Source organism: Allotabrizicola aquatica (SeqCode), assembly GCF_965194375.1.
GTDB classification, from domain to species: Bacteria; Pseudomonadota; Alphaproteobacteria; order Rhodobacterales; family Rhodobacteraceae; genus Tabrizicola_A; species Tabrizicola_A aquatica.
The window spans coordinates 224813-338619 of sequence record NZ_CBDAEL010000002.1 but is presented as its reverse complement, the minus strand read 5'-3'; the positions used below and the strand labels follow the sequence as shown (position 1 = coordinate 338619).

The following is a 113807-nucleotide window of genomic DNA, read 5'->3' as shown; positions in this document are numbered from 1 at the left end:
CGGATATGGCCAAGCTGATGACCGACAGCCAAGACTGGTGGCCGGCAGACTGGGGCCATTACGGCGGCCTGATGATCCGCTTGGCTTGGCACTCGGCCGGCACCTACCGCACCGCCGATGGCCGCGGTGGCGCCTCGACCGGCACCCAGCGCTTTGCGCCGCTGAATTCCTGGCCCGACAACGGCAACTTGGATAAGGCCCGTCGCCTCCTGTGGCCGATCAAGCAAAAATACGGCAACGGTATTTCTTGGGCCGACCTCTATATCCTCGCGGGCAACGTCGCCTTGGAAACCATGGGCTTCAAGACCTTTGGCTTCGGCGCAGGCCGCGAAGATCTTTGGGCGCCCGAAGAAGACATCTACTGGGGCTCGGAGGCCGAATGGCTGCAAGTGTCGGGCAAGGAAAACAGCCGCTACAAGGGCGAGCGTGAGCTGGACAACCCGCTTGCCGCTGTGCAGATGGGCCTGATCTATGTGAACCCCGAAGGCCCCGATGGCGTGGCCGATCCGGTCGCCTCGGGCCGCGATGTGCGCGAAACCTTTGGCCGCATGGCGATGAATGACGAAGAAACCGTCGCCCTGATCGCCGGTGGCCACACCTTCGGCAAAGCCCACGGTGCAGGCGATGCCGCCCTCGTCGGCCCCGAGCCGGAAGCCGCACCTTTGGAAGCCATGGGCTTTGGCTGGATCAACAAGTTCGGCACGGGCAAGGGCATCCACACCACCACCTCCGGCATCGAAGGCGCGTGGAAGCCGAACCCGACCACTTGGGACAACGGCTATTTCAACATGCTGTTCAAGTATGAATGGGAACTGACCCACTCCCCCGCCGGCGCGCAAATCTGGCTGGCCAAGGATGTCGAACCGCAAGACATGATCCCCGATGCGCATGATCCCAGCATCAAGCATCGCCCGATGATGACCACGGCCGACCTCTCCCTGCGCTTTGATCCGATCTACGAGAAGATCTCGCGCCGCTTCCACCAAGACCCGGCCGCCTTCGCCGATGCCTTCGCCCGCGCTTGGTTCAAACTGACCCACCGCGATTCCGGCCCGAAGGCGCTCTACCTTGGCCCGGAAGTCCCGGCCGAAGATCTGATCTGGCAAGACCCGGTTCCGGCCTGCGATCACGCGCTGATCGACAGCTCCGACATCGCGGCTCTGAAGGCGCAGATCCTTGGCGCGGGCCTCTCCACGCAGGAATTGGTGCTGGCGGCTTGGGCCTCGGCCTCGACCTATCGCGGCTCGGACAAGCGCGGCGGCTCGAACGGCGCCCGCGTGCGTCTGGCCCCGCAAAAGGATTGGGCGGTCAACGACCCGTCCAGCTTGGCCAAAGTGCTCAAGGCGCTCGAGGCCATTCAGGCGGCCTTCAACGCCAAGGCGTCGGGCGGCAAGAAAGTCTCCTTGGCCGACCTGATCGTTCTGGGCGGTACGGCAGCGGTAGAACAGGCGGCCCATGCCGCAGGTCACCCGGTGGCCGTGCCCTTCACCCCGGGCCGGATGGACGCCAGCGCCGAGCACACCGATGCCGAGAGCTTTGAGCCGATGGAGCCCGTCGCCGACGGCTTCCGCAACTGGCAAAAGCAAAGCTACCGCGTGACGGCCGAGGAAATGCTGGTCGATCGCGCCCAGCTTCTGACGCTGTCGGCCCCGGAAATGACGGTGCTGGTTGGCGGCATGCGCGCCCTTGGCGCCAATGCTGGCGGCGCGAAGCACGGCCTCTTCAGCGCCCGTACTGGTGCGCTGACGACCGACTTCTTCACCGCCATTCTGGACATGGGCACGGCTTGGGCCCCGACCTCCGAGGACGCGCAGTCCTTCGAAGGCCGCGATGCCAAGACGGGTAAGGTGAAGGCCACCGCCAGCCGCGTGGACATGGTGTTCGGCTCCAACTCGCAACTGCGCGCGCTGGCCGAGCTTTATGCCCAAGCTGACAACGCCGGGCGCTTTGTCGCGGATTTCGCCGCCGCATGGGACAAGGTGATGAACCTTGGCCGCACGGATCTCTAACTGACAAAGGGCGCGGGGATCCCCCCGCGCCCTTTTTCTCTGCCGCGTCGAGCACTTTGTGCACCCCTCGGCGACCACCCCACGAGGAGTGCACGAAGTGCTCGACGAGGAGCGCCCTGCCTAGCGCTTCATCTCCACAGCCTCACCCGGCCGCGCCTGAACCCACTCCGACACGACACCATCCGGCCAGATCACCCGCACCTCGGCAGCCCCGGCGGTGCCAATCCCGAAATGCCACGGCGCCAGCACGCCTGACAGATGCCCACCGCCCACGGTCACCTCGCGGCGCTGCAATCCCTGATCGGTCCGCACCTCAATCCACGCCCCCACCGCGTTGCGATTGGCTCCGCTTTGCACCGGGTCGACCGTGATGAACCCGCCCAAACCTTCCGAGACATTGCGCCAAATCTGCGCCGTCTCCCAACGGTTCACGGCCAAGAGATCCAGCATCCCGTCACTGTTGAAATCCGCCACCGCCCCGCCGCGCCCGGTGGCAAAGCTCAAGGCCTGCGCGCCTGCCTCAAGGAAACTGCCATCGGTGCGCTGCAGGAAGAGGTTGTTGGGATCCTTGGCGGCAAAGTCGGGCATGGTCGAAACATTGCCCTTCACCACATAAAGATCTGCCAACGCATCGTTGTTCACATCCTCAAACTGCGCATGCCACGCGGTCGAGGGGCGCGCATCCTCGCCGGTGAACGGCATATGTGCCGTCACCCCGCGCTTGAACGCCTGATCCTTATAGCGCGGCAAGCCGCCCGCCTTGGGGTCAAGCACCTGCAATTTGTTGTCGGCCATCGAGGTGAGGTAATATTCGTTGAACCCGTCAGCATTCAGGTCATGGGCCGCAATGCCCATCCCCCAGATGCGCAACCGCTGCCAACCCTCAGCCTCGGTCCACAAGCGTGGGGTGGCCTCCATATGCCACAGTTGCTCTTGCCCGCCCTTGTAATACTGCCGGTCGTTTGACACCCGCAGATCGCGCACGCCGGTGCCGGACCAATCCGAAAAGAGGATCGACAGTGCGCAATGGCTGGGGGTCAGGGGCAGGGGCGCTGCAAAGCCCGCGCCTTTCGGCTCGCTTGAACTGGGGCGGTGCAGCCAATTGTCAGTGCAAGACCCCCACGGGAAGGCCTCTTCAAAGCGGTCAACATAATTGCCCACAGCAAGCGTCGGCCAATCCTGCCCCGCCTCCCACGTCGCGGCAAAGGCGGTGGACCACGCATCGCCCCCGTCAAAGCCCCAAGTGGCATTGGCATCTTCAAACCGGCAATCGCCAAGCCCGCGCATCAGATGGTTTTCCCCAATCCGCAGCACCGCCAGATCGGTGATCCCGTCGCTGTCGACGTCCAACGGATAGGCCCCCGTCACCGCCGTCAGCCCCAGCCCGTCGACCGGTTCAAAGCGCAAAGCGCCCCCCGGCTCTGACATGTTGCGATACATCCCCGCAGGCCCCTCACCGCCCGCGATGAACACATCCAGCCGCGCATCGCCGTCGCAGTCAAACACCGCCGCGCCGCCGCCGACCATGTATTGCCAGTCGCCGGTATAGGCGGTGGTGATGCCCGATGTCGCGGTCTCCTCGACGTAAGTCGGCAGGGCCGGGTCTTCGGCCAGAGCGGGGCTCGCCAAGAGCGTCAGAAGCACCAACTTACGCACGGGTTTTCAGCCCCAGAATATGCCCTGCCACACAAGCCCCCTGTGCCAGCCCGTTCTCATTGGCCATCGGATAATGGATGCCGCCATAAAGCCGCGACATCGCAGCCTCCTCAGCGGCCTCGCGGAACCCGGCAAAGGACCGCACGCCCAAGCCATCCTCCTCATGCGTGTGGTCGTCAAAGGCAAAGCCCGGCCCGTAAAGCCCCTCCAAGACCCCCGCCGCCGCACCCGATTGGGTGGAATGGCCCGACGGGTATTCTGGAAACGGCGGGGTGATCAGCATCGGCTCCCAATCGGGATCCATCACCCGGCGGATATAGGTGACCGGGCGCAACAGGTCATGCTCATACTTCGACCGCCAGTTCTGAATGAACCCGTCCGAAATCGCCATGCCCAGCAGGGCCAGCACCTCGGCCCGGCGCTCCACCGGGGGGGCGTCGCGGTCGAAAATGTCCAGCATGATCGACACCCAATGCCCCGGCGGGGTGGGCGACATCATCGGATCATCCGACCAGAACCGCGCGATGGCTTTGTGCTCGTCGGTCAGGTTTTTTGACGCCTGATAGGTCGCCATCGCCTGCGCATGGAACTCCGATCCGGGCTCCTCGCTGTAGGGTGGCGGTGGCGGCAGCCCGCAGGCGCCGTCCGTCGGAATGGCAAAGGGTCGGTTCGTGCCCCAATGCGGCAACAAGGGCTTTTGCTGCACCCCGATGGTCGAGGTGGGCCGCCAGCTTTCGGGCTTGTCGCCCAAGGTATACGCCTTGGGAAAGCCCATGTTTTCAATGACCGCGCCGCCATCGCCGGCCGCCCAGTCCAGAATATGCTGCGCCACCGCCGCGCCATGCGTGCGGCTCCGCGCCACGAGATCAGGGCCCAGCCCCGCCTCCAGTGTCGCAGCCATGTCCGTCCGCATCGCCTCCATCGCGCGCAGGCCCATCGGGCCGGTATTGCCGAACAAAACCGCCATCGCCGCCCCAAGGGCGGCATCCAGCACCAGCGCCTCGTCATGCGGGGCGGCCTCGCGGGCGGGCAGGGGGGCAAGCTCTGGCACTTGGCCCGCAAGGCTGCGCAAGCTTGCATTGCCCGTGGCCAAAGCCTCAAAGGCGGTGATGCCCAGATAGGCAAAAGACCGCGCCGCCACCGGGGGCGAATAGGTGGCGGTGTTGCGGATCAACTCGATCAACAGCCGATACCACTGGCCCAAGACCGCCTCCGCCGCCCGGGTCTCGGCCAGGGCAGGCAGCGGCAGCGCGGCCAGACCGCAGGCCGCCGCCCCTTGCAGGAAACGGCGGCGGGACGGGGTCATACGTAACGGTTCCACATGTTTTCCAATCGCTCTTGCCGGCCCGATTTCGGCTCGGGCTCCAGCCCTTCCGCAGCGACACGCGCCGCCGCCGCCTCAAGCCCGCCTGCCAGCATGGCCTTGGCCGCAGGCGTCGTCCAGCCCGCATACCGCGCCTTGCGCGCGGCTTCCAACTCGCCGCTTTCCAACAGCGCCGCCGCCGATTTCAGCGCCCGCGCGCAGGTGTCCATCCCGCCCACATGGGCCAAGACCAGATCTTCGGCATCCAAAGACTGCCGCCGGATCTTGGCGTCAAAATTGGTGCCGCCGGTGGTGTAACCGCCCGCCCGCAGGATCTCATAAAACGCCAGCGCCTTTTCGGCGTGGTTGTTCGGGAACTGGTCGGTGTCCCAGCCCGACTGGTAATCATTGCGGTTCATGTCGATCGACCCGAAAATTCCCAAGGACGCCGCCGTGGCAATCTCATGCTCAAACGAATGGCCCGCCAGAATGGCATGGCCCTGTTCGATGTTCACCTTGACCTCATTCTCCAGACCGAAATCCTTGAGGAACCCGTAAACCGTGGCCACGTCATAATCATACTGATGCTTCGACGGCTCTTGCGGCTTCGGCTCGATCAGGATCGTGCCCTTGAAGCCGATCTTGTGCTTGTACTCGACCACCTGCTGCAAGAACCGCCCCGCGTGCGCCCGCTCGGCGGACAGATCGGTGTTGAGCAGCGTCTCATACCCCTCACGCCCGCCCCACAGCACATAGTTCGCCCCACCCAGTTTGTGCGTGGCGTCCAGATTGGCCTTCACCGTCGCCGCCGCATAGGCATAGACATCCGGATCGGGGTTGGTGGCCGCCCCCGACATCCAGCGCCGATGGCTGAAAAGGTTTGAGGTGCCCCACAACAGCTTGGCCTTATGCTGGCCCTGCTTTTGCGCGAAATAGTCAACGATCTCATCAAGGTTGCGCTTGCTCTCGGCGAATGTCGCGCCTTCGGGGCGCACATCGGCATCGTGGAAGCAGTAAAAGGGCACGCCCAGAATATCGAACAACTCAAACGCCGCATCCGCCTTGGCCTTGGCCGCTGCCATCGTATCGGCAAACCACGGGCGTTGCAGGGTCTGCCCGCCAAACGGATCACCGCCCTGATAGGCAAAAGAGTGCCAATAGGCGACGGCAAAGCGCAGATGCTCCTCCATCCGCTTGCCCATCACCACCTCATCGGGGTTGTAATGGCGGAAGGCAAACTCATTGGTGGAACCGGGGCCTTCGTAACGAATGGCCGGAATGCCGTGGAAATAGCCGGGCATGATATGTCCTTAGATCTGGCAGCCCCGCAGGGCGGTTTGGGCGGCACGGAACCGGGCATGGCCCGCGCCAAAGGCATCAACAAGCGCGCGGTCCGGATCGACCGAGCGCGCAATCTTCGGGCGCGTGGCAATCTCGGCCCCGGCCCCGGTGGCGGCCATCAGGCCCAGCCGCGCCGCGCCAAAGGCACCGCCGAAATCGCCCGCAACGGGCAGATCAACTGGCACCTCCAGCGCCGTGGCAATGGCGCGCAGCCAATAGTCCGACCGCGACCCGCCGCCAACGGCCAGCAACCGCTCAATCTTGGTGCCGGTGGCGGCCAAGGCATCGCGGCAATCGCGCAGGGCAAAGGTCACACCTTCCAGCACCGCACGGGTGCCTGCGGCGGTGTCGGTGGCATGCTCAAGCCCCATGAAAGACCCGCGAATGGCGGCATCGTTCAAAGGCGTCCGCTCCCCACCCAGATAGGGCAGGAACAAAGGCTTGCCCGGCGCCTGCAGCGCGCCAAGCGCACCCGTCAGCGCCGCCGCATCTTGGCCGACAAAGCGGCCATACCAGTTCAAGGCATCGGTCGCGGCCAAGATCACGCCCATCTGGTGCCATGACCCCGGCAACGCATGGCAGAACGTATGCACCGCGGTCGCCGGATCAGGCTGATAACCGTCATTTGCCGCGAAGAGCACACCACTTGTGCCCAAAGACACAAAGGCCTCGCCCGCCCGCACCACGCCAACCCCCACGCCCGAGGCGGCATTGTCGCCACCCCCACCTGCGACCACCACCCGGCCCATGCCCCAGCGTTCCGCCAACGTGTCGCGCAACACCCCCGACACCGCCGAGCCTTCAACCAAACGCGGCATCTGCGCACGCGAAAGCCCGGTCGCGGCCAAAAGATCATCCGACCAATCGCGCGCGCCCGTGTCTAGCCACGAAGTCCCCGCCGCATCCGACATCTCGGCCACATGATCGCCGATCAGCCACAGCCGCAGATAATCCTTCGGCAGTAAAACCTTGGCCACCTTGGCCCAAACGCCCGGCTCATGCGCCCGCACCCAATCCAGCTTTGGCGCGGTAAACCCCGGAAACACGATATTGCCCGACAGCGCCCGAAACCGCGGATCAGCGTCCAGCCGCGCCGCCTCAACATGGGCACGCGTGTCATTCCACAAGATGCAAGGCCGCAGCACATTGTCCGACGCATCCAAGAGCGTCGCGCCATGCATATGGCCCGACAGCCCAATGCCTTGCACCTTGCCCAACCCAAACCCGGCCAGCTTGTCCAGCACAGTCTCCGCCGCCGCAATCCAATGCGATGGCTCTTGCTCTGACCAGCCCTCGGCAGGGCGGCTCACCGTCAGCGGGGCCGATGCCTCGGCCAGCACCTCTTGGCGGTCATTGATGAGAATGCCCTTCAGCCCCGAAGTGCCAAGGTCCAACCCAAGGAACATGTCAGTAGGCCTGCGGTGGCTTTTTGCCCATGATGATCATGCCCAGAATGTCGTCATCGGTGACTTCGTTCACATTCACCGTGCCAACGCGCTGGCCGTTTTTCATCACCACCGCCCGATCACAGAGCTTCATCACGTTGTGAATGTCATGCTCGATCAGGAAAATGCCCAAGCCCTGCGCCTTCAGCTCCTGAATAAGCTCGGCCACCATCTGCGTTTCATGCGGGCCAAGGGCGGCGGTGGGTTCGTCCATGATCAGGATCTTGGCGTTGAAATAGACCGCCCGCGCAATGGCGACCGATTGGCGCTGGCCACCCGACAGCATGTTCACCGGCACGTTGAACTTGCGGAAGTTCGGGTTCAGCCGCCCCATGATCTTGCGGGTTTCGGCCTCCATCGCGGTCTCGTCGACAAAGCCCATCGCGCCGACCAGCTCGCGGCCCAGAAACAGGTTCGACGCCGCATCCAGATTGTCGGCCAAGGCCAGCGTCTGGTAGATCGTCTCGATGTTATAGCCGCGCGCGTCGCGGGGATCGTTGATCTCCACCTCTTCGCCGTTGATCAGGATCTGGCCTGCGTCTTTCTTGTAAGCGCCCGACAGGCACTTGATCAGCGTCGATTTCCCCGCGCCGTTATGGCCCAAAAGGCCCACAACCTCGCCGGGGAACAGGTCCACCGTGACGTGATCCACGGCCTTGATACCGCCAAAAGCAATCGAGATGTCGCGCAGCTCGACAAGCGGGGTTCCGGTTCTGTCTACCATGATCTTGGCCCCTTACTTGATGCGTTTGCGGTAAACGATGTCCAGCCACACGGCCAGAACCAGCGCCACGCCGATCACGATGCGCTGATACGACCCGTCGCCAAAGCCGATCAGCACCATCCCGGTCTGCAAGGAGGTCAGGATCAAGGCGCCGATGATCGCGCCATAGATCGTGCCAACCCCCCCCGCCAGCGAGGTGCCGCCAACCACGGCGGCGGCGATGACGTAAAGCTCGTCCAGATTGCCCATCGCATTGGTGGCGCTGTTCTGGCGTGCCGCCCCGATGACAGCGGCGATGCCCGCAAGGCCGCCCATCAGGGTAAAGATCTTGACCGTCATCATCTGCGTGTTGATGCCCGACAGGGCCGCAGCTTCCGGGTTGCCGCCGATGGCAAAGACATAGCGACCAAAGCGGGTGCGGGTCATCAAGACGGTCATAAAAATGGCCACCACAATCATGATCAGGACCGGATAGGCAAAGCCATGGCCAAAGCTGGCGCAGACATCACTGTAGATGTCGCCGCCCTTTTGGGCGCAGGCCGGAACCTCTGCCCCGATGCTTGCATAGTATTTCTGAATGTTCCCAATCGGCCAGATATAGGCGTTCACCAGCGCGGTCGCCCCAATGATCACGCTGCACACCAGACCAATCACAAAGGTCTCAGCCCAAACTGGACGCAGCGAGAAGCCATGCTTTTGGCGCGACTTGCGGCTGTTGAGAAAGGCCCAGACCACAAAGACGCAGGCGATCACGCCGAAGATCCAGCTGCCCGTGCGCCCCAGCGCCCCGAAAGACCCGCCGCCGATCAGGGAGAAGGTCTCATCCAAGGGCGCAATGGTCTTGCCGCCTGCCACCAAAAAGGCGGCACCGCGCCAGACCAAAAGCCCGCCCAGCGTGACGATGAAGGACGGAATGTTCAAAAACGCGATCAGCACACCTTGAAAGGCCCCGATCAAGGCTCCCATGGCGATGCCAAAGATCACCGTGATGATCCAGATCGTCGGATGGCCCAGCCCCAGCGCGGGTGTCAGCCATTCCACCTGCAACAGACCCATATACATGCCGACCATGCCCATGATCGAGCCGACCGACAGGTCAATGTTGCGCGTGATGATGACCAACACCATGCCCGTGGCCATGATCCCGATATAGGCGGTCTGCACCGAAAGGTTCCACAGGTTGCGCGGCGTCAGAAAGCCGTTCGCATCGGCCTGCGCCGCACCCAACAGCAGCGAGGGACGCCCCAAGACAAAGGTGGAGTAGGCCTCAAAGGCCACCCAGATCAGCAACAAAGCACCCACCATGCCCAACAGGCGAGGGTCAATCTCGGTTGCACGCAGAAAACGGCCAATGGCGCCTTCAGGATTGGTATTTGTTTGGGGGGAATGTGGGGTGTCGCTCATGACCTCGTCCAACCTGTGAGAGGGAGGTTGCCGGGACTGCCCAGCATGCCGCACGGCACGCAAAGGACACGCCACAAGGGGCGCAAGACCACCCGACTTCGAAAAAAACTCCGGCGCCACCGATCAGGTGGCGCCGGATGAGACTTAGATCACTGGCAAGCAGCGACGCCTTCCATGGCGCCCTCGCAAGCGGCTTCCTTGGAGATGTGACCTGCGTCAATCGCCAGATTCAGCGTGTCCTTGGTGATCGGGGTCGGGTTCAGCAGGATCGCGTTCATTTCAACGCCCTTCTCGCCACCCGAGAACTTCGACGCACCCGGGATTGCATCCAGAGCGGTGCCATCGGCCAAGGACGAAGCGATTTCGCCAGCGGCTTTACCCAGATCGCGTGCGTTCTTCCAAACCGAAACGGTCTGGGTGCCACGTGCCACGCGGTTGATCGCAGCCAAGTCGCCGTCCTGGCCACCAAGCGGAACGTTCAGGCCCTGTGCAGCCAAAGCCGCTGCAGCGCCACCGGCCATGCCGTCGTTCTGGCTCAGAACGGCGTCAACAGCGTTGTTGTTGGCGGTCAGGATCTGCTCCATGTTCTTCTGAGCATTCTCCGGCTTCCAGCCGTCCGAGTTGGCTTCGCCGACGATCACGATGTCGCCCGATGCCACAGCGGCGCCGATAACCTCTTCCATGCCCTGACGCAGGAAGCCAACGTTCGGGTCACCGGGGTCGCCCTTGATGATCGCGTAGTTGCCCTTGGGCGCCACAGCGAAGACCGACTCAGCGATGATCCGGCCCACGCCGACGTTGTCGAAGGTCAGATAGAAGGTGCGGTTGTCTTCGATCAGACGGTCATAGCCGACGACCGGAATGCCTTCAGCAGCGGCCTTTTCGATGGCCGGACCGATGGCGTCCTTGTCCCAAGCGTTGATGATCAGCGCGTCCACGCCCTGAGCGATCAGCGCGTCGATGTCCGACAGCTGCTTTTCAGCCGACGACTGAGCGTCTGCCGAGATGTATTCGTTGCCGGCAGCTTCGATCGCAGCCTTCATAGCGGCTTCGTCGATCTTCCAGCGCTCTTCTTGGAATTGCGCCCAGCTCACGCCGATTTTCTTGCCTTCAGCCAGCGCCGCTGACGAAAAGCCAACCGCTGCCATGACTGCAGCGATAAGAACCTTTTGCATGTGTATCCTCCCATGGATGTCGGCCCGCAAAAAGCCGGTCCGGCGGATTCGCCGATACCCACGCAGGCTGCGCTGAATAATTTCAGTTGTCAAAATATATTTGACGGTCCAAGCTGGCCTTGCATCAGAAATGATCCGGTTTCGCCGCAATGCAGCGAGTTTAGGGCGAAAACCGCGTGAGATCGGGTTATTTTAGTTTGGGGGCTGAAGTAATGACGCAAATGGGCGGCAGCGGGGCAGGGGGGGATCGGCCGAAAGGCGTGGGTCCACTGATTCCCCCTCTGACGGAAACCCAGCGCCCTTTGCGCCAGCAAATCTTTGAACGGATCCGCGCCGCAGGCCTCATCCCCCGCGTGACACTGGCGCGCGAGTTGGACGTCTCGCCCGCCTCCGTCACCACAATCTGCGCCGAATTGATCGAGGCTGGCCTGATCGAAGAGGTCGCCGCCCCCCGTGACGTCGAATCTGCCCGTGGTCGGCCCGCCGTGGCCTTGGGCGTGCGCGCCGCCTCGCATCTGGTGGCGGGGATGAAGCTTTCCGACCGCGAACATACCGCCGTGATCGTCGATTTCGCGGGCAATCTGGTGGCGGATGAGGCCGTACCGCGCCAGCCCGGCCCGATGACGCTGGACGAGCTTCTGACCGCCGTCGAAACTCTTCTCGCGCGGGTCTGCACCAAGGCCGGGGTCGCCCCGCAAGCCCTGTCCGCCATCGGCATCGGCGTTCCGGGCTTTGTCGATGTGGCGGCGGGGCTCGTGCATTGGTCCTCGGTCCTGCATGAGCGCAACATCCCACTGGCCGCCGCGGCCACCGCCCGCATTGGGGTGCCTGTCACCATCGACAACGACGCCAACCTCGTGGCCTTGGCCGAACTGTGGTTCGGCGCCGGGCGGGGCCTGTCAGACTTTGCCGTCGTCACCATCGAACACGGCGTCGGCATGGGCTTTGTGATGAACCACCGCATTTTCCGCGGCTCGGGGAGGCTCGGGATGGAGCTCGGCCACACCAAGGTTGAACTTGACGGTGCCTTGTGCCGCTGCGGCCAGCGCGGCTGTCTTGAGGCCTATGTCGCCGACTATGCCCTTGCGCGTGAGGCGACGACGGCGCTGAACCGCCCGGCGACCGACACCCTCTCGATCAACGCGCTGCTGGAAAGCCTCTATGACCACGCCAAGGCGGGCAATGCCACCGCCCGGTCGATCTTCCGCCGCGCGGGGCGCTATCTCGCGGTCGGGCTGTCAAATGTGGTCAACCTCTTTGACCCTGAGCTGATCATCCTCTCGGGTGACCGGATGCGCTATGACTACCTCTACGCCGCCGAAACGCTGGCCGAGATGGACAATCTGGCCATCAACTCCGGCCGCCCCCGCCCCAAGATCGAAATCCACGCTTGGGGAGACCTCCTCTGGGCCCACGGCGCCGCCGCCTTAGCACTTTCGGTGGTCAGCGAGCATCTCCTCGCCACCCAACGCGACCTCGCCGCGCAGTAATCGCGCGCCTCCCTCCCCCCGTGTCGGGGAGGGCTGGGGAGGGGGGCTGCTCAACCGCTGAACAAGAAGTGCAGCACGTCCCCGTCCTTGACCTCATAGGTCTTGCCTTCCACCCGGAACTTGCCAGCTTCCTTGGCCCCCGCCTCACCGTTGCCGGCGATATAGTCGTCATAGCCCACGGTCTCAGCCCGGATGAAGCCCTTTTCGAAATCGCCGTGAATGACCCCCGCCGCCTGCGGTGCCAGCGTGCCCTTGGCAATCGTCCAAGCGCGGGCCTCTTTCGGGCCGACGGTGAAATAGGTCTGCAGGCCCAAAAGCGTATAGCCCGCGCGGATCAGACGGTCCAAGCCCGCCTCGGCCAGCCCCATTTCCTCAAGGAACATCGCGGCCTCATCCTCGGCCAATTGGCTGATCTCTTCCTCGATCCGGGCCGAGATCACCACGCTGGCCGCCCCTTGGGCGCGGGCCATCTCGGCCACGCGGTCAGACTGGCTGTTGCCAGAGGCCGCCTTGGACTCCTCGACGTTGCAGACGTAAAGCACGGGCTTCGCCGTCAACAACTGCAACATGCGCCACTGCTTTTGGTCCTCGGCCGCAACCGCCACCGTGCGGGCAGGCTTGCCCGCGTTCAGCGCAGCCAAAGCGGCGCGCAAAAGCCGGTCTTGGTCGAGCGTATCCTGATCGCCCCCCCGCAGCTTTTTCGACAACGCCGTCAACCGCCGCTCGATGCTTTCCATATCGGCCAGCATAAGCTCGGTCTCAATCGTCTCGGCATCGGCGACCGGATCAATCCTGCCCTCGACATGGGTGATGTCGCCATCTTCAAAACAGCGCAGCACATGGGCAATAGAATCACATTCGCGAATATTGGCCAGAAACTGGTTGCCCAAGCCCTCGCCCTTCGACGCGCCCCGGACCAGCCCCGCAATATCGACAAAGGTCATCCGCGTCGGGATGATCTGCTTGGACCCGGCAATCGCCGCCAGCTTGTCCAGCCGCGCATCCGGCACCGCCACTTCGCCGACGTTCGGCTCAATGGTGCAAAACGGAAAATTCGCCGCCTGCGCCGCCGCCGTGCGGGTCAAGGCGTTGAACAGGGTCGACTTGCCCACATTCGGCAGACCCACGATACCCATCTTGAAACCCATAGTGCGCCCCTCCTGCGATCATGGCCTTGCCATAGCGAAGCCCGACCTGCGCTGCAAGTCAGCGTGGGGACAGGGTGGGCAGGATCAGGGCACTATGCCGGGCGCCCAGACCTTGTTGGCCAGGTCGACATCGGTGGCGATCATGCTGTCGAGCGCATCGATGCCGTTCTGCTCGACGATGGTTGGCGCGCTACCCAAAAGCGACCGCCCCAGTCCCGCCGCAACTGGGTCTTGCGCCCAGCCAAACCAGTCCAGCAGCGTGGGCATCACATCCACCATGCTGCCAGGTTTGGTTACCACCAGCCCCGGCTCGGCCCCCGCGCCAAGCATGATAAGTGTGTTGAACCCGTCATATTCGGGCGCAACGGCTGGGGGGGAAGGATGCATGCTGAGGTGATCTGACATCAGCACGATCGCGAGGGGCCGTTCAGGGCGCAGCCGCGCCTGTTTTGCCCGGGTATGCGTGATAAATGCCACCGTTTCGCCGATGGTACAGCGCAAGACGCGGTTCATATCGCGCGAAAAGGTGGCCTGCCCGTCATCGGTGCAATCCCGCGACAACAACCCGTTGTCTACATGCGGACCGATGGTTTCAACCAACAGCGCATAGGGCTGCGGTTGGCTTTGTAGATAGGCCAGCTTGCGGGTAGCGAAGTCGAACACCATCTGATCATCCTGCACCCAACCGATCAGCGACTGGGCGATTTCTTGGGGCGAATAGACGGCTTGCAGCTCGCGTAGGCCGGTGATGTCGTCAATCAGATGGGTGCGGAAAAAAGTATCAATGCCGCCATAGCCCAGATCACCGCCGACCACAAAGGCAGACCGATAGTTGCGCGCGGCCAGGATATCGCCGAGGCAGGTTATCGCGGGCATGAATTCGTCGATCTCTTCGAAATTGGCGCGGTAAAGCGCACCGCGGGGCACGATCGGCACCGCGCAATTGGTGGCCACAAGGCCCGCAAGACTCCAACTGGTGCCGACTATCTGGCCCACACGAGTGAAATTCATGCCCTCGGCGGCCAGCGCGTTTAGCGGCGCATAAAGATCCCCCCAGACCGCCGGATCGGCAAACTGCCGATCAGTGCTTTCCATGTAGATCATCACGATATCCGGTTGCAGATCGCCCGGCGTCACCGGCACCAGCGATGGTTGTAACAATTGCCGGGCAAGATCTGATGGCACGGTTGCGCGCAGCTGCGACACTGCCAGATATTGGATCACCGGGTTGATCGCCAGAACCGCAAGCGCTGCAAGCGCGAAATGGCGTGCCTGCCACCGGCCGAAACTGCTGAAACCTAGAAAGATCAAGATCAGCCCCACGCCACATAGCACGCCCTGCAGGATCGGTGTTTCCAGACCGGCAAGGGTGGCACCCTGCATGCCAAACTCTTTGTGGAACACGATGGCCAGCATGTCGATGCGCCCGAACGCCCGCGACAAGGCCACGGCGGGCACCAGCAAAACCGCCGCCACCACGATCAGCCAAAAGGCCCGAGGCCGTGGCCGCCACAGGGCGCGCCCGATCAGCAAAAAGCCCGCCATGATGCACAAGAGGAAGGCGATACCGGGCTTGTCCGGTGACAGCCAAGGCACGGCGGCGACCAGCGCTGCCAGCACAAAAGCCACCACCAGCAGGGCGATGGCCAGCATCTTGCGCAAAAGATGAGAGTTCTTTGATTTGGAGTCGTTCATGCTGCTTTGCTCAAAAAATGCGCGAAAGCAGCAATACCGTCTCCTGTGAGCTTGTCAACGAAACCCCTGCCCCGCGCCCCCATTGATTTTCCCGCCCCGGCCTGCGAAACCGCAGGGCAAGGAATCTCAGGGGCCCGCCATGACCAGACTTGACGACACTTTCGCGCGCCTGCGCTCGCAGGGCAAAAAGGCCTTCGTGTCTTATATCATGGCCGGGGATCCCGACATTGCGACCGCGCAGGCGGTGATGAACGGCCTTCCCGCCGCGGGCGTCGATGTCATCGAGCTGGGTCTGCCCTTCACAGACCCGATGGCCGATGGCCCGACCATCCAGCTTGCTGGCCAGCGCGCGCTTGAACACGGCATGACGGTGGATGCGACCTTGCAAATGGTCCGCGATTTCCGCGCCACCGATGCCACCACGCCGATCGTGCTGATGGGCTATTACAACCCGATCTATTCGCGCGGCGTTGATCTCTTCCTCAAGCAGGCCAAAGAGGCCGGGATCGACGGGCTGATCGTCGTCGACCTGCCGCCCGAAGAAGATGACGAGCTCTGCATCCCCGCGCAGGCCGCCGGGCTGAACTTTATCCGTCTGGCCACACCGACAACGGATGCGAAACGCCTGCCCACGGTGCTGCAAAACACCTCGGGCTTTGTCTATTACGTCTCGGTCACCGGCATCACCGGCGCGGCGGCGGCCCAAGCCGCCGATGTCGCCCCGGAAGTGGCGCGGATCAAGCAATCTACCGATCTGCCGGTCATCGTCGGCTTTGGCATCAACACCCCCGAAGCGGCCCGCACCATCGCCTCGGTGGCGGACGGCTGCGTGGTGGGGTCTGCCATCGTCAAGGAAATCGGCGCAGGCAAATCCCCTGCCGAGGTTCTGGCCTTTGTCGCCGCCCTCGCCGCAGGGGCGCATTCGGCCTAAGCGCCATCTCTAAGAACCGCCATCCACGACCTGTCCCATCGCCCGCCCCGCTGCCGCAGGGCGGGCTTGATCCTTTGTGCGTCAAGCGCTTGCGTGAGCCTGTCTGATTGGTAATATCACCTTACCAAATTTGGGGGTTTGCTATGGCTGTCATCACCTGCATCGACGATCTCAAGGCGATCTACGTCAAGAAAACCCCCAAGATGTTCTACGACTATGCGGAATCGGGCAGTTACACCGAGCAGACCTTTCGTGAGAACGTCACCGATTTCGCCAAGATCCGCCTGCGCCAACGCGTGGCGCGTGACCTGACCGGCCGCTCGACCGAAAGCACGATGATCGGCGAGAAAGTGGCCATGCCGGTCGCCCTCTCGCCTATCGGCTCTTGCGGCATGCAATCGCCCGATGGCGAGATCAAGGCCGCCCGCGCCGCCGCCGCCTTTGGTGTGCCCTTTACGCTCTCGACCATGTCGGTCTGTTCCATCGAAGACGTGGCCGAGCACTCTCCCACCCCCTTCTGGGTCCAGCTTTACGTCATGCGCGACGAGGAGTTCGTTGATGGTCTGATTGAACGGGCGCGGGCCGCGAAATGCTCCGCCCTTGTGCTGACGCTGGACCTGCAAATCCTCGGCCAGCGCCACAAAGACCTGAAGAACGGGCTGACGACACCGCCCCGACTGACCCTGCCCAATCTCCTCGACATGATGCTGAAACCGCAGTGGTCCTTGGGTATGCTGGCGACCCCGCGCCGCACCTTCCGCAACATCGTGGGCCATGCCAAAGGCGTGGGTAATCTCGCCTCGCTCACCTCATGGACCAACGAACAGTTTGACCCGCATCTGGATTGGAAAAAGGTGGAACGCATCCGCGACCAATGGGGCGGCAAGCTGATCCTGAAAGGCATCCTCGACGCCGACGACGCCCGCATGGCGGCCGACACCGGGGCCGATGCGATCATCGTGTCGAACCACGGCGGACGGCAATTGGATGGCGCGCTGTCCTCGATCCGCATGCTGCCGCAGATCGTGCGCGCCGTAGGGGATCGGACCGAGGTGCATCTCGACAGCGGCATCCGCTCGGGCCAAGACGTGCTGAAAGCCCTGGCCATGGGGGCCAAAGGCACCTTCATCGGCCGCAGCTATCTTTACGGCCTTGGCGCCATGGGGCAGGCAGGCGTGACCAAAGCGCTCGAGATCATTCATAAGGAACTCGACACCACCATGGCGCTCTGCGGCGTGCAAAAGGCCACGGACCTCTCGCGCGAACACCTCTTGGTGCCCGAAGATTTTGAGGGGCGCTGGGGGTGAGTTGTCACGACAAGAAATGGTGCCAAGAGCAGTAATCGAACCAGCGACACGCGAATTCTCAAGCGCCAGAATGGCCCCCGCGTTGCCAGTCATCTGGCCTGGCGCCTCCCATTCATTGAAGGTCGGCACTGTCAGCGGATCGCCGATTCCATAGGACAGGCCCAGTCCGATCTGCCAACCGCGCACCGTCACTGGCGACTGGTCAATCTGTCCGTTTCTTCGTTGGAACCTAGGGTAATAGCCAGTCGCGCCGTCACTTTGCCGAAACAATGGCGACGACAGCGGGTGACATCAGATATAGGCTGTGTTGATTTTTCGGATCGTGAAACAGGAGGCGCCATGCGGATCGTTGGCGAGGCGGGTCCCGAGGGCTTTGACTACGTGATCGTCGGTGCTGGTTCGGCCGGGTCGGTGATGGCGGCCCGGCTTGGTGAGGACCCGACCGCCCGAATCCTCGTTGTCGAAGCAGGTGGCAGCGACAAGCGGTTGGGGGTGGTGATGCCCGCAGCGATGGGGCTTCCCCTCTTGTCAGATGCTACGAACTGGAAGCTTTTTTCGGAGCAAGAAGACGGGCGCCCGGTCTATTTGCCGCGCGGCAAGCTTCTTGGTGGGTCATCCTCGGTGAACGGGATGAACTGGATGCGAGGCAACCGACAGGACTACGACAGCTGGCAGGATCATGGCGTCGCGGGCTGGTCTTTTGCCGAGGTTCTGCCCTTCTTCAAGAAGGCCGAGGCGTTCGAAGATGGCGGCAGCCAATGGCGGGGGGGCGATGGACCGACCAAGGTGACGCGTGCAGCCTGCGACAATGGGCTGTTCCGCGCTTTCCTCGATGCCGGGATCGAGGCGGGTCATGGCTTCAACGATGACCAAAATGGGGCCAGCCAGACGGGGATGCACCGGCAGCAGCGCAACATCGGGGACGGGCGACGGATGAACACCTCGCAGGTCTATCTGCGCAAGCTGACGGGGCCAAATGTCTCGGTCATTACCGGGGCGCGGGTGGCACGGTTGACGGTCCGGGCCGGGCGGTGCGTTGGCGCGACCCTTCTGGTGAACGGCCGCAAGATTGACGTAACGGCCACGCGCGAGGTCATCCTTTCGGCGGGTGCGATCATGTCGCCGCAGGTCCTGATTCTGTCCGGCATCGGCCCGGCGGACGAGCTGCGCCAGCACGGGATCGAGGTGGTGCTCGACCAGCCCGAGGTGGGGCAAGGCCTGTCGGACCATACCTGTCTGTCACTTTACTGGGCGGCACGGGACGAAGGCATGTCGATGCACCGAGCGCTGTCGCCTGCGGGGCAACTCGCCATTGGGGCAGCCTGGGTTGCCACCCGGCGTGGCCTTGGCGCCAGCAACTGGTTCGAAGCCGGGGCCATGATTTCGACCGACGGGACGGGGCGCGCGGATATCCAGATGGAATGCGTGGCGATGAACCCCTATTTCGGCCACGATGCCATCCGCGTCGGTCCAGGGTTTCATTGCTCGCTTTCCTTGCAGCGACCGACGAGCAAGGGGCGGATCTGGCTGCGGTCGGCCGATCCGTTACAAGTGCCCGGTTTCCGTCTGGGTATTGCCAAGACCGAGTATGACCAGAATCTTGCCGTCACGGCGCTGCGCACGATGCGCGAGTTGATGGCCCAACCCTCGGCCCGGCGGGTGTTCGGTTCCGAGATCGGCGACAGCGCGGATGCTAAGACCGACGCCGAGATCGTCAGCTGGCTGCGCGCCAATGGCGAATCGAACTATCACCCAAGCTGCAGCCTCGCCATGGGCCGGGTCACCGATACCGAGGGGCGGGTCAAAGGCCTTGACGGTCTGCGCGTTGTTGATGCGTCGATTTTCCCGGTCATCCCGTCAGCGAACCTGAACGCGCCCGTCATCATGATGGCCGAAAAGATCGCGGCAGGCATGACGCCCTGTTCTAGCACCCGCGAAAGGACCCCATTTCCTACTCAGTGATCAAACCGCCCGCACGATCCGGGCTTGAAAGCAATTGTTCCGCGCGGATCGCACATCCACAAAGCTGATCTCCTCCCGCGCCAAAAGATCGGCCGCATAGCTGGCAATCTCTGCCTTGGCGACGATCTTGCCCGTCCCATAACGAATCCGCTGATCCGCCGTGTATCCCTTCAAAAGATAATCCGGGCTGTCCAACATCGGCGGCAGACCTTGCCCAGACCAAGCGTTGCAAGCCTCGGCACATAAGAAGATTGGCCCTGTCTCGGCATAGGGTTGCGCCGTGTCGAAGGGGCGATAGGCCAAGATCAGCATCTCTGCACCCTGCGGAATGAAGTCGAGACAATGCCTGCAAGGATTGCCCGCGCCATCCGAGACGCTGCGCTCTGGCAAGCAATCATAGGCATCACGCCCGCCACTTCGCAGGGCGCGCACCCGATCACTCGAAAGCGGAAGAAACTTGATCTGGTCCATGCAAAGCCTCCTGATGTCAGGCGCTTAATGTGCAAGGGGGGCCGTCTGCGGCAACCCGTTTCTTGCGCATTCGAGACCAGAGTGCCGCAAGGCGCGACACCAATCCTTCGGACCCTACCACCTTCGGTCAGGCCACCCCATCACCGCCCCAACAACCCCAGCATCTCCGCCGCGGCCAATTCGGGCGTGGTCTGACCAGCCGCGACCTGCACCCCCAAACGCTCCATGATCCCGCGCGCAGGCTCGCGCAACAGCGCGGCCAAAAGCCCCTGCCGCACCTCTTCTTCAAACCAATGCCGGGCCTGCGCCGCACGGCGACCCTCCCAATGCCCCGCCCCGCGCCGCCACGCGGCCAAAGCTAGCATATCGGCCCAAGCCTCGGCCATGCCGGTTTGCTCGACTGCGGACACCATCATCGCCTTGGGGAACCCCTCAGGGTCCTGCGGGCGGCGGCGCAACAGCCGCAAAGCGCCCGCATAATCCCCGCACGTCCGCGTCGCGGCGGGCTTCAAATCCCCGTCCGCCTTGTTGACCAAGATCAGATCGGCCATCTCCATGATGCCGCGCTTGACCCCCTGCAACTCATCGCCCCCCGCCGGGGCCAACAAAAGCAGGAAGAGATCGCACATCTCCGACACCATGGTCTCTGACTGGCCAACCCCCACGGTCTCAATCAACACCACGTCAAACCCCGCCGCCTCACACAAGGCCACCGCCTCCCGCGTGCGCCGGGCAACGCCGCCCATCTGCGCTTGCGACGGCGAGGGGCGGATAAAGGCCAAAGGATCGCGGCTGAGAAGCTCCATCCGCGTCTTATCGCCCAAGATCGACCCGCCCGAGCGCGCCGAGGACGGGTCCACCGCCAGAACCGCCACCCGCTTGCCCATGCCGGTCAACATCTTGCCAAAGGCCTCGATGAAGGTCGATTTGCCCACCCCCGGCGTGCCCGACAGCCCGATGCGCAAGGCCTGCCGGTCGCGCCCGATGGCGGCCAACAACGCCAGCGCCTCTGCCCGGTGATCCGCCCGCGCGCTTTCGACCAAAGTGATCGCCCGCGCCAAAGCCCGCCTGTCGCCCGCCCGGATGCTTTCCGCCGAAATCATGCCAACCCCTCGCCCTTTGCCCCCTTTTGCCCCAACCCCGCCGGCAGCGCCAGTGGTCCGCCGCGAAGCAGGGGGCTTTGCGCCCCCCGCACCCCCCGCAGAGTATTTCCGCCAAGATGAAATCTGGTCTTTCATCTTGGCCTAAATACTCCCGCCGGAGGCGTCCAACCGGTGACAAGCGCGCGCCAATGGCCGATAAGGCGCGGATGACCCAAACCGCGCCCCCCGACCGGCTGCCCATCGACGACGCGCTGCCCGCCCTGACCGCCGCCATGGCTGCGCGCGGGATGGCGGTGTTGCAGGCTCCACCCGGCGCGGGCAAGACCACCCGCGTACCCCTTGCACTTTTGCCGCAGATCACCGGCCGGATTGTCCTGCTCGAGCCGCGCCGTCTGGCCGCCCGCGCCGCCGCCGAGCGGATGGCCGAGACCTTGGGCGAGCCTGTGGGCCAGACCGTCGGTTACCGCATGCGCGGCGAGGCCAAGGTCTCGCCCGCGACCCGGATCGAGGTGGTGACCGAAGGCATCCTGACCCGGATGATCCAATCCGACGCCGCCTTGCCCGGTGTGGGCTGCGTGATCTTCGATGAGTTTCACGAGCGCAGCCTGAACGCTGATCTGGGTCTGGCCCTCGCCTTGGAAATCCGCACCGCCCTGCGCGAGGATTTGCAGCTTTTGGTGATGTCGGCCACGCTCGATGCCGCACCCGTGGCCGCCCTGATGGGGGAGGCGCCGCTCATCACCTCCGAAGGCCGCGCCTATCCGGTCGAGACCCGCTGGCTGCCCCGCAGCCCCGACGCCACCTTGCGCTATGAGGCGGCGATGGCCGGGCTCGTCGCGCAGGCCGTAGACGACTGCCCCGAGGGCGGCGTCTTGGTCTTTCTGCCCGGCGAGGGCGAGATCCGCCGGGTCGAGGCCGCCTTGCAGGGCCGTCTGCCCCCCGGCTGCGAGATCCGCCCCCTCTTTGGTGCCATGGAGTTTTCCGCCCAACGCGCCGCCTTGGCCCCGGTGGCCGAGGGGCGGCGCAAGGTGGTGCTGGCCACCTCGATTGCCGAGACCTCGCTCACCATTCCCGATATCCGCGTGGTGGTTGATGGCGGCCGGTCACGCCGCGCGCGGTTTGACCCCAATTCCGGCATGTCGCGGCTGGTGACCGAACGCGTCACCCGCGCCGAGGCCGAACAGCGGCGCGGCCGGGCGGGCCGCGTGGCACCCGGCACCTGCTATCGCTTTTGGACCAAGGGCGAGGAGGGCGGCCTTGCGCCCTTCCCCCCGGCCGAGATCGAGGCCGCCGATCTGACCGGCCTTGCCTTGGAGCTTGCCCTTTGGGGGGCCGCCGATCTGCCCTTTCTCACCCCGCCAAACCCCGGCGTCCTGGCCGAAGCGCAGGCGCTTTTGGCTGGGCTGGGCGCCTTGGAGGGTGGCCGCATCACCGCCCATGGGCGCGCCCTTGCCGCGCTGCCCCTGCATCCGCGCTTGGCGCATATGCTGGCCCTTGCCGGGGCCGGGGCCGCGCCCTTGGCCGCCCTCATGGCCGAGCGTGATCCGCTGAAAGGCGCCCCCCCCGATCTTGCCCTGCGCCTGCAAGCCCTTGACGACACGCGCAGATATGAAGCCGCGCATCCTTGGCCCGTCTCGCACCCCACCTTGGCCCGCATCCGCGAGGAGGCCAAGCGGCTTTCGCGCGCCGCGCCCGCCGCCAGCCATCCCGGCCTCACACCCGCCCAGATGGCGGCCCTTGCCTACCCCGACCGCATTGGCCTGCGCCGCAAGGGCGATGCGCCGCGCTGGCTCCTGTCGGGTGGCAAGGGCGCGCTCATGGCCCCCGGTACGCCCCTTGCCAATGCGCGCCTCATCGTCGCCACCGACCTTGACGGCGACACCCGCGAAGCCGCCGTGCGCCAAGCCCTGACCCTGACCGAGCCCGAGTTGCGCGCCGTCCATGGCGACCAGATCGCCTGGCACAGCCTGTGTGAATGGTCGCGCCGCGAGGGCCGGGTGCTGGCCCGCCGTCAGGAACGCTTTGGCGCGCTGGTCTTGGCCGATCAGCCCTGGACCGACGCCCCGCCCGAGGCGATGGCGCGGGCCGCCTTGGAGGGCTTGCGCCAGATCGGCCTCACCTTCACCCCCGCCGCCCGCCGGCTCCGCGCGCGCATCGAACTCGCGCGCGCCGGGGGTGAGGCATGGCCCGATTGCCGCGATGAGGCGCTCCTTGCCTCTGCCGAGGATTGGCTTTTGCCCCACCTGACCAAAGCCCGCACCGAGGCTGATCTGCGCAACCTTGACCTGCAAGACGCCCTTCTTTCGCGCCTTGACTGGTCCCAACAGGCCGAGCTTGACCGCCTCGTGCCGGCCCATTTCACCACGCCCTTGGGTCGCAAGGTGCCCATCGACTATGACGGCGACCACCCCGCGATCGAGATCCGCCTGCAGGAAATGTTCGGCGTCACGGTGCACCCCACCGTGGGCCAAGCCCGCAAACCCCTGCGCGTCACGCTTCTGTCACCGGGGCAAAAGCCCATTCAGGTGACGCTGGACATCCCCAACTTCTGGCGGACCTCCTACACGGACGTCCGCAAAGACATGCGCGGCCAATACCCCCGCCACCCTTGGCCCGAAGACCCAACCGAGGCGGAACCGACGCTGAGGGCGAAACCACGGGGGACGTGAACGCGGTGTTGCCCCCACCCACAGCCCCCTCACCACCGACCCGCGCGCCCCGATCCACCGGCGCACCGAACGGCCAGACGATCCCCCCCCCTCCCCCTCGTGGGGAGGGGCTGGGGGTGGGGGGCCACATCTCACCCCGCCAATTCCTCCCCGGCCCGCCGAATGGCCTCCCGAATATGCCCGGCCATGAACTCGGTAAAGAGCTTCACCTTCGGGTCCTTCAACCGCCGATGCTGCGACAGGCTGGACAGCTGCGTCGGCACCGGCGGGGTGGCCACGGCCACCGGCACCAAAGCGCCGGATCGCAGGTGCTGGGCCACCTCAAAGATCGGCTTCATCACGATCCCGCGCCCGTCCAAGGCCCAGCCGGTCAGCACATCGCCATCGTCTGATTCAAACGGCCCCCCAATCTCAAACCGGCGCGGCCCCTCTGCCGTTTGCAGCGTCCACTGAAACTCTTTCGCGCCGGGAAAGCGCAGGTTCAGACAGTCGTGCTTGTCCCCCACCAAGGCCGCCCCATCCACCGGCATCCCCCGCCGCGCGATATAGGCGGGGGCGGCGCACAGCACCCTCGGGCAATCGGCGATCAGCCGCACCTTCAGCGTGGAATCCTCCAACACCCCAAGGTGGAACGCCACATCCAGCCCTTCCGCCGTCACATCAATCACCCGGTCCGACAACCGCAGCCGCACGTCGATCTGCGGGAATAAATCCTTGAACGCCGGCACATGCGGCGCAATAAACCGTCGCCCCACACCCAAAGGGGCCGAGACGAAAATCGTCCCCCGCGGGTTTTGCGTGACATCCATCACTGCGGCTTCGGCGTCGTCAATCGCCTCCAGCACCTTGCGCGCGCCCTCATAGAAGATCCGCCCGTTTTCGGTGGGCTGCAAACTGCGGGTGGTGCGCGAAAAGAGCCGCACCCCCAGATGCTTTTCCAACTCCGAAATCCGGGCCGAGGCCACAGCGGGCGAGGTGCGCTGATCGCGCGCCGCCGCCGACATGCTGCCCAGTTCGAAAACCCGCACGAACATGCGGATATTGTTCACATAAGACAATCTGACCCCCGATTATCTGGCCGCATTTGAAAGTGATCCGCCATTTGCCGGATTAACAGAAAGGTGCATGCCGGTATAGCCTTTGCACAAAGCATCAAAGGGACGGCTTGCCATGTATGATTGGGTGGTCCTGTGGGACTGGGTGGAAATCGCCGCGCGCTGGGTGCATGTGATCACCGCCATCGCGTGGATCGGCTCGTCCTTCTACTTCATCGCCCTCGACCTTGGCCTGCACCGCGACCGCAACCTCGCCTCCGGGGCCGATGGTGAGGAATGGCAGGTCCATGGCGGCGGGTTCTACCACATCCAGAAATATCTCGTCGCCCCCGCCCAGATGCCCGACCATCTGGTCTGGTTCAAATGGGAAAGCTACGCCACATGGCTTTCCGGCTTTGCGATGCTGGTTTTGGTCTATTACATGGGCCATGAGATGTATCTCATCGACCCGGCGGTCGCCGACCTTGCCCCGTGGCAAGCAATCGCCATCTCGATGGCCTCCCTCGCCTTTGGCTGGGTCGCCTACAACACCATCTGCAAGGTTTTTGTGAACGCCAACCAGACGCTGGTGATGGTCGCACTTTTCGCGCTCCTCGTCGCCATGGCCTATTTCTACACCCAAGTCTTCTCAGGCCGCGCAGCCCTTCTGCACCTTGGCGCCTTCACCGCCTCCATCATGTCGGGCAACGTGTTCTTCATCATCATGCCCAACCAGCGCGTGGTGGTGGCCGACCTCAAGGCAGGCCGCAAACCCGATCCGAAATACGGTAAAATCGCCAAGCAGCGCAGCACGCACAACAACTACCTGACGCTGCCGGTGATCTTCCTGATGCTGTCGAACCATTACCCGCTGGTCTTCGCCACCGAGTATAACTGGATCATCGCCTCCCTCGTCTTCCTGATGGGCGTCACCATCCGGCACTGGTTCAACACCCAACACGCCCGCAAAGGCAACCCGCATTGGACTTGGGCCGCCACCGCGATCCTGTTCCTCCTCATCGCATGGCTCTCCACGGCCCCGGTGCAAACCCGCGACCCAGAATCCGCCATGGCCCCCGGCGCGCTGCGCTATGCCGCCGCCACGGGTTTTGACGATGTCGTCAGCATCGTCCAAGGCCGCTGCTCAATGTGCCACGCGGTTGAGCCGGGTTGGGAAGGCCTCCACTACGCCCCCAAAGGCGTGGTCTTGGAAACCCCCGCCCAAATCGCGGCCGAGGCGAAGCGGATCTACCTGCAAGCTGGCCTCAGCCACGCCATGCCGCCCGCAAACCTCAGCTACATGGAGCCGCAGGAGCGCGAGGCGATCATCCTGTGGTTCCAATCAGCCGGGCAGGGTGGGGTTGAGGGCTAACGTAGGTCGGGCTTCAGCCCGACTCCCCGTCTGAATTAACCATTTCCCCGCCCGTCCGCTGTCGGGACAGACGCCAGACGCAAACCCGACGCGAACCCGACGCCCGCCAGACGCTGATTCTCACAGAAAATCAGTGCCTTAACCGGTTTTCAGCACCCGCTCCAACCGCTCTAGGAAAAACGCCACATTCTCATGGCTGAACACCAAAGGCGGGCGGATTTTCAACACATGCCCCTTCGGCCCGGTGGCCGAAATCAACACACCTTCCTCGCGCAACCGGTTGACGATCCACCCCGCCTTTGTGGCATCCGGGCGACCCTCGCCGTCGACAATGTCCTGCCCCAAAAACAGCCCCACAGCCCGCAAGTCGCCCAAGGGCGCATGATCCTTGGCCAGCCCCCGCAACCCATCGGCAAAGGCCCCGCCCACCGCGCGGGCATTGTCCATCAGCCGCTCACCCTCCACCACGTCAAGCACGGCAAGCGCTGTCGCCGCCGCCACGGCATTGCCGCCGAAGGTATTGAAATAGCGGGCTTTTGACCCAAAGGCCTCAATCACACGCGGCTGGATCACCAGCCCCGCCACCGGGTATCCATTGCCCATCGGCTTGCCCAGGCTGACCATATCGGGCAGCAGGTCATGGCGCTGGAACCCCCACATCGCCGCCCCCGTGCGGCCAAAACCGGGCTGCACCTCATCTGCAATAAACAGCCCCCCCGCCGCCCGAATGGCCGCCACCGCAGGGGCCAAAAACCCCGCCGGATCGGCAAACACCCCGTCCGAGGAAAACACGGTATCCACAATCAACGCCGCCGGTTTGATGCCATGGCGCTGCATATCCCGGATCGCGGCCTGCACCCCGGCAGCAAAAAGCGCCCCCGTCTCCGGCCCCGATTTCGGCGCCGGCACCACCCGAACATGCTCGCCCAAATCCACCCCAGCGCCAAGGCTCGGCGACATCCCCGCAATCGCGTAAGTCACGCCGTGGTAAGCGTTTTCTGTCACGATAAACCCGGTCCCACCGGTCTGCGCGCGGGCAATCCGGAAGGCCAAATCATTGGCCTCCGACCCGGTGCAGGTGAACATCACATGGCTCAACTCAGCCGGAAAATGCGCCAAAAGCCGCTCGGCATAGCTCAAGACACCTTCGTGCAAATACCGCGTATGGCTGGCAAACACCGCCGATTGCCGCGCCGTCGCCGCCACCACATGCGGATGACAATGCCCAACCGAGGCCACATTGTTATAGGTGTCGAGATAGGCCTTCCCGGCCGTGTCATAAAGCCAAACGCCTTCCCCCCTAACCAGATGCACCGGGGTCTCGTAAAACAACCGATACGCCGGCCCCAGCGCCTTTTGCCGCCGCGCCACAAGCGCTTCATCTTCGGGCGGCAAATTGCCTTTGCCCGGCTGATAGGCGTTCGGCATATTGCCGGGAAAGCTCTGGCGGGCGGTATCGGTCATCGGTCACTCCATCGGGCAAGCAGCGGTCAGCGCGCTTAGCACATCGGCACGGGGCAGGGCGGCCAGCGCCAAAAGCCCAGCCCGTGCCGAAGGGTAATTGCGTAGAATATAAGCGGAATTTTCAGGATAGCGCGCCGCGCGCCATGAGGTGATGCAGATCGTGGTCAGCATCCGCGTGGCGGTCAGATCGGGCACAAGGGCCAGTTCCATCGGCGTCAACGGCAAGACCCGGTGATAGGCGGCGGTGAAACCGACAAGGCTCTCCAGCGCCGCCGCAGGCTCAACCTGATACGAGGCCGCAACCCCCAAATCGCAGACCAACGGCGTGCGCACCATGTCGCCAAAGTCCAAAACCCCGGCGATCCGATCGTGGTTCTCGGCATCCACCAACACATTGTGCGGGTTCAGATCATTGTGCACCACCTGCCAGCGACACATTGCCAAATGCGGGGCCACTTCGGCGTCAAACCGGTCCAGCGTGGCGGCACAAAGCGCGGCCATATCCTGCGGCACATGGGGCAAAAGCGGACGCAGGCGGCTGGCCTGCCGGATATCCCATTGCAGCACATGATCAGCCCCCGCATGGGCAAAGCCCTTTAGCCCAAGGGAAATCCGTGCCGCCATCTCGCCCATGGCCCCGCGCCGCGCAGGGCTCGCGGGCGCGCTGTGCATCGGTCGCCCCTCCAGATAGGTGAGCACCCGCATCAGGCCCTGCGCCGTCTCCACCTCGCAAGCGCCGGACCGCGTCCGAATGACCTGCGGCACCGGCAGACCCTTCCCCGCCAGATGCAACAAGGCCGCCGTCTGAAAGTCGGTCACCGCCCGCGGCTCGGCCCGGTTGGCGAATTTCACCACATAGCCCTGAGCCCCCGTCACAAGATGCAGGTTCAGATCCCGCTCTGACGTCAATCGCGTCAAAGACCCCGCCAACCCATAGTGCTGCGCTAAAAGCGCGCCCACCTCGGCCTCTGCCACCTCAGGCGGCCGCGTTGCCAAAAGATCCTCTGAACCGCTCATCTCATCCCGCCAAAACTCAGCCGTATCAGCGCCTTGACCACCCTCCAAGTCAACCCCGCTTGCATTTCATCTTGGCCCAAATACTCCCCCGGAGGCCCCCGGCCCGCCACGGACGCCCCGGCCTATAGATCCAACTCAGCCCACAGCGGCAGATGGTCCGACGCGGCACAACCCCCATCCACCCAAACCCGCCGCAGGCGCGGCACGTAGGCGGCATCGACAAAGACATGGTCCAACTGCCGCAGCCTCACCTCACCTGCGATCACCTTTTCATGGGTATGCAGCCGCTGTCCAAGGGCGGCCACCGCATCCACCATCGCCCCGCGATAGCGCGCGCCGGGGTGATAGGGCGTGTCGCCCACAATCGCGCGGTGCTCCTCGCTGCCGGGCTCGGAATTGAAATCCCCCAGCCACAGCATCTCGGCCGGGCAGGGCGGCTCGGGCAGACTTTCTGTCCAGTTGCGCGCGGGCTCGTCATCGGTCCCCGACCACGGGCCAACGGGCACCAGCGCCGCCTTCAAGGCGGCAATCTGGGCCAAGCGCTCGCCCACGCCCACATGCGCCAGATGTACCGACACCACCCGCAACGGCCCCGAAGGCGCGTCAATGCACGCTTCCAGCGCGCAGGTCTGGGTGTTGATCGGGTCAAGCATCGGCGCCAAGGGCAAGAGATGCAGCCGGCTCCACAGGATCGGCCAGCGCGAGATGACCATCGGCCCGAACTGGCGGCGGCGGTTCACCACGCGCCCCGCTTCCACCGTCGAGGCATCCATGTCAAAGCCGGGGCCAAAGACAGTGTAACGGTCACCCAGCATCTCACTCAGCCGCGCAGGTTGGTCGTCAAACCCGGTACGTGACCAGTGGCGATCCACCTCTTGCAGACAGGCGATATCGGCCCCCGCAATCACCCCCGCCGCGCGGGCCAGATCATAGACCCCGTCCGCACCAAAACCGTATTGCATGTTGAAGGACAAAAGCCGCATCGCGCCCCCTCATGGCCTTATCGCAAGGCCAAGACTGGCACTGTTACAGGGGCCGGCACAAGGGCAGGCAACGCGCCATTCGTCAGGCACTGCCCCCGTTGATCTGCCGGATCACGACCCAGACCGATGACCGCGCGCGCCTTTGTAACCGTATGATCGAAACGGCTGGGCATGCGCCCTGACGCCACGGTGTGCTGCGCGGATCACAGGCACCAAACGATCAAGGTCTTGCGCCTTTCCAAATACTCACCCTTTTTTGCATCAGTTGCGGTTGTCCGCCGCTTCGGGAGTGTGCCTTTCGGAAAGGCTTGCTTTTCGAACGAAAAGGGCGCAAGGGGGTCGGGCTATATCTGCGATGTCGACCTGCTGTCTCTTTTTGCGGCTCCAGACACTCGATCTTGTGCTGACTAAGCCGGGCCACCGCATGCTGCGGGTGGCGAAATTGACAGGAGTATCCACGATGGCCAATGGCACCGTGAAATGGTTCAACACCACCAAGGGTTTCGGCTTTATTGCCCCCGCCACCGGCGGCAAAGATGTGTTCGTGCACATCTCGGCAGTTGAGCGTGCTGGCATTCGCCAGCTGAACGACGGCCAAGCCGTGACGTTCGACATCGAAGCCGGTCGTGATGGCCGTGAGTCGGCGATCAACCTCGCTCTGGCATAAGCCAAAGCGTGATCTTCGGATCGAAAAGACGGCCTTCGGGCCGTCTTTTTTCATTTGTGGGGGCCTTGGCTTTGCGGCAGGGTCGCGGGCATGAACCGCATTGACCAGACCCACCCCGACGCGCCCGACCTTGCGGGTTATGGCCCCTTTCCCATTGGCGTGCAGACCCTCGCGCTTGCCAAGACCGGACAGATCGATGTCTTAGACTCGGCGCTCGCCGTGCGCCGATACGACCGGCCGTTGACGGTTGAACTGTGGTATCCCGCCGCGCCCGGCACGCCCCCCGGCACCGCCTATGCCACCATGCTGCGCGATGGGCATCGCGCCATCACCTTGCACGGCCGCGCCTGTCGCGATGCGGCACAGGCAGAGGGTGATTTTCCCCTTGTGATCTTGTCGCATGGCTATCCGGGCAACCGGATGCTGATGTCGCACCTTGGGGAGACGCTGGCCTCACACGGTTATGTGGTGGCGAGTGTTGACCACACTGACAGCACCTATGCTGATAAGGGTCCGCTGGCCTCGACGCTGGTCAATCGCCCCTTGGACACCGCCTTTGTGAAGGCGGCGCTGGCGGATCGGGCCGATACGGCGCGTTTTGCGATCATCGGCTATTCGATGGGCGGCTATGGCGCCTTGGTCTCGGGCGGGGCAGGGGTGGCTGAGGCAGCCTTGGGGATGGACGGCGCGCCGCCCCTTGGGCTGTGGGACATTCACCGCGCACCCATGGTGGACCCTGCGCTTCGTGCGATCATCCCCATCGGCCCTTGGGGTCGTCATCGTGGGATTTGGGATGCGAAAGGGCTTGCGGGGCTGCAGGTGCCGATGCTCCTGATGGCGGGCAGCGCGGATGACATCTCGGACTATACGGGCGGCATGCGGCTGATTTTTGACGAGGCGCGCGGTGTTTCGCGCCACCTGCTGACCTTTGAGGGTGCGGGCCACAATGCGGCCGCCCCTTATCCCGCCCCGGCCGAAGCGTTTGAACCCTCACCGCATCTCGAGTTTTTGCCCGCCGAACATTATGCCGACCCGGTCTGGGACACCTGCCAGATGAACAGCATCGCCCAGCATTTCGCGCGGGCGTTTTTGGATTTGCATGTGAAGGGGGATGCGGCGAAAGCGGCCTATCTTGACGGCGCTTTCAAAGGGTTTGCCCCCGGCGCGAACCGGGGGCTGATTTTGGAAAGCTTGAACCCCTAACGCCTCGTGCGCCTTCGGCGTCTCGTCGTTCCGATGAGTGCCGAAGGCAACGAAGAGGGGTGGCAGGCTTAGTGGTCTGCCGCCGAAGCCGCCGCCTTAGCCTCGTCAACCGAGCCTTTGGCACCGTTGAAGAAGGCGTTCAGCACCACCGCGACGATCGAGGCCAGAAGGATGCCGCTTTCGATCAGGGGGTGGATCGCATGGGGCATCCACATCTTGAAGTTCGGCGCGATCAGCGGGATCAGGCCGAAACCGATGGCCACAGCCACGATAAAGAGGTTGTGACGGTTCTTGGCAAAATCGACACCCGCCAGAATCCGGATGCCGGTGGCCGCAACCATGCCGAACATCACAAGACCAGCACCGCCCAGAACCATGGTCGGCACCGATTCCACCAAGGCACCCATCTTGGGCATCAGGCCAAGCGCCAACAGGATGATGCCGCCTGCGACGCAGACAAAGCGCGACTTGATCCCGGTCACACCCACGAGGCCCACGTTCTGGCTGAACGAGGTATAGGGGAAGGTGTTGAAAATCCCGCCGATCAGCGTGCCCAGACCATCGGTGCGCAGTCCTGCCGAGAGGGCGGGTTGATCCACCTTCTTGCCGGTCATGTCGCCCAGCGCGAGGAACATGCCGGTCGATTCGATCATCACCACGATCATGACCAGCGTCATGGTCAGGATCATCCAGAAGTCAAAGGTCGGCGCGCCAAAGTGGAAGGGCGTGATTAGGCCGAACCAGGCAGCTTCACCCACTTTGGCGAAGTTCATGGTGCCCATGGCCACCGCGATCACCGCGCCGATCACGATGCCCAAAAGCACGGCGATGTTGGCAATGAAGCCTTTGCCGAACTTGGCGATCATGAGGATCGAGATCAGCACGATGGCCGAGACGATGATATTGGTCGACGAGGCGTAAAGTGGGTTGTTCATCTTGGCGGCCAGCGCCAGACCCTGCGGCACTTCGGGCAGGCCCGAGATGGTGCCGGCGGCTGCGCCCTCGGTCACCGCTTTCAGCCAGTCGGCATGGGCGGGATCGATGATTTGCGGCGCGGTGGGGCCAACGGGGTTGCCGAAGATCCAGTTGATGCCGATGCGCATCAGGCTGATGCCGATCACCAGAATGATCGTGCCGGTCACCACCGGCGGGAAGAAGCGCAGCATCTTGGACACGAAAGGTGCGATGATCAGCGAGATCACCCCGGCGGCCATGATGGCGCCAAAGATGGCCCGCGCGGCATCATTGCTTGAGGCGCCAGCCCCGAGTTGTGCGTTGGCCATGGCGACCATGGGGCCCACGGCGGCAAAGGTCACGCCCATCATGACGGGCAGGCGGATGCCGAACCACTGGGTCGCGCCCAAGGACTGGATCAGCGTGACAATGCCGCAGACAAAGAGGTCTGCCGAGATCAGGAAGGCCACGTCTTCGGGCGGCAGTTTCAGCGCGCGTCCGACGATCAGCGGCACGGCCACAGCCCCGGCATACATTACCAGAACATGTTGCAGGCCGAGGGTGAAAAGTTTGGGTGGCGCGAGCATCTCGTCCACTGGATGGGTTTTGTCTGTCATACGTTCTTTCCCTGGGGGCTGTTTTCTTCGCGCCGTCTTCGCGCCGCCCCTGGGGCGCGAGCCGGTTAGGTTTGGGGCGCTTCAGGCCCCGATCACTCGCCAGGCTTGCGCATAGCGGTATTCCTCAAGGTTTGCGGTGGTGCCGATGCGGTCGATCACGGCGAAAAGCCCGGGCGCGTGCAGCGGCGTCAGGACGCCATGCCAGGTGCCCCGGTGAAAGTTGATGCCTTGCGCGCCATTGGTCACAAAGGCGCGCGGTGTGCCGGGGGTGCCGCCTTCGTCCGGCGCGACGATGACCAGAAACGGGTGTTCGGACATCGGCACAAAGGCCTGTGACCCTTCAGGGTGGCGTTCGACGAGGCTGAACTCATAGGGCAGAGCGCGGGCTTCGGCGTTAAAGATCGAAATCCCCGCCCGGCCTTCGGGGCCGAAATCCAGCTTTGCCCGGTCATGGTGGCGCTGGCACATGCCTTCGTTGATCAGGCGGAACTCACCGGTTGCGTCGAGCACATCGCCAAAGGGGGCGAAGGCGGCGGCGGTCAGGGGGTGGGTCTTGATCGGTGTCATCCAGCGCCCTTTGCAAGCTGCGGGAGCGAGGGGTTTCACACCCCTCGCGCTCCCCGTGGGATATTTTTACCGCATTGAAGGCATGAGAACTTCAAAGGGTGGGACGAAATGCGCCGGGGCCGCGCAGGGTGGCGTGGCGGTTGACGTCTTTGTAGAGCAGATAGCGAAAGCGGCCCGGCCCTGCGGCGTAGCAGGCTTGCGGGCAATAGGCGCGCAGCCACATGAAATCACCCGCCTCGACCTCGACCCAGTCTTGGTTGAGTTTGTAGACCGCCTTGCCTTCCAGAACGTAAAGCCCGTGTTCCATGACATGGGTCTCTTCAAACGGGATCACGCCGCCCGGTTCAAAGGTGACGATGTTGACATGGGCGTCATGCGCCAGATTGTCGGGTTCGACAAAGCGGGTGGTGCCCCAACGCTCGGCGGTGTCGGGCATCCAGCGGATGGGCACGTCGCGTTCGTTGGTGACAAAGGGGGCGGGTTTGGCCAAACCCGGTGCGGGTTCGTAAAGCTTGCGCAGCCAATGGAAGCGGGCGGGGGTGCTGCCTTCGGCCAGAAGGGTCCAGCGGCTGCCCGCCGGGATATAGGCATAGCCGCCCGCGTCCAGCTCATAGCCCGTGCCGTCGATGGTCAGCGTGGCCAGACCCTCGGTGAAGAAAAGCCAATGCTCGACGCCCGTGTCGGGATCGGGGGTGTCAGAGCCATGGCCGGGCTGCACCTCCATCACATATTGGCTGAAGGTTTCAGAAAAGCCCGACATGGGGCGCGCGATGAGCCAGAGCCGCGTGCCGGTCCAGCCCGGCAGGTGGCTGGTGACGATGTCGGAAAAGCAGCCCTTGGGGATGACAGCATAGGCGTTGGTGAACACCGCACGCCCGGTCATCAGGGCGGTTTGTGGCGGCAGGCCGCCTTTGGGGGCGTAATAGCCGGGATGCTTGTCCGTCATGGCAATTGGTCCTTCAGGCGCAGTTCGGCGATGCGTTCGACCTGCGCGCAGGCGGTGGCGAATTCGGTGGCGGTGTCATTGCCGATGCGGGCGTGGAAGGCGGCAAGGATCGTGTCTTTGGTGTTGTCGCGCACGGCGATGATGAAGGGAAAGCCGTGCTTGGCGACATAGTCGGCGTTGAGCCGCTGGAAGGTGTCACGCTCGGCATCGGTCAGGGCATCGAGGGCGGCGCTGGCCTGCTCATGGGTGCTTTCCGGTGTCAGGCGTTTGGCGGCCGCGAGCTTGCCCGCAAGGTCGGGGTGGGCGCGCAACACGCCAAGGCGTTCATCGGCAGAGGCGCTGCGGAACATCCGGGCCAGCGCGTTGTGCAGGCCCGCTGCGCTGTCATGGGCGGGGCCAAGTTCAAGGCTATGGGCGCGTTCGGCGATCCACGGGGAATGTTCGAAAATGGAGCCAAAGCGGGTGACGAACCGCGCGCGATCCATCTGAGAGGGACGCTCGAAGCGCTTGTTCGGATGGGTCTTTTTCCAATGCTGTGCAATGTCGATCCGGCGGGGGAACCAGACGCCGTCGTGCGATTTTGCGTAGTCGAGGAATTTCTTCAGCCCGGCGAATTTGCCCGGCCGTCCGATCAGCCGGTTGTGCAACCCGATCGAGAACATCTTGGCGCGGCCGTCGCAGCCTTCGGCATAAAGGGTGTCGAAGCTGTCTTTCAGATACTGATAGAACTGCTCGCCCGTGATGTAGCCGGGTGCCGTGGCAAAGCGCATGTCGTTTGCCTCGAGCGTGTAGGGGATCACCAACTGGTCATGGTCGCCCAGTTCCATCCAATATGGCAGGTCGTCGTCGTAGGTGTCAGAAATCCAAGCCAGACGCTGGGTTTCCGCGGTCAGCCGCACGGTGTTCATCGAGCAGCGCCCGGTGTACCAGCCGACAGGCGGGCAGCCGACCACCTCTTCGTGCAGGCGGAAGCTTTCGGCGATCTGGCGCGCCTCTTCTGCGGGGTCCATGTCGCGGTGATCGACCCATTTCAGCCCGTGGCTGGCAATCTCCCAACCGGCGGACTTCATGGCGGCGACTTGTTCGGGGTTGCGGGCAAGGGCTGTGGTCACGCCATAGACGGTGACGGGGATATCCTGTTCCACAAAGAGCCGGTGCAGGCGCCAAAAGCCTGCGCGCGCGCCGTAGTCGTAGATCGATTCCATGTTCCAGTGCCGCATGCCCGGCCAAGGCGCGGCACCGGCGATGTCGGAGAGGAACGCTTCGGACTGGGCATCGCCGTGCAGAAGGTTGTTCTCGCCGCCCTCTTCGTAGTTCAACACGATGGAGATGGCGATCTTGGCCCCGCCCGGCCAAGCGGCATCTGGCGGGTTTGGCCCATGACCACGGAAATCGCGCGGGTAGCGGTTCATAGAGGACTCCCTGCAGACGGCGAGACACTATTCGTGAATCACGAAAGGGTTTATCAAATAATCCCTGAAAGACCTATGGCAGGTGTGCGGGTCACCCGGGCGGCGCTTTGCGCTAGGGTTTGGTGCAGCAAAGGGGGCGGCAATGGCAGGCGGACGGCTTTCAACCCATATTCTGGACACCGCGCGGGGCAAGCCTGCGGCGGGGGTGCGGATTGCGCTTTATGCGGTCAGTGGCAATTCTCATCGCAAGATCAAAGAGGTTGTGACCAATCACGATGGCCGCACGGATGAGCCGATGCTTGTGGGCGAGGCGCTGAAGGCGGGCACGTATGAGCTGGTGTTCTTTGCGGGCGAGTATCTGCGCGCCAGCGGGCAGGCCACGGGCGATACCCTATTCTTGGATGAAATCCCGATCCGCTTTGGCGTGCCGGATGCGGGGCAGCATTACCATGTGCCGTTGTTGATCAGCCCCTTTGCCTATTCCACCTATCGCGGCAGTTAAGCGCAGGACCGCAGGCCGGGCCTTGTCACGCTTGCCGGACTGCCCGTCGCGGCCTAAGGCTTGAGGCGACGGAAGCTTTTGGCCTGCGCGTATCATGCCTGAGGGCTGCGCTTTGTCGGCGGCGTCAGGATGGGGCGGGACATGGTGATGGGATCGCAAGACAAAGCCGGAGCGGGTGCCGAGGACGGTGCAGATGCCGATCTGGCCCAGCTTTTGGCGGTGGCGCGGCCCGGGCGGCGGCGGCCTTGGCTTTGGGCCGGAGGTCTGGCCGTGGTGGCGGTTTTGGGGCTCTCGCTGGTGTGGCTCTTGCAGCCTGACCGGGGGGCCGGACCGGGGTATGTGACCACGCCGCTTGTGCGCGGCGATCTGACGGTGACGGTCGCGGCCACGGGCACCTTGCAGCCAACAACGCAGGTTGATGTGTCGTCGGAACTGGCGGGCACCTTGCAATCGGTCGAGGTTGATTACAACGACACCGTCGCCGTCGGGCAGATCATGGCGCGGCTCGACACCTCAAAGCTTGCGGCCAGTGTCGCCAATGCCGAGGCGCAGGAAGCCTCGGCGCGGGCGCGGTTGATGCAGGCCGAGGCGACGGCGACTGAAGTGGCCGAGACGCTGGCCACGCAACGGGAACTTGCTGAGCGCGGTATCGCCACGCGGCGCGAGATGGTCTCGGTCGAGGCCAATGACGCCCGCGCCCGTGCCGCGCTCGACATGGCGCGGGCCGATCTGACCTTGGCCAAGGCCAATTTGGCGCTGGCGCGGGCTGATCTCGACAAGGCGGTGATCCGCTCGCCCATTCAGGGCATGGTGTTGAACCGCAAGGCCGAGGCGGGGCAGATCGTGGGGCCGGGGCTGAATGATCCGGTCCTTTTCGTGCTGGCCGAAGATCTGGCGCGGATGGAGCTTTTGGCCAATGTGGACGAGGCCGATATCGGGCAGGTCGCGGTGGGGCAGGCGGCGGTCTTTACGGTCGATGCCTTTGACGGGCTGAGCTTTGATGCGACCATCACGCAGGTGCGCTACGCCTCGGAGGTGACCGATGATGTGGTGACCTATAAGGCGGTTCTGGCGGTGGAGAACCCCGATTTGCGGCTGCGTCCGGGCATGACGGCGACGGCCACGATCACGGTGGCCGAAGAAATCGGCGCGCTTTTGGTGCCCAATGCGGCCCTGCGCTGGGCGCCGCCACGGGCGGCGAACGGGCAGGCGGGTGCGGCAGGGCTGGCCGGTCTGATCTTGCCTTCAGCCGCGTCGCGCATGGGGTCGGCGGCGGTGGGCACGGGCCGGTCGATCTGGGTCTTGCGTGACGGTGCGCCGGTCGAAGTGGCGGTCGACATTGGCGCGAATGACGGGCGGATGTCGGTCGTCACGGGTGAGGAATTGGCCGAGGGCGATCCCGTCATCACCGATCAGATCGTGAAGGCCGACTAGATGCCCGCCCCGCTGATTGCCTTTCGCAACGTCTCGCGGGTTTACGGCACCGGTGAGGCCGAGGTGCGGGCGCTGGAGGATGTGTCCTTCCAGATTGCGGCGGGGGAGTTCGTGGCGATCATGGGGCCGTCCGGGTCGGGCAAATCAACGGCGATGAACATCATTGGATGCCTCGATCGGCCCACGTCGGGGGAATATCTGTTCAAGGGGATCGCGGTGGAGGGGTTGGGTCAGGATGCCCGCGCGCTCTTGCGCCGCCATGCCTTGGGCTTTGTGTTTCAGGGCTTTAACCTCTTGGCTCGGCAATCGGCCTTGGAGAACGTCGAATTGCCGTTGATCTACAAGGGGATGCCCGGCCCCGAGCGGCGCACGCGGGCGCGCGAGGCTTTGCGCAAGGTCGGGCTTGAGGGGCGCGAGGGGCATGACCCGTCGCAGTTGTCAGGTGGCCAGCAGCAGCGCGTGGCGATTGCGCGGGCGCTTGCGGGGCAGCCTTCGGTCATTCTGGCCGATGAGCCGACGGGCAATCTTGATTCCGCGCGCGGCCAAGAGATCATGCAGCTTTTGCAGGCGCTGAACCGCGAGGAGGGCATCACCATTATGATGGTGACCCATGAAGACGATATCGCGCGCCATGCCAAGCGGCTGATGGTGTTCACCGATGGCCGTCTGACCCGCGACACCCCGGTTGGGGAAAGGGTCTGAGATGCTGTGGGATGCGGTCCGACTGGCCTTTACCGCGATCATCCGCAACAAGCTGCGGTCTTTCCTGACCGTCTTGGGCGTGGTGATCGGGGTCGCGGCGGTGATTGCCATGGTGACGGTGGGCGAGGGATCGTCAGCGCAGGTGCAGGCCTCGGTTGAGCGGCTGGGCACGAACGTGCTGGTGGTGCGCCCCGGCCGGGTGCGGATGGGGCCGCCCACGGGCGAACCCGCGCCGCGTTTTGATCTGAAAGACTCCGCCGCCTTGGCCGAGTTGGCCATCGTCGCCCATGTCGCGCCGCAGTCGAACGGCAGCTATTCGGTGGTGGCGGGCAATGCCAACACCTCAACGCAGGTGTCGGGCACCACGGCGGATTATCTGGTGGTGCAAAACTGGGCGCTGGCCATGGGCCGCAGCTTTGAGCGCAGCGAGGAGATCAGCGGCACGGCGGTCTGTATTCTGGGCCAAACCGTGCGCGCCACATTGTTTGGTGCGGGTGATCCGATTGGCGCGACTGTGCGGGTGCGCGGGCTGTCTTGCGAGGTGATCGGGGTTCTGACTGCGCGCGGTGCGGGCAGTTTCGGGCAGGATCAGGATGATCTGCTGCTGATCCCGATCAAGACCATGCAGCGCCGCCTTAAGGGCGACAACGAAGTCGGGTCGATTTCGGTGGCCTTGCTCAAATCGGTGGACAGCGCGACCGGCATCCGCACCGTGCAGGCCCTGATGCGCGACCGTCGTCAGATTGAAATTGGTGAGGGCGACAATTTCTCGGTCACCGATATGCGGGATTTCAACACGCTTCTCAGCGGGGTCAATTCGGTAATGGCGGGGCTGTTGTCGGCGGTGGCGGCGGTGAGCCTGTTGGTGGGCGGCATTGGCATCATGAACATCATGCTGGTGTCGGTGACCGAGCGGACGCGGGAGATTGGCATCCGGCTTGCCGTGGGGGCGAGCGGGGGGCAAGTCTTGGCGCAGTTCCTGATCGAAGCGGTGGTGCTGTCGGTCTTGGGCGGCGTCATCGGCATTGCGCTTGGCCTCGCGCTTGCCTGGGTTGGATCGATCTTTCTGGCCATCCCATTCGCGCCCTCGGCCTTGGTCGTGGCCATGGCCTTTGGCTTTTCAGCGCTGGTGGGGGTGGTTTTTGGCTATTTCCCGGCCCGACGGGCGGCGCGGATGGACCCGATCGAGGCCCTGCGCCACCAGTAGGCGCTAAAGCTTTGGCCGCTTGGCCGCCGTGCTGTACCAGCCACCCAAAGCCGCCTCATAGGCCATGCCCGCCTGGAACACGTCGCGGTCTGAATAGCTGCGACCGACGATTTGGATGCCCGTCGGCACCCCGTTTGCGGCATGGCCCGAGGGCACCGCCAGCACCGGCAGGCGCGACAGCATGTTGAAGGGCACGGTCATCGCCCAGCCCAGTTCGGGGCTGACTTCGGTGTTGTTGATGATCATGCGGTCCTTGGTGTTGTCAAACTCGGCCGGGGGCGCGGGGATGCCAAGGGTGGGGCAGATCAAGAGGTCATGGCGCATCAGGATCTCGCCAATCGGGGCATAGGCGGCGGCAATCACCTCCAGCGCCTGCACATAGTCTTGCGCGGTGGAGGCCCGGCCCTTTTCGGCAAAGGCGCGGACATAGGTCGTCATCTCCTCGGCGTGGTCGTCGAGTAGGCCCGAGATATAGCCGCCGAAGATATGGGTGAGATAGGCCATACAGGCCGCCATCACCTCGGGTCCCCAGCCGGTTTTCACCTCGGTCACCGTGGCGCCCAGATCGCGGAACACCTGCACCGCGGCCAGCGTATTGGCGCGCACATCGGGGTCAACCTCGAACATGCCAAGGTCCAGCGAATAGGCGATCTTCCAGCCTTTGATCGGGCGGCCCTCCAGCGGCAGGGTCAGCTTGGGCCGCAGGCTGGCGATGTCGCTGGGATGCGGCCCGGCGATGACGTTTTGCAACAGCGCCGCGTCGCGCACAGAGCGGGTCATCGGGCCGGTGTGGCAGAAGAAATCAAGGTTGAAGGGCGGATCATCAACGTTGCGGCCATAGGGCGGTTTGAACCCCACCACCCCGCAGGCCGAAGCCGGGATGCGGATCGACCCGCCGATGTCAGACCCCATCGCCAAGGGCGAGGTGCCCGCCGCCAGCGCGGCCGCCGATCCGCCAGAGGAGCCGCCCGGTGTGAACGCGGGGTTCCACGGGTTACGGGTGACGCCCCAAAGCCGGCTCCAGCAGATGCCGGCGGCGGAAAATTCGGGCGTGGCGGTGCGGGCATGGACGATGCCGCCCGCCGCCAGAATGCGCTGGTTGTTGACCGAGGTGTGGGTGGCGACGTGATCCTTCAGGATGAGCGAGCCCGAAGAGGTCGGCTTGCCCGCAATCTCGTTTTCATCCTTGATCCCGATGGGCAGCCCTTCCAGCGCGCGGGTGCGCTGGCCCTTGGCGTATTTCGCCTCCGCCTTGCGGGCGCGGTCCATCGCCTCGTCGAAATGGGTGAAGGTAAAGGCGTTCACGGGGTCTTTCACCGCCTCGGCCCGGGCGATGACCGCCTGCATCAACTCCACCGGCGACAGGGTTTTCGCGCGAAACCGCGCCAAGGCCTCATGCGCGGGCAGGTAGCACAAATCAAGATCAGCCATTTTCGTCCCCCAAGTTTGCAGCCACGCTACTGGGGGCCGGGCCATCGGTAAAGCGGGTTAGAAGATTTCCTTCACCGCCTCCATCGCCACATAGGTCGAGGTGCCCGCGACATGGGGCAGCGCGCTGATCTGTTCGGCCAGCACCCGGCGGTAATCTTGGATATCGGCGGTGCGTACTTTCAAAAGGTAGTCAAAACGGCTTGCGATCATGTGGCACTGCTCCACCTCAGGCACCGCCATCACCGCCTTGTTAAACGCCTGCAAGGCCGCCTCGCGGGTGTCAGACAGCCGCACTTCGACAAAGGCCACATGCGCAAGCCCCATGCGGATAGGATCCAGATTGGCGCGGTACCCAGTGATGATGCCCGCATCCTCCAGCCGCTTCATCCGCGCTTGGGTGGGCGATTTCGACAGCCCGATCCGGCGGGCAAGCTCGGTGGCGCTGATCCGCCCTTCGACCGCCAGAACCCGCAGAATGGCGTCGTCAAAGCGGTCCAACTCAACGCGGGCGATTGGCATCGTGTATTCCTTTAACTGCAAGGCTTTTGGCTGCCTGCGGGGATACTTTAAGTCGAACGGCCTGTCAAACCTGCGCTATCATGGGTCAAATCCATAGGGAGCCTGCCATGTCGCGCACGTCTTGGGACATCATCGACCGCCAGTCGCTGCGTGATGAGGCCGCATTGGTTCAGGCCCTGATCGCCGAGGCGGGGCTGGACGCCGCCGCCCGGGCCCGCATCACCGATGCAGGGGCCGATCTGGTGCGCCGCATCCGCGCCAGCGTGAAGCCCGGCCTGATGGAGGTGTTTCTGGCCGAATATGGGCTGTCGACCGATGAAGGCATCGCGCTGATGTGCCTGGCCGAGGCGCTGTTGCGCGTGCCGGACGCCGAGACCATGGATGCGCTGATCGAGGACAAGATCGCGCCGTCGGATTGGGGCAAGCATCTGGGTCAGTCGGCCTCAAGCCTTGTGAACGCCTCAACCTGGGCCTTGATGCTGACCGGCAAGGTGCTGGATGAGCGTGAGCCGGGCATCGTCGGCCATCTGAAAGCGGCGGTGAAGCGGTTGGGCGAGCCGGTGATCCGCACCGCCGTGTCGCGCGCGATGAAGGAGATGGGGCGCAATTTCGTTCTGGGTGAAACCATTGATCTGGCGATGAAACGCGCGCGCGAATTAGAGGCGCGGGGCTATACCTACAGCTATGACATGCTGGGCGAGGCGGCGCGCACCGAAGCCGATGCGCGGCGCTATCATCTTGCCTATTCCAAGGCGATCACCGCGATTGCGGCGGCGGCCACCACCGGCGATATCCGGACCAACCCCGGCATTTCGGTGAAACTGTCGGCGCTGCATCCGCGCTATGAGGTCGCCAAGCGCGCCCGCGTGATGGAGGAACTTGTCCCCCGCGTCCGCGCTTTGGCCGGGCTGGCCAAGGCGGCGGGCCTTGGGTTCAACATCGACGCCGAAGAGGCTGACCGTCTGGCGCTGTCGCTCGAGGTGATTGAGGCTGTGCTGTCCGATCCGGCGCTGAAGGGCTGGGACGGCTTTGGCGTTGTCGTGCAGGCTTACGGGCGCCGCGCCGGTGCGGTGATCGACTGGCTTTATGCGCTGTCGGTCAGGCTGGATCGCAAGATCATGGTGCGGCTGGTGAAGGGCGCCTATTGGGACGCCGAGGTGAAACGGGCGCAGGTTCTGGGGCTGGACAGCTTTCCGGTCTTTACCCGCAAACAGGCGACCGATGTCAGCTATATCGCCAATGCCCGCAAGCTTTTGGCCATGACCGACCGCATCTATCCGCAGTTTGCCACCCACAACGCCCATACCGTGGCCGCGATTCTGGACATGGCCAGCGAAGCGGGAATGCAAGACGGGCGCGCCTTTGAATTCCAGCGCCTGCATGGGATGGGCGAACGCCTGCATGATATCGTTTTGGAAGACCACGGCACCCGCTGCCGCATCTATGCCCCCGTGGGCGCGCATCGCGACCTTCTGGCCTATCTCGTGCGGCGGCTGTTGGAAAACGGCGCGAACTCGTCCTTCGTCAATCAGATCGTCAACGAAGAGGTGGCCCCCGAACGCGTCGCCGCTTGCCCGCTGACCGCGATGGAAGGGATGCGCCCGGTTGCCAGCCCCGCGATCCTGACCGGGCCGGGCCTGTTTGGCACCCGCCGCAACGCGCGCGGCTTTGATCTGACCGATACGGCCGTTCTGGAGACGATCGAGACGGCGCGCGCGCCCCATATGGCGCGGCTCTTCGAGGCTTCGCCCCTCATCGCAGGCGCCGCCTCGGGGGGCCTGCGGCATGAGGTGAAAAACCCAGCGACTCTTGAATTGGTCGGCCATGTGCTCACTGCAGGCGCACCGGATGTAGAAACCGCCCTGCGGCTGGCCGAACCTTGGGCCGCCGCCGCGCCCGAGCGTGCCGAGGTTCTGCGCCGCGCGGCGGATCTTTATGAAGACCACTTCGGCCCGATCTTCGCCCTTCTGGCGCGTGAGGCCGGCAAGACCGCCGCCGATGCCGTGGCCGAACTGCGCGAGGCGGTGGATTTCCTGCGCTACTATGCAGATGGGGCGACCGGGCTCCAAAACCCCGCGCGCGGGGTCTTTGCCTGTATCAGCCCATGGAACTTCCCCTTAGCCATCTTCTCGGGCCAGATCGGGGCGGCGCTGGCCGCAGGCAATGCTGTCATCGCCAAGCCCGCCGAACAGACCCCGCTCATCGCCCATCTGGCGGTGACCCTTTTGCAAAAGGCGGGCGTCCCAGCCTCGGCGCTGCAGCTGTTGCCGGGTGACGGGCAGGTGGGCGCGGCCCTGACCCGCGATCCGCGCATCGGTGGTGTGGCCTTCACCGGCTCCACCGAGGTCGCGCTACTCATCCGTGCCGCCATGGCCGAACACGCCGACCCCACCGCGCCCTTGATTGCCGAAACCGGCGGTCTGAACGCGATGATGGTGGACTCAACCGCGCTGCCAGAACAGGCTGTGCGCGATGTGCTGGCCTCCTCCTTCCAATCGTCCGGCCAGCGCTGCTCGGCGCTACGCTGCCTTTATCTGCAAGAGGATGTCGCCGATCACACGCTGGAAATGCTCTACGGCGCGATGGAGGAACTGGCGCTGGGCGATCCGGCGGATCTTGTCACCGATGTCGGCCCGGTCATCGACGCCGAGGCTCAAGCTGGCATTGCAGATTACATCGCAAAGGCCCGCGCCGAGGGCCGGGTGCTGAAAGACATGCCCGCCCCCGCCACAGGCACTTTCATCGGTCCCACTGTGATCCGTGTCGGGGGCATTCAGGGCATGCCACGCGAAATCTTCGGCCCGGTGCTGCATGTGGCCACCTTCAAGGCCAGTCAGATTGACGCCGTCGTCAAAGCGGTCAATGCCACGGGTTATGGGCTGACCTTCGGGCTGCACACCCGCATCGATGACCGGGTGCAGGCGGTCGTCGATGCGCTTGCGGTCGGCAATACCTACGTCAACCGCAACCAAATCGGCGCGGTGGTCGGCAGCCAGCCCTTCGGCGGCGAGGGGCTGTCGGGCACCGGGCCCAAGGCCGGTGGGCCCGAGTATCTGGCCCGCTTTACCTGCGCGGCCACGCCAAGCGCCGCGCCAGACGACCGCGCAACGCCCGAGGCCGAGGTCGCGGCCGCGCTGCGCCTTGATCGCGTCACGGCTCATCCGGCCCATGCGCTCGTGCTGCCGGGACCGACGGGGGAATCGAACCGCCTGACCTTCGTGCCGCGCGCGCCGCTTTTGTGCCTTGGCCCCTCCACGGCCACCGCCTTGGCCCAAGCCGAGGCAATCCGCGCCCTGGGTGGCCATGCGATTGAGGCGCCGGGCCTTGATCCCGCCGCCCTGTCGCGGCTGTCCGGCTTTTCGGGCGCCATCTGGTGGGGCGACAGCGACGGTGCCCGTGCCCGCGCCCGCGCATTGGCGGCCCGCAAGGGGCCGATCCTGCCCTTGATCGGCACCCTGCCCGACCGGGGGCACGCGATGCTGGAACGCCACGTCTGCATCGACACCACCGCCTCCGGGGGCAACGCCCAACTTCTGGCCGAGGTGTCGGGAAGCTAAGGCCTTTTCATCTTGGCCAAAATACTCTCAGGGGGTGAGCGCGTCCCGCGCGAGGGGGGCAGACAGCCCCCCTTCCTGACTTGACGCGCGCGCGCCGATCGGAAACCCTGCACGGATGTTTCCCATTCGCGACCACAACCCCTCGGGCCGCACGCCCTATGTCACCTTCACCCTGATCGCGATCAACGCGGCGGTGTTTTTGTCCTATTGGCTGACGCTTCCCTCTGAGAACCAACTCAACTTTTTCTTTTTCCAATGGGGGCTGGTGCCTGAGAACCTGATGCAGGGGCAGGGGATCGCCACCATTGTCACCTCGATGTTCCTGCACGCGGGCTGGATGCATCTTTTGGGCAATATGCTGTTCCTGTGGATCTATGGCGACAATCTCGAAGATGAGATGGGCCATGGCGGGTTTTTGCTGTTCTATCTCCTCTCGGGCCTTGCCGCGGCCGTGGCACAGGTGGCGATGGACCCGTTCTCGCCTATTCCAATGGTGGGGGCCTCGGGTGCGATTGCCGGGGTGATGGGGGGGTATCTTTTGCTCTTTCCCAAGGCGCGGGTGGATGTCTTGTTCATCTTCGTGATCTTCTTTCGCATCTTCGCCATTCCAGCCTGGATCGTGCTGGGCATCTGGTTTGCGCTGCAAATCTTCAGCGGCATGTCCATGCCCGTCGATGGCGGCGGCGTGGCCTATTGGGCGCATGCGGGCGGCTTTGCGGGGGGGCTCGTGCTGGCTCTGCCCGCGCTGATGCGTCGGGGGGGGAAGGACTACTGGCGGCGCACGGAAGGCCATCCGCCGCATCCGGAAGCCCAGTATAAGCTTGCGAAATCCTCTATTCCGCGCGTGCCACGGCGCTAGCGGGGATCCGCCTTTCCTCATCTTGGGTGCAGATCGATGCCTTGCAAGGCATAGCTCCAGAGTTTGCAAAACTCTGGCCAAATTTCTGTGTCAGAAATTTGCGTCAGGCGTTGCGGATGATCTTTCCGAAGCCTTCAAACAAAGGCTCGTTGGCGCAGAGCACTGCACCGCGCCCCAAGATGTCATCGCCCTCACGGACAGGGCCGACCAAACCGCCGGCCTCTTTCACCAAAAGAAGCCCTGCCGCGATGTCCCACGGCTGCAATTCGCGTTCCCAATAGCCGTCAAAGCGGCCCGCCGCGACATAGGCCAGATCCAGCGAGGCCGCGCCCCAGCGTCGCACGCCTGCGCAAGCGGGCATCAGCCGCGCGAGATCGGCGAGCATGGCGGGCAGGGTCTTTTTCGCACCAAAAGGCACGCCGGTGGCGAAGACCGCCTCGGCCATGCTGCGACGGCCCGAGACGCGCAGGCGGCGGTTGTCATTCAACCAAGCGCCCGCGCCTTTTTCGGCCCAGAACATCTCATCCTTGGCGGGGTCATAGACCACGGCCGAGACGATCTCGCCCTTATGTTCCAGCGCGATGGAAATCGCCCAATGGGGCATGCCGTGCAGGAAGTTGGTGGTGCCATCCAAAGGATCGACGATCCAACGGCGTGTGGGGTCGGCACCATCTTCGCCGCCGGTTTCTTCGCCCAGCCAACCATAGGTCGGCCGAGCGCCCATCAGGTCTTCTTTGATCAGCCGCTCGGCCTCGCGGTCGGCTTTCGACACGAAATCGCCCGGGCCTTTGGTCGAAACCTGCAGGTTTTCCACCTCGCGGAAGTCCTTGACCAAAGACTTGCCCGCGCGGCGCGCGGCTTTGATCATGAGGTTGAGGTTGGCACTGCCCTGCATGGGTTCACTCCGGTCCGGTTCAAGGCAGGGGCGATACACCGAAAGGCGGCGAAGGGAAAGGGGGCCCGACCGACCGCTTGGGGACTGGCGTTGAAAGGTGAGTATTTGGAAAGGCGCAAATCCTGCGGCAGTTGTGGGTGGTCAGAGTCGTTGAAGCTTGACCGGTTCTGAGCGGGCGAGTTTCAGGAAATGCGCCATGAAGGGGCGCGCGACGTCATCTTGGCGCAGGCAGGCATAGAGCCGGCGGGTGACGTTGCCGGGGGCGAGCGGGCGGGTGATGTAGTCAGGGTTGGATGTCACCTCGCGGATCACCCAATCGGGCAGCACCGCCACACCGCGGTTGGAGCCGACGAGCATCAGGATCACGGCTGTCAATTCGACATGGCGCTGGCCTGCGGGTTCGACCCGGGCGGGGGTCAAAAGGTCGGTGAACACATCCAGCTTGTCGCGCCCCACGGGGTAAGTGATCAGCGTCTGGTCGCGCAAATCCTCGGCCTCGATCATCGTCTTGGCCGCCAGCGGGTTTTGGGCCGAGGCAATGAGCGTGGGCGCATAGTCAAAGAGCGGCTGGGCCACGATGCCGGGGAGCGGTTCGGGGTTCGACGAGATCACCAGATCCACCTCCTCGCGGGCAAGCGCCGGAAAGGGTTCAAAGGCAAGGCCCGCGCGGATGTCGACATCCACCTCGGGCCAGGCGTGGCGGAAAAGCTCCAGCACGGGAAAGAGCCAGTCAAAACAGGCGTGGCATTGGATGGCGATGTGCAGACGTCCGGTCTTGCCGGATCGCAGCGCTCGAAATTCCTCTTCCAGCGCGGTGATTTCGGGCAGGATACGCTCAGCCGCGCGCAGCATGCGCTGGCCTGCGGCCGACAGGCGCATGGGTTTTGAGCGGCGCACGAAGAGTTCCATCCCCGCCTGATCTTCCAAGCCCGCGACCTGATGCGAGAGTGCCGATTGCGTCATGTTGAGCATCTCGGCCGCGCGGGCGAGGCCGCCCGCCTGTTGGATGGCGCGGATGGTCCGCAGGTGGCGCAGTTCGATATGCATGAGGATCACCGCATAATGATCGTGAATATTATGAATTGGCGTCACATTGAGGTATCTGGCAAAAAGGGGCAAGTGAAAAGGAGACGCCCATATGACGACCCTTCGGCCCGCGCCGCGTATTTCGTTTGAGTTCTTCCCCCCGCAATCGTTGGATGCGTCGTTCAAGCTCTTTGAAGCGGTGCAGGCTTTGGCGCCGATGGGGCCGGAGTTCGTGAGCGTGACCTATGGCGCGGGCGGCACCACGCGCAGGTTGACCCATGAGTCCGTGGCCACGCTGCACCGCAATTGCGGGCTGAACGTGGCGGCACATCTGACCTGCGTTGACGCGTCAAAAGCCGAGACGCTGGAGATCGCCGAGGGGTACCATCAGGCCGGGGTGCGCCAGATTGTGGCCTTGCGTGGGGATGCGCCGAACGGCGCGGGGCGGTTTCAGCCGCATGCCGACGGCTTTGCAAGCTCGGTCGACTTGGTGGCGGCTTTGGCCGCGACGGGCAAGTTCGAGATTGCGGTTGGCGCGTACCCTGAGCCGCATCCGGATGCTGCCGATCCCACAGCGGATGTCCGCTGGCTGAAGCGCAAGGTTGATGCGGGGGCGACAAAGGCGATCACTCAGTTCCTCTTTGACGCCGATGCGTTCTTTCGCTTTCGCGATGATTGTGTGGCGGCAGGCATTCATGTGCCGATCATTCCGGGCATTTTGCCCATTCAAAGCTGGGCCGGTACCAAGCGTTTTGCCGCACGCTGTGGCGCACGGGTGCCGGCCAAGCTGGATGAGGCCTTTGCCACGGCCGCACGTGATGGGCGCGAGGCATTGCTGGCCTTGGCCCAATGCACGGCGCTTTGTGACCGGTTGATGTCGGGCGGGGTGGAGGATTTGCATTTCTACACCCTGAACCGCCCCCAACTGACACGCGAGGTGGTGCGCGCCTTGGGCATCGCCCCGCAAATTGCATTGGAAAAGGTCGCCTGAGGCTTTTGCCCCGGGTCTTTGGTCGGTCTCCCTGCCAAAGGCCTTCCCCAAGGTGCGCGACCTCTCTTGCGCCCCCCGTCAGGCCGGGGGGCGTTTTTTCATGCAAGGGTTGCGCAAAGGAGCGGGGCTTTGCGGGGCGGGTGGGATGCGCTAAGCTTTGGGCCAGTTTGCAAAGGAAACCCGTCCGTGACCCAGCCGATCCTTGTTTTGAATGGCCCGAACCTGAACCTTCTGGGTCAGCGCCAGCCCGAGATTTACGGGCGCGAGACGCTGGCCGATGTCGAGGCGGCGCTGGCGCGTTTGGCGGCCGAATTGGGCGTGGCGGTGGTCTGCCACCAATCGAACCATGAGGGGCAGTTGGTGGACTGGATCCAAGAGGCGCGCAAAGATGCGGCGGGGATCATCATCAACCCCGGGGCCTATAGCCATACATCGGTGGCGATCTTGGATGCGCTCAATGCTTTTGAGGGGCCGGTTCTGGAAGTGCATATCAGCAATATCCACAAGCGCGAGGCGTTCCGGCATCATTCCTTTGTGTCGTCGCGCGCCGATGGTGTGATCGCGGGCTTTGGCACCGAGGGCTATCTTTTGGCGCTGCGGCGGATGGCTGGACTGCTCCGGTCCTGAGCCGGGATCGCGGCGGATATGTCGGCCTCCGGCGGGAGTATCTTGGCCAAGATGAAAGACGGGTTCCGCATGCATCCGCAGGCGCGGGTGTTTGATGCGCGCGGTCAGGTAGAGTTTGCGCCGGGGCCGGGGGGCGTGTTGGACGAGCGGCCCTCGGCGCTTGCACTCGCCTGGGCCTTTGGCGGGCCGTTTCGGATTGGTGGTGCGGGGGCGTTGCAGGCCGGGGTGGGGGCGTTTGAGACGCTGACCTCGGGATCGTCGGGGCAGCCGCGTCGGATCGTGCGGTCTTGCGCGTCATGGGCTGCGTCTTTTGCGGTGAATGCAGGGCTGTTTGGCATCGAGCCGGGCGTGCGGGTGGCGGTCTTGGGTCGGCTGGTGCATTCGCTGGCGCTTTATGGGGCGGTAGAGGGCCTGTCTTTGGGCGCTGAGGTGCATCTTTTGGATGATCTGCGCCCTGACAGGCAGCGCGCAGCCTTGGCGGCGCGGGGGATTGAGCTGCTCTATGCCACGCCCGCCCAGCTGCGGCTGATGGTCGAGGCGGGCGGCGCGACTTTGCCCTTGGGCCGGGTCTTGGTGGGCGGCTCCAAGCTGGATGCCGGGCTGCGTGCCGCTTTGGCCGAGATGGCGCCCGGGGCGGTGGTTCACGAGTTTTACGGCGCGGCAGAGGCGAGTTTCATCACCCTTTCGGGGCCAGACTGCCCGGAGGGTTCGGTGGGGCGGCCCTATCCGGGGGTGGAGATCGCGCTGGAGGCGGGTGAGATCTGGGTGCGCAGCCCCTATCTCTTTCAGGGCTATGCGGGTGATGATCCCGGTGGCGCGCGGTGGCGCGATGGGTGGCTCTCGGTGGGTGAGATGGGCCGGATGGAGGGTGGTTTTCTCTATCTGCAGGGCAGGGCGGGTCGGATGGTGACGGTCGCCGATCAAAACGTCTTTCCCGAGGAGATTGAGGCGTTTCTGATGGGCCTGCCCGGGATGGCGCGGGCTGCCGTTCTGCCCCGCCCGGATGGGCTGCGCGGGGTGCATCTGGTGGCGGTCTTGATGGGGGCAGCCGATACGGCGGCGGTTCTGGCCGCAGGCCGGGCGGCGTTCGGTTCGCTGAAGGCGCCGCGGGCGGTGCATTGGGTCGAGGACTGGCCGATGCTAGCGTCGGGCAAGACCGACCTTGCCGCCTTGGAACGGGGGATGGGATGGCGGTGATTTTTGCGGCGCGGCGCACGGCGGTCTGTCCGCGCGGCGGGGCCTTTGCCCGGTTGCGGATCGAGGATCTGGCCGCGCCCGTGATGCAGGCCGTTCTCGCCGATGCCGGGATCGCGGCGGCGCGGGTGGATGAGGTGATCTTGGCCAATGCGCTGGGCGCGGGGGGCAATCCGGCGCGGCGGGCAGCACTCTTGGCCGGTTTGCCCGAGCGCGTGGCGGGGCTGACCATTGATCGCCAATGCGCCGGGGGCTTGGATGCGATCCTGTTGGCGCAGGCCATGGTCGACAGTGGCGCAGCCGAGGTGGTGCTCGCGGGGGGGGCGGAAAGCTATTCCCGCCGCCCCTTGCGCGCTATGCCGGGGGCGGATGGCGTTGCGGTGCCTTATGATCAGGCGCCCTTCACCCCATGGCCGGACCGCGACCCCGAGATGGGGGCGGCGGCAGCGGCTTTGGCGGACCGATTGGGGATCAGCCGCGAGGCGCAGGCAGATTGGGCGGTGGGGAGCCACGCCAAGGCCATGGGTGTCGCGGATTGGCCCGAGATCGTGGAGATCGACGGGGTATCTCGCGACGCCTTCACGCGGGCCATGACCCCAGCTTTGGCATCCCGCGCGCCCCGCGTGGCGGGCAGCATCACGGCCGCCACGGCCGCGGTGGCGGCGGATGCGGCGGCCTTTGTGCTGGTGGTGTCAGATCGGTTGGCTGCGGGGCAGGGGCTGCGGATCTTGGGCGGCGCTACTCTGGGTGGCAACCCGGAGGAACCGGGGCTGGTGCCGGTGGCCGCCATTGCGGCGGCTTTGGCGCGGGCGGGGCTGCGGCCCGAGGATCTTGGCATGACCGAGGTTATGGAGGCCTATGCCGTGCAGGCCATGGCCTGTGTCACCGAGGCGGGGCTGCCGACGGGGATCATCAATATCGGCGGCGGTTCCTTGGCGCGGGGGCACCCGATTGGAGCGTCGGGCGCGATCCTTGCGGTGCGGCTCTTTCATGGGCTGCGCGACGGGTTTGGCCTTGCCGCGATTGCGGCGGCAGGGGGCTTGGGGTCGGCCCTGGTGGTGGCGCGGTCAGGCGCGTGACAAGAGCGCTTCGGGGCGGGCCTTGGCGATGGCTTGGGTCACCAGCCCTGCCAGCACCGCCTTGAGACTGTCGCCGATCAGGAAGGGCGCGGCCAGAAGCGCGGCCTCGGCCAAGGTCTTGTCGAGCATCAACGACATTCCGACAATCCCGAGGGCGTTCAGCACCACAATGCCCCCAAGTGCGGCGCCGATCGCGGCCGCGATCCCGACTGGCGCGCGCAATTGCGTTGTGACCAGTCCGGCCACAAAAGCGGCAATCGGAAAGCCGATCAGATAGCCCACGGTGGGCGAGGCCAAGACGCCCAAGCCCCCGCGCCCACCGGACAACAAGGGCAGACCGGCGAGCGTGACCAGAAGGAACAGACCCACGGCCAGCGCCCCGCGCCGGGCGCCCAAGACGGTGCCGCACAGCATCACGCCCAAGGATTGCGCCGTGATCGGCACGCCAGAGGCAAGGTCGATCTTCGGCACCAGCCCCAAAACCGCGATCAGCGCGGCAAACAGGGCGATATGGGTCAGGCTGCGTTCCATGGTGGCGTCCTTGCGATGATGCGCCCCTTTAGCCCGCCCCACCCCGGGCGCGCAAGGCATCTGCCACGCGCTCGGCATCGTCAAGGGCGGCCAAGGTGGCGGGCATCAGGATGCGCCAGCCCGCGCGGCGCGGACTGCGGGCGCGAAAGGCAAGGGTGATCGCCTCAATCCGGGTGAGCATCACCGGGATGAAGCGAATGACCAAGGCAAGGGCCAAAGCGAGGGGGCGGGGCTTTAGCCCGACATGCCGAAGCGGAGAGAGCAGGCTCTCGATCACCACAAGCATGTCAGACAGGCGCGTGGTCATCGTGACGAAATTTGCAGCCGCCACGGCCGTAGCCATGCGCAAGATCACCACCGCACCGCCCGAAATGTCGGCCGTGAAGAGGTGCCACAGTGCCACGATCAAAACAAAGGGCCAAAGCGGGCGCAGCATGGCAAGGCTTTCGCGCAGGAACACCCGCCCTCCGCTGGCCACCAACGCCCCAACGGACAGCGTCGCCGCTGCAAGGGCAAGCGGGGTTCCGAGTTGAAACAGGCCCACCGTCACCCCGGCAAGCGCCAAAAGCTTACCGCCCGCGGGCAGCCGATGCGCCCAGATCTCAACCGAGGAGGTCAGTGTCAGCATCCGCCGCCCCCAAGCGCGCCATCTCGGCGGTGAACTCGGCAATCACCGACGCGGCGGGCCCATCGGCGCGGATCTGACCGGCCTCCAGCCAGATGACACGCTGGCACCCGGCCACGGCGGCGGGATCATGGCTGATGGTCACCACCCGCTGTGACACCGCATTGAGCCTGCGGGAGAGCCGGGCCTGCGTTGGCAGGTCCAAGCCGGCATAGGGTTCGTCCAGCAACAGGGTTGCGGGCGCCATCAAAAGCACGGCGAGCAGGCATAGAAACTGACGCTGCCCCTGCGACAGCCTATGCGTCGGCGCACTCTCCCAATGGGCGCGGCCTTCGGCCAAGAGTGCTGCGCGCACCTGCGCCTCAGCATCTGCCCGCGACTGGCCCATCTGCTGCAGGCCAAAAGACAATTCTTCGATCACCGTGGGAAACAGGATCTGGTGGTCGGGGTTTTGAAATAAGATGCCGATCTTGCTGAGCATCGCCTTGCGCTCGCGCGCCGGGTCAAGCCCCGCCACCCGAACTGTGCCAGAGCTGGGCGCAATCAGCCCCGCCATCAGCCGCAAAAGGGTGGATTTTCCAGACCCGTTGCGCCCCAGAAGGCCAATCCGCGCTTCGGTCAGATGCAGAGACAGGTCCGACAAGACGCGCTTGCCGCCCAGATCCACATTCACATCCTGCAGCACGATTCCGTCCATGGCCCGGCATAGACCGAAACACCCGCAATCTGCAAACCCTGCCCTTGGTTTCATCTTGGTCCAAATACTCCCGCCGGAGGCATCCGAGGCTGGCCAAAGGTGCCTCCGGCGGGAGTATTTCAGCCAAGATGAAAGGCCAAAGAAAACGGGCGCGCAGGGGGAAGCCCGCGCGCCCGATCTCGGAGTGGTTCAGCCTTAGCCCTTGCGCGCCGCGGCGACCGAGGCTTCGAGGATTTCCATCGCCTCGGCGAAATGGGCGTCGGGGATGGTGATCGGGGCCAAGAAGCGCACAACGTTGCCATAGACGCCGCAGGTCAACAGGATCAGCCCGCGCTTTTGCGCTTCATTTTTCACCCGGTTGGTAAAGCCCGCGTCGGGTTCGTGGTTCGACGGGTTGGCGAATTCGACGGCCACCATGAAGCCAGGGCCACGAATGTCGCTGATCTCGGGCGTGGTGGAGCGGATCGATTCGAGCTTCTGCTTCAGCCGCGAGCCAAGTTCATTGGCGCGGGCGCAGAGCTGTTCTTCCTCGATCACGTCCAGCACCGCATTGGCGGCCGCGATCCCGATCGGGTTGCCGCCATAGGTGCCGCCAAGCCCGCCCGGATGTGCGGCGTCCATGATCGACGCCTTGCCGGTCAGCGCGGCCAAGGGCAGGCCGCCTGCCAGACCTTTGGCCATGGTGGTGATGTCCGCAGCGACGCCATATTGCTCCATGCAGAACATGGTGCCGGTGCGGGCAAAGCCGGTTTGCACCTCGTCGGCGATCATGACGATGCCATGCTCGTCACAGAGCGCGCGGATCGCTTTGACCAGATCCTTGGGCGCCGGGTAGAAGCCGCCTTCGCCCTGCACGGGTTCAAAGATGATGGCGGCGACGCGGCCCGGATCGATGTCAGCCTTGAACAGTTTGGTCAGCCCCGCCATGGCATCAGCGGTTGAGATATTGTGGACTTCCTGCGGGAAGGGGACGTGGAACACGTCGGGCATCATGGCGCCAAAGCCCTTCTTATAGGGCTCCACCTTGCCGGTCAGCGTCATGCCCATGAAGGTCCGGCCGTGGAAGGCCCCGCCAAAGGCGATGACTGCGTTGCGGCCCGTGGCGATGCGGGCGACCTTGATCGCGTTTTCAACCGCTTCGGCGCCGGTGGTCACGAAGACGGTTTTCTTCGGGAAATCACCCGGAACGACGGCGTTCAGACGTTCGGCCAGACGGATGTAATGCTCATAGGGCAGCACCTGATGGCAGGTGTGGGTGAACTTCGACAGCTGTTTGGAGACCGCATCCATCACCTTGGGGTGGCAATGCCCGGTGTTGACCACTGCGATGCCGGCGGCGAAGTCGATATAGCGGTTGCCCTCGATGTCCCAAACTTCGGAGTTGAGCGCACGGTCGACGTAGATCTGGGTCTGCATGCCCACACCACGGGAAATCGCCTCATCCCGGCGCTTGGCAACATCTGCGTTTTTCATACTGGTCTTCCTTCTGGCGCCCCTGTGGCGCTGGGGTTGTCAGGTGACAATTGATCAAATTTCTTGTCGCGCTTCAATGGGCAGAACCAGGTTTTCTATAAGTCCAGATCGGAAAAGATAAGGCCAGACTGTGCGGCGGGTGGTCGGGTCAGGGCCGCAGCCTGGGCGTGCAGCGCGGATTCACCAGACATTAACCATTGGGCGGCACTGTTGGGGCAAGCTGGGCCGTGGCGGCTTGGGTCAAACTTATCAGCACCTCGGGGGAGGCCATGGCAAGCACCGCAACACAGGCTGCCGAGCGGGATGACCCGGCGGATTGGCTGCGGTTGATCCGGTCACGCCGGGTGGGGGCGGTGACCTTTCACCGGCTGATGGGCGAGCATGGGTCGGCCCGCGCGGCGCTGCAGGCGCTGCCTGAGCTGGCGCGCGCCGCCGGGGTTGAGGGGTATGAGGTTTGCCCACTGGGCGTAGTGCAAGCTGAGATCAAGGCGGGGCGGGCCTGTGGCGCGCAGCTTTTGCTGTGGGGTGGGCCGGGCTATCCTGCGGGTTTGATGGATTTGGCCGATGCGCCACCGGTGCTTTGGGCGCGGGGCGACACGGGCCTGTTGCAGCGCCCGATGGTGGCGCTGGTGGGCGCGCGCAATGCCTCCTCCTTGGGCCTGCGCATGGCGCGTCGGCTGGCGGAGGGGCTGGGCGCGGCCGGGCAGGTGGTGGTCTCGGGCTTGGCGCGCGGCATCGATGCGGCGGCGCATGAGGCGGCGCTGGCCACGGGAACGGTGGCGGTGATGGCGGGCGGGGTGGATGTGATCTACCCGGAGGAAAACGCTGATCTGGCCGCGCAGATTGCCGCGAAGGGCTGTCTTGTGGCCGAACACCCCCCCGGATTGCAGCCGCAGACCCGGCATTTCCCTTTGCGCAACCGCATCATCTCGGGCCTGTCGCGGGCGGTCGTGGTGGTCGAAGCGGCAGCACGCTCGGGCAGTCTGATCACCGCGCGCGATGCCGCGGATCAGGGGCGTGAGGTCTTGGCGGTGCCGGGCCACCCCTTTGATGCCCGCGCCGCCGGCTGCAATATGCTGTTGCGCGATGGGGCCACATTGGTGCGCCATGTGGACGATGTGACCGAGGCGCTGGGCCTGACGCGGGGCGCGGGGCCACAGACGGGCGCGGCGGACAGGCTTGCGCCTGAGGCGGGTGCCTTGCCGGGCCCTGTGCCACCCCGCCGGTCCTTGGGCGAGATGGCCGATCTGCACGGGCAGATTCTGGCGCGGCTGGGACCAAGCCCTTTGGCCGAGGATCAGCTGATCCGCGATCTGGCGATGCCGCCATCCCTTTTGGCACCCGCGCTCGTATCCTTGGAACTGGAGGGCCGCATTCTGCGCGCGCCCGGAGGGCTTGTGTCGCGCGCTGAATGAGGCTGGGCGATCAGGGGGCGGGCAGGGCCGTGTGCGGCGAATTGCCCCCAAACCTGTCTCCGTGTCGCCATAGCTTCAAGCGCGCAAAGTGAGTATTTGGAAAGGCGCAAGTCCTTGGCCGCTTCGCCGGTTGACAAGCGCGGCACTTGGCCCCCATGGTGCGGCCCCGTCTGCACGCCCCTGCCGAAAGTTCAGTCTCATGCCCGTCGTCGTCGTCGAATCCCCCGCCAAGGCCAAGACGATCAACAAGTATTTGGGGCCGGATTATACGGTTTTGGCCAGCTATGGACATGTGCGCGACCTGCCCGCCAAGGATGGTTCGGTCAACCCCGACGCCGGATTCGACATGACCTGGGAAGTGGCGGCGGACAGCAAAAAGCATGTCCGCGCCATTGCCGAGGCGCTGAAAACCGATGACACGCTGATTTTGGCCACCGACCCTGATCGTGAGGGTGAGGCGATTTCGTGGCACCTGAAAGAGGCGCTGGCGAGTTCGTTGAAGAAGGGCAAGAAGGTGTCGCGCGTGACCTTCAACGCCATCACCAAAGATGCCGTCACCAAAGCGATGAAAGAGCCGCGCGAGATCGATCTGCCGTTGGTTGAGGCTTATCTTGCCCGCCGCGCGCTGGATTATCTGGTGGGCTTTACCCTGTCGCCCGTTCTGTGGCGCAAACTGCCGGGGGCGAAATCGGCCGGTCGGGTGCAATCGGTTTGCCTGCGGTTGATTGTCGAGCGCGAGATGGAGATTGAGGCCTTCCGCGCCCGCGAGTTTTGGACCGTGGCCGCCACGTTCAAGACCCCGCGTGGCCAAGAGTTTGAGGCGCGGCTGACCACGCTTGGCGGCAAGAAGCTCGATAGGTTCGACCTGCCCAGCGACACCGCCGCCGAATTGGCGGTGCAGGCTGTCAACTCGCGCCAGTTTTCGGTGCACAGCGTTGAGGCGAAGCCCGCCACCCGCAACCCCTATGCGCCCTTCATGACCTCGACCCTGCAGCAAGAGGCCAGCCGCAAGTTTGGCTTTGGCGCCAAGGCGACGATGAACGCGGCCCAGCGGCTTTATGAAGCGGGCCTTATCACCTATATGCGGACCGACGGCATCGACATGGCCCCCGAGGCTGTGGCGGCGGCGCGGGCCGAGATTGGCAAGCGTTTTGGCGCTGCCTATGTGCCGGATGCCCCGCGCATCTATAAGAACAAGGCCAAGAACGCCCAAGAGGCGCATGAGTGTATCCGCCCGACCGACATGGCCGCCGATCCCGAAAGCCTGCGTCTGGCTGATGCCGATCAGCGCCGCCTGTATGACCTGATCTGGAAGCGCACGCTGGCCAGCCAAATGGCCGCCGCCCGGATGGAGCGCACCACGGTCGATATCCTGTCGCCCGACGCGCAGGTCGGCTTTCGCGCCACGGGCCAAGTGGTGCAGTTCGACGGTTTCCTCAAGATCTATGACGAGGGCCGCGACGATGAGGAAGAGGACGACGCCCGTCTGCCGCAACTGGCCAATGGCGAGGCGCTGGACAAGCGCAAGGTCCAGCCCGACCAGCATTTCACCCAACCCCCGCCGCGCTATACCGAGGCGACCTTGGTCAAGCGGATGGAGGAATTGGGCATCGGGCGGCCATCGACCTATGCCTCGGTTCTGACCACCATCGTCGACCGCGAATATGTCAAGAAAGACAAGAACCGCCTTTTCCCCGAAGATAAGGGGCGGCTAGTGACGGCCTTTTTGTCGAATTACTTCCACAAATATGTGGAATATGATTTCACCGCCGATCTGGAAACCGAGCTGGACGATGTCTCAGCTGGAGAGCGCGATTACAAGGATGTGCTGACGCGCTTTTGGCGCGATTTCTCGGCCGCGGTGGCCGAAACCGCCGATCTGCGGATCGGTGAGGTCTTGGAAAAGATCGATGAGTTCTTGGCGCCGCATCTTTACCCTTTGCGCGCCGATGGGTCTGATCCGCGGTCTTGCCCCACCTGTGGATCGGGGCGGTTGCATCTGAAAACCGCGCGCTCGGGCGGGGCGTTTATCGGCTGTGGCAATTATCCCGAATGCCGCTATACGCGCCCGATCTCCACTGGGGATGAACAGGGTGCCGTCGATGGCCGCGTTTTGGGGCAAGATGCGGCGGGCAAAGAGATTTCGCTGCGTGCGGGCCGCTTTGGCCCCTATGTCCAGCGCGGTGAGGCGACCGAGGCGCAGCCCAAACCGGACCGGGCCAGCCTGCCCAAGGGCTGGGCGGCTGACGCCCTGACGCTGGAACGCGCGTTGGAGCTTCTCAGCCTGCCGCGCCAGATTGGGCCGCACCCCGACGATGGCCAGATGATCGAGGCCGCGATTGGCCGCTTTGGCCCCTATGTCAAACATGGGACGGTCTACGCCAATATTGCCGAGGTCGAAGAGGTCTTTACCATCGGTATGAACCGGGCGGTTGAGGTTCTGGCGCTGAAGGCGGCGCGCGGGCCGGGGCGCGGCGCGGCGGCTGAACCCTTGCGCGTGTTGGGCGACCATCCTGATGGCGGGCCGGTGCAGGTGATGCCGGGCAAGTTTGGGCCTTATGTCAAATGGGAGAAGGTCAACGCGACCTTGCCCAAAGATCTGACCCCCGAAGCGGTGACGCTGGACGAAGCACTGGCGCTGATCGCCGAAAAGGCGGGCAAGTCGGGCGGCAAGAAAAAGGCCGCGCCGAAGAAGGTCGCAGCCAAGGCTGCGGGGGCGAAAAAGGCCCCAGCCAAAAAAACAGCGGCCAAAAAGCCAGCGGCGAAAAAGCCCGCAGCGAAGAAGGCACCGGCCAAAACGGCAACGGCGGACGAGTAAGCCTGTGACTGCGACGCGCCGGGCGGGCCCTCAGGCCTGTCCGCGCGGGTCCAGCAGCCGCGCCAGAACGTCGGTGGCCTGCACCCTGCCAATCGGCTGACCGTGGTCGGTTACGGTCACATCAGCCGCGCCACCCTTCAGCATCTCCATCAGCACCTTGACCGGGGTATCGGCCGCCACGGCCTCACCGCCGCCGCCCGGCCCCGACACCATCACATCGCGCGCGGTCAGAACGCCCAAGGGGTTCATATGGGCGACAAATTCGGCGACATAGTCGCTGACCGGGTTGGCGATGATTTCGCGTGCGGTGCCGACCTGCACCAGCCGCCCGCCCTCCATCAGGGCAATGCGGTTGCCGATCTTGAAGGCCTCGTCCAGATCATGACTGACGAAAACGATAGTGCGTTTCAGTTTGGTCTGAAGGTCCAGAAGTTCATCTTGCAGCTTGGCGCGGATCAGCGGGTCAAGCGCACTAAAGGGTTCGTCCATCAGCAAAATCGGCGCTTCGGTGGCAAAGGCGCGGGCAAGGCCCACGCGCTGCTGCATGCCGCCTGACAACTCGCCCACCTTACGCTCGGCCCATTGGGTGAGGTTCACCAGTTCCAACTGCTGATCCACCTTGGCGCGGCGCTGAGCGGGCGTTTGGCCCGCCAGCTCCAGTCCAAGGCCGACATTCTCGCGCACACTGCGCCACGGCAAAAGCCCGAATTGCTGGAACACCATGGCAATCGTCGACAGCCGCAATCCGCGCAAGGTTTCGGCGTTGGCGTGCGTCACCGACACCATCTCGTCGCCCGCGCGCACCCGCACCTCGCCGCGCACCACGGGGTTCAGGGCGTTCACGCCCCGCAGAAGCGTCGACTTGCCCGAGCCGGAAAGCCCCATCAGAACAAGGATCTCACCCTCACCCACCGACAGGCTGCAATCATGCACGCCCAAGATCTGGCCGGTTTTCTCTTGGATCTCGCCACGTGACAGCCCTTGGTCCATCATAGGCAGTGCGGCGGCGGGGTTGTCGCCAAAGACGATGGAAACCTTGTCGAATTCAACCGCGTTCATTTGGTTTTCATCCTCAAAGACCGATCCAGAAGAATGGCCACCACCACGATGATGAAGCCCGATTCAAAGCCAAGTGCTGTGTTGACCGAGTTCAGCGCCCGGATCACCGGCACGCCAAGGCCGTTGGCCCCGACAAGCGCCGCGATCACGACCATAGACAGCGACAGCATGATGGTCTGGTTCAGCCCGGCCATGATCTGGGGCAGGGCATAGGGCAGTTCCACCTTCCACAACCGCTGCTTTGGGGTCGCGCCAAAGGCGGTGGCAGCCTCCAAAAGCGCGATGGGGGTTGAGGAGACGCCAAGGTAGGTCAGGCGGATCGGGGCGGGCAGCACGAAGATCACCGTAGCAATCAGACCGGGCACCATGCCAAGGCCGAAGAACACGATGGCGGGGATCAGATAGACAAAGGTCGGCAGCGTCTGCATCAGGTCAAGGACCGGCACCATGGCGGCGTAAAGCCGGGGCCGATGGGCGGCGGCAATGCCAATGGGCACGCCCAGCCCCATGCAGACCACGCAGGCCGACAGGATCAGCGTCAGGCTTTCGGTGGTTTCCTCCCAATAGCCTTGATTGATGATGAACAAAAAGCCCACCAGCACGCCAAGGCAGACCTTCCAAGACCTTTGCAGATACCAAGCCAGCGCCATGAACAGCGCCACAATGACAAGGGGATGGGGCGATTGCAGGCACCATAGGATCGCGTCAATCAGCGCCTCCATCACCGCCGAAATGGCGTCGAACAGGCCGCCCAGATTGTCGCTCATCCAGTCATTGATGGTCTTTGCCACCTTTCCGACCGGGATCTTGTTGTCGGTCAGCCACTCCATGAGCGCCCCCTCCCCCTGTTGGATAGAGAAAGGCCCCCGTCACGCAAGACGGGGGCCTGTCCGTGATTACTGCAGCGCAGCCGCGACAGCAGCCTTAGCGTCGCCGCCGTCTTTGGTGGTCACGCCATCAAGCCAGGGCTCCCAGGTGCCAGCGTTGGCGGCAAGCCAGGTCTTGGCGGCATCACGCGGGTCAGCGCCATCATTCAGGATCGCGCCCATGATCTCGTTCTCCATCTGAAGCGAGAAGACAAGGTTCTGCAACAGCTTGCCCGTGTTCGGGCATTCGGCAGCATAGCCTTTGCGGGTGTTGGTATCCACCACAGCGCCACCAAAGTTCGGGCCGAACACGTCGTCACCGCCCGCGAGGTAGGTCATCTTGAAGTTGGCGTTCATCGGGTGGGGTTCCCAGCCGAGGAAGACGATCGGCTCGCCGGCGTCGTTCTTGTTCTTCACTTCGGCCAGCATCCCGGCTTCCGAGCTTTCCACGACTTCGAACCCGTCCAGACCGAACGGCCCGCCCGAGATCATTTCCAAGATCAGACGGTTGCCGTCATTGCCCGGCTCGATCCCGTAGATCTTGCCTTCCAGCGCGTCCTTGTGGTCCTTGATGTTGTTGAAGTCAGAGATCCCAAGTGCAGCGCCTGCCTCGTTGGTGGCCAGCGTGTACTTCGCGCCTTCCAAGTTGGTGCGGATCACTTCAACGGTGCCTGCGTCGCGGTAGGGCGCAATGTCAGCTTCCATCGTCGGCATCCAGTTGCCGAGGAACACGTCGATATCGCCTTCGGCAAGACCGGTATAGGTCACGGGAACCGACAGAACCTTGGTTTCGGTCTCATAGCCCAAAGCCTCAGCGATCAGGCTGGTGGCGGCGGTGGTCGCGGTGATGTCGGTCCAGCCAACATCCGAGAAGATGATCTTGTCGCAGCCTTCGGCAAAGGCGGAACCGGCAAGGGCGAAGGTCACGGCAGTGCCCAAAAGGGCGGTGCGTGCGGTCTGGCGGAGGGTCATCAGGGGCTCCCTGTTTTTGTTGATTGACGAGTCAATAAACTTCACGCTTTAACGGTTTGGCAAGAAGAATCTTGGAGTCAGACCGAAATGCCCAAAGTTGGCATGGAGCCTATCCGAAAGGCGGCGCTCGTCAAAGCGACGATCGTTGAAATCGGGCGCGCCGGGTCTTTGGATGTGACGGTCAGCCAGATTGCCAAGCGTGCGGGCATGTCGAGCGCGCTGGCGCACCACTATTTCGGCTCAAAAGAAGAGATTTTTCTGGCGGCAATGCGCCATATCCTGTCGCTCTACGGGGCCGAGGTGCGCGGGGCGCTGCATCTGGCAACCGGGCCCGAAGCGCGGCTGAAGGCAATTCTGTGGGCCAGTTTCAGCCCGGCGAACTTCCGGCGCGAGGCGGTGGGGGCTTGGCTGAACTTTTGGGTCTTGGCCCAGACCGTCCCCGAGGCCAAGCGGCTTTTGGCGGTGTATCAAAAGCGGCTGCGGTCGAACCTCCTCGCTGGGTTGCGGCCTTTGGCCGGGGCCAAGGCTGAGCCCATTGCCGAAGGATTGGGCGCTCTGATCGACGGGCTTTATCTGCGCGAAGTTCTGAAATCGGGGTCACCCGATGGCGCAGCGGCGGTGGCCACTGCACTCGACTATCTGAATTCCCAACTTGAAGGACGTGACGCATGAACGCGCAGCCCAAAGCCAGCCATTTCGTGGATGGGGCCTATCTTGAAGACAAGGCCGGGGCGCCGATTGAGGTGATCTATCCCGCCACCGGCGAAGTGATCGCTGTGGTCCATGAGGCGACGCCTGCCGTGGTCGAGGCCGCCTTGGCCAGCGCGACCCGCGCCCAAGCCGCATGGGGCGCGATGCGCCCGGTCGAACGTGCCCGCATCCTGCGCCGTGCGGCGGATATCATTCGCGACCGCAACCCCGAATTGGCGCGCCTAGAAACGCTGGATACCGGCAAGCCCTTGCAGGAAACGCTGGTGGCCGATTGGCCGTCAGGGGCGGATGCGTTGGAGTATTTTGCGGGGCTGGCCCCGACGGTGACGGGTGAGACCATCCCTGTGGGCCGCGACTTCGTCTACACGATTCGCGAGCCTTTGGGGGTTTGTGTGGGCATTGGGGCGTGGAACTATCCCAGCCAGATTGCCTGCTGGAAATCCGCCCCCGCTTTGGCGTTGGGCAATGCGATGGTGTTCAAACCTTCTGAAGTCACCCCTTTGGGCGCGTTGAAACTGGCCGAGATTTTCGTCGAGGCTGGGCTTCCGGCGGGTTTGTTCAACGTGGTGCAGGGGCGTGGCGCAGTGGGAGGGGCCTTGGTGACCGATGCCCGAGTGGCCAAGGTGTCGCTGACCGGATCGGTGCCGACGGGGCAAAAGGTTTATGCCGCCGCCGCCGCAGGGGTCCGCCATGTGACGATGGAATTGGGCGGCAAGTCGCCCTTGGTGGTCTTTGACGATGCATCGGTTGAAGATGCCGTGGGTGCTGCCATGCTGGGCAATTTCTATTCGGCGGGGCAGGTCTGTTCAAACGGCACGCGGGTGTTCGTGCAAAAGGGCATCAAGGCCAAGTTCCTGAAATCCTTGGCCGAACGTGCGGCTAAGATCCAGATGGGCGAACCCTTGGATGAGGCGACCCAGATGGGGCCTTTGGTGTCTGCGGTGCAACTGGACAAGGTCTTGCGCTATATCGACATCGCCAAGGCCGAGGGCGCGACGCTGTTCTGTGGTGGCGGTCGCGCGGCCCCTAACACCGGCTATTTTGTCGAGCCCACCGTCTTTGCCGATGTTACCGACAACATGACCATCGCCCGCGAAGAGGTGTTCGGTCCGGTGATGGCGGTTTTGGACTTCGACACCGAGGAAGAGGTGATCGCGCGGGCCAATGACACTGAATTCGGTCTGGCGGCAGGCGTGTTCACCGCTGACATGACCCGCGCGCATCGGGTCATCGGCCAGTTGCAGGCGGGGACCTGCTGGATCAACGCCTATAACCTGACCCCGGTTGAAGCGCCCTTTGGCGGATCGAAACTGTCGGGTGTGGGCCGTGAAAACGGCCATGCGGCGGTGCACCACTATACCCAAGTGAAAAGTGTCTATGTCGGCATGGGTCCGGTTGAGGCACCTTACTAAGCCATTGGTTACCCGAAGAAACATGGAAACAAGGCCGCCCGGCGGGTGGGAGGGAATGATGCAGGCAGACTATGTGATCATCGGCTCGGGCTCGGCGGGGTCCACGATGGCTTACCGTTTGGGCGAGGCCGGCAAGCGGGTGATCGTGATTGAACAGGGCGGGTCGGATGCCGGCCCCTTCATCCAGATGCCTGCGGCGTTGTCCTATCCGATGAATATGCCGCTTTATGATTGGGGCCTGTCGACGGAACCCGAGCCGCATTTGGGCGGGCGGCGGTTGGTGACGCCGCGTGGTAAGGTGATTGGTGGCTCCTCCAGCATCAACGGCATGGTCTATGTGCGCGGCCATGCGCGTGACTATGACACCTGGGAGCGCATGGGCGCGCAGGGCTGGTCCTATGCCGATGTGCTGCCCTATTTTCAGCGCATGGAAAACTGGCACGGCGGCGAGGATGCCGGTCCGGCGGGCGAGCAGGGCTATCGCGGCACCGATGGGCCGCTGTACATCACGCGGGGACCGCGCAACAATCCCTTGTTCAACGCCTTTATTCAGGCGGGCGAGCAGGCCGGATACCAGATGACCGGCGATTACAACGGCCAGCGCCAAGAGGGCTTTGGCGCGATGGAGGCGACGATCTGGAAGGGCAAGCGCTGGTCGGCGGCCAGCGCCTATCTGCGCCCGGCCATGGCCAAGGGGAATGTGGAACTGGTGCGCGGCTTTGCCCGCAAGGTGGTCATTGAAAATGGCCGCGCCGTGGGGGTTGAGATTGCGCGCGGCGACAAGATCGAGGTGATCCGCGCGACGGCTGAGGTGATCGTTGCTGCCTCGGCGATCAACTCGCCCAAGCTCTTGATGTTGTCAGGGATTGGCGATGCGGCGCATCTGAAGGATCACGGGATTGACGTCGTGGCGCACCGCCCCGGTGTGGGGGCGAACCTGCAGGACCATCTTGAGGTCTACATGCAGTATCAGGCCGCCCAGCCGATAACGCTTTACAAATACTGGAACATTTGGGGCAAGGCGCTGATCGGGGCGCAGTGGCTTTTGACCAAGAAGGGCCTTGGCGCGTCCAACCAGTTTGAGGCCTGTGGCTTTATCCGGTCGGATAAGGGCGTGGAATATCCCGACATCCAGTATCACTTCCTGCCGATTGCCGTGCGTTATGACGGGCAGGCCGTGGCCGGGGGGCATGGGTTTCAGGTGCACACCGGGCCGATGCGCGCCAAGTCGCGCGGGGCGGTTACCTTGCGGTCGGCCGACCCGATGTCGGTGCCGAAAATCCAGTTCAACTATATGTCGGACCCGCGGGATTGGCAGGATTTCCGCAAGGTCATTCGCCTGACGCGCGAGATTTTTGAGCAGCCCGCCATCGCGCCCTATGTCAAATCGACGATCCAGCCCGGCCTTGATCTGCAAAGCGATGCCGAGTTGGACGCCTTTGTGCGTGACCATGCCGAAAGCGCTTATCACCCTTGCGGCACCTGCCGGATGGGGGCGGCGGATGATCCGTTGGCGGTGGTGGACCCGGAATGCCGTGTGATCGGGGTTGAAGGTCTGCGGGTGGCCGACAGCTCGATCTTCCCGCAGGTGACCAATGGCAACCTGAACGGACCGTCGATCATGACGGGTGAAAAGGCGTCGGATCATATCCTTGGCCGTCGTTTGCCACGGTCAAACCTTGGGCCGGTGATGTCGCAGAATTGGCAGACCAGCCAGCGCTGAAAAACGTGGCGGATTGATCCGTGTCAAAGCTCTTCTGCCAGGCCTCGCTAGACTGGGGCCTGACACGAAGAAGGAGACACCCATGTCACATACGCCGCACGCGCTTGCCCTTGAGTTCCCTGATAAGGTCAACAAGATCAGTGCCTTGAAGGGGGCGGATGCCCATTTTGCCAAACTGGTGGCCGAGTATGACGCGGTGAATGAGCAGGTGCATCGCGCCGAAAAGCGGATTGATCTGATCTCTGAGGAGGATGAGGAGCATCTGCGCAAGAAGCGGACGCATCTGAAGGATCATATCTGGCAGCACCTGAAGTGATCAGGGCCTAAGTTGACCGGAACAGGGGGCCTTTTGGCCCCCTTTTTAGTCAGCAATATCATAGGGTAAGAGGCCGCGTCGGTCGGGGTCGACGCGCAGCCGCCGCTCCAGCGGGGGGACCGAGCGTTGGTGGCAATCGTGCCGCTCGCAGATGCGGCAGGAGATGCCGATGGGCTCAAACCGGCCCTTCAGGTCCAACCCGTCGGAGTAGACGAGGCTTGCGGCATGGGTGATCTCGCAGCCCAAGGAAATGGCATAGCGGCGCACCGGGGCAAGAAAGGCCCCGCCAGGTTTCGAGACATCGCGCGACAGGCAGAGATAGCGCACGCCGTCCGGGGTTTCGGCCAGTTGGCGCAGGAAATGGCCCGGGGTTTCAAAGGCGCGGTGGGCGTTCCACAGCGGGCAAGCGCCGCCGAAGCGGGCGAATTGCAGGCGGGTGGCGGAATGGCGTTTGGTGATGGTGCCCGCTTGGTCAACGCGGACGAAGAAGAAGGGGATGCCCTTGGCGCCGGGGCGTTGCAGGGTGGAAAGCCGGTGCGCGACCTGTTCGATGGAGGCGCCGAAGATATCGGCCAGACGTTCCAGATCATGCCGGGTTTTCTGGGCGGTTTCCAGAAAGGCGCGATAGGGCATCAGGGCCGCGCCGGCAAAGTAATTGGCAAGGCCGATCTTGGCGATGTCGCGGGCCTCGGGCGTGGTGAAGCGGGCGAGGTCGAGGGTGGCCTCGAGAAGCTCATTCTGGGTTTGCAGCGCGACCTGATAGAGAAGCTGGAAGCGCTGGGTGGGGGCTGCGGCGCGGGCGGAAAGTTCCAGCCGCCGCGCGGTGGGGTCAAACTGGCGCAGGGGGCCAGTGTCGGAAAATTGCACATCGAGGCCGCGCTTCCGCAGGGCCTCGGTGGCGGTAATTAGCACGTCTTTTCCGGGGCCTGCGCCGGTTGCGAAATGTTCGGCGGCCCGGTCGATGGCATCGACGTAATTGTCGCAATAGTGAAAGAAATCACGGACTTCTTCCCAAGGGCTGGCGCGCAGACCGGCATCATCGCGCCCCAAAGCCTCATCCAATGAGGCAAGCCGTTCGTGGCTTTGGCGGTAGGCGCGGTGCAGGTCAAGGAAGGCGCGGGCAAGGGCAGGGGCGTTGGAGGCGGCCAAGCGCAGGTCGGCCAAGGGTGGGGCGGATTTGGCGAAAACCGGATCGGCCAGCGCCTCACGCATGTCGGAGACCAGACGCTCACCTTCCCCCACGGTGAGTTCGGTGACATCCAGCCCAAACTCTTGCGCCAAGGCCAGCACGACCGAGGCCGAGACGGGGCGGTGGTTGTTTTCCATCTGGTTGAGATAGGGCAGGGAGACGCCGAGCTTGTCGGAAAAGATCCGCTGCGTCAGGCCAAGGCGGCTGCGCAATTCGCGCAGCTTGGCCCCGGCATAGAGTTTCTGTGTGGCCATGCGCGCCCCCATTTGCAAAGCCTAAAGTGGCTTTGCAAACCGCAGGCGTCAAGGGCCTGTCAGGTCGCCAGCCCCAGCGCGCGGGCGCGGCGGATCACCAGCAGGATCGAGGCGACCGAGCCGACCGAGGAGATCAGCATCAACAGGATCAGCGGCATCTCGCTGGACCCCGGCCCCAAGAGCCACCCGGCGAGTGCGGCCAAGCCCGCGCCGCCGCCGATCATGATCGCGCCACCCAAACCCGAGGCGGTGCCCGCGAGTTCGGGGCGCACCGAGAGGATGCCCGCATTGGCATTGGGCAGGGCCAGCCCGTTGCCGATGCCCATGGGAACGGTGAGGGCAAAGAAGACGATGGGACCAGATAACCCGGCAAGCGTTAACAAGGTGAGAACTGTTAGCCCGCCCGTGGTGGTCAGCGTGCCCAGAAGGATCATCCGGTTCAGCCCCAGCCGCACCGAATAGCGACCGGCGAGGAAGTTGCCGATCAGATAGCCGATGGCGGTCAGCGCGAAGAGCAGGCCGATTTCCTGCGAGGACAGGGCAAAAACCTCGGTCCCGACATAGGGCGCGCCGCCGAGATAGGCGAAAAAGCAGCCCGAGGAGAAGGCGGCGGCCATGCAGTAGCCCCAGAACCGGCGCGAGGCGAGAAGGCCCGGGTATTGCCGGACTTGGGCGGCAAAGCTGGTGTCTTTAAGCGTGGCGGTTTCGCCGAGATCAGCCCAGACGAGCGCCGTCACCCCCAAGCCTACCAGCAAAAGCAGGGCGAAATTGGCCTGCCAACCAAAGGCGGCATCCAGATAGCCGCCAATCGCCGGGCCGATCATGGGCACAAGGCTCATCCCCATGGTGACATAGCCGATCATCGAGGCGGCCTCGGCATCGGGCACCATGTCGCGGACGATGGCGCGGGAGAGGACCATGCCGGCGGCGATTACCGCCTGGGCCATGCGGAAGAAGAGGAAGGTTTCGGCGTTGGGGGCCAAGAGCGTGCCGAGGGTGGCCAGAAGGAACAGAACCAGCGACCCCAGCACCACCTTGCGCCGCCCATAGCGGTCAGAGATGGGGCCGATCACAATCTGTAGGGCGGCTGAGAGGGCGAGGTAGAGCGCGACCGACAGCTGCATCAGGGCGTAGGGCACCTCGAACCACTTGGCCATGCCCGGCAGCGAGGGCAGGAAGATGTTCATCGTCAGCGCCGACAATCCGGCCAGCAGCACAAGCGTGATGACATGGGGGGGCGTGGTGCGGTTCAGGAATTTGACGGTGGTGCGCATGGGGTAGCGCTACGCCTGTGCAGCGGGGGAGTCTAGGGGTCAGGGGCCTTGTCACGCCCATTTGTGGAAGATGAAAAACGCCCCGGCAGCGATGAAACCAAAGCCGACAAGGTGGTTCCACGACAGGGGCTCTTTCAGGTAGGTCACGGAAAACACGGCGAAAACTGTGAGGGTGATGACTTCTTGAATGGTCTTTAACTCGGCCGCCGAGAAGTGGCCGTGGCCGATGCGGTTGGCGGGCACCATCAGGGTGTATTCAAAAAAAGCGATGCCCCATGAGATGAAGATCACGGTCACAAGGCTGGTGGTTTTGAACTTGAGATGACCATACCAAGCGAAGGTCATGAAGATGTTGGAGGCCAGCAAGAGGCCGATTGTGACGACGGGGACGGGCAGGGACATGGCGGCTCCTGTGGCGGTTTGGGGCCGTTATAGGGGGGCCGTAAGGGCGGGAAAAGGCGTCGGGTTTCTGTCTGGTCTGCGTCTGGCGGGTGTATGGCATCTGTCCCGACATACGGCCCCGCTTGGGGCCGGCACCGGAGGCGGAAGCTGTCGCGGAAGTTTGCAGGTTTGCAATTAGCAAAATATGATCTGCCAATGCTATGCAAATTTACCGATTTGCCCTTTGTTCCGCCCGACCTCGCCGATATGGTGCCAGCGATTTTGGGGAGGCCTGCCATGAAAGACATTCTGGACCAGTTGGAACAACGCCGTGCCGTCGCCCGTCAGGGCGGGGGGCAGCGCCGGGTGGATGCCCAGCACGCCAAGGGCAAGCTGACGGCGCGCGAGCGGATCGAGCTTTTGCTGGACGAGGGATCGTTCGAAGAGTTCGACATGTTCGTCACCCATCGCTGCATTGATTTCGGCATGGAGGCGGAGAAGCCCGCCGGGGATGGCGTGGTGACCGGCTGGGGCACGGTGAATGGCCGTCAGGTCTATGTGTTCAGTCAAGACTTCACCGTGATGGGTGGGTCGGTGTCGGAAACCCACGGCGCCAAGATCTGCAAGATCATGGATCTGGCCATTCAGAACGGCGCGCCGGTGATCGGGATCAACGATTCCGGTGGTGCGCGTATTCAGGAGGGTGTTGCCTCGCTCGCCGCCTATGGTGAGGTGTTCCAGCGCAACATCATGGCCTCGGGCGTGGTGCCGCAGATTTCGCTGATCATGGGGCCTTGTGCGGGTGGTGCGGTCTATTCGCCCGCGATGACCGACTTTATCTTTATGGTCAAAGACAGCTCTTATATGTTTGTGACCGGGCCTGACGTGGTGAAAACCGTCACGAACGAGGTGGTGACGGCGGAAGAGCTGGGCGGGGCCTCGACCCACACCCGCAAATCGAGCGTGGCCGATGGCGCGTTTGAAAACGATGTTGAGGCGCTGGCTGAAGCGCGCCGTCTGATTGACTTCCTGCCCTTGAACAACCGCGAAAAGGCGCCGACCCGGCCCTTCTTTGATGATCCGGCGCGGATTGAGACGAGCCTTGATACCTTGGTGCCAGACAATCCGAACCAGCCCTATGACATGAAGGAACTGATCCTGAAGATCGCCGATGAGGGCGATTTCTTTGAGATCCAGAAGGAATTTGCCGCCAATATCATCACCGGCTTTGTCCGTTTGGAAGGGCAGACCGTGGGGGTTGTGGCCAACCAGCCGATGGTGTTGGCCGGCTGTCTGGACATTGACGCAAGCCGCAAGGCCGCGCGGTTTGTGCGGTTCTGCGATGCGTTTGAAATTCCGATCCTGACGCTGGTGGACGTGCCCGGCTTCCTGCCCGGCACGGGGCAGGAATATGGCGGGGTTATCAAGCACGGGGCGAAGCTCTTGTTCGCTTACGGCGAGGCGACGGTGCCGAAGGTCACGGTGCTGACCCGCAAGACCTATGGCGGTGCCTATGTTGTGATGGCGTCCAAGCACCTGCGGGCGGATTTCAACTATGCCTGGCCCACCGCTGAAGTGGCGGTGATGGGGGCCAAGGGGGCGACCGAGATAATCCATCGCGGCAAGTCGCCTGAGGAGATTGCACGTCTGACCAAGGAATATGAAGACCGCTTTGCCAACCCGTTTGTGGCGGCAGAAAAGGGCTTTATCGACGAGGTGATCATGCCCCAGTCCACCCGCCGCCGTGTGGCCCGTGCTTTTGCGTCCCTGCGCAACAAAAAGCAGGTCACCCCGTGGAAAAAGCACGACAATATTCCGCTGTAAGGGTTTGGTGACGTGGGGGAGACTGGGCAGCCATGGCAGGTGCAGGCGCAGGGCGGACGATCCGTTCCCGGCGACGGTGCGGCTATTGAACTGCCTTCCGGGCAATCTGTGACGCTGGTGGAAACCATCTGGAACACGCCGGGCCCGCAAGGTCTGGCGACGCGGTTTCGCTTTCTGGCCCCCGAGATCAACCCCGAGACGGGATCGGTCGATTTTCTGGCCGCCGCCGATGATATCGCGTGGCTGTGCCAGAATTTTGCCCTGTCGCGGGTGACGGATGCAGGGCCGATCGCCAGCCAGATCATCATCTCGCTGGAAGATCGCCCGGTGCCCTTTGGCGAGGCCGATCCTGACGCGCTGCAGTATTTCGAGGCCTTCCGGGTTGAGAACGGCGCCTGCATCTGGGAGGTGTTTTAATGGGGTCGCTATATCTTGTGGCGAGAGCGGCCTTTGTGGCGGGGCGTGATGCGGTCCTGCCACATTTGGCGCGATTCTCCGAATCTTCGTGTCAATTCTTGGCTTTGTCGACTAATGTTCATGCAGGCCGAACCCAAGCGGTCTGTACCTCTAGAAGGGGGCCGGCATGTTGCGAGGCCCTCCAAGAACATAGGAGTCGAGGATGTCGAGCACTAAGATTATTCTGTCGCTGGTCATGGTTGCCTTCGTGGCAGCTTGCGCCGGTCATGCCAAAGAAGACGTCGTCTATGTGGACGAACCGGTCACGGTCGAGCCGACCTACACCGGCAAGTACAACTAAGACAATCGGGCGGGCCAAAGGGGCGATCGCGCCCCGGCCCGCCCTTTTTCTGTCTGGCGACCCGGCAAGCGGTCGCCTGTCTGGCGTTGCGCAGTTTGTGCTTGGCGTGAAGCGGCGCTATGGTGAGGCTCTTGAAACCATTTTTGTTTGGAGATTCTCATGCGGACGTCTGCCCTCATTGCCCTTATGGCCCTTGCAACCCTCGCTGCCTGCGCGCAGCCCGCACCTGAGCCTGAGCCGATGCCCGTCACAATCGAGCCCGCGCCGACCGGCAAGTACGGCTCGTAACAATCCGGAACGGGCGTGCCGGGGTAACCGGCCTGCGCCCGTTCCCACCCTGCGCGCCCCACAACTTGAGGTGCGCCCATGCTGAAGCATCGCGGCTTTCCCAGTCGCCTGACCGGCACTGATTTCCAGTTCACAATCCGTCGTGCCAACGTTAAGGAAGGCGCGACCAAGATCATCAAGCGCGAGCGGTTCAAGGACCGCAAAGCGCCGGATCGCGCGGCCGATCGGGCCTTTATGGCGGCGCTTTGGGCGTGCTTTGGCGAAGAGCCGTTTGAGCGGGGCAATCTGGATGCTGGGCGGCTGTCGTGGCTGTTTGGCCGCGAAGTGGTGCCCGCCGAGGACCCGTTCAACCCCGCCTCGTATGACGCGATGCTGCGCATTGACCTCAAGCGTGCCGAGGCTGCGTTCCCCGAGGTGTTTGCCCCGGATGCCGCCCCCGTCCTGTGGGACGATGAGGACGAGGACGAATAGGCATGAATCCGCGCAAGCCCTTGTGTTGCTGGCAGTTTTTCGCGCAAGCCTTGGCTTGTGCGAAATCAGGGTTTGCGTCGACTCGGGTGGGTCTGCACGATGAAGGTCTGGCCATGCCTGCGGGTTTGGCCTTTGGCCCGGCCGATTTGGCCCGCCATGTGATCCACTGTGACCCTTTCCCAAACACCTGGCCCAGCCCCTTCGGGGTTGGGCCGCTTTTGGCGCGGGGCACTGTGGGCCTGCCGTTTGGGCGAAACTCTGCCCATCGGGCCGGGGCTCCTGCCCGGGGTCACGGGATTTTGCCTTTTGTTTCGATGGCCTGCGCGTTAGAATCTGGTGACATAACAACACCATTTCGAGGCACAACATCATGCGGAAACTCATCGCTCTTCTTATCATCGCAACGCCGCTCGCGGGCTGTATGCAAGACCCCTTGTCTCGCGGCATTGCCGGGGGCGTTCTTGGCGCAGCTATTGGCGACGCAACTGACCAGAACATGGTTGCTGCGACTGCCATTGGAGCTGGGCTCGGTGCTGGCTCATGCATGCTTGGTGGTACGCTCAGCTGCAATTAACCTGACCGCCCGCACGGCGGTTATCACCATCACACCGGCCATCCATGGGGATATCCCCCGTGGGTGGCCTTTTCATTTCCGGCCTGTAAGGGCCGTGCTGACCTGAGGGAGAGACCGATGTTCCAGAAAATCCTGATCGCCAACCGGGGCGAAATTGCCTGCCGCGTCATCAAAACGGCCCGCAAGATGGGGATCAAGACGGTTGCGGTCTATTCCGACGCCGACCGCAACGCGCTGCATGTGTCGATGGCCGATGAGGCGGTGCATATCGGCCCGGCTCCGGCGAACCAGTCTTATATCGTGATCGACAAGATCATGGACGCCATTGCCAAGACTGGCGCGCAGGCGGTGCATCCGGGCTATGGGTTCTTGTCGGAGAACATGAACTTTGCCGCCGCCTTGGAAAAGGCGGGTGTGGTGTTCGTCGGCCCGCCGAGCCCGGCGATTGAGGCGATGGGGGACAAGATTACGTCCAAGAAGATCGCCCAAGAGGCAGGTGTGTCGACGGTTCCGGGCTATATGGGCCTGATTGCCGATGCTGATGAGGCGGTGAAAATCTCGGGTCAGATCGGCTATCCGGTGATGATCAAGGCCAGCGCCGGGGGCGGTGGCAAGGGCATGCGGATTGCGTGGAACGACCAAGAGGCGCGCGAGGGCTTCCAGTCGTCGAAGAACGAGGCGGCGGCAAGCTTTGGCGATGACCGGATTTTCATTGAGAAATTCGTCACGCAGCCGCGCCACATCGAAATTCAGGTGCTGGCCGACAAGCACGGCAACTGCGTTTATCTGCATGAGCGGGAATGCTCGATCCAGCGCCGGAACCAGAAGGTGATTGAAGAGGCGCCCTCGCCCTTCTTGGATGAGGCGACGCGCAAGGCGATGGGCGAGCAGGCCTGCGCTTTGGCCAAGGCCGTTGGCTATACCAGTGCTGGTACGGTGGAATTCATCGTGGATGGCAACCGCAATTTCTATTTCCTTGAGATGAACACCCGTTTGCAGGTGGAACATCCGGTGACCGAGCTGATCACCGGGGTCGATCTGGTCGAGCAGATGATCCGCGTGGCGAATGGCGAGCCGCTGCCCTTCAAACAGGAAGATCTGAAGATCAACGGTTGGGCGATGGAAAGCCGTTTGTATGCGGAAGACCCCTATCGCAACTTCCTGCCCTCAATTGGCCGTCTGACCCGCTATCGTCCGCCCGTTGAGGGGACGACCGAGCGGGGCGGGATCGTGCGCAATGATACCGGCGTCTATGAGGGCGGCGAGATCAGCATGTATTACGACCCGATGATCGCCAAGCTGTGCACCTGGGCGCCGACCCGGGCCGAGGCGATCAACGAGATGCGTCTGGCCTTGGACACGTTTGAGGTGGAGGGCATTGGCCACAACCTGCCCTTCGTGGGCGCCGTGATGGACCATCCGCGCTTCCAGTCGGGCAATATCACCACGGCCTTTATCGCCGAGGAGTATCCCGAGGGCTTCCAAGGGGCGACCTTGGGCGGTGACATTCTGGCGCAGGTTGCGGCTTCGGCGGCGGCGATGAACCGGGTTGCGGAAATTCGCCGCACCAAGGTGTCGGGCACCATGGACAACCACGAGCGCCGGGTGGGCGATGATTGGGTTGTGACGCTGCAAGGCGTTGAACATGTGGTGAAAATCGCCGCCGATCATGGTGGATCAACCGTGAGCTTTGCCGATGGCAGCACGCGGCGGGTGACCTCGGACTGGACGCCGGGCCAGCCTTTGGCGCGGGTGATGGTGGATGGCACGCCTTTGGTGATGAAGGTGGGCAAAATCTCGGGCGGGTTCCGGTTGCGGCTGCGGGGCGCGGATTTGAAGGTGCATGTCCGCACCCCGCGTCAGGCGGCTTTGGCCAAGCTGATGCTGGAAAAACTGCCGCCGGATACGTCGAAGTTCCTTTTGTGCCCGATGCCCGGCCTTGTGACCAAGATCATGGTCGAGGTGGGCGACGAGGTGCAGGAAGGTCAGGCCTTGGCCACGGTTGAGGCGATGAAGATGGAAAACATCTTGAAGGCCGAGCGTAAGGGCGTGGTGCGCGCTGTGAAGGCGGCGGCCGGGTCGAGCCTGAAGGTCGACGAAGTGATCATGGAGTTCGAATAAGGTGCCAATGCTGGCGGCAAACATGCAGACCGGGGCGGGGGCCGATGGCCCCCGGCAGGCTCAGCGACCGCTGGGCTGGCGTTCCAGCATCTCTTGCCGCCGCAACGGAAACTTGTCGATGGCCGCCACAATCTCGCGCACGTCCCACGGCAGCGGTTTGCGGATGACGGGCTTGAGGTCTTTTTCCATCAGCACAAGGCTGAACCCGCGCGGGCGCAGCTTTTGCCGGATGGCCGACTTTGCCGCCGGATCGGTGTCGACGATCACCACCACATCGCGCTGGTCCAGCGCGGGCAGGTCGCGTTCGATCAGTTGCATCTGGCGGATGAAGGTGGGGTCGGCCGGGCTGTCGGCAAAGACGACGACGGGGCGGCGCAGGAACATCAGCTCGTCCAGCATCACGTCGGCGGCGGCGATCTGGCCAACAGCAGGGTTTTCCTGCGCGGCTGGTTCGACGGGCGCGGGGGCGTTTTCGGCCCAGAGCGGGACGGGGACGAGCAACAATAGAACAAGGGTGTACAGCGTTTTCATGGCACCTCCACCCCAGATATAGGCGCGGGCTGCGCCAATACCAATGTGAATTGCGGGCTGCCCATGCCCGCCAGACCGAAGGAAGACCACGATGACCGAAGATCTGAACGCATGGCGCGCGCTGGCGACCAAGGAATTGAAGGGCGCGGACCCCGAAAGCCTGAGCTGGCACACGCTGGAAGGGATTAAGGTCAAGCCGCTTTACACCGCCGCCGATGTGGCGGGCTTGCCGCAGATGGGCGAGGTGCCCGGGATCGCGCCGTTCACGCGCGGCGTGAAGGCGACGATGTATGCGGGGCGTCCGTGGACGATCCGGCAATATGCCGGGTTCTCAACGGCGGAGGAATCCAACGCCTTTTACCGCAAGGCGCTTGCGGCGGGGCAGCAGGGCGTTTCGGTGGCTTTCGATCTGGCGACGCACCGTGGCTATGACAGCGACCACCCGCGCGTGGTGGGCGATGTCGGCAAGGCGGGCGTGGCGATTGATAGCGTTGAGGATATGAAGATCCTGTTCAACGGCATTCCCTTGGACAAGGTCAGCGTATCGATGACGATGAACGGCGCGGTCATTCCGATCCTCGCCAATTTTATCGTCACGGGCGAAGAGCAGGGCGTGGACCGCGCCGCCCTGTCGGGGACCATTCAGAATGACATTCTGAAAGAGTTCATGGTGCGCAACACCTATATTTATCCGCCCGAACCCTCGATGCGGATCATCGCGGATATCATCGAGTTTACCAGCGCGGAGATGCCGAAGTTCAACTCGATTTCGATTTCCGGCTATCACATGCAGGAAGCCGGGGCGAACCTTGTGCAGGAGCTGGCCTTTACGCTGGCGGATGGGCGCGAATATGTGCGCGCGGCGATTGCGCGGGGCATGAATGTGGATGATTTCGCAGGGCGCCTGTCGTTCTTTTTCGCCATTGGCATGAATTTCTTTATGGAAACGGCCAAGCTGCGGGCGGCGCGCATGCTGTGGACCCGCATCATGCAGGAGTTCAATCCGCAAAAGACGGGCAGCATGATGCTGCGGACGCATTGCCAGACCTCGGGCGTGTCGTTGCAAGAGCAAGACCCCTATAACAACGTGATCCGCACCGCCTATGAGGCGATGGCGGCGGCGCTGGGCGGCACCCAGTCGTTGCACACCAACGCGCTGGATGAGGCGATTGCCCTGCCGACCGAGTTTGCGGCGCGTATTGCCCGCAATACCCAGCTGATCTTGCAGGAAGAAACCGGGATCACCCATGTGATCGATCCGCTTGCAGGGTCGTACTATGTGGAAAGCCTGACGCATGAGCTGGCTGAGAAGGCTTGGGCTTTGATCGAAGAGGTCGAGGCGATGGGGGGCATGACCAAGGCGGTGGCTTCCGGCATGCCGAAGCTGCGGATTGAAGAGTCCGCGGCGCGGCGGCAGGCGGCGATTGACCGGGGCGATGAGGTGATTGTCGGGGTCAACAAGTACAAGCTGGCCAAGCAGGACCCGATCGACATTCTGGACATCGACAACGTCGCTGTGCGCGAGGCGCAGGTGGCGCGGTTGAAAACCACGCGGGCCGGGCGGGATGAGGCCCGGTGTCAGGCCGCGCTGGCCGAACTGACCCGCCGGGCCGAGGCCGGTGGCAACCTTCTGGAAGCGGCTGTTGAAGCCGCGCGTGCCCGTGCATCGGTTGGGGAGATTTCGGACGCTATGGAAAAGATCTTTGGTCGCCATCGTGCGGAAGTCAAAACGCTGGCTGGGGTTTATGGCGCGGCCTATGAGGGCGACGCCGGGTTTGAGGCCATTCAGCGCGATGTTGAGGCCTTTGCCGAGGAAGAAGGCCGCCGCCCGCGCATGCTGGTGGTGAAGATGGGGCAAGATGGACACGACCGTGGGGCCAAGGTGATTGCCACGGCCTTTGCCGATATCGGGTTTGATGTGGACGTTGGCCCCCTGTTCCAGACCCCGGAGGAGGCCGCACAAGATGCGATCGACAATGACGTACATGTCATTGGGATTTCATCTCAGGCGGCGGGTCACAAGACCCTTGCGCCCAAGCTGATCGAGGCGCTGCGCGAAAAGGGCGCAGGGGATATTCTGGTGATCTGTGGCGGGGTTATTCCGCAGCAGGACTATGATTTCCTGATGGGTGCCGGTGTGAAGGCGATTTTTGGCCCCGGCACCAATATTCCGGATGCGGCACGCAACATTCTTGGGCTGATCCGCGCCGCGCGGGCCTGAGGTTCGGCTGCCCCCCACCCCCAGCCCCTCCCCACGAGGGGGAGGGGAGGGACGGGGTTTGAACGGGTGCGATGGGTGATATGAGGTAGGCTCCCTCCCCCCTTTGTGGGGGAGGGATGGGGTGGGGGGCTTAGGCGGTGGTCCCCGCCGTTGCCCCCGCTGCATGGCCTTGGGTCGCGCGCTTGAGCACGAGATACCCCACCACCGCCGAGAGCACCGAGCCGGTCATCACGCCCAGACGCACCATGTTCATCATCGCATCGCCCTCAAAGCTGAGTGAGCCGATGAAGAGGGACATTGTAAAGCCGATCCCGGCGAGCATCGAGATGCCCCAGACCATCATCCAGTTGGCGCCATGCGGCAGTTTGGCGATGCCGCTTTTGACCAGAAGCCAGGTCGCGCCAAAGACGCCGATCTGCTTGCCGATGAAGAGGCCCGCCGCGATGCCAAGGGGCAGGGGCGACAGGAAATCCGACATCGAGATGCCCGACAGGTCGATCCCGGCATTGGCAAGCGCGAAGATCGGCGCGATGCCGTAGATCACATAGGGGTGCAGGTTGTGTTCCAGCGAATGGAGCGGCGATTTGCCGAAACGGTCCTTCAAGGGGATCGTAAAGGCGGTGACAACGCCGGCCACCGTGGGGTGGATGCCCGATTTCAGCACAAAGAACCACATGATCGCGCCCAGAAGCATGAAGGGCGCAATGCGGTGCGTGCCGCGCAGGTTCAGCGCGATGAGGCCCGCCAGCGGCACGAGGGCCATGCCAAGATAGCCGGTGTCAACGCCAGAGCCGTAGAAGAGTGCGATGATCAGGATGGCGCCCATGTCATCAAGGATGGCCAGCGTCAGCAGGAAGATCTTGAGCGAGGAGGGGATGCGCTTGCCCAAAAGCGCCAGCACGCCCACGGCAAAGGCGATGTCGGTCGCCGCCGGAATGGCCCAGCCCGAGGTCAGTTCAGGGTTGCCTGCAGTCAAGAGCAGGAACACCGCCATCGGGGCCAACATGCCGCCAAGCGCGGCTATGCCGGGCAGCATCACATCACGCGGGTTCTTCAGGCGGCCTTCGACCATCTCGCGCTTTAATTCAAGCCCGATGAGGAAGAAGAACATGGCCATCAGGCCGTCATTGATCCACAAAAGGAGCGGTTTGGTGAGCCCGACATCGTTGATCAGAAGCGAGACTTTGGTGTTGAGAAAGCCGTAATAGGCCCCGGACAGCCCGGTGTTGGCGAAGATCAGCGCCAGCACGGCGGCGAGGATCATCAGAACGCCAGCAAAGGCCTCGTGTTGGATCAGGCGGGTAAGGGCATTGCCGCCCGGTGTGGGATTGGCCATGGTCTGGCTCCTCGTGTCAAAGGGGTCAGAGGTCAACCTGGGGGGCTGTATCCTCGGGTGTGGTGGGGAAGGGTGGCGGGGCCGGGGCATCGGGTTTGCGCCGAATCAGGATGTCGCCGTTTTCAAGCCGTTCGGGGGCTTGGTAATTGGTCAGATCATCCACCAGCGCCAAAAGCTCCAGCAGGCGGGGTTGCAGGTCTTTGAGGGAAGGTTCCAGATCGGAGAGGGCTTTGCCCATCTCGTCCAGCGTTGGTTCCATCTCGGACATCAGCCCCTTGAGCAGTAGCTTGGCCCCTTCTTCCATGAGACTGAACCCCTCTTCCACCTCGTCAGGGGTGGAGGGGTCCTGCGCCCATGCGGGCGCGGCACATAGGCAAAGGGCGACAACCAGATGCTTCATCCGTGGGATATGGGAAGCGGAAAGGCCGTTTTCAATTGATTTCAAGGTCAATTGTCACAGGAAAATGGTCCGATGCCGTTAAAAGCGCGTCGCGCAATTCGGGAATGGCCATGACGGCGGGGTCATTGAACGGATGCCAGATGCGCCAATCGGGGGCGCGGGCGGCCAGATCGGGTGAGACCATGATAAAATCGAGGAGCGCCTCGAAGTACCGCTTTTGGGGCGCAAGCCAAAACCGGGCCGTGGTGGGCGAGATCCCGGTCTTTTGGGCCAGCGCCATATGGGCATGCGGATCATAAAGATGCATCTCGGCACCCGAGTTTAAGCCCAAGACGATTTCGACGCCGGAATGGCCAAAAAGCTTTTCATATTCGTCGAGACCCGGACCATCGTTGAGATCTCCCAGCACGATCACGCTGGCTCCGGCGGCAAGATGGCCGTCAATGCGGCGGCGCAGCCATTGGCATTCGGCCAGTTGCTTGCGGCGGTTCTCTATGGAAATGCGGATGAATTGCGCCTGTGGCATTTGGCCATGCGGGGCTTTCGATTTGGCATGCACGCCGATGAGCCGCAGCGGCGTGCCATCAGCCGTGATCGCCAGCTCAAGCGGTGGTTTGGAAAACCGGATCTGTTCGGCGACCCCGTCGAGATCAAGATCGGCGCGCAGCATGGTGTCAAAGCGCGGGGCGCCCGGTGCACCACCGGCAAGGGCGGGCTCGCCCATCGGTTCGTGGCGGGCGGCGATGCGGTCGGGGTCGTAGAGAAAGGCGATTTCCTGTTCCGTTTCAGAGGCAAAGCCATGCACCGCCTTGCGGGTGCGCAGGCCGAGATGGCGCGCGAAACCTTCAAGCGCCTTGACGGTGGAGCGTTTGGAGCCTTGGTCGGGGCCTTCGATGATCATCACACCATCGGCGTTCATGGCGGTCAGAACGATGGCAATCGCGCCCAGCTGGTCGGCGCGGGTGGTTTGATAGCGGGCGGACAGCTCGCGGTCTTCCAGCAGCCTGCCGCGGTCGTCAAAGAGCGCGTTGAACCATTCGATGTTGTAAGTCGCAAGACGGAGGGGGCGTCTGGCGCTGCCTTCGGTCATGCCGCGACCCGGTGGCGCAGTTCCTCCCAGGCGGCGTTGATGGCGATCAGTCGCCGTTCGGCCAGCACCGCCGCCTCGGGCGGGACGCCGCGGGCGATCATCACATCGGGGTGGTTGTCCTTGACCGCTTGTTTCCACGCGGCGCGGATCTGGTCGAGCGAGGCATCATGCGGCACGCCGAGAAGGTCGAAGGGGTCGCGCACCGCGCCTTCGACAAGGCGGGCGCGGATGGCGAGATAGCAGCGCTGGTCCAGCCCGAAAATCTCGGCCGTGTGGGCGAGAAAGGCCTCTTCGCTTTCGTGCAAGATGTCATCGGCCAGCGCGATGTGAAACAGCCCTTCGATCAGGTCGATAAAAAGGTCGCGGTTGTCGGGGTGGTCGGCGTCGGTGAACATGGTCACGATTTTGCGGGCATAGGCATCAAAGCCCGCGACGTCTTGCCGGGCGAGGTTGAACACCCGCGCGGCGTTGGCCTCTTCACCGGGCGGGAAGGTAAAGACGCGGCGAAAGGCGGTGACTTCGTCTTTGGTGACCTGACCGTCGGCCTTGGCAAGCTTGGCACCAAGGGCGATGACGGCGATGGTAAAGCCGACCGAGCGTTCGGGATCGGGCGCGCCGACGAGGTGGTCAAAGACAACCGACAACGGCTCGCCCTTGGCGAGCGATGCAAGGGCGGCGCTGATGCGGGTCCAGATCGACATGGGGTGAGTTTAGCCGCTGGGTCGTTGCTTGTCAGGTCAGGATTTTCTGCATCAGCACAAGATCGAAATAGCGGCCCCATTTGTAGCCCGCCTGCATCACGCGGCCGCATTCGGCATAGCCAAGGCGGGCGTGGAAGGCTTGGCCTGCGGGGTTGTCCGAGGAGACGCCGGCGACCATCACATGCACCCCTTGGGCGCGGGCGTGATCTTCGAGCGCCTGCATCAGCGCACGGCCAAGGCCGCGGCCTTGGGTGGCGGTGGTGAGGTGGATGGAGTGTTCCATGCTGCGGGCATAGCCGGGGCCGCCGCGAAATTGGCCATAGGTGGCATGGCCTTCGACGCGGTCGTTGACGCAGGCGACCCACCACGGGGTGCCGGAGGCAATTTGGGTGGCCAAGACGGCGGGGTCTTTTTCGGCGGTGGTGAAGGTGGCGGTGGTGTCGCGGATGATCTGGTTCCAGATCGCGGCAATGGCGGGGGCATCGGCAGGCGTCGCGGAGCGGATCATTCCAGCACGCGGATCCCGTGCGGGGTGGTGAAGGTGGCGCGCATCGCCTTGGCCGGGCCTTGGACGATGACCACGCGCGGGTCGTGGAAGAGGGGGGAGAGGGCTGACTGGAGGGCCTCGGCCTTGGGGTGGGCAATCTCGAGCCGGGTCAGGCGCGCGCCGCTGTCGGGCAGGGCTTGGGCGGGGTGGAGTGTGCCTTGCCATTCGATCAGCGCGGGGAAGGCGCCGTCAAAGGGCAGCTTGCCATCCGCGGGCACCGCCATCTGCCAGCGATAGTCGCCGCGCTGAAGGGACATCGGAACCCCGGTGCCGTTTGGACAAAGCGCCAGATCGGCCATTAGATTTTTCGAACCTGCTACCCAGTTTGTGAGGCGCGTTTGGCCCGAAAAATTGTCTAAATCGAACCATCGGGGCCAATCGGGGCGCAGGGCGCCTGGATTGGGGGCGATGACCTCAAGGTAGAGATCGCCCAAGCCCATCAGCCGGTTATGCGTGGCCATGAGGGGATGTTCGCCACCGCCGGAGAGGCGCAGTCCAAGGGCTGCCTCAACAGCGGCGACCCCTTCGGCCAGATCGACCGAAGACATTGCGATATGGTCAAAGGCCAGCATCAGGCATCCGTGACCAGCGGTGTGGCCTTAAGCGCCAATGCCAGAGAGGCAAAGCGGGCTTGGGCCACCTCGCCAAAAAGGCCGCGGCCGATCTCGGTCAGGGCGAGATCAAGGATCCGTTTGCGCGGTTGCCAGTCGAGCGTGCCGGCAATGCCGGGATCGCCCATGGCGAACATGGCGCCAAAGCGCATGGCCTTGCCCAGAACCTCGGCGTCGCGGATGTCCTCTTCGGTGAGAAGGCGGAACATCGGTTCCAGCCGGGACCCGGCGCGGCTGTTTTTGTAGCGGTGCAGCAAGGCCAGCCCCAGAAACACCCGGCCGGGATGGTCAAGCCCGCCAAGGTTGGCGCGGGTGGCATTGTCAAAGCAGGCCTCGGCGCGGAAATCGGGGTGGGCGCGCCATGTGGTGTCGTGCAAGAGGCAGGCGGCTTTGATCAGGCGCATGCGGCCGTCGGGGGCGCCTTTGAACAGGGGTTCCAGAAAGGTGAACAGCTTTTTGCCAAAGCCGGGCATGCGGGCTTGGGTCTGTTCCGACATGCGGGCGGCCTCGATCAAGGGGTCGCGGCGGCGGAGCTTCTCGGGCATTTGTTCGTAAAGCAGCCCCTCGCGGATGCCATAGGCGGAGACGTCGATTTCGGACGGTTTCAGAACCCGGATCAGCTCGCGCAGGACTTCGCAGGCCAAGGGGACCAGCTCCATCCGCTCGGGGCTGGTGCCGGTGCGCGCGCGCAGGACGGCGAGATCGGCGGTTTCGATCCAGTCGAGCGTGTCGAGAAGGCCCGTGGGCGTCATGCGGTATTCGTGCAGAACGGTCAGCGGGTAATTGCGCCGCTCCATGTCGAGACGCGCGATGACGCGCCAAGACCCGCCGACGAGATAGATCCGCTCACCTTCGGATTTCATCTGGATCTGGGCATCTTTCAGGATGCGGTCGATATGGGCGACGCGTTTTTTGGCCGTGTCGGCCGCCTGTTGCAGACGGAAGGGGCCAAGCGGGGTTGAGACGCGTTTGCCGACCTTGCCATCGCCGATCCGCGCGAGTTCCATCGAGTTGCCGCCGATGTCGCAAACGACGCCCTTGGCATCGGGCCAGCCCAAAAGCACACCTTGGGCTGAGAGCCGTGCCTCTTCGCCGCCGTCGATCACCCACATCTTCAGCCCGGTCTCGTTCAGGACTTGAAGCTGAAATTCCGGCCCATCCTCGGCCTCGCGCACCGCTGCGGTGGCGACCACGGTTAGGGTCTCGATGCCCATGCCTTGGGCCAAAAGCGAAAAGCGTTTCAGGGCCATGAGCGCCCGCGCGCGCCCTTCGGGCGACAGGCGACCGGTTTGTGCCAGCCCCTTGCCTAGGCCGCACATGATTTTCTCGTTGTAAAAATAGGCGGGCGAGCGGGCCGCGCCATCAAACACCACCATCCGCACCGAGTTTGAGCCGACGTCCACCACACCCACACGGCTGAGCGCGCGGGCGGAGGGATCGTCGAACAAGGGACGGCCAAAGGGGCCGTGATCCTCGTCAAGATCGGGCAGGGTATCGGCTTCGGTCATTTGGGCCTCAGGCAAGTTTCGGAACATCCTTAGCGCCCGCCGTACCACGGCCAGAAAGCGAAGGGTTTTCCATGAAAAAGCGGTGGCAGTTGAAAGCACTGCCATCGGCGGGAGCCAGATCACGACTATAGCGCCCATTGGGGCCTAATAGCCAGCTTTGCGCCTCGTCGGCCAGATTGGCGGCCATGATCTGCCCAACGATCTGGGCTTTGACGGTGTCGTTGCGAATTTCGACCAGCGTTTCCACCCGCCGCGTGAGGTTGCGGCCCATCCAGTCGGCCGAAGAAATGAACACGCGGGCCTTTTTGCCGGGCAATCCCGCGCCATTGCCAAAGCAGACGATGCGGGAATGTTCCAAGAAGCGCCCGACGATGGATTTGACGCGGATGTTCTCCGAAAGCCCTTTGACCCCCGGTCGCAAGCCGCAAATGCCGCGCACGATCAGGCTGATTTTGACCCCGGCCTGCGAGGCGGCGTAAAGCGCGTCGATGACGTCGGGATCAACCAGACTGTTGACCTTGGCCCAGATTTCCGCCGGACGCCCGGCGCGGGCGTGGTCGGCCTCGGCGGCGATTTGCTCAAGGATGCGGGGTTTGAGCGTGATGGGCGAGATGGCGAGGTTTTCCAACCCTTGCGGCTGCACATAGCCCGAGAGGTAATTGAACACCTTGGTCGCATCGCGGCCTAGCGCCGGGTCACAGGTGAAGAATGACAGATCGGTATAGATGCGCGCGGTGATCGGGTGGTAATTGCCGGTGCCGTAATGGGTGTAGGTGACCAGCTGATCCCCCTCGCGGCGGACCACGGTCGAGATTTTCGCGTGGGTTTTGTAGTTGATGAACCCATACACCACATGCGCGCCCGAACGTTCCAGACGGCGCGATTGGCGGATGTTGGCGGCCTCGTCAAAGCGGGCTTTAAGTTCGACAAGGGCGGTTACTGACTTGCCCGCCTCGGCCGCCTCACACAGGGCGCCGACAATTGGGCTGTCCCATGAGGTGCGATAAAGCGTTTGCTTGATCGCCAGCACATTGGGGTCGCGCGCGGCCTGTTCCAAAAAGCGGATGACCAGATCGAAGGTCTCGTAGGGGTGGTGCAAAAGGATGTCCTTTTGCTTGATGGCGGCGAACATGTCGCCGTCATTGTCCTGCACCCGTTCCGGCACGCGGGGCGTGAAGGGCGGCCAGAGAAGATCGGGGCGGGAGGAAACGACGAGTTCTTTCAGGTCGGCAATGCCCAGCATGCCGCGCAGTTCGACCATCTCATCGTCTTTGACGCCCAGTTCTTCCTTGATCAGCGCGCGCAGCTCTTCGGGGGCTCCGGCGGAAAGTTTCAGCCGGATCACCTCGCCCCGGCGGCGGCGTTTCAGCGCGGTTTCAAATTCGCGCACCAGATCTTCGGCCTCGTCCTCCACCTCAAGATCGCTGTCGCGCAAGACGCGGAACAGGCAATGGCCGCGGTCGGTGTAGCCGGGAAAGAGCATGTCAAGATGGAGGAGGAGAAGTTCCTCAAGCGGCAGGAAGCGGTGTTCGCCGTCTTTGCCGGGCAGCGGCACAAAGCGGGCAATTTGCTGGGGGATGGGCAAAAGCGCCTTGAGCGTGCGGTGGTCGGTTTCGCGCTCCAGCTCCAAGGCCAGCGAAAAGCCGGTATTGGGGATGAAGGGGAAGGGATGGGCCGGGTCAATCGCGAGGGGCGAGAGCACGGGAAAGACGTTGCGCAGGAAGTGGTCTTCGAGAAACTTCAGGTCGCGCCCGGTGAGTTTGGATCGGGTGGCGATCAGGATGCCTTCGGTCTCCATCTCGCGGCGCAGGCGCTTGAGCACCGACTGCTGCATCTGCATCAGATCGCGGGCGTCGGCGTGAATGAGTGTCAGCTGTTCGGCGGGGCTGAGGCCATCTTCGGAGGGAGCGGCATTGCCCGCCTTCACCAGCGCGCGCAGGCCTGCGACGCGGACGGTGTAAAACTCATCGAGGTTGGTGGCCGAGATGGACAAGAAGCGCAGCCGTTCCAAAAGCGGCACGGCAGGGTTGGCCGCCTCTTCCAGAACGCGCCAGTTGAAGGCCAGCCACGAAATTTCGCGGTTGAAAAAGCGCTTTGGACCTGTGGTTTCCTCGGCCGACAGGACAACAGGTTCGGGGAAGGGGGCTTTGAGGAAATCGGCGTGGGTCATGGCAGGCAGTTACCGCGGGACTATGTCATTCAGGTGACAGTGTTTCACCCCTGATCGGCACTGTCCAGAAGTTCGGCAGCCAAGGCGCGGGTGACGGGGCGACCAAGCGCCAGCGCGCGGGCGTCGAGGGTGGCGACGAGATGGCGCGCGGCGGCGATCGAGCGGTCCATGCGGGCGGTGAGATAGGGGATGAGGTTCGCAGGCACGGCGATTTGGCGGTCGGCGAAAAGCTTGACCAGAACCGCAGAGAGAAGCGCATCATCGGGCGGATCAAGCCGGGCGATGGCGGTGGCTTGCAGGCGGCTGAGAAGGTCTGGCAGGGCAAGGCCCCAGTCGCGGGGCGGGCGCTGGGCGGTGAGCAGAAGGTGCCCCCCGGCGGCGGCCATGTGGTTGATGAGGTGAAAGAGCGCCTCCTCGTGGGCGGGTAAACCCGCCATCTCGTCGGCATCTTCCACCACCACGGCCAAGGGCAGGGCGGTGGGGTCATGGGGGGCCAAGTCTGTGGCGGGCAGGATCATCGCCCCGGCCTCAGCGGCCCAGATATGGGCCAGATGGGTTTTGCCCGCCCCGCCCGGGCCGATCAGCAAAAGCCGCCGCAGGGGCCAGTCTGTCCAGCCTGCGATCGTCGCCAAGGCGGCGGCATTGGCGGGCGAGGGGAAGAAGCCTTCGCGGGAGAAATCTTCGTGCAGGCCAAGGTCAAAGGCCATTTGGCGCGGTGAGGTCACGCCTGATCCTCATCTTCCGGGATGCGACCGGCGACGCCGACATAAAGCAAGCTGCCGTGATACTGCGCGATGGCAAAGCGCGTGAGCACGCCCAAGGCTGCCGCGACTGGCACCGCCACCAGCATGCCGACAAAGCCAAAGAGCGTGCCGAAGGCCGAAAGGGCGAAGAGGAGCCAGACCGGGTGGAGGCCCACCGATTTGCCCACCAGTTTCGGGGTCAGCACATTGCCTTCCATGAACTGCCCGGCGGCGAAGATGCCCGCGATGATGCCGATCTGCAGCCAATCGCCCCAGAACTGAAAGAGCGCGAGGCCAATGGCCAGCGCCCCGCCGATGATGGCGCCGACGTAGGGAATAAAGGTGATGGCCCCGGCAATCGCGCCGACCACAAGGCCGAATTGCAGCCCCGCCAGCATGAGGGCCGCCGAATAGTAGATGCCCAGCACAAGGCAAACCGAAAGCTGGCCGCGCACAAAGGCCGAGAGGGCGGCGTCAATCTCACTGGCAAGGCGGCGGACCGTGGGGGCGTGGTCACGCGGCAAAAGGCTGTCGATCCGGGCGATCATATGGTCCCAATCGAGCAAGAGGTAGAAGGCCACCACTGGCACCACCAGAATAAAGACGACGATCGAAATCGCCCCGGCCAGAGAGTTCAAGACCCCTTCCGCCAAGGTGGCGCCTTTGGCCTGAATGGTCTGGCCAATCTGGGCGAGGCTTTGGCGGATGGTCGAGGTGTTGTCGGCCAGTTCGGGGAAGCGTTCCAACAGGAACATTTGCAGGCGCTGGGCGATGTCGGGGGCGGCGTTGATGAGGGCTGTGGTCTGGTTCACCAGCGTCGGGATCACCGCCAGCACCAGCGCCACAAGGATAAGGATGCCGACGGCGGTGATGACCGTGGTTGCCGCAACCCGGCTGAGGCCCGCGCGTTCCAATCGGTCGGCGATGGGATCAAGGAAATAGGCCAGCGCGCCGCCAACCAAGAAGGGCAGGATCACCCCGCCCATCACCCAAAGCGCGATGAAAAACACCAACAGGGCAAGGCCCCAGTATTTCGCCTGATCACGGATCGGAAGTGCCATGCGCCTGCCCCATTGCCTGAGACTCACATTGCCCATCGGGGACGAGGATTCAAGAGGCGGCGGCAAAATGCGCGGGGTGGGTCCGGGTGCAGGGGTTTATCGCCTCTGCGTCTCGGTCAGGGGTGGTGGGTGTTTTGGCCCGCCGTAAGCACAGGCTTATCCACCCCCGTCTAAGCGCTGTGGCAATAGGTTTGGGAAAGAAGGTGGCGCATCTGGAGGCAGACCGGGTTGCACCTCCGCATCCCCGGCCTTCGTTGAAAAGGATGAACTCCGATGAAAGCTTTGCTTCCCCTGACCTTCGCACTTGCCCTGTCGCCCTTGGCGGCCTTTGCCTTGCCGGTGGTGGGCGATGTGATGGGCACGACGCCCGAAACCGCAACCGCCGCGCTGGAAGCGGCAGGCTGCAAGGTGAACAGCTTTGAGGCCGAAGATGGCAAGATCGAAGCCAAATGCACCGAAACGGCAACCGGCAAGATGTGGGAGATCTATATTGATCCCAAAACCGGTGCCGTGGCCGAGGTGAAGTCTGATGACTGATGTGGCCTCGTCTCGCCTGCCCCCAACGGGGCAGGCGCTGCCCTATTGGGACCCGCTGTTGCGGCTGGCTCATTGGGGCATCGCGGTGGTGGTCATCGCCAATTATGCCTTCACCAAAGAGGGTGGGTCGGTGCATATCGCCTTTGGCTGGGCTGGCCTTGCCATATTGATCCTGCGGCTGATCTGGGGCTTTGTTGGCCCGATGGAGGCGCGGTTCTCGAGCTTTCCGCCCAATCCGATGGCCGCTTTGCGCCATCTGGGCGGGATGTTGCGCGGTGCTGCACCGCATTACCCGTCACACAACCCGGCCGGGGCCTTGATGGCCTATGCGCTCTGGGCCTGTCTGGGAGTGATCACGCTGACCGGGCTGGGCATGAGCGGACTTAGTCCTTTTGCGCAGGCTGAACTTGAGGCGGCGGTTGCTGATGGCGACTGGTCGGTGTTAGTGGAAGAGGACGGCGACGCCGAAGGCGAGAGCGAAAGCCTCTATGGCGACGTTTTGGAAGAGGTCCACGAAGTGGCGGCGAACCTGATCGTGATCTTGGCCTTCCTGCATGTGGCGGGTGTTGTGGTGGAAAGCCGCGTTCTGCGCCGCAATCTGGTGGCTCCGATGCTGATGGCGCGCCGGGGGCGCAAGGGATGAGAGCCCTAAGCCCACGTCGACGGCCGATTGCATGGGCGATCTTTTTGATCGTTCAGACCCTTGCGACGGTCTTCTTCGTGGGCGATGCGCTGGCGGATTATCTGGCGGGCCAGCTGAGCCCGCATCTGATGTTTGAGATGCTGGTTGCGCTGGCCTTGGCCTTGGGAATGGCCTTTGGCGTGATGGTGTTGCGCCAGACGCTGGAGGAGATGCGGGCGCAGGATGTGGCGCTGGCCACGGCGCGCGGGGCTTTGGCCGATGTGATTGCGGCGCAGTTCACCGACTGGGGCCTGACGCCTGCCGAACGCGATGTGGGCTTTCTGGCGTTGAAAGGGCTGGATGTGGCTGAAATCGCCGAATTGCGGGGCCGGGCGGCGGGCACGGTTCGGGCGCAGTTGACGCGGATCTATGCCAAGGCGGGGGTCTCGGGGCGCGCCCAGTTTGCGGCGTGGTTCGTAGAGGATTTGCTGGGCGAGGGGTTGGATGTTGACGTTGCAACCAGAGAGTGAGCATGCTGGGTTTGTTGGTGGAGGGTTTCATGCGGATTTTGGGGCGCATTGTCGTAATGTTTGCTTTGATCATGGGGGCCGTTTTGCTTGCAAAGCAGTTTGACCTTGCGATCTGGTATGCGGCCATTCCAGTGGCAGTCGTCGCGGCCTTGTTGGTTGAAATTGAACGCATGATGTTCAAGGCTTGGGATCGCTGGCGTGCCACGCATCAAGCCAGCAAGGAATAGGCCATGCAGATGAACCTTTTGGTCGCGGCAATGTTTGGCAGTCTGCTTTTGGTGCAGCGGACCACGGAAAATGCTGGGCTTGAATGGCTTGGTTCGGTCGCCGTTTGGGTCACCATCGGGTTTTACGTTTATGTAACCTCTTATCGCGCCCGCAAACCCTGACGCTTGCCCAAGCCTTGCCTTCCCGCTAGGAACCTCTTGACCATTACATGAGGCCCGCCATGCGTCTGACCCGCTATTTCCTGCCCGTTCTGAAAGAAAACCCCGCCGAGGCGCAGATCGTCTCGCACCGCTATATGCTGCGGGCGGGGATGATCAAGCAGCAGGCGGCGGGGATTTATTCGTGGCTGCCTTTGGGCCTGCGGGTGCTGAACCGCATTCAGCAGATCGTGCATGAAGAGCAGGAACGCGCGGGCCATATCGCGCTGTTGATGCCGACCTTGCAGCCTGCCGATCTGTGGCGCGAGAGCGGGCGCTATGACGATTACGGTCAGGAAATGCTGCGCATCAAGGACCGTCAGGACCGTGAGATGCTGTACGGTCCGACCAATGAGGAGATGATCACCGACATCTTCCGCGCCCATGTGAACAGCTATAAAGACCTGCCGCTGACGCTCTACCACATCCAGTGGAAGTTCCGCGACGAGATGCGTCCGCGCTTTGGCGTGATGCGGGGGCGCGAGTTCCTGATGAAGGACGGCTATAACTTTGACGTCGATAAGGCGAGCGCGCTGCATGCCTATAACCGCCATATGGTTTCGTATTTGCGGACCTATGAGCGGATGGGTCTGACCGCCATTCCGATGCGGGCGGATTCTGGCCCGATTGGCGGCGATGACACGCATGAGTTCTTGGTGCTGGCCTCGACCGGCGAGTCTGAGGTGTTCTTTGACAGTGCCGTGACCGAGTTGAAGCTGGGCAACCGCGAGGTGGATTACGACAACCGCGAGGAAGTGGCGGCGGTCTGCAAAGAATTCACCACGCTTTATGCCCGCACCGATGAGACCCACGATCAGGCGCTGTTTGACGCCATTCCCGAAGATCGCCGCAAGGTCGCGCGGGGGATTGAGGTGGGGCAGATCTTCTATTTCGGCACCAAGTATTCCGAGGCGATGGGGGCCACGGTCGTCACCGCCGACGGGTCCAAGGTTCCGGTTGAGATGGGGTCGCACGGCATTGGTGTGAGCCGTCTTTTGGGCGCGATCATTGAGGCGAGCCATGACGACAAGGGCATCATCTGGCCTGAGGGTGTGACGCCCTTCCCGGTGGGGATTGTGAACCTGAAACAGGGTGACGCGGCGGCAGATGCGGCCTGCGAGGGGCTTTACAAGGCGCTGGCGGCCAAGGGGCTTGAGGCGCTTTATGACGACCGCGATGAGCGGGCAGGGGCGAAGTTTGCCACGATGGACCTGATCGGCCTGCCGTGGCGCATCACCGTTGGCCCACGTGGGTTGGCCAATGGCGTGGTGGAACTGACCTCGCGCCGCACGGGCGAGAGCGTGGAGATGTCGCCCGAGGCCGCTGTGGCGCGGATTGCCGAGATTTACGAAGGCATCTGAGGCAAACTCCTCGGGGCTTCGCCGCCTCGTCGTGAGACGCCGATGCGTGCAGGACAGGCTCGAAGAGGCGGCGGGAAACCCCGCCGCTTCTTGACCTTGGGGCGTTGAAGCGTCACTCTGACCCAAAACAAAATTGAGCAGCGCCTTTGGCCCAAACCGCCCCGTTTTCCCGTTTTGAATTCATGATCGCTTGGCGCTATCTGCGCGCCAAACGCGCCGAGGGCGGCGTGTCGGTGATGACCTGGATCAGCCTGATTGGCATCACGCTGGCCGTTTTTGCGCTGATTGCGACGCTGGCCGTGCGGGCGGGGTTTCGGGCGGAGTTTGTCGATACCATCCTGGGGGCCAATGCCCATGTGACGGTCTATTCGGCGGGCCGGGTTGCCGAAGATGGCCGTATGGTCAAGGCCTTTGAAGACTATGACGCGATTGCCGCAAAGCTTGCCACGCTGCCCGGCGTGACGCGGGCCGCGCCCTTGGTGAAAGGGCAGGTCATGGTCACCTCGGTTGAGGGGCCGGCTTTGGGGGCCGAGGTTTATGGCATCCGGTTGGAGGATCTGAAAACCATTCCACGCGTCGGGACCAATGCCGATGCCTATGGCAATATTGACGATTTTGAGCGGGGCATTGCCATTGGGTCGGGCATTGCGCGGGAGTTGGGCGTGACGGTGGGCGACCGCATCCGGCTGGTGGCGCCTTCGGGGGTGAAAACCGCCTTTGGTTCCTCGCCGCGCGTCAATGCCTATGAGGTGGTCTATGTCTTTACCGCCGGGCGCTGGGACATCGACAAGACCCGCATCTATATGCCCTTTGCCGAGGCGCAGTCCTATTTCAACCGTGAAGGGTTGGCGGATGAATTCGAGGTCATGGTGCAAGACCCTGAAAACATTGACGCCTATACCATTCCAGCCTTGGACATGGCGGGAGAGGATGCCCTGATCTGGACTTGGCGCGATGCGGCGGGGTCGTTCCTGCGGGCGCTCGACATCGAGGACAATGTGATGTTCATCATCCTGTCGATCCTTGTGCTGATTGCGGCGATGAACATCGTCTCGGGGCTGATCATGCTGGTGAAGAACAAGGGCCGCGACATTGGTATTTTACGCACCATGGGGCTGACCGAAGGGTCGATCTTGCGGATTTTCTTTGTCTGCGGGGCCTTTACCGGGGTGGTCGGCACGGCGCTGGGCGTGGCCTTGGGTTGCCTTTTTGCGATCTACATCGATCCGATCTTTTCCTTCGTGAACTACATGGCGGGCGGCGGGGTCTGGGATCCGTCGATCCGGGGGATCTATGCTTTGCCTGCGAAACTCCAATGGTGGGATGTGGGATCGGCTGTGGCCCTGTCTTTGGGCCTGTCCTTCATCGTTACCATCTTCCCCGCGCGGCGCGCGGCGCGGATGAACCCTGTGGAGGCGCTGCGCTATGAATGAGTATGCGCTGGAGCTTGCGGGCATTGAAAAGGTTTACAAGCGCGGCACAGCGGGCGAAGTCGCCGTGCTGCGCGGTGCCACGCTTGAGGTGAAGCGTGGCGAGGTGGTGGCTTTGGTGGCCCCCTCGGGCGCGGGCAAGTCGACGCTTTTGCACATCGCGGGGCTGTTGGACACGCCCGATGCCGGGTCGGTCGCGCTGTCGGGGCGCAATATGGTCGGTCTGTCGGACCGGGACCGCACCTTGGCGCGGCGCGGCGAGGTGGGGTTCATCTATCAGTTCCATCATCTTTTGCCCGAGTTTACCGCGCTGGAAAACATCATCATTCCGCAATTGGCCAATGGCGTGGCCGAGGCGGAGGCCGAGGCGCGCGCGCGTGATCTCTTGGACCGCGTGGGTGTCGCCGCCCGGGCCGAGCATCGCCCTGCGGCGCTGTCGGGTGGCGAGCAGCAGCGCGTTGCGTTTTGCCGCGCCTTGGCCAACCGGCCGAAGCTTCTGTTGGCGGATGAGCCGACCGGCAACCTTGACCCGGCAACCTCGGATCAGGTGTTCGGGGCCTTGATGGCCTTGGTGCGTGAAACGGGCTTGGCGGCGCTGATCGCCACGCATAACCTTGACCTTGCCGCCCGAATGGACCGGACCGTTCGGCTGGATCAGGGGCGCGTGATGGCGATCAATGCCGGATAACCGCAAGCCGTCCAGATTGCGCAGCCAGATTGCGCGCCCAGAAGAACAGGAGAACCCCATGACCCGCCTTGCACCGATTGTTGCCGTGTTGGCCCTGCCGCTGATCGCGGCCTGTGTCGACACCAAGGCCAGCCCCGACACCGGGGCCGAGGATTATGCCGCCTATTGCGCGGCCTGCCACGGGGCCACGGGCCAGGGGGATGGCGAGATGGCGACGGAGCTGTCGCGCAAGCCCGCCGATCTGACGACGCTGTCGGCTCGCAATGAGGGCGCGTTCCCGACGACCAAGGTGATGGCGCAGATCTGGGGCTATGCCGGGGCCAAGGGGCGCGGCGTGATGCCGGATTTCGGGCCTTTGTTGCAAGGCGATATGGTGCCCTATGACGGCGGCGACGGGATCGAGACGCCGACCCCGATCCGTTTGGTGCAACTGGCCGAATACCTTAAGGTTCTTCAGGCGAAGTAAACCCGCTGGGGGCCATGCGCGCGAGCAAGGTCACGATCAGCACCAGCGTCAGCGCCGGAAAGCCGATGGCAAAGCCGACAAGCAGATCCTTGTGCAATTCGGACAACCCGCTGGCCAAGGCGAGGATCAGCGCGATGGCGGCCTCGATGCCCAAGGCAAACAGCGTGATCAGACCGGCTGGGGTGGAAAAGACATAGCTCATTTTCGCCTCCGGTTGTAGTGGCGTGCAGCGTGCAACTGGAAGGAATTGGCGTCAATGGGGTTGCGGCGGCGTCACGCCATGGCGGCGACCCGCTCCCAGATCTTGGCGCCGAACTCAGGGAAAACACTGGCGGGCCCTGCGGCAAAGTGCTCTCCCGTGGTCATCAGAACTGCAATCAGCGGTGCGCGGTTAGGGGCTGTGATGCGGATCATATCATGCTTGAACCAACTGGTCGCCGCATCGCCGGTCCACAGGTTATGCCCGGCCTTTGACCAGACTTGCACGCCACTGGGCAGCGCGCCGCCCAAGTATTCGGAGAGCTGATACTCGGGGCGCGCCGCGTCTGGCCCAGCGGGATCGCGCGACAGGATCGCCTGTGCACGGCCCCGCGCGGGGGATGACAAGGGCAAATCGCCCTCAAAGAGCTCCCACATCAGCCGCGCGGCGGCGAGGGCGGTCAGGCGGTTCAGATTGCCATCGCCTTCGGCGGCAAAGCGCGCCTCGCGGCCATAGCGGGTGTCATCCATCAGCTTTTGGGCAATGCGGCAGCCCTCCCAGTCGGGCCAGCCCATGCGCCAGAAGAACCGGTTCAACCGCTCGCGCTTGGACATCCAATCCAGATACTCGGCCCCGTCCAACAGCGTGTCGCCCGTGGTTCCGGTGAGGATATCAATGACATAGTTGGTGGCCGTGTTCGATGACCACAAGATCATGTCGCGCATCGCGCGGTCCAACTCGCCATGGGCCTCGGCCCGGCCTTCGTCCAGCGCGGAGAGGGCATGCACCAGATGAAAGGCCTTGACCAGCGAACAGGGATAGATCGGCTCTGCACCGCGATGGACAAAGCCCTCGGGCCTGCCACCTGCGCCGCGCTGCACCAGAACCAGCGCGAGATCATCGGCCTTGGCGCCGGGCACTGCGGCCTGCACCTCGGCCACAAGCGCGGTGCCCAGATCCTGCCAGGCGGGCGTACCCGTTACAAACATTGCCATCCCCGTTTTGGCCCCATCTTGCGCCAAGCCTAGCCGCTTGGCCCAAAAACCAAAAGCCTTTCACTTTGGTCCCAAATACTCCCGCCGGAGGCTCCCGCAGTCGGGCGTCGGACGCTCCGCGGGGAGTATTTCTGCCAAGATGAAACGGCGAAGAGCCCGCGCATGCGGGACGATGAGCGGGGGTGGCGTCAGTTGGTCGGTGCGCCGCCTTCGGATTTGCGGCGGGCGACGAAGGCCTCCAGCGCCTCGCGGGTGCCGGGGTCGAGCGCGGGTTCTTCATAGTGCGCCAGAAGCTCTTTCCAGATGCGGTTGGCGCGGACCGGGGCCTCTTCGCGGCCGCGTTCGACCCAAGTAGGGTAATTGTCCCAATTGGACAGCATCGGCGCGTGAAAGGCGGTTTCGTACTGTGCCATGGTCTGGGCGGTGCCAAAGAAATGCCCACCCACGCCCGCCTCGGCGATGGCGTCGAGCGACAGGGCTTCGTCGGTCACAGGAATGGGCGTGAAATAGGACTGCATCATGCCCAGCATTTCGGCGTCCAGGATCAGCTTTTCATAGCTGGCGGTCAGCCCGCCATGCATCCAGCCCGCGCTGTGGATCACCAGATGTGCGCCGCCCATCAGGCAGCCCCAGAGCGACATTTGCGATTCATAGGCGGCTTGGGCGTCAAGTGCATTGGCCGCCGTGACGTTCGATGAGCGAAACGGCACGCCGATGCGGCGGGCGAGTTGGCCCGAGGCTTGGGCCGCCTTGGCGTATTCGGGCGTGCCGAAGGCTGGCGCGCCGGTTTTCATATCGACGTTCGAGGTGAAGCCGCCATACATCACCGGCACGCCGGGGCGGACGATCTGGGTCAGGGTGATGCCGAAGATCGCTTCGGCATGTTGCAAGACCAAGGCTCCGGCGAGGCTGACGGGGGCCATGGCCCCGGCCAGCGTAAAGGGCGTCACAATCGCCACCTGCCCGTGTTCGGCCAGCGCGATCAGCCCTTGGCTCATCGGGTCATCCAGCTGCCGGGGCGAGTTGGTGTTGATGACGCCCATCATCATCGGGTTTGCTACCAGATCGTCCAGTGACCAGCCCATGGAGATGGCGGCCATGTGGAGGCCGTCCATCGTGCGCTCGGTTCCCAGCGCGTTCAGGTTCCAGCTTTTGTCGAGAAGGGTGATCTGGCTGAGATACAGGTCCAGATGCCGGGTCGCGGCGGGCAGGTCCATCGGCTCCAAAGGGCCGCCGGATTCCTGTTGGATGACGTTCAGGCTTTGGCACAGGCGCAGGAAATCCTGCATGTCTTGCAGCGTGCCGTCGCGCCGCCCCCGGTCCAGGTCCATCACATACGCCGGGCCGCCGACGGAAGAAAACACCATGTCATTGCCGCCAAAGCGCAGATCCTTGGCGCGGTTGCGCGCGGCGATGGTGAAAGTGGCGGGGACGGTGGCAAGGCGTTCGGTGACCAAGCCTGCGTCAAGGTAGACCATGTTGCCGTCAACCCGCGCGCCGGCGCGGCGGAAGTAGTCGATCGCGCGGGCATTCAACACGCGCATCCCCTGTTCGGCCAGAAGCCGCAGGGCGGCGGTGTGAATGGCCTCGATATGGTCCTCGGAGAGCACGCGGATCGGGTCATAGGCGCGCGGCACTTGACCGTAGGGGCGCTGGGGGATGGCGTTGATCTGGCGGGTGGGGCGGCGCTGGCGCATCACGCGCTCCTGTGGTTGGGCCGCTCGCGGCGGGGCGGCAGGTCAGGTTCGCCTAGAAGGCGTGCGTAGCGGTGGGCGGAATAGACCGCATCGGCGATGGAGGAGGGGGCGAGGCAATCGCCCACGCGCACGGCGTTGGGGCGGGTGTGGAGGGTTTGCCAAAGGTCATCGATGGGCTGGCGGCCGGTCACAAGGATCAGGCTTTCGCAGGCGATGTCGCGTGGCTGACCGGTCGTGGCGCAGGTGATGCGGGCATAATCTGCGCCTTGGGCCGACAGCATGTGTTGCGTCACCAATGTAACGCCCAGCGACATCAGGCGGTCTTGGATAAAGCCCTGCTCATCGGTGTAGACCGTCCAGCCCGAGACTTGCGGATAGGGGGTGACCAGCGTCACCGCATGGCCGCTGCGGGCCAGCTTTTCGGCAAGCGCGCCGCCCATGAAATAATGCTCATCATCATAGATCACCACCGGGCCGGGGGTGGGGGTGCCTGAAAAGACATCATCCGGCGTCAGGGCGTTCGGAAAGCTGAGGGGTTCCATCCCCACCACGCCGATCCCGTCGCGCCGCCAGCGCGACCCGGTGGCCAGCACGAGGTGATTGGGGTTGAGATCGGTGATATCATCCGCCGTCATCCGGCTTTCGCGGAAGATTTGCACATTGGGCAGTTTGGCCAGCATGGTCATGCGCCAGTCGCGCACCCGGCCCCATGTGGCGAGCCCCGGCAGGGTGGATTCATGGGCGATCCGGCCCCCAAGATGGCGGTTGGCCTCGGCCAGCGTCACCTCAAGGCCCCGGCGGGCCAAGGTCAGTGCGGCCTCAAGCCCTGCCGGCCCGGCGCCGACGACCAAGGCGGTGTCGCGCTTGGGGTAGGACGCGATGCGTTCAGGGTGCCAGCCGCGCCGCCATTCTTCGCCCATGGTCGGGTTTTGGGTGCAGCGCAGCGAGATGGCCTCGTTGTTCGCCGCCCGGCAGATGTTGCAGCCGATGCATTCGCGGATTTCGTCCGTCCGGCCTTGCCGGATTTTTTCCGGCAGGAAGGGGTCGGCGATGGAGGGGCGGGCGGCGCCGATGAAGTCTTGCACGCCCTTTTTGATCTGCTCCACCATCCGGTCGGGGGAGGTGAAGCGACCGACGGACACCACGGGCTTTGTGGTGAGGGTTTTGACAAAGCGGATGTAGTCTTCCTGATAGCCTTCGGGCGAGAAGCGGGCGGATTTTGAGTCATTGCCCAAGGCACCCGCCACGTTCACATCCCACAGGTCTGGCAGTTCGGCGAGCATGGCCACCACATCGCGGCCCTCATCGTCTGCGCAGATGCCGTTTGGCCCGTGGAGTTCATCCACCGCCAGCCGGATCGCCACGGCGCAGGTGTCACCCACCGCCTCGCGGGTGTCTTCCAGCATTTCGCGCAACAGGCGCGCGCGGTTTTCCAGGGGGCCGCCGTATTCGTCGCCGCGCGTGTTGGTGCGGCGCGAGAGGAACTGGAAGGGCAGGTAATCGTGGCCGGCATAGACATAGACGATGTCAAAGCCCGCCTGTTTCGCGCGTTTGGCCGCGTCGCGCTGCCAGCCGCGAAAGGCGCGGATGTCGGCCTTGTCCATGGCGCGGGCCGTGGTGGGCAGGTGATACATCGCCGGTTGCACCTGTGGGCCGATGCCCGGCACCCGCGTCATGCGGTTGGAGGCGTGAAAGCCGCCGTGCCACAGCTCGATCCCGGCCAGTGAGCCGTGGGTGTGGATGGCGTCCGCCGTGGCGGCGAGGGGGGCGATGTCGTCATCATCCCAAAGGGTGAGGAAGGCGTAGGGGCTGTCGTCGCTGCTGGGGTGGATGGAGCAGTATTCGGTGCAGACCACGCCCCAGCCGCCCTCGGCCTTGACGCCCCGAAGTGCTGCACCCGATTGCGGGCGCTGCCAGCCAAAGCCGGTGGCATGTGGGGTTTGGTAAAAGCGGTTGGGGGCGGTGACGGGGCCGATCTTGACCGGTTCAAAGAGGATGGCGTGGCGCGGGTCCATTTCGGGGATCATTCTCAGAAGCTTCTCAGGGGGCCTTTGCGGGCCGAGCTTTGCCAAAGCCTAGCCATGTTGTATGATCGTTCAACAAGAATCTCGGCTGCCGCCGTTCAACAAGGCCTTGCCCCATGACCGCCCCAAAGCCTGCCGCCAAGTACAAGCGCCTTGCGCCTGAGGCCCGCGCCGCCGAGCTGGTGGAGGCGGGGCTGCGTGTGTTGGCCAAGGGCGGGATCACCGCCTTTACCATCGACAATATCTGCAAGGCCTCAGGTGCCTCGCGCGGGTTGATCGGGCATCACTTTGGCGGCAAGGACGGGCTGTTGGCGGCCTGCTATGTGGCGTCCTATGCGCCTTTTATGCAGGCGGTTGCCAAGGAGGCGGTGCCAATGTCCTTGGCTGCGTTGATTGATGAGCTGTTGAGCGAGCGGCAGTTGCGGCCTGAGGGGCTGAACATCTGGTTGGCGCTGTGGGGCGAGATTGCCGTGAACCCTGCGCTGCGGGCCGAGCATCTGCGCCTCTATCGCATTTATCACGCAACTTTTGCCGCCGCGATTGCGCGGCAGTTGGGCCGCGCAGCGCCGGATGCCCGCGATGAGACACTGGCGACGGCGCTGATCGCGCTGTTGGACGGGATTTGGTTGGAGTTTTCCATAGCCCCCGAGGAGATGAGCCGCGCCAAGGCCCGTGCGGCGGTGGAGGCATTGGTGCAAGGCCCGCTGTCGGGCGGATGAACGGGCTGGTTTGGATGGGCTGGACAGGGGGGCGTAGGCGGCTGATCTTGCGCCCTAACCTGCCTAAGCCCCGAACCCGCCCAAACCCCGGACCGCCCCATGTCGCGCATCTCTGCCCCTGAACGTCTGGCCCGTGATCTGGATTGGAACTTGCTCCGGGTGTTTCTGGCGCTGGCCGAGGCCGGGTCGGTGACGGGGGCGGCTGAGCGGTTGAGCCTGAAGCAACCCTCGGTCTCGGCGGCCTTGAAGCGGCTGGAAGAGCGCGTGGGCGCGCGGCTGATCGACCGGGCGCGGGGGCGGTTTCAACTCACGGCGGCCGGGGTGCGGATGCTGGAGGAGGCGCGCGAGGTGGAGGCGGCCATCTTGCGGCTGGCCGACCGGATCACGGAGGCCGAGGGGCAGGTCACCGGCCATGTCACCATCGCGCTGGCCAGCCATGTGGTTTGCCCGTTGTTTGATGGCGTTCTGGCGGGGTTTCTGGCCGATCACCCGGGGGCCAAGGTCAGCCTTGAGGTGATGCCAAGCCGCGATGCGCTGGCGCTGGTTGGGGCGCGGCGGGCCAGTCTGGCGGTCTGCCTGATGCCGGTGCGGCCTGCCGGGGTGGTGGCGGAGTTGTTGTATCGGGAAAGCTTTGGCCTCTTTTGTGGCCAGAGCCATCCGCTGTTTGGCGCGCGCGCCTTGGCCCCGGACGCGCTGGTGGGGCAGGCGGTGGTGTCGTTTCAGACCGACCGCGAAGGTGATGCTTTGGGCGAGGTCACCGCGCTGCGCCGCCGTTTGGGGATGGGCGAGCGGGTGGTGGGATCTTCGGCGCATCTGGAAGAGGTGCGCCGGATGATCGAGGCCGGGATCGGGATTGGGCCATTGCCGCTGCATGTCGTGGCGCGCGATCTGGCCGCGGGGCGGCTGTGGCAATTGCCGCCCTATCGCGGCTTGCCGCAGGTGGATGTGCATCTGTGCCACGCGCCCGGATTGCGGCGCAACCCCGCCGAGGCCGAGCTTTTGGCGCGGCTGCTGGCGGCGATTGCCGCGACGCCTTTGGGCGAGCGGATCTATGGGTCGGCATAGGCTGGTGCAATTCATAAGATCGAAACTATCTATTTGATCTATGCAAACCCCTGCGCCACGCTGGCACAAATTTCGACACCCGCCACCCTTCGACACCTGCCGCCCGGAGCCACCATGTCGCGCCCTACTCACACCACTATTTCCGCCACCAACGCCCTGCCCAAGGTGGTGCGCGGCAAGGGCAGCTATCTTTGGGATGCCACGGGCAAGCAATACATCGACGGGTCAGGCGGGCCGGCGGTCTATTGCCTTGGCCATGCCCATCCGGAGGTGAACCGCGCGATCTGCGACCAGTTGGAGGCGCTGGCCCATGGCTACCGCTATAATTTTACCACCGACGCGCTGGAGGAATTGACCGAGATCATCCGCGCCCGTGTGGGGGGCAATTTGCGTGAGATGGTCTATGTCACCGGCGGGTCGGAGGCGGTGGAAAGCTGTCTGAAGATGGCGCTGCAATATCAGACCGCGATTGGCCAGAAATCGCGCCGCCGCTTCATCAGCCGAGAACGGTCGTGGCATGGCAACACGCTGGGGGCCTTGGGCCTGTCGGGCTTTGCTGAGCGGACGGCGGCCTATGAGGGGGCGTTCATCCCCTCGATCAAGCTCTCGCCCGCCAATGCCTATCGCCCCATCGCCGGGGCGACCGCCGAGACGGCGGGGGCTGCGGCGGCGGCGGAGTTGGAGGCGGCGATTCTGGCCCATGGGCCAGAGACGATTGCCGGCTTTGTCTTTGAACCCGTGGTCGGGGCGGCGGGGGGCTGTGTGCCTGCACCCGAGGGCTATGCACAGGCGGTGCGCGAGATTTGCAGCCGTTATGGCGTCTTGATGATTGCCGATGAGGTGATGTCGGGGGCCGGGCGCTGTGGCACGTGGCGCGCGCTGGCCCATGACGGGGTGGAGCCGGATATCATGTCGGTCGCCAAGGGGCTGGCGGGGGGCTATCAGCCTTTGGGGGCCGCAGTTTGCACCACCGCCGTTTGGGAGGCGATCCGCGCCAAGGATGGGGCTTTTGGCACCGGGCACACCTTCACCGGCCATACGGCGGCCTGTGCGGCAGGGGTGGCGGTGCAGAAGATCGTGGAGCGCGAGGGGTTGGTGGCCAAGGTTGCCGCCAATGGGCCGCGCTTGAAGGCGTGGTTGGCCGAGGCGCTGGCGGGTGTGGAGGCCGTGGGCGACATTCGCGGGCGGGGGCATTTCATGGCGCTGGAACTGGTGGCCGACCGCGAGACGAAGGAGCCATTTGCCGCCGAGCGGAAGCTTTTCATGAAGATCCGCGCGCAGGCGATGGAGAACGGCCTGGTCTGCTATCCGGTGGGGGGCAATGTGGACGGGATCAGCGGCGATATCGTGATCTTCGCGCCGCCCTACAATTGCACCGATGCAGAGTTGACGGAGATCGTGGACAAGGGCGCGCGGTCGGTGCGGCAGGTCTTGCAGGCGGAAGGATTGGCGTGATGTCGAAGATCATCATTTCTTGCGCGATTACCGGATCGATCCATACCCCTTCGATGTCGCCCTATCTGCCGGTCACGGGGGCCGAGATTTCCGCCCAAGCCATTGGCGCGGCGGAAGCCGGGGCGACGATCCTGCATCTGCATGCGCGCCATCCGGACACCGGCCGCCCCTCGGCGGACCCTGCGCATTGGGCGGGGTTTTTGCCCGCGATCAAGGCCGGGTGCGATGCGGTGGTGAATATGACCACCGGCGGCTCGGCGGTGATGACGTTGGACGCACGGTTGGAAGCGCCCAAGCGATTTTGCCCCGAGATGTGCAGCCTGAACATGGGCACGATGAATTTTGCGCTTTACCCAATGGCGGCGCGGATCACCGAGTGGAAACACGATTGGGAGGAACCCTTCCTGCTGGGCACCGATGATCTGGTGTTCAAGAACACGCCCCGCGACATTGCCCATGTCTTGGCCGAGATGGGCGCACGGGGGGCGCGGTTTGAGTTTGAATGCTATGACATGTCGCATCTTTACATGCTCAAGCACTTCGTGGACCGGGGGGCTGTGACGGGGCCTTTGTATATCCAGTTCGTCTTTGGGGTTCTGGGTGGTATGGCGGCGGACCCTGACATGCTGGTGCTTTTGAAGCGCACGGCGGATCGGCTGTTTGGCGACCAGTATCGCTTTTCGGTGTTGGCGGCGGGGCGGCAGCAGATTCCAATGGCCAGCATGGCGGCGGCGATGGGTGGGCATGTCCGGGTGGGGCTGGAGGACAATCTGTACCTTTCCAAAGGCGTTCTGGCGCAGTCGAATGCCGAGCAGGTGGCGCAAATTCGCGGGATTGTCGAAGGGATGGGGCGTGTGGTGGCCAGCCCAGCCGAGGCGCGGGCGATGCTGGGGTTGAAGGGCGCGGGCGAGGTGGCGTTTTGACGGTTTTGCGCGCCGCGACCGCCCAAGATGTGCCGGTGATCCTGCGGTTCTTGCAGGCCATGGCGGCTGAGGTGGGGGAAACGGTGGGCTCCACCGAGGCCAGTCTTTTGGCCCATGGCTTTGGGCCAAACCCGCGCTTTCGGGGGCTGATTGCCGAAGGCGCGGTGGGGCCTTTGGGGATGGTTTTGTATTTCCCCGAATACTCCACCTGGCGCGGCGAGATGGGGCTGTTTGTGCAGGATGTCTATGTTGCGCCCGAGGGGCGGGGGACGGGGCTGGGGCGGCAGTTGCTGGCCGGGGCGATGGCCCATGCCGATTGGGCCCCGCAGTTTCTGACGCTGATGGTGGCGCATGTGAACACATCCGCGCGGGCGTTTTATGACGCCCTTGGCTTTGATCTGCGCGATGAGGCGGATCAGTTGATTTTGGAAGGAGAGGGCCTGCGGGCTCTGATGCAGGGATGATCACAGTCTTTGACGAGGCGCAGCGGGCGCATGATCCGCAGTTCTTTCTCTCCTCGGGGGCGGCGCAGCCTTGCCCGGAAAAGCCCGCGCGGGTGGATGCTTTGCTGGGTGCGGTGCGGGCTTTGGGCGGGCCGGTGGTGCAGGCGCCGGATGCGGGGATGGGTCCGATTTTGCGGGTGCATCCGGCGCGGTATTTGACGTTCTTGCAGACGATCCACAGCCGCTGGACGCGGATTCCGGGGGCGAGCGCGGAGGTGATCCCGAACATTCACCCGGCCAATCGGACCGATGGCTATCCGCTGTCTGCTGTGGGCCAAGCCGGGTTTCACCAGACCGACACCTCGTGCCCGATCTCAGCCGAGACTTGGGGTGCGGCTTATGCAAGCGCGCAGACGGCGATCCATGGGGCGGACCTTGTGCATCGGGGGGAGCGCGCGGTCTATGCGCTCTGCCGTCCGCCGGGGCACCATGCCTTTGCCGAACTCGCAGGTGGGTTTTGCTATTTGAACAACTCGGCGATTGCCGCGCAAAGGCTGACTGATGCGGGTCGTCGGGTGGCGATTTTGGATGTCGATCTGCACCATGGCAACGGCACGCAGGGGATTTTCTATGACCGGCCCGATGTGCTGACTGTCTCGCTCCATGCCCATCCGGAACGCTATTACCCGTTCTTCTGGGGCTACCCCGAAGAGCGGGGGGCGGGCGCGGGGATTGGCGCCAATCTGAACCTGTGTCTCGAGCGCGGCACCGGCGATGAGGGGTTCATGGCGGCCTTGGACAAGGGCATGCAGGCGGTGGCCGATTTCGGGGCCGATACGCTGGTGCTGGCCCTTGGGCTTGATGCCTTTGAGGGCGATCCTTTCGCGGGGCTTGCGGTGACCACGCCGGGCTTTGGCCGGATTGGGCGGGCGGTGGCGGCGATGGGGTTGCCGACGCTGATCGTGCAGGAGGGCGGGTATCTCTGCCCTGAGTTGGGCCAGAACCTTGAGGCGGTGCTGCGCGGGTTCTGAGGCTACGGTTGACAAGCCCCGTCGGGTGACGGTTCTCTGACCCCGATGCAGCCCCGATGCAACCCTGTCATGGCCGCGAAAAAGGAGCCAACATGATCCCGGTATTCGACGGCCACAATGATTTCCTGTTGCGCCTGTTTGACCATCCCGACCAGCGTGAGACCTTGTGGCTGAGCGAAGGGCGCGAGGGGCATCTCGATCTGCCGCGCATGGTGAAGGGTGGCTTTGCGGGTGGGTTCTTTGCCATTTATATCCCGTCACCCCACGACGATGATGCGCCTGACTATATGGCGGCGATGGAAAATCCGCCTTTCACGCTGCCTTTGCCGGCGCTGATTGACCATGAACTGGCCCAGCCCATGGCGCTGACCAAGGCGGGGCATCTGATGTGGATGGCGCGGGCGTCGAACGGGCGGTTCAAGGTTTGCACCACGGTGGCCGAATTGCGCGACTGTCTGGCCAAGGGGGTGATCTCGGGCATTTTGCACATGGAAGGGGCCGAGGCGATTGATCCGGGGCTTGATGCGCTGCATGTGTTTCATGGCATGGGGTTGCGGTCGATTGGGCCGGTCTGGTCGCGGCCCACGGTCTTTGGCCATGGCGTGCCCTTTGCCTTTCCGGGCAGTCCGGATACCGGGCCGGGGCTGACCGAGGCGGGCAAGCGGTTGGTCAAGGAGTGCAACCGGCTGCGGATCATGCTGGACCTGAGCCATCTGAACGAGGCGGGGTTTTGGGATGTGGCGGGGCTGTCGGATGCGCCTTTGGTGGCGACCCATTCCAATGCCCATGCCGTCACGCCCTCAACCCGCAATCTGACCGACCGGCAGTTGGCGGCCATTCGTGACAGTGGGGGGATGGTGGGGTTGAACTATGCGACATCCTTCCTGCGCCGCGATGGGCGGCAGTCGCCCGAGATGGGCTGGGAGGATGTGCTGGCCCATATGGATCATCTTCTGTCGATCTTGGGTGAGGATCATGTCGGGCTTGGGTCTGACTTTGACGGCGCGACAGTGCCGCAGGGGATTGGCGATGTCGTCGGCCAACAGGCGCTCTTGGAGGCGTTCCGCGCGCATGGCTACGGCGAGGCGCTGTTGCGCAAGATTGCCCATGAAAACTGGTTTCGGGTGCTGGAGCGCACGTGGGGTGCCTAAGGCTGGGGAGCGTGAGGCGCGGGCTCAAAGCGGCCCCGAGGGGGGCGTTTTTGCTGTTTGGAGGGGAAGGGTGAGAGGCTGGACAACGACCCAAGTGGGGCTCGTTACGGCTGCTTCCTTCCGGACCTGACCGGGTTGGCGAGGCACCTGCCCGCGCCAACCTCTCACCGCCGGATATAGGGCGGTTTGGCCGGGTGTGCAAGAGGGGCGACCGGGCGGAAGGTGGCCGCGCGATAGATCAATCGCGCCCTGACTTGGTCGCCTTTGCGCAAGCCTTGTCAGCGTGGGGCCCCTATCAAACAGGCAACAACAGGACTCCTAATGCACCAGTTCGCTGCCCGTCATCCGCAAGCCTATGGGCTGATCGTCACCTTTCTGGGGGTGGCGTTCTTTTTCCCTGATGCCTTGGTGGTGCGGCTGATTGCGGCCGATACCATGACCATCGCGGTCTGGCGTGGGCTGGCGGCGGCGGTGGCGACCTTGGGCTTTGTGGCGCTGTTTCATCGCAGCGCTTGGACCGGGTTCCGGTCGCTTTTGACGCCGGCCGCGCTGGCGATGATTGCGCTGCAGGGGACAGGGTCGATCTTTTTCCTAGGATCGTTGCAGAATACTTCGGTGGCCAACAGCCTTTTGATCCTTGCGACCGCGCCGTTTTTGGCCGCGTTGTTTTCTTGGGCTTTCCTGCGGGAAACCATCGACAAGGCCACGGCGCTGGCCATTGTGGCGGTGTTCGGCGGTGTGGTGATGATCGCCTCGGGGTCCATGGGTGGCGGCACGCTCTTTGGCGATTTCCTGTCCTTTCTGAATGCCATGACCATCGCGGGTTATTATGTGGTCTTGCGCAAGGCGCGGGATGTGAACCTGATCGTTGCCATCGCCTGCGGCTATCTTCTGACCAGCCTGATCGCCCTGCCCATCGCCCCGATGGAGCCGTTCGACGCCACCCAATGGGGTCTTGTGCTTCTGTCGGGCGGGGTAATTTTGGCGGGGGGCGTGGGACTTTTGCAAATTGGCCCGCGCTATTTGCCCGCGCCTGAGGTGTCGATGATCACCATGCTGGAGATCGTGGTTGGCCCCTTGTTGGTGTGGTGGATCTTGGGCGAGAATCCGGGGCAGGCGACCGTGATCGGCGGTACGGTGATCTTGGTGGCGATCTTTGCCCATGCGGCGTGGCAGCTTCGGAACTTGGCCAGCCGTCAGGGTTGATCGCTCCTCCTCTCACCTAGCGCGACATGAACCCATCGGCGCCTGGCCTCGGCGGCGCGGGGCAGTTGCACCACCTCTGGGGTCTCAGATTGGTTGGCGTTACGCCTGACTGGGCGGCATTGACATCCCTTGGTATAGGTCCGCACCAAATGGAGGTGAGTTTGGGCAAAGGAACAGCCCATTCGCCGAAGTATAGGTTTCAGTTTTCGCGTTTTGGGCGGTTTGATTGGCCGGTCATACGAGGTCAGCAACGCCGAATGCCCGGAACAAGACAGGGTAAGGGCGCGCGCGGAAGGGGCGAGCAACACAGGTGCTTGGTCTGGGAAGAGCGATGCTTTGGACGTTGGGCGATGCAGACGGCTGCGGTCTGCCTGCGCGCCCGGTTTCCCGGCATGTTCTCCGCCGCTTTGGCGAGACTGTGGTGACAGCGGTCTGTCAGTCGCGCCTGACCTGCGCAAATGAAGCATTGGAAAACCATGACTGCCACACCAACGGATAAGCCCAAAATCTCGAAGCAGGCTGCGGCGCTGGTTCAGGATCTTATGGCCGCTGAGGCTGGGGCGCAGATCCGCTATGGCAGCACCGATCAGGGCCTGCGGCGCGAGCTTCGCGAGCTTGCGTGGGACATTTATCAGGCCGGGAACGTGCTTTTGGTGCAAAAGCGCAATGAGAAGAATGGCTTTGACTATGTGATGATCCGCACGGCCAAGCCCTTTGCCGAAACGCCGTTTCAGATCGCCGACGCCGGGCGTTGAGGCCAGCCACCTGCCTTGGCGGGCATCGGGAGGGCACTGGGCGGGCGTTGTCGTGCCGGTCCGCCCGACACGCAGACCTTATGCGTGCAACCGCCGTTCAAGATCGGCCAAGGCGCGGCCGGCGTGGCGGAAGATGATATCGGCATCCACCAGCTGCAAAATGTCGTCGTCCGACATGTCGAGCGCCGGGGCCACGCCCACAATGGCCGAGGGCGTCACGATGCGCAGGGCCAGCACCAGACGAATAAGCTCGGGCAGGCGGGCCTTGGTGCTGAGCGATAGGCCAATCACCAAGGGCTTACCCAGATCCGCATGCCGGACAAGGCTCTCATGGCTTTCGGCAAGCTTGAGGTCGATGACCCAACCAGCGTCGCGGAATGCATCCGCGGCGAGGGTGACGCCAAGGGTATGGGTTTCGTCTGGCACCGAGGCGAAGAGGGCGCGCCGCTCGGGTCGGATCGGGGCGCGGTTTGGGCCAAGATCCGAACTGACCGCGCGCATCACGGCATAGAGGTGGCCTGTTGCCACGGTCACATCCACGAAGCTGACCTCGTCGCGATCCCACCGCTCGCCCAACAGGCGCGCCACGCCCGCGATCAGGCCAAATCGAAGATGCTGGCGGGTGACGCCCTGCGCTTGCAGCTTGGCCACAAACTCCAGCGCCCTTTCGGGGGCGGGATGCAGAAGGACGGCACAAAAGTCAGACAGCTGCTGCGCATCGGCGTCGTGCTCGATCGCGGGCTCAGCATTTTTGCGCATCGCCACCAAACGCTGGACCACTTCGGCCGCCAAGTCTGTTGATTTTCATCCAGAACTGCGCCGTTTAGGCGGATAATTTTCACTGAGAACTGAGCCATGTGAACCTTTCCCCAAAGCGGTGAGCGGCGGGGGCAACGGAGTGATCCACATGGGACTATTGAACATCATCCGACGGATGCATTTGCGGCAGAAGCTGTCGATCCGCGAGATCGCGCGGCTGACGGGAGTGTCGCGCAATACCGTGATCAAGCATCTGGCTGCGAACACTATCGAGCCCAAATTCGCGACGCCGGAGCGGCAAAGCAAGCTTGATCCCTTTGCCAAGAAGTTGGCGAGCTGGCTGAAGACTGAGGCCGGCAAGTCGCGCAAGGAGCGGCGAACTGTGAAGCAATTGCATGTCGATCTTATAGCGCTTGGCTTCACCGGCTCTTACGGACGGGTGGCGGCTTTTGCGCGATCGTGGCGGGCAGATCGGCAGCGTGAACAGCAGACGACGGGGCGCGGGACCGTTGTTCCGTTACATTTTAACCCTGGAGATGCCTTCCAGTTCGACTGGAGCGAGGATTTTGCAGTTCTGGGCGGCGAACGTACGAAGCTGCAGATGGCGCATATCAAGCTGTCGCACAGCCGGGCTTTTTTGCTGCGTGCCTATCCGCTGCAGACCCACGAGATGCTGTTCGATGCCCACTGGCACGCATTCCGGGTCTTCGGTGGCGTGCCCGCGCGGGGGATTTATGACAATATGCGCACGGCGGTTGATCGCGTCGGCCGCGGCAAGGAGCGGTAGATCAACATGCGCTTTCTCGCCATGACAAACCACTACGTCTATGAGCCGGAGTTTTGCAATCCGGCAGCGGGTTGGGAGAAAGGGCAAGTCGAGAAGAACGTTCGGGATTCCCGTCACCAGATGTTGCAACGGATGCCAGACTTTTCAGACCTTGCCGCGCTGAATACCTGGCTGGAAGCGCGATGCCTTGAGCTGTGGCGGCAGACCCCGCATGGCAAACAGTCTGGCACGATCGCCGATGTATGGGCCGAAGAGCAGGCCGCGCTGATGCCGTTGCCCGTCGCGTTTGATGGCTTTATCGAGTTGAGCAAGCGCGTCTCACCCACCTGTCTGATCAGCTTTGAGCGCAATCGCTACAGCGTTCCGGCATCCTTCGCAAATCGACCGGTCAGCCTACGGGTCTATCCGGACCGGCTGGTTGTGGCGGCTGAGGGCAGCATCCTGTGCGAACATGCGCGCGTGATCCAACGCAGTCACAATCTGCCTCCACGGGCGATCTACGACTGGCGACATTATCTGGCAGTCGTTCAACGCAAGCCCGGGGCTCTTCGGAATGGGGCGCCATTTCTGGAATTACCACCTGTCTTCAGACAGTTGCAGGATCACATGCTGCGCAAGCCGGGCGGTGATCGCGAGATGGTCGATATCCTCGCCCTCGTGCTCCATCACGACGAACAAGCAGTTCTCACTGCCGTAGAGTTGGCACTGACCGAGGGCGTACCGACAAAGACCCATGTGCTGAACCTGTTGCACCGACTGGTCGACGGCAAGGTGATCGGCGTGCCGCCACTCGATACTCCACAGGCACTGGCCCTTCACCGTGAACCCGAGGCCAATGTCGAACGCTATGACGGCCTACGCGCCCAGATAGCCGGAGGCCGCCATGCGTCATGATCCCGCCGCTGGCGCTATCGTCATCATGCTGCGTAGCCTGAAGATGTATGGGATGGCACAAGCCGTAACCGACCTGATCGAGCAGGGCGCACCAGCCTTTGAAGTGACCATACCAATGCTGTCGCAACTGCTGAAGGCCGAACTGGCCGAACGCGAGGTTCGCTCAATTGCCTATCACATGAAGTCCGCTCGCTTCCCGGCCTACAAGGATCTCTCTGGCTTCGACTTCACCGCCAGCGAGATCAACGAGGCCACTGTCCGGACGCTGCACCGTTGCGAGTTCATGGACGGCGCCCAGAACATGGTCCTCATTGGCGGCCCGGGAACCGGCAAGACCCATGTCGCAACAGCCATCGGCATCCAGGCCATCGAACATCACCGACGCAAGGTCCGCTTCTTCTCCACAATAGAACTGGTCAACGCGCTTGAACAAGAAAAGGCCAAGGGAAAGGCAGGCCAAATCGCAGAAGGCCTGACCAAGCTTGATCTCGTGATCCTTGATGAACTTGGTTATCTGCCGTTCAGCGCATCAGGCGGGGCACTGCTGTTTCATATGCTGAGCAAGCTCTACGAGCGCACTAGCGTCGTGATCACCACCAACCTGAGCTTCAGCGAATGGGCTATGGTCTTCGGTGATGCAAAGATGACCACCGCCTTGCTCGACCGCCTTACTCACCGCTGTCACATCCTTGAAACCGGAAACGACAGCTTTCGCTTCAAGGCAAGCTCAGCCGTTGCAGCCCGCAAAAAGAAGGAGACAAACACGCCCTTGACCCCAGCATGAACCAAAATCCATAATCAGAGGTGGCTCACTTCTCGGTGAAAAAACCGGCTCCGGTCTGGGTGAAAATCAACACCACGCCTAGGTCGGGTGACGTCAGGATCATGTCGGCTGCGTCACGCGCCACATCAGCCGCGCCTTCGACCGACAGTCCAATATCGGCCAACCGCAGCGCCGTGGCATCGTTGATCCCATCGCCGATATAGCCCGTAACATGGCCTGCTTTGCGCAGCGCGGCGACGATACGCTCCTTGCCCGCTGGGTCGATCTCGGCAAAAACATGGGTTCGGGCCACGAGGCGCGCGAGGGCGTCGGCCCCCAAGGTGGCGATATCGGTCCCGGTCACGACATGGGCGTGCGCCACGCCGACGTGTGCCGCGACGTGGGCAGCGACAAAGCGGTTGTCCCCCGTGATGATGCGAACTGAGATGCCGCGCCTACCAAGCGCGGCCACCGTGGACCGAGCATCGGGCCGAAGCGGGTCGGAGAACAGAAGGAACCCCTCAAACTTCATGGCGCTTTCTTGATCAGCGGACCATTCTGCAAGCCGTTCTACGTTGCGGCTCGCAAGGCCGAGAACCCGAAACCCCTCGCGGCCCCAATCCTCGACCATTTGGGCAAGCGTGACCCGCTGGCCTGAGGACAGGGTACAGATTTCGAGCAGCGGAAGCGCCGCGCCTTTGGTGACCATCCGGGCAGCGCCAGCTTCGGCTACCACGACCGATAGCCTTTGGCGCGAAAAGTCATAAGGCACCTCGCCCAGCTTCTCTTCCAGCGTTTCGGGCATACCCAGACGAACCGCTTCCGCCAGAAGCGCGCTGTCGAGCGCGTTGTCGATGCCGCGTTGCAAGCGAGCGTTCAGGACGGCCAAGCCCAATACGTGCGGATCGTCCTTGCCTTCGACATCCGTTGCACGGGCCAACGCCACGTGGCCTTCGGTCAGCGTACCCGTCTTATCGGTGCACAGAACATCCATGCTGCCTAGGTTCTCGATCGAGGAAAGCCTGCGCACGATCACCCCGCTCTGCGCCAGCCGCCGCGCGCCTGAGGCCAGCGTCACCGACAGCATTGCAGGCAGCATCTGCGGGGTCAGCCCCACCGCAAGGGCCAAAGCGAAGGTCAGGCTGTCAAAGAACGGGCGGCCCAGCCATGTATTTACGGCAAAGACCAAAAGGACGATGACCAGCATCAGCTCGGACAGCATCAGGCCAAACCGGCGCAAGCCAGTTGTAAAGGCCGTCTCCCCCTCGCGCCGTTCCAGCCTTTCGGCGATGCCGCCGAATACCGTGGCGCGGCCCGTTAAAACGGCCACTGCCTCACCCGTGCCAGAGCGGATCGAGGTTCCAGTCCAAAGTGCAGAGCTTCGGGCGGCCAAGGCTGCGGCGGACTGAACAGGCTCAGATTTTTTTTAACAGGAAAAGGCTCGCCAGTCAGCGGGGCCTCAATGGCAAAGAGAGTGTCGGCGACAAGGATCCGGGCATCGGCGGGCACCAGATCGCCCGCACGCAGGATCAAAATGTCGCCCCGCACCACCTCAGCCGCAGGGATCACTTTCTCGACGCCATCGCGGCGAACGTGGGCCATGTGCCGGATGCGAGATAGAAGGTCTTGAACCTCGCGTGAAGCGCGCCATTTCTGGGCAAAGCCCATCAGGGCCGACAAGAGCAAGATGACCAAGATAATCGCGGCGTCAGCATAGCTGCGAACAAGGGTCGCAATTAAAGCAGAGAGCGCAAGGATCAGAACCAGCGGGTTACGCAGTTGGGGGATGAGCAGCGACCGCGCCGTCTGATGCCGGGTCTCGACAAGGCCAGGCGTGACGCGGGCCTTTGCCTCAGCGCTCGATAGGCCCGCATCAGTCGTCGCCAGCGCGCGCAATACCTCGGCGGTCGGGTCTGCCCACCAAGCATAGTCTGCGCGCACTGGCTGTGCGGGCATCTGGCGCCTCCCGGGATGCCGGAACGCTAACCGAGATGATCACTTTGTCGCTATGATAGGCGTCAAGCAGCAGATGACGGGCGTCAATGAGGCCAGGGCTTGAGAATTACATGGTGACAAAAAGCTGGAGGTCCTGTCATGCCGAAACTCCTGACACTGTGCTT

Annotated in this window: 103 protein-coding genes, 1 other RNA gene and 1 pseudogene (2 of these 105 running past the window's edge); 53 read left to right on the top strand and 52 right to left on the bottom strand. The window is 63.6% G+C overall.

Features of this window, described 5'->3' with window-relative positions; genetic code table 11:
• Positions 1–2009, top strand: the 3' portion of a protein-coding gene (katG, locus tag AC72UB_RS04320) for a catalase/peroxidase HPI (protein WP_505188673.1). It extends 202 nt beyond the left edge of the window; only the last 2009 of its 2211 coding nucleotides appear in the window; its start codon lies beyond the left edge, outside the window; its stop codon occupies positions 2007–2009.
• 120 nt (positions 2010–2129) lie between these two features.
• On the opposite strand, the gene AC72UB_RS04315 is transcribed toward katG, so the two are convergent.
• The 7 genes from AC72UB_RS04315 to AC72UB_RS04285 all read right to left on the bottom strand — a co-directional run bounded on the left by AC72UB_RS04315 (position 2130) and on the right by AC72UB_RS04285 (position 11057).
• Positions 2130–3665 (bottom strand): CRTAC1 family protein, encoded by a 1536-nt coding sequence (locus AC72UB_RS04315; protein WP_505188672.1) that lies wholly within the window; start codon positions 3663–3665, stop codon positions 2130–2132.
• Entirely contained in the window at positions 3658–4971 is a 1314-nt protein-coding gene (locus AC72UB_RS04310) for a vanadium-dependent haloperoxidase (RefSeq protein WP_505188671.1), read from the bottom strand. The genes AC72UB_RS04315 and AC72UB_RS04310 overlap by 8 nt, the downstream gene beginning before the upstream one ends.
• Complete coding sequence (gene xylA / locus AC72UB_RS04305; RefSeq protein WP_505188670.1) at positions 4968–6269, bottom strand: xylose isomerase; 1302 nt, start codon at positions 6267–6269, stop codon at positions 4968–4970. Before xylA ends, AC72UB_RS04310 begins: the two co-directional genes overlap by 4 nt.
• Positions 6270–6278: 9 nt before the next feature.
• The gene (xylB, locus tag AC72UB_RS04300; RefSeq protein ID WP_505188669.1) at positions 6279–7715 is read right to left on the bottom strand and encodes a xylulokinase; all 1437 of its coding nucleotides are present in this window, start codon (positions 7713–7715) and stop codon (positions 6279–6281) included.
• 1 nt (position 7716) lies between these two features.
• Positions 7717–8478 (bottom strand): ATP-binding cassette domain-containing protein, encoded by a 762-nt coding sequence (locus AC72UB_RS04295; RefSeq protein WP_505188668.1) that lies wholly within the window; start codon positions 8476–8478, stop codon positions 7717–7719.
• Positions 8479–8490: 12 nt separating this feature from the next.
• A complete protein-coding gene (locus AC72UB_RS04290; RefSeq protein ID WP_505188667.1) occupies positions 8491–9882 on the bottom strand; it encodes a sugar ABC transporter permease in 1392 nt (463 codons plus the stop codon).
• A gap of 149 nt (positions 9883–10031) precedes the next feature.
• A complete protein-coding gene (locus AC72UB_RS04285) occupies positions 10032–11057 on the bottom strand; it encodes a substrate-binding domain-containing protein (RefSeq protein WP_463290959.1) in 1026 nt (341 codons plus the stop codon).
• A gap of 212 nt (positions 11058–11269) precedes the next feature.
• Here AC72UB_RS04285 and AC72UB_RS04280 point away from each other — a divergent pair, with 212 nt between their 5' ends.
• Complete coding sequence (locus AC72UB_RS04280; RefSeq protein ID WP_505188666.1) at positions 11270–12547, top strand: ROK family protein; 1278 nt, start codon at positions 11270–11272, stop codon at positions 12545–12547.
• A 50-nt stretch (positions 12548–12597) separates the two neighbouring features.
• Here AC72UB_RS04280 and ychF read toward each other — a convergent pair whose 3' ends face one another.
• Both ychF and AC72UB_RS04270 read right to left on the bottom strand, forming a co-directional pair.
• The gene (ychF, locus tag AC72UB_RS04275; protein WP_505188665.1) at positions 12598–13695 is read right to left on the bottom strand and encodes a redox-regulated ATPase YchF; all 1098 of its coding nucleotides are present in this window, start codon (positions 13693–13695) and stop codon (positions 12598–12600) included.
• 84 nt (positions 13696–13779) lie between these two features.
• Entirely contained in the window at positions 13780–15390 is a 1611-nt protein-coding gene (locus tag AC72UB_RS04270) for a sulfatase-like hydrolase/transferase (RefSeq protein ID WP_505188664.1), read from the bottom strand.
• Between the two features lie 139 nt (positions 15391–15529).
• On the opposite strand from AC72UB_RS04270, the gene trpA reads away from it, so the two are divergent.
• The 3 genes from trpA (at position 15530) to AC72UB_RS04255 (ending at position 19590) form a co-directional block, all read left to right on the top strand.
• Positions 15530–16321, top strand: a complete 792-nt coding sequence (gene trpA, locus AC72UB_RS04265; RefSeq protein ID WP_505188663.1) for a tryptophan synthase subunit alpha — start codon at positions 15530–15532, stop codon at positions 16319–16321.
• A 143-nt stretch (positions 16322–16464) separates the two neighbouring features.
• The gene (locus AC72UB_RS04260) at positions 16465–17628 is read left to right on the top strand and encodes an alpha-hydroxy acid oxidase (RefSeq protein WP_505188662.1); all 1164 of its coding nucleotides are present in this window, start codon (positions 16465–16467) and stop codon (positions 17626–17628) included.
• Between the two features lie 339 nt (positions 17629–17967).
• The gene (locus AC72UB_RS04255; protein ID WP_505188661.1) at positions 17968–19590 is read left to right on the top strand and encodes a GMC family oxidoreductase N-terminal domain-containing protein; all 1623 of its coding nucleotides are present in this window, start codon (positions 17968–17970) and stop codon (positions 19588–19590) included.
• Here AC72UB_RS04255 and AC72UB_RS04250 read toward each other — a convergent pair whose 3' ends face one another.
• Both AC72UB_RS04250 and meaB read right to left on the bottom strand, forming a co-directional pair.
• Entirely contained in the window at positions 19591–20061 is a 471-nt protein-coding gene (locus AC72UB_RS04250) for a DUF1203 domain-containing protein (RefSeq protein WP_505188660.1), read from the bottom strand.
• A 140-nt stretch (positions 20062–20201) separates the two neighbouring features.
• Positions 20202–21164, bottom strand: coding sequence for a methylmalonyl Co-A mutase-associated GTPase MeaB (gene meaB / locus AC72UB_RS04245; RefSeq protein WP_505188659.1), 963 nt, complete (start codon positions 21162–21164; stop codon positions 20202–20204).
• A gap of 188 nt (positions 21165–21352) precedes the next feature.
• Between meaB and hrpB the strand changes: the two genes are divergently transcribed.
• Positions 21353–23833: an ATP-dependent helicase HrpB gene (gene hrpB, locus AC72UB_RS04240; RefSeq protein ID WP_505188658.1), complete on the top strand. Its 2481-nt coding sequence runs from the start codon at positions 21353–21355 to the stop codon at positions 23831–23833.
• Positions 23834–23964: 131 nt separating this feature from the next.
• On the opposite strand, the gene AC72UB_RS04235 is transcribed toward hrpB, so the two are convergent.
• Positions 23965–24891: a LysR family transcriptional regulator gene (locus AC72UB_RS04235; RefSeq protein ID WP_505188657.1), complete on the bottom strand. Its 927-nt coding sequence runs from the start codon at positions 24889–24891 to the stop codon at positions 23965–23967.
• A 112-nt stretch (positions 24892–25003) separates the two neighbouring features.
• Here AC72UB_RS04235 and AC72UB_RS04230 point away from each other — a divergent pair, with 112 nt between their 5' ends.
• The gene (locus tag AC72UB_RS04230) at positions 25004–26239 is read left to right on the top strand and encodes a urate hydroxylase PuuD (protein ID WP_505188656.1); all 1236 of its coding nucleotides are present in this window, start codon (positions 25004–25006) and stop codon (positions 26237–26239) included.
• A 138-nt stretch (positions 26240–26377) separates the two neighbouring features.
• Here AC72UB_RS04230 and AC72UB_RS04225 read toward each other — a convergent pair whose 3' ends face one another.
• The 3 genes from AC72UB_RS04225 to AC72UB_RS04215 form a co-directional block, all read right to left on the bottom strand.
• Positions 26378–27703 carry an aspartate aminotransferase family protein gene (locus AC72UB_RS04225; RefSeq protein ID WP_505188655.1) on the bottom strand — a complete coding sequence of 442 codons (1326 nt, stop codon included), beginning with the start codon at positions 27701–27703 and terminating at the stop codon, positions 26378–26380.
• A gap of 3 nt (positions 27704–27706) precedes the next feature.
• Positions 27707–28720, bottom strand: a complete 1014-nt coding sequence (locus tag AC72UB_RS04220; protein ID WP_505188654.1) for a phosphotransferase — start codon at positions 28718–28720, stop codon at positions 27707–27709.
• Between the two features lie 122 nt (positions 28721–28842).
• Positions 28843–29703: an endonuclease/exonuclease/phosphatase family protein gene (locus tag AC72UB_RS04215; RefSeq protein WP_505188653.1), complete on the bottom strand. Its 861-nt coding sequence runs from the start codon at positions 29701–29703 to the stop codon at positions 28843–28845.
• 460 nt (positions 29704–30163) lie between these two features.
• Here AC72UB_RS04215 and AC72UB_RS04210 point away from each other — a divergent pair, with 460 nt between their 5' ends.
• Both AC72UB_RS04210 and AC72UB_RS04205 read left to right on the top strand, forming a co-directional pair.
• Positions 30164–30370, top strand: coding sequence for a cold-shock protein (locus AC72UB_RS04210; protein ID WP_463290945.1), 207 nt, complete (start codon positions 30164–30166; stop codon positions 30368–30370).
• 90 nt (positions 30371–30460) lie between these two features.
• Entirely contained in the window at positions 30461–31573 is a 1113-nt protein-coding gene (locus tag AC72UB_RS04205) for an alpha/beta hydrolase family protein (RefSeq protein WP_505188652.1), read from the top strand.
• A 68-nt stretch (positions 31574–31641) separates the two neighbouring features.
• On the opposite strand, the gene AC72UB_RS04200 is transcribed toward AC72UB_RS04205, so the two are convergent.
• The 4 genes from AC72UB_RS04200 to puuE all read right to left on the bottom strand — a co-directional run bounded on the left by AC72UB_RS04200 (position 31642) and on the right by puuE (position 36069).
• On the bottom strand, positions 31642–33144 hold the full coding sequence (locus AC72UB_RS04200) for a nucleobase:cation symporter-2 family protein (protein WP_505188651.1): 1503 nt from the start codon (positions 33142–33144) through the stop codon (positions 31642–31644).
• Positions 33145–33225: 81 nt separating this feature from the next.
• A complete protein-coding gene (locus AC72UB_RS04195) occupies positions 33226–33711 on the bottom strand; it encodes an ureidoglycolate lyase (protein WP_505188650.1) in 486 nt (161 codons plus the stop codon).
• Between the two features lie 91 nt (positions 33712–33802).
• On the bottom strand, positions 33803–34657 hold the full coding sequence (locus AC72UB_RS04190; RefSeq protein WP_505188649.1) for a bifunctional allantoicase/(S)-ureidoglycine aminohydrolase: 855 nt from the start codon (positions 34655–34657) through the stop codon (positions 33803–33805).
• The gene (gene puuE, locus AC72UB_RS04185; RefSeq protein WP_505188648.1) at positions 34654–36069 is read right to left on the bottom strand and encodes an allantoinase PuuE; all 1416 of its coding nucleotides are present in this window, start codon (positions 36067–36069) and stop codon (positions 34654–34656) included. Before puuE ends, AC72UB_RS04190 begins: the two co-directional genes overlap by 4 nt.
• Before the next feature lie 142 nt (positions 36070–36211).
• Here puuE and uraH point away from each other — a divergent pair, with 142 nt between their 5' ends.
• The 4 genes from uraH (at position 36212) to AC72UB_RS04165 (ending at position 39914) form a co-directional block, all read left to right on the top strand.
• Positions 36212–36571, top strand: coding sequence for a hydroxyisourate hydrolase (gene uraH, locus AC72UB_RS04180; RefSeq protein WP_505188647.1), 360 nt, complete (start codon positions 36212–36214; stop codon positions 36569–36571).
• A 147-nt stretch (positions 36572–36718) separates the two neighbouring features.
• Positions 36719–38005 carry an efflux RND transporter periplasmic adaptor subunit gene (locus tag AC72UB_RS04175; RefSeq protein WP_505188646.1) on the top strand — a complete coding sequence of 429 codons (1287 nt, stop codon included), beginning with the start codon at positions 36719–36721 and terminating at the stop codon, positions 38003–38005.
• On the top strand, positions 38006–38707 hold the full coding sequence (locus AC72UB_RS04170; protein WP_505188645.1) for an ABC transporter ATP-binding protein: 702 nt from the start codon (positions 38006–38008) through the stop codon (positions 38705–38707).
• Between the two features lies 1 nt (position 38708).
• Entirely contained in the window at positions 38709–39914 is a 1206-nt protein-coding gene (locus tag AC72UB_RS04165; protein ID WP_505188644.1) for an ABC transporter permease, read from the top strand.
• A 3-nt stretch (positions 39915–39917) separates the two neighbouring features.
• Here AC72UB_RS04165 and AC72UB_RS04160 read toward each other — a convergent pair whose 3' ends face one another.
• Both AC72UB_RS04160 and AC72UB_RS04155 read right to left on the bottom strand, forming a co-directional pair.
• On the bottom strand, positions 39918–41345 hold the full coding sequence (locus tag AC72UB_RS04160; protein ID WP_505188643.1) for an amidase: 1428 nt from the start codon (positions 41343–41345) through the stop codon (positions 39918–39920).
• A 57-nt stretch (positions 41346–41402) separates the two neighbouring features.
• Positions 41403–41864, bottom strand: a complete 462-nt coding sequence (locus tag AC72UB_RS04155; RefSeq protein WP_463290169.1) for an Lrp/AsnC family transcriptional regulator — start codon at positions 41862–41864, stop codon at positions 41403–41405.
• Between the two features lie 107 nt (positions 41865–41971).
• Here AC72UB_RS04155 and putA point away from each other — a divergent pair, with 107 nt between their 5' ends.
• Both putA and AC72UB_RS04145 read left to right on the top strand, forming a co-directional pair.
• Positions 41972–45421 (top strand): bifunctional proline dehydrogenase/L-glutamate gamma-semialdehyde dehydrogenase PutA, encoded by a 3450-nt coding sequence (gene putA, locus AC72UB_RS04150; RefSeq protein WP_505188642.1) that lies wholly within the window; start codon positions 41972–41974, stop codon positions 45419–45421.
• A 115-nt stretch (positions 45422–45536) separates the two neighbouring features.
• A complete protein-coding gene (locus tag AC72UB_RS04145; RefSeq protein ID WP_463290171.1) occupies positions 45537–46280 on the top strand; it encodes a rhomboid family intramembrane serine protease in 744 nt (247 codons plus the stop codon).
• A gap of 103 nt (positions 46281–46383) precedes the next feature.
• Here AC72UB_RS04145 and AC72UB_RS04140 read toward each other — a convergent pair whose 3' ends face one another.
• Together AC72UB_RS04140 and AC72UB_RS04135 are read right to left on the bottom strand one after the other, a co-directional pair.
• The gene (locus tag AC72UB_RS04140; RefSeq protein ID WP_463290172.1) at positions 46384–47175 is read right to left on the bottom strand and encodes an inositol monophosphatase family protein; all 792 of its coding nucleotides are present in this window, start codon (positions 47173–47175) and stop codon (positions 46384–46386) included.
• Between the two features lie 141 nt (positions 47176–47316).
• On the bottom strand, positions 47317–48222 hold the full coding sequence (locus tag AC72UB_RS04135; RefSeq protein WP_505188850.1) for a LysR family transcriptional regulator: 906 nt from the start codon (positions 48220–48222) through the stop codon (positions 47317–47319).
• Positions 48223–48313: 91 nt separating this feature from the next.
• Here AC72UB_RS04135 and metF point away from each other — a divergent pair, with 91 nt between their 5' ends.
• From metF to AC72UB_RS04115, 4 genes are all read left to right on the top strand, one after another.
• Positions 48314–49192, top strand: coding sequence for a methylenetetrahydrofolate reductase [NAD(P)H] (gene metF / locus AC72UB_RS04130; RefSeq protein WP_505188641.1), 879 nt, complete (start codon positions 48314–48316; stop codon positions 49190–49192).
• A 186-nt stretch (positions 49193–49378) separates the two neighbouring features.
• Entirely contained in the window at positions 49379–49819 is a 441-nt protein-coding gene (aroQ, locus tag AC72UB_RS04125; protein ID WP_505188640.1) for a type II 3-dehydroquinate dehydratase, read from the top strand.
• 51 nt (positions 49820–49870) lie between these two features.
• Positions 49871–51016 carry an AMP-binding protein gene (locus AC72UB_RS04120; RefSeq protein WP_505188849.1) on the top strand — a complete coding sequence of 382 codons (1146 nt, stop codon included), beginning with the start codon at positions 49871–49873 and terminating at the stop codon, positions 51014–51016.
• Positions 51007–52092 carry an acetyl-CoA C-acyltransferase gene (locus tag AC72UB_RS04115; RefSeq protein WP_505188639.1) on the top strand — a complete coding sequence of 362 codons (1086 nt, stop codon included), beginning with the start codon at positions 51007–51009 and terminating at the stop codon, positions 52090–52092. Before AC72UB_RS04120 ends, AC72UB_RS04115 begins: the two co-directional genes overlap by 10 nt.
• On the opposite strand, the gene AC72UB_RS04110 is transcribed toward AC72UB_RS04115, so the two are convergent.
• The 4 genes from AC72UB_RS04110 to AC72UB_RS04095 all read right to left on the bottom strand — a co-directional run bounded on the left by AC72UB_RS04110 (position 52081) and on the right by AC72UB_RS04095 (position 55418).
• Positions 52081–52623, bottom strand: a complete 543-nt coding sequence (locus AC72UB_RS04110) for a biotin transporter BioY (protein WP_505188638.1) — start codon at positions 52621–52623, stop codon at positions 52081–52083. The two genes, AC72UB_RS04115 and AC72UB_RS04110, sit on opposite strands and share 12 nt — an antisense overlap.
• Before the next feature lie 28 nt (positions 52624–52651).
• Positions 52652–53251, bottom strand: a complete 600-nt coding sequence (locus AC72UB_RS04105; protein ID WP_505188637.1) for an energy-coupling factor transporter transmembrane component T family protein — start codon at positions 53249–53251, stop codon at positions 52652–52654.
• Positions 53226–53945 carry an energy-coupling factor ABC transporter ATP-binding protein gene (locus AC72UB_RS04100; protein ID WP_505188636.1) on the bottom strand — a complete coding sequence of 240 codons (720 nt, stop codon included), beginning with the start codon at positions 53943–53945 and terminating at the stop codon, positions 53226–53228. The genes AC72UB_RS04105 and AC72UB_RS04100 overlap by 26 nt, the downstream gene beginning before the upstream one ends.
• A gap of 195 nt (positions 53946–54140) precedes the next feature.
• On the bottom strand, positions 54141–55418 hold the full coding sequence (locus AC72UB_RS04095) for a 4-aminobutyrate--2-oxoglutarate transaminase (RefSeq protein ID WP_505188635.1): 1278 nt from the start codon (positions 55416–55418) through the stop codon (positions 54141–54143).
• 269 nt (positions 55419–55687) lie between these two features.
• On the opposite strand from AC72UB_RS04095, the gene dprA reads away from it, so the two are divergent.
• Together dprA and topA are read left to right on the top strand one after the other, a co-directional pair.
• A complete protein-coding gene (gene dprA, locus AC72UB_RS04090; RefSeq protein WP_505188634.1) occupies positions 55688–56833 on the top strand; it encodes a DNA-processing protein DprA in 1146 nt (381 codons plus the stop codon).
• A gap of 199 nt (positions 56834–57032) precedes the next feature.
• A complete protein-coding gene (gene topA / locus AC72UB_RS04085) occupies positions 57033–59651 on the top strand; it encodes a type I DNA topoisomerase (RefSeq protein WP_505188633.1) in 2619 nt (872 codons plus the stop codon).
• A 30-nt stretch (positions 59652–59681) separates the two neighbouring features.
• Here the strand turns inward: topA and choV are convergent, their stop codons facing one another.
• The 3 genes from choV to choX all read right to left on the bottom strand — a co-directional run bounded on the left by choV (position 59682) and on the right by choX (position 62548).
• The gene (gene choV, locus AC72UB_RS04080) at positions 59682–60710 is read right to left on the bottom strand and encodes a choline ABC transporter ATP-binding protein (RefSeq protein ID WP_505188632.1); all 1029 of its coding nucleotides are present in this window, start codon (positions 60708–60710) and stop codon (positions 59682–59684) included.
• Positions 60707–61540, bottom strand: a complete 834-nt coding sequence (gene choW, locus AC72UB_RS04075; RefSeq protein ID WP_463290183.1) for a choline ABC transporter permease subunit — start codon at positions 61538–61540, stop codon at positions 60707–60709. Before choW ends, choV begins: the two co-directional genes overlap by 4 nt.
• A 66-nt stretch (positions 61541–61606) precedes the next feature.
• Positions 61607–62548 (bottom strand): choline ABC transporter substrate-binding protein, encoded by a 942-nt coding sequence (gene choX, locus AC72UB_RS04070; protein ID WP_505188631.1) that lies wholly within the window; start codon positions 62546–62548, stop codon positions 61607–61609.
• 87 nt (positions 62549–62635) lie between these two features.
• Here choX and betI point away from each other — a divergent pair, with 87 nt between their 5' ends.
• The 4 genes from betI (at position 62636) to AC72UB_RS04050 (ending at position 66710) form a co-directional block, all read left to right on the top strand.
• Positions 62636–63220: a transcriptional regulator BetI gene (betI, locus tag AC72UB_RS04065; RefSeq protein ID WP_463290185.1), complete on the top strand. Its 585-nt coding sequence runs from the start codon at positions 62636–62638 to the stop codon at positions 63218–63220.
• Entirely contained in the window at positions 63217–64671 is a 1455-nt protein-coding gene (betB, locus tag AC72UB_RS04060) for a betaine-aldehyde dehydrogenase (protein WP_505188630.1), read from the top strand. Before betI ends, betB begins: the two co-directional genes overlap by 4 nt.
• A 58-nt stretch (positions 64672–64729) precedes the next feature.
• Positions 64730–66394 carry a choline dehydrogenase gene (gene betA, locus AC72UB_RS04055; RefSeq protein WP_505188629.1) on the top strand — a complete coding sequence of 555 codons (1665 nt, stop codon included), beginning with the start codon at positions 64730–64732 and terminating at the stop codon, positions 66392–66394.
• Positions 66395–66476: 82 nt separating this feature from the next.
• A complete protein-coding gene (locus AC72UB_RS04050; RefSeq protein WP_505188628.1) occupies positions 66477–66710 on the top strand; it encodes an HP1242/YdcH family protein in 234 nt (77 codons plus the stop codon).
• Positions 66711–66755: 45 nt separating this feature from the next.
• On the opposite strand, the gene AC72UB_RS04045 is transcribed toward AC72UB_RS04050, so the two are convergent.
• The 3 genes from AC72UB_RS04045 to AC72UB_RS04035 are packed head-to-tail and all read right to left on the bottom strand — an operon-like array spanning position 66756 to position 69829.
• Positions 66756–68153 carry a helix-turn-helix domain-containing protein gene (locus AC72UB_RS04045; protein WP_463290189.1) on the bottom strand — a complete coding sequence of 466 codons (1398 nt, stop codon included), beginning with the start codon at positions 68151–68153 and terminating at the stop codon, positions 66756–66758.
• A 59-nt stretch (positions 68154–68212) separates the two neighbouring features.
• Positions 68213–69427, bottom strand: coding sequence for a Bcr/CflA family efflux MFS transporter (locus AC72UB_RS04040; protein WP_505188627.1), 1215 nt, complete (start codon positions 69425–69427; stop codon positions 68213–68215).
• A gap of 51 nt (positions 69428–69478) precedes the next feature.
• Positions 69479–69829: a DMT family protein gene (locus tag AC72UB_RS04035; RefSeq protein ID WP_463290191.1), complete on the bottom strand. Its 351-nt coding sequence runs from the start codon at positions 69827–69829 to the stop codon at positions 69479–69481.
• Between the two features lie 276 nt (positions 69830–70105).
• Between AC72UB_RS04035 and AC72UB_RS04030 the strand changes: the two genes are divergently transcribed.
• From AC72UB_RS04030 to AC72UB_RS04005, 6 genes are all read left to right on the top strand, one after another.
• Positions 70106–71632 carry an acyl-CoA carboxylase subunit beta gene (locus AC72UB_RS04030; protein WP_505188626.1) on the top strand — a complete coding sequence of 509 codons (1527 nt, stop codon included), beginning with the start codon at positions 70106–70108 and terminating at the stop codon, positions 71630–71632.
• A gap of 12 nt (positions 71633–71644) precedes the next feature.
• On the top strand, positions 71645–72049 hold the full coding sequence (locus AC72UB_RS04025) for a DUF6497 family protein (RefSeq protein ID WP_505188625.1): 405 nt from the start codon (positions 71645–71647) through the stop codon (positions 72047–72049).
• Positions 72050–72251: 202 nt separating this feature from the next.
• Entirely contained in the window at positions 72252–72389 is a 138-nt protein-coding gene (locus AC72UB_RS04020) for a hypothetical protein (RefSeq protein WP_463290194.1), read from the top strand.
• Positions 72390–72548: 159 nt separating this feature from the next.
• Entirely contained in the window at positions 72549–72677 is a 129-nt protein-coding gene (locus AC72UB_RS04015) for a hypothetical protein (protein ID WP_505188624.1), read from the top strand.
• 78 nt (positions 72678–72755) lie between these two features.
• A complete protein-coding gene (locus AC72UB_RS04010; protein ID WP_505188623.1) occupies positions 72756–73148 on the top strand; it encodes a hypothetical protein in 393 nt (130 codons plus the stop codon).
• Between the two features lie 691 nt (positions 73149–73839).
• The gene (locus AC72UB_RS04005; protein ID WP_505188622.1) at positions 73840–75843 is read left to right on the top strand and encodes an acetyl-CoA carboxylase biotin carboxylase subunit; all 2004 of its coding nucleotides are present in this window, start codon (positions 73840–73842) and stop codon (positions 75841–75843) included.
• 60 nt (positions 75844–75903) lie between these two features.
• Here AC72UB_RS04005 and AC72UB_RS04000 read toward each other — a convergent pair whose 3' ends face one another.
• Positions 75904–76374 (bottom strand): DUF4174 domain-containing protein, encoded by a 471-nt coding sequence (locus AC72UB_RS04000; RefSeq protein ID WP_505188621.1) that lies wholly within the window; start codon positions 76372–76374, stop codon positions 75904–75906.
• A gap of 91 nt (positions 76375–76465) precedes the next feature.
• On the opposite strand from AC72UB_RS04000, the gene scpA reads away from it, so the two are divergent.
• Positions 76466–78595 carry a methylmalonyl-CoA mutase gene (gene scpA, locus AC72UB_RS03995; protein WP_505188620.1) on the top strand — a complete coding sequence of 710 codons (2130 nt, stop codon included), beginning with the start codon at positions 76466–76468 and terminating at the stop codon, positions 78593–78595.
• Between the two features lie 130 nt (positions 78596–78725).
• Here scpA and nhaA read toward each other — a convergent pair whose 3' ends face one another.
• The 10 genes from nhaA to AC72UB_RS03945 are packed head-to-tail and all read right to left on the bottom strand — an operon-like array spanning position 78726 to position 88762.
• The gene (gene nhaA / locus AC72UB_RS03990) at positions 78726–79931 is read right to left on the bottom strand and encodes a Na+/H+ antiporter NhaA (RefSeq protein WP_505188619.1); all 1206 of its coding nucleotides are present in this window, start codon (positions 79929–79931) and stop codon (positions 78726–78728) included.
• A 25-nt stretch (positions 79932–79956) separates the two neighbouring features.
• Positions 79957–80331 carry an AAA+ family ATPase gene (locus AC72UB_RS03985; RefSeq protein WP_505188618.1) on the bottom strand — a complete coding sequence of 125 codons (375 nt, stop codon included), beginning with the start codon at positions 80329–80331 and terminating at the stop codon, positions 79957–79959.
• A 31-nt stretch (positions 80332–80362) separates the two neighbouring features.
• A complete protein-coding gene (locus tag AC72UB_RS03980) occupies positions 80363–81421 on the bottom strand; it encodes an endonuclease/exonuclease/phosphatase family protein (protein WP_505188617.1) in 1059 nt (352 codons plus the stop codon).
• Positions 81418–82122, bottom strand: a complete 705-nt coding sequence (locus tag AC72UB_RS03975; RefSeq protein ID WP_463290203.1) for a TerB family tellurite resistance protein — start codon at positions 82120–82122, stop codon at positions 81418–81420. Before AC72UB_RS03975 ends, AC72UB_RS03980 begins: the two co-directional genes overlap by 4 nt.
• 31 nt (positions 82123–82153) lie before the next feature.
• Positions 82154–82630 (bottom strand): GNAT family N-acetyltransferase, encoded by a 477-nt coding sequence (locus tag AC72UB_RS03970; RefSeq protein WP_505188616.1) that lies wholly within the window; start codon positions 82628–82630, stop codon positions 82154–82156.
• A complete protein-coding gene (locus tag AC72UB_RS03965) occupies positions 82627–83241 on the bottom strand; it encodes a VOC family protein (protein WP_505188615.1) in 615 nt (204 codons plus the stop codon). The genes AC72UB_RS03970 and AC72UB_RS03965 overlap by 4 nt, the downstream gene beginning before the upstream one ends.
• Complete coding sequence (locus tag AC72UB_RS03960; protein ID WP_505188614.1) at positions 83241–84788, bottom strand: Ppx/GppA family phosphatase; 1548 nt, start codon at positions 84786–84788, stop codon at positions 83241–83243. Before AC72UB_RS03960 ends, AC72UB_RS03965 begins: the two co-directional genes overlap by 1 nt.
• 7 nt (positions 84789–84795) lie before the next feature.
• Positions 84796–86958 carry an RNA degradosome polyphosphate kinase gene (locus tag AC72UB_RS03955; protein ID WP_505188613.1) on the bottom strand — a complete coding sequence of 721 codons (2163 nt, stop codon included), beginning with the start codon at positions 86956–86958 and terminating at the stop codon, positions 84796–84798.
• 44 nt (positions 86959–87002) lie between these two features.
• Positions 87003–87665 carry a P-loop NTPase family protein gene (locus AC72UB_RS03950; protein WP_505188848.1) on the bottom strand — a complete coding sequence of 221 codons (663 nt, stop codon included), beginning with the start codon at positions 87663–87665 and terminating at the stop codon, positions 87003–87005.
• A gap of 14 nt (positions 87666–87679) precedes the next feature.
• A complete protein-coding gene (locus tag AC72UB_RS03945; RefSeq protein WP_505188612.1) occupies positions 87680–88762 on the bottom strand; it encodes an AI-2E family transporter in 1083 nt (360 codons plus the stop codon).
• Positions 88763–89035: 273 nt separating this feature from the next.
• Here AC72UB_RS03945 and AC72UB_RS03940 point away from each other — a divergent pair, with 273 nt between their 5' ends.
• The 9 genes from AC72UB_RS03940 (at position 89036) to AC72UB_RS03900 (ending at position 94821) form a co-directional block, all read left to right on the top strand.
• A complete protein-coding gene (locus AC72UB_RS03940; RefSeq protein ID WP_505188611.1) occupies positions 89036–89299 on the top strand; it encodes a PepSY domain-containing protein in 264 nt (87 codons plus the stop codon).
• Positions 89292–89942 carry a cytochrome b/b6 domain-containing protein gene (locus AC72UB_RS03935; protein ID WP_505188610.1) on the top strand — a complete coding sequence of 217 codons (651 nt, stop codon included), beginning with the start codon at positions 89292–89294 and terminating at the stop codon, positions 89940–89942. Before AC72UB_RS03940 ends, AC72UB_RS03935 begins: the two co-directional genes overlap by 8 nt.
• A 44-nt stretch (positions 89943–89986) precedes the next feature.
• Complete coding sequence (locus tag AC72UB_RS03930) at positions 89987–90451, top strand: helix-turn-helix transcriptional regulator (protein WP_505188609.1); 465 nt, start codon at positions 89987–89989, stop codon at positions 90449–90451.
• 2 nt (positions 90452–90453) lie between these two features.
• Positions 90454–90678, top strand: a complete 225-nt coding sequence (locus AC72UB_RS03925; protein ID WP_505188608.1) for a hypothetical protein — start codon at positions 90454–90456, stop codon at positions 90676–90678.
• 3 nt (positions 90679–90681) lie between these two features.
• Positions 90682–90840, top strand: a complete 159-nt coding sequence (locus AC72UB_RS03920) for a hypothetical protein (protein ID WP_505188607.1) — start codon at positions 90682–90684, stop codon at positions 90838–90840.
• Between the two features lie 59 nt (positions 90841–90899).
• Positions 90900–92237 carry a proline--tRNA ligase gene (gene proS, locus AC72UB_RS03915; RefSeq protein WP_505188847.1) on the top strand — a complete coding sequence of 446 codons (1338 nt, stop codon included), beginning with the start codon at positions 90900–90902 and terminating at the stop codon, positions 92235–92237.
• A gap of 146 nt (positions 92238–92383) precedes the next feature.
• On the top strand, positions 92384–93670 hold the full coding sequence (locus AC72UB_RS03910; RefSeq protein WP_505188606.1) for a lipoprotein-releasing ABC transporter permease subunit: 1287 nt from the start codon (positions 92384–92386) through the stop codon (positions 93668–93670).
• Complete coding sequence (locus tag AC72UB_RS03905) at positions 93663–94355, top strand: ABC transporter ATP-binding protein (RefSeq protein WP_505188605.1); 693 nt, start codon at positions 93663–93665, stop codon at positions 94353–94355. Before AC72UB_RS03910 ends, AC72UB_RS03905 begins: the two co-directional genes overlap by 8 nt.
• A 58-nt stretch (positions 94356–94413) precedes the next feature.
• The gene (locus AC72UB_RS03900; RefSeq protein WP_505188604.1) at positions 94414–94821 is read left to right on the top strand and encodes a c-type cytochrome; all 408 of its coding nucleotides are present in this window, start codon (positions 94414–94416) and stop codon (positions 94819–94821) included.
• Here the strand turns inward: AC72UB_RS03900 and AC72UB_RS03895 are convergent.
• The 4 genes from AC72UB_RS03895 to AC72UB_RS03880 all read right to left on the bottom strand — a co-directional run bounded on the left by AC72UB_RS03895 (position 94799) and on the right by AC72UB_RS03880 (position 99739).
• The gene (locus tag AC72UB_RS03895; protein WP_505188603.1) at positions 94799–95023 is read right to left on the bottom strand and encodes a hypothetical protein; all 225 of its coding nucleotides are present in this window, start codon (positions 95021–95023) and stop codon (positions 94799–94801) included. The two genes, AC72UB_RS03900 and AC72UB_RS03895, sit on opposite strands and share 23 nt — an antisense overlap.
• 71 nt (positions 95024–95094) lie before the next feature.
• Positions 95095–96015, bottom strand: coding sequence for a serine hydrolase (locus AC72UB_RS03890; RefSeq protein ID WP_505188602.1), 921 nt, complete (start codon positions 96013–96015; stop codon positions 95095–95097).
• Between the two features lie 188 nt (positions 96016–96203).
• Entirely contained in the window at positions 96204–97712 is a 1509-nt protein-coding gene (locus tag AC72UB_RS03885; RefSeq protein WP_505188601.1) for a trimethylamine methyltransferase family protein, read from the bottom strand.
• Positions 97712–99739 (bottom strand): oxidoreductase, encoded by a 2028-nt coding sequence (locus tag AC72UB_RS03880; protein ID WP_505188600.1) that lies wholly within the window; start codon positions 99737–99739, stop codon positions 97712–97714. Before AC72UB_RS03880 ends, AC72UB_RS03885 begins: the two co-directional genes overlap by 1 nt.
• A 113-nt stretch (positions 99740–99852) precedes the next feature.
• Here AC72UB_RS03880 and AC72UB_RS03875 point away from each other — a divergent pair, with 113 nt between their 5' ends.
• The 7 genes from AC72UB_RS03875 to AC72UB_RS03845 all read left to right on the top strand — a co-directional run bounded on the left by AC72UB_RS03875 (position 99853) and on the right by AC72UB_RS03845 (position 106523).
• Entirely contained in the window at positions 99853–100455 is a 603-nt protein-coding gene (locus tag AC72UB_RS03875) for a TetR/AcrR family transcriptional regulator (protein WP_505188599.1), read from the top strand.
• Positions 100456–100554: 99 nt separating this feature from the next.
• Positions 100555–101520 carry a LysR family transcriptional regulator gene (locus tag AC72UB_RS03870; protein ID WP_505188598.1) on the top strand — a complete coding sequence of 322 codons (966 nt, stop codon included), beginning with the start codon at positions 100555–100557 and terminating at the stop codon, positions 101518–101520.
• 114 nt (positions 101521–101634) lie between these two features.
• On the top strand, positions 101635–102975 hold the full coding sequence (locus AC72UB_RS03865) for an aspartate aminotransferase family protein (protein ID WP_505188597.1): 1341 nt from the start codon (positions 101635–101637) through the stop codon (positions 102973–102975).
• The gene (gene kce / locus AC72UB_RS03860; protein ID WP_505188596.1) at positions 102975–103898 is read left to right on the top strand and encodes a 3,5-dioxohexanoate:acetyl-CoA acetone transferase; all 924 of its coding nucleotides are present in this window, start codon (positions 102975–102977) and stop codon (positions 103896–103898) included. Before AC72UB_RS03865 ends, kce begins: the two co-directional genes overlap by 1 nt.
• A complete protein-coding gene (locus AC72UB_RS03855; RefSeq protein WP_505188595.1) occupies positions 103895–104362 on the top strand; it encodes a GNAT family N-acetyltransferase in 468 nt (155 codons plus the stop codon). Before kce ends, AC72UB_RS03855 begins: the two co-directional genes overlap by 4 nt.
• Positions 104359–105372 (top strand): histone deacetylase family protein, encoded by a 1014-nt coding sequence (locus tag AC72UB_RS03850; protein WP_505188594.1) that lies wholly within the window; start codon positions 104359–104361, stop codon positions 105370–105372. Before AC72UB_RS03855 ends, AC72UB_RS03850 begins: the two co-directional genes overlap by 4 nt.
• A 92-nt stretch (positions 105373–105464) precedes the next feature.
• Positions 105465–106523, top strand: coding sequence for a dipeptidase (locus AC72UB_RS03845; protein WP_505188593.1), 1059 nt, complete (start codon positions 105465–105467; stop codon positions 106521–106523).
• Positions 106524–106592: 69 nt separating this feature from the next.
• On the opposite strand, the gene ffs is transcribed toward AC72UB_RS03845, so the two are convergent.
• An RNA gene (ffs, locus tag AC72UB_RS03840) (signal recognition particle sRNA small type) lies at positions 106593–106689 on the bottom strand.
• A 155-nt stretch (positions 106690–106844) separates the two neighbouring features.
• Between ffs and AC72UB_RS03835 the strand changes: the two genes are divergently transcribed.
• Both AC72UB_RS03835 and AC72UB_RS03830 read left to right on the top strand, forming a co-directional pair.
• Positions 106845–107729, top strand: coding sequence for a DMT family transporter (locus AC72UB_RS03835; RefSeq protein WP_505188592.1), 885 nt, complete (start codon positions 106845–106847; stop codon positions 107727–107729).
• 476 nt (positions 107730–108205) lie between these two features.
• Positions 108206–108484, top strand: a complete 279-nt coding sequence (locus AC72UB_RS03830) for a hypothetical protein (protein ID WP_505188591.1) — start codon at positions 108206–108208, stop codon at positions 108482–108484.
• Positions 108485–108562: 78 nt separating this feature from the next.
• On the opposite strand, the gene AC72UB_RS03825 is transcribed toward AC72UB_RS03830, so the two are convergent.
• Positions 108563–109276 carry a cobalamin B12-binding domain-containing protein gene (locus AC72UB_RS03825; protein ID WP_505188590.1) on the bottom strand — a complete coding sequence of 238 codons (714 nt, stop codon included), beginning with the start codon at positions 109274–109276 and terminating at the stop codon, positions 108563–108565.
• Positions 109277–109391: 115 nt separating this feature from the next.
• Here AC72UB_RS03825 and istA point away from each other — a divergent pair.
• Together istA and istB are read left to right on the top strand one after the other, a co-directional pair.
• Positions 109392–110924: pseudogene (gene istA, locus AC72UB_RS03820) on the top strand (IS21 family transposase).
• Positions 110914–111708: an IS21-like element helper ATPase IstB gene (gene istB, locus AC72UB_RS03815; protein ID WP_333790727.1), complete on the top strand. Its 795-nt coding sequence runs from the start codon at positions 110914–110916 to the stop codon at positions 111706–111708. The pseudogene istA and the gene istB overlap by 11 nt, the downstream one beginning before the upstream one ends.
• A gap of 25 nt (positions 111709–111733) precedes the next feature.
• Here istB and AC72UB_RS03810 read toward each other — a convergent pair whose 3' ends face one another.
• Both AC72UB_RS03810 and AC72UB_RS03805 read right to left on the bottom strand, forming a co-directional pair.
• Complete coding sequence (locus AC72UB_RS03810; RefSeq protein WP_505188589.1) at positions 111734–113080, bottom strand: HAD-IC family P-type ATPase; 1347 nt, start codon at positions 113078–113080, stop codon at positions 111734–111736.
• Complete coding sequence (locus AC72UB_RS03805; RefSeq protein WP_505188588.1) at positions 113005–113643, bottom strand: P-type ATPase actuator domain-containing protein; 639 nt, start codon at positions 113641–113643, stop codon at positions 113005–113007. The genes AC72UB_RS03810 and AC72UB_RS03805 overlap by 76 nt, the downstream gene beginning before the upstream one ends.
• A gap of 138 nt (positions 113644–113781) precedes the next feature.
• Between AC72UB_RS03805 and AC72UB_RS03800 the strand changes: the two genes are divergently transcribed.
• On the top strand, positions 113782–113807 hold the 5' end (the start) of the coding sequence (locus AC72UB_RS03800) for a DUF8173 domain-containing protein (protein WP_505188587.1). Its footprint extends 1126 nt past the window's final position; only the first 26 of its 1152 coding nucleotides appear in the window; it begins with the start codon at positions 113782–113784; its stop codon lies off the right edge, out of view.

Coding starts and splice junctions, on each gene's coding strand:
- AC72UB_RS04310 (WP_505188671.1), bottom strand. CDS start 4,971: ATGACCCCGTCCCGCCGCCGTTTCCTGCAAGGGGCGGCGGCCTGCGGT.
- xylA (WP_505188670.1), bottom strand. CDS start 6,269: ATGCCCGGCTATTTCCACGGCATTCCGGCCATTCGTTACGAAGGCCCC.
- xylB (WP_505188669.1), bottom strand. CDS start 7,715: ATGTTCCTTGGGTTGGACCTTGGCACTTCGGGGCTGAAGGGCATTCTC.
- AC72UB_RS04295 (WP_505188668.1), bottom strand. CDS start 8,478: ATGGTAGACAGAACCGGAACCCCGCTTGTCGAGCTGCGCGACATCTCG.
- AC72UB_RS04290 (WP_505188667.1), bottom strand. CDS start 9,882: ATGAGCGACACCCCACATTCCCCCCAAACAAATACCAATCCTGAAGGC.
- AC72UB_RS04285 (WP_463290959.1), bottom strand. CDS start 11,057: ATGCAAAAGGTTCTTATCGCTGCAGTCATGGCAGCGGTTGGCTTTTCG.
- AC72UB_RS04280 (WP_505188666.1), top strand. CDS start 11,270: ATGACGCAAATGGGCGGCAGCGGGGCAGGGGGGGATCGGCCGAAAGGC.
- ychF (WP_505188665.1), bottom strand. CDS start 13,695: ATGGGTTTCAAGATGGGTATCGTGGGTCTGCCGAATGTGGGCAAGTCG.
- AC72UB_RS04270 (WP_505188664.1), bottom strand. CDS start 15,390: ATGAACGACTCCAAATCAAAGAACTCTCATCTTTTGCGCAAGATGCTG.
- trpA (WP_505188663.1), top strand. CDS start 15,530: ATGACCAGACTTGACGACACTTTCGCGCGCCTGCGCTCGCAGGGCAAA.
- AC72UB_RS04260 (WP_505188662.1), top strand. CDS start 16,465: ATGGCTGTCATCACCTGCATCGACGATCTCAAGGCGATCTACGTCAAG.
- AC72UB_RS04255 (WP_505188661.1), top strand. CDS start 17,968: ATGCGGATCGTTGGCGAGGCGGGTCCCGAGGGCTTTGACTACGTGATC.
- AC72UB_RS04250 (WP_505188660.1), bottom strand. CDS start 20,061: ATGGACCAGATCAAGTTTCTTCCGCTTTCGAGTGATCGGGTGCGCGCC.
- meaB (WP_505188659.1), bottom strand. CDS start 21,164: ATGATTTCGGCGGAAAGCATCCGGGCGGGCGACAGGCGGGCTTTGGCG.
- hrpB (WP_505188658.1), top strand. CDS start 21,353: ATGGCCGATAAGGCGCGGATGACCCAAACCGCGCCCCCCGACCGGCTG.
- AC72UB_RS04230 (WP_505188656.1), top strand. CDS start 25,004: ATGTATGATTGGGTGGTCCTGTGGGACTGGGTGGAAATCGCCGCGCGC.
- AC72UB_RS04225 (WP_505188655.1), bottom strand. CDS start 27,703: ATGACCGATACCGCCCGCCAGAGCTTTCCCGGCAATATGCCGAACGCC.
- AC72UB_RS04220 (WP_505188654.1), bottom strand. CDS start 28,720: ATGAGCGGTTCAGAGGATCTTTTGGCAACGCGGCCGCCTGAGGTGGCA.
- AC72UB_RS04215 (WP_505188653.1), bottom strand. CDS start 29,703: ATGCGGCTTTTGTCCTTCAACATGCAATACGGTTTTGGTGCGGACGGG.
- AC72UB_RS04210 (WP_463290945.1), top strand. CDS start 30,164: ATGGCCAATGGCACCGTGAAATGGTTCAACACCACCAAGGGTTTCGGC.
- AC72UB_RS04205 (WP_505188652.1), top strand. CDS start 30,461: ATGAACCGCATTGACCAGACCCACCCCGACGCGCCCGACCTTGCGGGT.
- AC72UB_RS04200 (WP_505188651.1), bottom strand. CDS start 33,144: ATGACAGACAAAACCCATCCAGTGGACGAGATGCTCGCGCCACCCAAA.
- AC72UB_RS04195 (WP_505188650.1), bottom strand. CDS start 33,711: ATGACACCGATCAAGACCCACCCCCTGACCGCCGCCGCCTTCGCCCCC.
- AC72UB_RS04190 (WP_505188649.1), bottom strand. CDS start 34,657: ATGACGGACAAGCATCCCGGCTATTACGCCCCCAAAGGCGGCCTGCCG.
- puuE (WP_505188648.1), bottom strand. CDS start 36,069: ATGAACCGCTACCCGCGCGATTTCCGTGGTCATGGGCCAAACCCGCCA.
- uraH (WP_505188647.1), top strand. CDS start 36,212: ATGGCAGGCGGACGGCTTTCAACCCATATTCTGGACACCGCGCGGGGC.
- AC72UB_RS04175 (WP_505188646.1), top strand. CDS start 36,719: ATGGGATCGCAAGACAAAGCCGGAGCGGGTGCCGAGGACGGTGCAGAT.
- AC72UB_RS04170 (WP_505188645.1), top strand. CDS start 38,006: ATGCCCGCCCCGCTGATTGCCTTTCGCAACGTCTCGCGGGTTTACGGC.
- AC72UB_RS04165 (WP_505188644.1), top strand. CDS start 38,709: ATGCTGTGGGATGCGGTCCGACTGGCCTTTACCGCGATCATCCGCAAC.
- AC72UB_RS04160 (WP_505188643.1), bottom strand. CDS start 41,345: ATGGCTGATCTTGATTTGTGCTACCTGCCCGCGCATGAGGCCTTGGCG.
- AC72UB_RS04155 (WP_463290169.1), bottom strand. CDS start 41,864: ATGCCAATCGCCCGCGTTGAGTTGGACCGCTTTGACGACGCCATTCTG.
- putA (WP_505188642.1), top strand. CDS start 41,972: ATGTCGCGCACGTCTTGGGACATCATCGACCGCCAGTCGCTGCGTGAT.
- AC72UB_RS04145 (WP_463290171.1), top strand. CDS start 45,537: ATGTTTCCCATTCGCGACCACAACCCCTCGGGCCGCACGCCCTATGTC.
- AC72UB_RS04140 (WP_463290172.1), bottom strand. CDS start 47,175: ATGCAGGGCAGTGCCAACCTCAACCTCATGATCAAAGCCGCGCGCCGC.
- AC72UB_RS04135 (WP_505188850.1), bottom strand. CDS start 48,222: ATGCATATCGAACTGCGCCACCTGCGGACCATCCGCGCCATCCAACAG.
- metF (WP_505188641.1), top strand. CDS start 48,314: ATGACGACCCTTCGGCCCGCGCCGCGTATTTCGTTTGAGTTCTTCCCC.
- AC72UB_RS04120 (WP_505188849.1), top strand. CDS start 49,871: ATGAAAGACGGGTTCCGCATGCATCCGCAGGCGCGGGTGTTTGATGCG.
- AC72UB_RS04115 (WP_505188639.1), top strand. CDS start 51,007: ATGGCGGTGATTTTTGCGGCGCGGCGCACGGCGGTCTGTCCGCGCGGC.
- AC72UB_RS04110 (WP_505188638.1), bottom strand. CDS start 52,623: ATGGAACGCAGCCTGACCCATATCGCCCTGTTTGCCGCGCTGATCGCG.
- AC72UB_RS04105 (WP_505188637.1), bottom strand. CDS start 53,251: ATGCTGACACTGACCTCCTCGGTTGAGATCTGGGCGCATCGGCTGCCC.
- AC72UB_RS04100 (WP_505188636.1), bottom strand. CDS start 53,945: ATGGACGGAATCGTGCTGCAGGATGTGAATGTGGATCTGGGCGGCAAG.
- AC72UB_RS04095 (WP_505188635.1), bottom strand. CDS start 55,418: ATGAAAAACGCAGATGTTGCCAAGCGCCGGGATGAGGCGATTTCCCGT.
- dprA (WP_505188634.1), top strand. CDS start 55,688: ATGGCAAGCACCGCAACACAGGCTGCCGAGCGGGATGACCCGGCGGAT.
- topA (WP_505188633.1), top strand. CDS start 57,033: ATGCCCGTCGTCGTCGTCGAATCCCCCGCCAAGGCCAAGACGATCAAC.
- choV (WP_505188632.1), bottom strand. CDS start 60,710: ATGAACGCGGTTGAATTCGACAAGGTTTCCATCGTCTTTGGCGACAAC.
- choW (WP_463290183.1), bottom strand. CDS start 61,540: ATGGAGTGGCTGACCGACAACAAGATCCCGGTCGGAAAGGTGGCAAAG.
- choX (WP_505188631.1), bottom strand. CDS start 62,548: ATGACCCTCCGCCAGACCGCACGCACCGCCCTTTTGGGCACTGCCGTG.
- betI (WP_463290185.1), top strand. CDS start 62,636: ATGCCCAAAGTTGGCATGGAGCCTATCCGAAAGGCGGCGCTCGTCAAA.
- betB (WP_505188630.1), top strand. CDS start 63,217: ATGAACGCGCAGCCCAAAGCCAGCCATTTCGTGGATGGGGCCTATCTT.
- betA (WP_505188629.1), top strand. CDS start 64,730: ATGCAGGCAGACTATGTGATCATCGGCTCGGGCTCGGCGGGGTCCACG.
- AC72UB_RS04050 (WP_505188628.1), top strand. CDS start 66,477: ATGTCACATACGCCGCACGCGCTTGCCCTTGAGTTCCCTGATAAGGTC.
- AC72UB_RS04045 (WP_463290189.1), bottom strand. CDS start 68,153: ATGGCCACACAGAAACTCTATGCCGGGGCCAAGCTGCGCGAATTGCGC.
- AC72UB_RS04040 (WP_505188627.1), bottom strand. CDS start 69,427: ATGCGCACCACCGTCAAATTCCTGAACCGCACCACGCCCCCCCATGTC.
- AC72UB_RS04035 (WP_463290191.1), bottom strand. CDS start 69,829: ATGTCCCTGCCCGTCCCCGTCGTCACAATCGGCCTCTTGCTGGCCTCC.
- AC72UB_RS04030 (WP_505188626.1), top strand. CDS start 70,106: ATGAAAGACATTCTGGACCAGTTGGAACAACGCCGTGCCGTCGCCCGT.
- AC72UB_RS04020 (WP_463290194.1), top strand. CDS start 72,252: ATGTCGAGCACTAAGATTATTCTGTCGCTGGTCATGGTTGCCTTCGTG.
- AC72UB_RS04015 (WP_505188624.1), top strand. CDS start 72,549: ATGCGGACGTCTGCCCTCATTGCCCTTATGGCCCTTGCAACCCTCGCT.
- AC72UB_RS04010 (WP_505188623.1), top strand. CDS start 72,756: ATGCTGAAGCATCGCGGCTTTCCCAGTCGCCTGACCGGCACTGATTTC.
- AC72UB_RS04005 (WP_505188622.1), top strand. CDS start 73,840: ATGTTCCAGAAAATCCTGATCGCCAACCGGGGCGAAATTGCCTGCCGC.
- AC72UB_RS04000 (WP_505188621.1), bottom strand. CDS start 76,374: ATGAAAACGCTGTACACCCTTGTTCTATTGTTGCTCGTCCCCGTCCCG.
- scpA (WP_505188620.1), top strand. CDS start 76,466: ATGACCGAAGATCTGAACGCATGGCGCGCGCTGGCGACCAAGGAATTG.
- nhaA (WP_505188619.1), bottom strand. CDS start 79,931: ATGGCCAATCCCACACCGGGCGGCAATGCCCTTACCCGCCTGATCCAA.
- AC72UB_RS03985 (WP_505188618.1), bottom strand. CDS start 80,331: ATGAAGCATCTGGTTGTCGCCCTTTGCCTATGTGCCGCGCCCGCATGG.
- AC72UB_RS03980 (WP_505188617.1), bottom strand. CDS start 81,421: ATGACCGAAGGCAGCGCCAGACGCCCCCTCCGTCTTGCGACTTACAAC.
- AC72UB_RS03975 (WP_463290203.1), bottom strand. CDS start 82,122: ATGTCGATCTGGACCCGCATCAGCGCCGCCCTTGCATCGCTCGCCAAG.
- AC72UB_RS03970 (WP_505188616.1), bottom strand. CDS start 82,630: ATGATCCGCTCCGCGACGCCTGCCGATGCCCCCGCCATTGCCGCGATC.
- AC72UB_RS03965 (WP_505188615.1), bottom strand. CDS start 83,241: ATGCTGGCCTTTGACCATATCGCAATGTCTTCGGTCGATCTGGCCGAA.
- AC72UB_RS03960 (WP_505188614.1), bottom strand. CDS start 84,788: ATGACCGAAGCCGATACCCTGCCCGATCTTGACGAGGATCACGGCCCC.
- AC72UB_RS03955 (WP_505188613.1), bottom strand. CDS start 86,958: ATGACCCACGCCGATTTCCTCAAAGCCCCCTTCCCCGAACCTGTTGTC.
- AC72UB_RS03950 (WP_505188848.1), bottom strand. CDS start 87,665: ATGGCCTTTGACCTTGGCCTGCACGAAGATTTCTCCCGCGAAGGCTTC.
- AC72UB_RS03945 (WP_505188612.1), bottom strand. CDS start 88,762: ATGGCACTTCCGATCCGTGATCAGGCGAAATACTGGGGCCTTGCCCTG.
- AC72UB_RS03940 (WP_505188611.1), top strand. CDS start 89,036: ATGAAAGCTTTGCTTCCCCTGACCTTCGCACTTGCCCTGTCGCCCTTG.
- AC72UB_RS03935 (WP_505188610.1), top strand. CDS start 89,292: ATGACTGATGTGGCCTCGTCTCGCCTGCCCCCAACGGGGCAGGCGCTG.
- AC72UB_RS03925 (WP_505188608.1), top strand. CDS start 90,454: ATGCTGGGTTTGTTGGTGGAGGGTTTCATGCGGATTTTGGGGCGCATT.
- AC72UB_RS03920 (WP_505188607.1), top strand. CDS start 90,682: ATGCAGATGAACCTTTTGGTCGCGGCAATGTTTGGCAGTCTGCTTTTG.
- proS (WP_505188847.1), top strand. CDS start 90,900: ATGCGTCTGACCCGCTATTTCCTGCCCGTTCTGAAAGAAAACCCCGCC.
- AC72UB_RS03905 (WP_505188605.1), top strand. CDS start 93,663: ATGAATGAGTATGCGCTGGAGCTTGCGGGCATTGAAAAGGTTTACAAG.
- AC72UB_RS03900 (WP_505188604.1), top strand. CDS start 94,414: ATGACCCGCCTTGCACCGATTGTTGCCGTGTTGGCCCTGCCGCTGATC.
- AC72UB_RS03895 (WP_505188603.1), bottom strand. CDS start 95,023: ATGAGCTATGTCTTTTCCACCCCAGCCGGTCTGATCACGCTGTTTGCC.
- AC72UB_RS03890 (WP_505188602.1), bottom strand. CDS start 96,015: ATGGCAATGTTTGTAACGGGTACGCCCGCCTGGCAGGATCTGGGCACC.
- AC72UB_RS03885 (WP_505188601.1), bottom strand. CDS start 97,712: ATGCGCCAGCGCCGCCCCACCCGCCAGATCAACGCCATCCCCCAGCGC.
- AC72UB_RS03880 (WP_505188600.1), bottom strand. CDS start 99,739: ATGATCCCCGAAATGGACCCGCGCCACGCCATCCTCTTTGAACCGGTC.
- AC72UB_RS03875 (WP_505188599.1), top strand. CDS start 99,853: ATGACCGCCCCAAAGCCTGCCGCCAAGTACAAGCGCCTTGCGCCTGAG.
- AC72UB_RS03870 (WP_505188598.1), top strand. CDS start 100,555: ATGTCGCGCATCTCTGCCCCTGAACGTCTGGCCCGTGATCTGGATTGG.
- AC72UB_RS03865 (WP_505188597.1), top strand. CDS start 101,635: ATGTCGCGCCCTACTCACACCACTATTTCCGCCACCAACGCCCTGCCC.
- kce (WP_505188596.1), top strand. CDS start 102,975: ATGTCGAAGATCATCATTTCTTGCGCGATTACCGGATCGATCCATACC.
- AC72UB_RS03850 (WP_505188594.1), top strand. CDS start 104,359: ATGATCACAGTCTTTGACGAGGCGCAGCGGGCGCATGATCCGCAGTTC.
- AC72UB_RS03845 (WP_505188593.1), top strand. CDS start 105,465: ATGATCCCGGTATTCGACGGCCACAATGATTTCCTGTTGCGCCTGTTT.
- AC72UB_RS03835 (WP_505188592.1), top strand. CDS start 106,845: ATGCACCAGTTCGCTGCCCGTCATCCGCAAGCCTATGGGCTGATCGTC.
- AC72UB_RS03830 (WP_505188591.1), top strand. CDS start 108,206: ATGACTGCCACACCAACGGATAAGCCCAAAATCTCGAAGCAGGCTGCG.
- istB (WP_333790727.1), top strand. CDS start 110,914: ATGCGTCATGATCCCGCCGCTGGCGCTATCGTCATCATGCTGCGTAGC.
- AC72UB_RS03805 (WP_505188588.1), bottom strand. CDS start 113,643: ATGCCCGCACAGCCAGTGCGCGCAGACTATGCTTGGTGGGCAGACCCG.